The sequence below is a fragment of the Rhodococcus sp. ACPA4 genome (genome assembly GCF_002300185.1).
In the GTDB taxonomy this organism is placed as follows: domain Bacteria; phylum Actinomycetota; class Actinomycetes; order Mycobacteriales; family Mycobacteriaceae; genus Rhodococcus_F; species Rhodococcus_F globerula.
The window spans coordinates 4,657,328-4,772,670 of record NZ_NSDY01000001.1 but is presented as its reverse complement, the minus strand read 5'-3'; the positions used below and the strand labels follow the sequence as shown (position 1 = coordinate 4,772,670).

100 protein-coding genes and 1 pseudogene (2 of these 101 running past the window's edge) are annotated in these 115,343 nt (G+C 62.2%); 40 read left to right on the top strand and 61 right to left on the bottom strand.

Features of this window, described 5'->3' with window-relative positions; all coding sequences use genetic code 11:
* On the top strand, positions 1–588 hold the end of the coding sequence (locus tag CJ178_RS21825) for an arabinosyltransferase domain-containing protein (protein ID WP_373557463.1). It extends 2,646 nt beyond the left edge of the window; 588 of the gene's 3,234 nt are visible here — the last part of the coding sequence; its start codon lies off the left edge, out of view; the stop codon is at positions 586–588.
* On the opposite strand, the gene CJ178_RS21820 is transcribed toward CJ178_RS21825, so the two are convergent.
* Positions 585–1,514, bottom strand: a complete 930-nt coding sequence (locus CJ178_RS21820; protein WP_373557462.1) for a DMT family transporter — start codon at positions 1,512–1,514, stop codon at positions 585–587. The genes CJ178_RS21825 and CJ178_RS21820 overlap by 4 nt on opposite strands.
* A gap of 74 nt (positions 1,515–1,588) precedes the next feature.
* On the opposite strand from CJ178_RS21820, the gene CJ178_RS21815 reads away from it, so the two are divergent.
* Complete coding sequence (locus CJ178_RS21815; protein WP_095887646.1) at positions 1,589–2,521, top strand: LysR family transcriptional regulator; 933 nt, start codon at positions 1,589–1,591, stop codon at positions 2,519–2,521.
* Between the two features lie 62 nt (positions 2,522–2,583).
* Here CJ178_RS21815 and CJ178_RS21810 read toward each other — a convergent pair whose 3' ends face one another.
* The 13 genes from CJ178_RS21810 to glf form a co-directional block, all read right to left on the bottom strand.
* Entirely contained in the window at positions 2,584–4,125 is a 1,542-nt protein-coding gene (locus CJ178_RS21810; protein WP_045066350.1) for an acyl-CoA carboxylase subunit beta, read from the bottom strand.
* Complete coding sequence (gene pks13 / locus CJ178_RS21805) at positions 4,122–9,137, bottom strand: polyketide synthase Pks13 (protein WP_095887645.1); 5,016 nt, start codon at positions 9,135–9,137, stop codon at positions 4,122–4,124. The genes CJ178_RS21810 and pks13 overlap by 4 nt, the downstream gene beginning before the upstream one ends.
* Positions 9,138–9,174: 37 nt before the next feature.
* Positions 9,175–11,064, bottom strand: coding sequence for a long-chain-fatty-acid--AMP ligase FadD32 (fadD32, locus tag CJ178_RS21800; RefSeq protein WP_033235157.1), 1,890 nt, complete (start codon positions 11,062–11,064; stop codon positions 9,175–9,177).
* 164 nt (positions 11,065–11,228) lie between these two features.
* Entirely contained in the window at positions 11,229–11,504 is a 276-nt protein-coding gene (locus CJ178_RS21795; RefSeq protein ID WP_033235158.1) for a hypothetical protein, read from the bottom strand.
* Between the two features lie 155 nt (positions 11,505–11,659).
* Positions 11,660–12,613, bottom strand: coding sequence for a cutinase family protein (locus CJ178_RS21790; RefSeq protein WP_095888091.1), 954 nt, complete (start codon positions 12,611–12,613; stop codon positions 11,660–11,662).
* Positions 12,614–12,616: 3 nt separating this feature from the next.
* Positions 12,617–13,168, bottom strand: a complete 552-nt coding sequence (locus tag CJ178_RS21785; protein WP_045066344.1) for a DUF732 domain-containing protein — start codon at positions 13,166–13,168, stop codon at positions 12,617–12,619.
* Positions 13,169–13,286: 118 nt separating this feature from the next.
* The gene (locus CJ178_RS21780) at positions 13,287–15,173 is read right to left on the bottom strand and encodes an alpha/beta hydrolase-fold protein (protein WP_045066342.1); all 1,887 of its coding nucleotides are present in this window, start codon (positions 15,171–15,173) and stop codon (positions 13,287–13,289) included.
* Between the two features lie 366 nt (positions 15,174–15,539).
* Positions 15,540–16,550, bottom strand: coding sequence for an alpha/beta hydrolase (locus tag CJ178_RS21775; protein WP_045066340.1), 1,011 nt, complete (start codon positions 16,548–16,550; stop codon positions 15,540–15,542).
* Positions 16,551–16,868: 318 nt separating this feature from the next.
* Positions 16,869–18,785 (bottom strand): flagellar motor control protein ZomB, encoded by a 1,917-nt coding sequence (gene zomB / locus CJ178_RS21770; protein ID WP_033235161.1) that lies wholly within the window; start codon positions 18,783–18,785, stop codon positions 16,869–16,871.
* The gene (locus CJ178_RS21765; RefSeq protein ID WP_092805591.1) at positions 18,763–19,668 is read right to left on the bottom strand and encodes a decaprenyl-phosphate phosphoribosyltransferase; all 906 of its coding nucleotides are present in this window, start codon (positions 19,666–19,668) and stop codon (positions 18,763–18,765) included. The genes zomB and CJ178_RS21765 overlap by 23 nt, the downstream gene beginning before the upstream one ends.
* Positions 19,665–20,156 carry a phosphatase PAP2 family protein gene (locus tag CJ178_RS21760; protein WP_033235239.1) on the bottom strand — a complete coding sequence of 164 codons (492 nt, stop codon included), beginning with the start codon at positions 20,154–20,156 and terminating at the stop codon, positions 19,665–19,667. The genes CJ178_RS21765 and CJ178_RS21760 overlap by 4 nt, the downstream gene beginning before the upstream one ends.
* A gap of 37 nt (positions 20,157–20,193) precedes the next feature.
* Positions 20,194–22,107 (bottom strand): glycosyltransferase, encoded by a 1,914-nt coding sequence (locus tag CJ178_RS21755; protein ID WP_045066335.1) that lies wholly within the window; start codon positions 22,105–22,107, stop codon positions 20,194–20,196.
* Positions 22,104–23,318 (bottom strand): UDP-galactopyranose mutase, encoded by a 1,215-nt coding sequence (gene glf / locus CJ178_RS21750; protein WP_045066334.1) that lies wholly within the window; start codon positions 23,316–23,318, stop codon positions 22,104–22,106. Before glf ends, CJ178_RS21755 begins: the two co-directional genes overlap by 4 nt.
* A gap of 138 nt (positions 23,319–23,456) precedes the next feature.
* Here glf and CJ178_RS21745 point away from each other — a divergent pair, with 138 nt between their 5' ends.
* Positions 23,457–24,023, top strand: a complete 567-nt coding sequence (locus CJ178_RS21745) for a DUF3558 family protein (RefSeq protein ID WP_143547533.1) — start codon at positions 23,457–23,459, stop codon at positions 24,021–24,023.
* Positions 24,024–24,053: 30 nt separating this feature from the next.
* Here CJ178_RS21745 and CJ178_RS21740 read toward each other — a convergent pair whose 3' ends face one another.
* The 3 genes from CJ178_RS21740 to CJ178_RS21730 all read right to left on the bottom strand — a co-directional run bounded on the left by CJ178_RS21740 (position 24,054) and on the right by CJ178_RS21730 (position 27,927).
* A complete protein-coding gene (locus tag CJ178_RS21740) occupies positions 24,054–25,205 on the bottom strand; it encodes an acyl-CoA dehydrogenase family protein (protein WP_095887643.1) in 1,152 nt (383 codons plus the stop codon).
* 2 nt (positions 25,206–25,207) lie between these two features.
* Positions 25,208–26,389: a thiolase family protein gene (locus CJ178_RS21735; RefSeq protein ID WP_033235240.1), complete on the bottom strand. Its 1,182-nt coding sequence runs from the start codon at positions 26,387–26,389 to the stop codon at positions 25,208–25,210.
* A gap of 95 nt (positions 26,390–26,484) precedes the next feature.
* Positions 26,485–27,927, bottom strand: coding sequence for an amino acid permease (locus CJ178_RS21730; protein ID WP_045066331.1), 1,443 nt, complete (start codon positions 27,925–27,927; stop codon positions 26,485–26,487).
* Between the two features lie 155 nt (positions 27,928–28,082).
* Here CJ178_RS21730 and CJ178_RS21725 point away from each other — a divergent pair, with 155 nt between their 5' ends.
* The gene (locus CJ178_RS21725) at positions 28,083–29,576 is read left to right on the top strand and encodes a PucR family transcriptional regulator (RefSeq protein WP_045066329.1); all 1,494 of its coding nucleotides are present in this window, start codon (positions 28,083–28,085) and stop codon (positions 29,574–29,576) included.
* A gap of 96 nt (positions 29,577–29,672) precedes the next feature.
* On the opposite strand, the gene CJ178_RS21720 is transcribed toward CJ178_RS21725, so the two are convergent.
* Complete coding sequence (locus CJ178_RS21720; RefSeq protein WP_045066327.1) at positions 29,673–31,226, bottom strand: SpoIID/LytB domain-containing protein; 1,554 nt, start codon at positions 31,224–31,226, stop codon at positions 29,673–29,675.
* Between the two features lie 331 nt (positions 31,227–31,557).
* On the opposite strand from CJ178_RS21720, the gene CJ178_RS21715 reads away from it, so the two are divergent.
* Positions 31,558–33,456, top strand: coding sequence for an N-acetylmuramoyl-L-alanine amidase (locus CJ178_RS21715; RefSeq protein ID WP_095887642.1), 1,899 nt, complete (start codon positions 31,558–31,560; stop codon positions 33,454–33,456).
* A gap of 33 nt (positions 33,457–33,489) precedes the next feature.
* On the opposite strand, the gene CJ178_RS21710 is transcribed toward CJ178_RS21715, so the two are convergent.
* Positions 33,490–34,329: an HAD family hydrolase gene (locus tag CJ178_RS21710; RefSeq protein ID WP_095887641.1), complete on the bottom strand. Its 840-nt coding sequence runs from the start codon at positions 34,327–34,329 to the stop codon at positions 33,490–33,492.
* 75 nt (positions 34,330–34,404) lie between these two features.
* Here CJ178_RS21710 and CJ178_RS21705 point away from each other — a divergent pair, with 75 nt between their 5' ends.
* Positions 34,405–34,599 carry a hypothetical protein gene (locus CJ178_RS21705; RefSeq protein ID WP_095887640.1) on the top strand — a complete coding sequence of 65 codons (195 nt, stop codon included), beginning with the start codon at positions 34,405–34,407 and terminating at the stop codon, positions 34,597–34,599.
* Positions 34,600–34,773: 174 nt separating this feature from the next.
* Here the strand turns inward: CJ178_RS21705 and CJ178_RS32515 are convergent.
* Positions 34,774–34,848 (bottom strand): annotated as a pseudogene (locus tag CJ178_RS32515) (hypothetical protein); the annotation flags it as partial.
* A gap of 1,266 nt (positions 34,849–36,114) precedes the next feature.
* On the opposite strand from CJ178_RS32515, the gene CJ178_RS21690 reads away from it, so the two are divergent.
* Positions 36,115–36,465 carry a hypothetical protein gene (locus CJ178_RS21690; RefSeq protein ID WP_143547532.1) on the top strand — a complete coding sequence of 117 codons (351 nt, stop codon included), beginning with the start codon at positions 36,115–36,117 and terminating at the stop codon, positions 36,463–36,465.
* A 365-nt stretch (positions 36,466–36,830) separates the two neighbouring features.
* Here the strand turns inward: CJ178_RS21690 and CJ178_RS21685 are convergent, their stop codons facing one another.
* The 3 genes from CJ178_RS21685 to CJ178_RS21675 form a co-directional block, all read right to left on the bottom strand.
* Positions 36,831–38,468, bottom strand: coding sequence for a DUF726 domain-containing protein (locus CJ178_RS21685; RefSeq protein ID WP_095887636.1), 1,638 nt, complete (start codon positions 38,466–38,468; stop codon positions 36,831–36,833).
* 691 nt (positions 38,469–39,159) lie between these two features.
* Positions 39,160–39,894 (bottom strand): lysophospholipid acyltransferase family protein, encoded by a 735-nt coding sequence (locus tag CJ178_RS21680; protein ID WP_095887635.1) that lies wholly within the window; start codon positions 39,892–39,894, stop codon positions 39,160–39,162.
* Positions 39,895–39,898: 4 nt separating this feature from the next.
* Positions 39,899–40,654, bottom strand: a complete 756-nt coding sequence (locus CJ178_RS21675; protein ID WP_095888090.1) for a lysophospholipid acyltransferase family protein — start codon at positions 40,652–40,654, stop codon at positions 39,899–39,901.
* Positions 40,655–40,821: 167 nt separating this feature from the next.
* Between CJ178_RS21675 and CJ178_RS21670 the strand changes: the two genes are divergently transcribed.
* Complete coding sequence (locus CJ178_RS21670) at positions 40,822–42,369, top strand: MBL fold metallo-hydrolase (protein ID WP_095887634.1); 1,548 nt, start codon at positions 40,822–40,824, stop codon at positions 42,367–42,369.
* 85 nt (positions 42,370–42,454) lie between these two features.
* Here CJ178_RS21670 and CJ178_RS21665 read toward each other — a convergent pair whose 3' ends face one another.
* The 3 genes from CJ178_RS21665 to CJ178_RS21655 form a co-directional block, all read right to left on the bottom strand.
* Positions 42,455–45,880 (bottom strand): beta strand repeat-containing protein, encoded by a 3,426-nt coding sequence (locus CJ178_RS21665; protein ID WP_095887633.1) that lies wholly within the window; start codon positions 45,878–45,880, stop codon positions 42,455–42,457.
* A gap of 424 nt (positions 45,881–46,304) precedes the next feature.
* Entirely contained in the window at positions 46,305–47,558 is a 1,254-nt protein-coding gene (gene serS / locus CJ178_RS21660; RefSeq protein WP_033235171.1) for a serine--tRNA ligase, read from the bottom strand.
* Between the two features lie 67 nt (positions 47,559–47,625).
* Positions 47,626–48,021 carry an ankyrin repeat domain-containing protein gene (locus CJ178_RS21655; protein WP_092805552.1) on the bottom strand — a complete coding sequence of 132 codons (396 nt, stop codon included), beginning with the start codon at positions 48,019–48,021 and terminating at the stop codon, positions 47,626–47,628.
* A gap of 82 nt (positions 48,022–48,103) precedes the next feature.
* Here CJ178_RS21655 and CJ178_RS21650 point away from each other — a divergent pair, with 82 nt between their 5' ends.
* The 6 genes from CJ178_RS21650 (at position 48,104) to CJ178_RS21625 (ending at position 54,227) form a co-directional block, all read left to right on the top strand.
* Positions 48,104–49,201, top strand: a complete 1,098-nt coding sequence (locus tag CJ178_RS21650; RefSeq protein WP_245005888.1) for a septum formation family protein — start codon at positions 48,104–48,106, stop codon at positions 49,199–49,201.
* Positions 49,202–49,204: 3 nt separating this feature from the next.
* Complete coding sequence (locus tag CJ178_RS21645) at positions 49,205–49,555, top strand: metallopeptidase family protein (protein WP_033235174.1); 351 nt, start codon at positions 49,205–49,207, stop codon at positions 49,553–49,555.
* A 142-nt stretch (positions 49,556–49,697) separates the two neighbouring features.
* A complete protein-coding gene (locus tag CJ178_RS21640) occupies positions 49,698–49,997 on the top strand; it encodes a PE domain-containing protein (RefSeq protein ID WP_095887631.1) in 300 nt (99 codons plus the stop codon).
* Positions 49,998–50,054: 57 nt separating this feature from the next.
* Complete coding sequence (locus tag CJ178_RS21635) at positions 50,055–51,299, top strand: PPE family protein (RefSeq protein WP_095887630.1); 1,245 nt, start codon at positions 50,055–50,057, stop codon at positions 51,297–51,299.
* Positions 51,296–52,123, top strand: coding sequence for an ESX secretion-associated protein EspG (locus tag CJ178_RS21630; protein ID WP_095887629.1), 828 nt, complete (start codon positions 51,296–51,298; stop codon positions 52,121–52,123). Before CJ178_RS21635 ends, CJ178_RS21630 begins: the two co-directional genes overlap by 4 nt.
* A 40-nt stretch (positions 52,124–52,163) precedes the next feature.
* The gene (locus CJ178_RS21625; RefSeq protein WP_095887628.1) at positions 52,164–54,227 is read left to right on the top strand and encodes an acyltransferase family protein; all 2,064 of its coding nucleotides are present in this window, start codon (positions 52,164–52,166) and stop codon (positions 54,225–54,227) included.
* Between the two features lie 9 nt (positions 54,228–54,236).
* Here CJ178_RS21625 and CJ178_RS21620 read toward each other — a convergent pair whose 3' ends face one another.
* From CJ178_RS21620 to CJ178_RS21610, 3 genes are read right to left on the bottom strand one after another with little or no spacing between them, the layout of a single operon-like run.
* Positions 54,237–54,905, bottom strand: coding sequence for a histidine phosphatase family protein (locus CJ178_RS21620; protein WP_045066285.1), 669 nt, complete (start codon positions 54,903–54,905; stop codon positions 54,237–54,239).
* A complete protein-coding gene (gene pheA, locus CJ178_RS21615; RefSeq protein ID WP_033235179.1) occupies positions 54,902–55,816 on the bottom strand; it encodes a prephenate dehydratase in 915 nt (304 codons plus the stop codon). The genes CJ178_RS21620 and pheA overlap by 4 nt, the downstream gene beginning before the upstream one ends.
* Positions 55,817–55,837: 21 nt before the next feature.
* Entirely contained in the window at positions 55,838–56,491 is a 654-nt protein-coding gene (locus CJ178_RS21610; protein WP_095887627.1) for a hypothetical protein, read from the bottom strand.
* Positions 56,492–56,630: 139 nt separating this feature from the next.
* On the opposite strand from CJ178_RS21610, the gene CJ178_RS21605 reads away from it, so the two are divergent.
* The 5 genes from CJ178_RS21605 to CJ178_RS21585 all read left to right on the top strand — a co-directional run bounded on the left by CJ178_RS21605 (position 56,631) and on the right by CJ178_RS21585 (position 60,836).
* Positions 56,631–57,428: a DUF2470 domain-containing protein gene (locus tag CJ178_RS21605; RefSeq protein WP_045066279.1), complete on the top strand. Its 798-nt coding sequence runs from the start codon at positions 56,631–56,633 to the stop codon at positions 57,426–57,428.
* Positions 57,400–58,254, top strand: a complete 855-nt coding sequence (locus CJ178_RS21600; RefSeq protein ID WP_373557461.1) for a CPBP family intramembrane glutamic endopeptidase — start codon at positions 57,400–57,402, stop codon at positions 58,252–58,254. Before CJ178_RS21605 ends, CJ178_RS21600 begins: the two co-directional genes overlap by 29 nt.
* Before the next feature lie 16 nt (positions 58,255–58,270).
* Complete coding sequence (locus CJ178_RS21595; RefSeq protein ID WP_373557460.1) at positions 58,271–59,608, top strand: LCP family glycopolymer transferase; 1,338 nt, start codon at positions 58,271–58,273, stop codon at positions 59,606–59,608.
* Between the two features lie 46 nt (positions 59,609–59,654).
* Positions 59,655–60,200, top strand: a complete 546-nt coding sequence (locus CJ178_RS21590) for a ferritin (protein WP_045066274.1) — start codon at positions 59,655–59,657, stop codon at positions 60,198–60,200.
* Positions 60,201–60,290: 90 nt separating this feature from the next.
* Positions 60,291–60,836 (top strand): ferritin, encoded by a 546-nt coding sequence (locus CJ178_RS21585; RefSeq protein WP_033235246.1) that lies wholly within the window; start codon positions 60,291–60,293, stop codon positions 60,834–60,836.
* Here the strand turns inward: CJ178_RS21585 and CJ178_RS21580 are convergent.
* The 4 genes from CJ178_RS21580 to CJ178_RS21565 are packed head-to-tail and all read right to left on the bottom strand — an operon-like array spanning position 60,833 to position 64,232.
* Positions 60,833–61,621 (bottom strand): alpha/beta fold hydrolase, encoded by a 789-nt coding sequence (locus CJ178_RS21580; RefSeq protein ID WP_095887624.1) that lies wholly within the window; start codon positions 61,619–61,621, stop codon positions 60,833–60,835. The two genes, CJ178_RS21585 and CJ178_RS21580, sit on opposite strands and share 4 nt — an antisense overlap.
* Positions 61,622–61,668: 47 nt before the next feature.
* Positions 61,669–62,583: a DUF5926 family protein gene (locus tag CJ178_RS21575; protein WP_095887623.1), complete on the bottom strand. Its 915-nt coding sequence runs from the start codon at positions 62,581–62,583 to the stop codon at positions 61,669–61,671.
* A 30-nt stretch (positions 62,584–62,613) separates the two neighbouring features.
* A complete protein-coding gene (locus CJ178_RS21570) occupies positions 62,614–63,378 on the bottom strand; it encodes a glycerophosphodiester phosphodiesterase (protein ID WP_045066271.1) in 765 nt (254 codons plus the stop codon).
* Positions 63,375–64,232, bottom strand: coding sequence for a DUF4328 domain-containing protein (locus CJ178_RS21565; protein ID WP_257013300.1), 858 nt, complete (start codon positions 64,230–64,232; stop codon positions 63,375–63,377). Before CJ178_RS21565 ends, CJ178_RS21570 begins: the two co-directional genes overlap by 4 nt.
* A gap of 494 nt (positions 64,233–64,726) precedes the next feature.
* Between CJ178_RS21565 and CJ178_RS21560 the strand changes: the two genes are divergently transcribed.
* Positions 64,727–66,502, top strand: coding sequence for a hypothetical protein (locus CJ178_RS21560; RefSeq protein WP_095888089.1), 1,776 nt, complete (start codon positions 64,727–64,729; stop codon positions 66,500–66,502).
* A 27-nt stretch (positions 66,503–66,529) separates the two neighbouring features.
* Positions 66,530–67,459 (top strand): LLM class F420-dependent oxidoreductase, encoded by a 930-nt coding sequence (locus CJ178_RS21555; protein ID WP_095887621.1) that lies wholly within the window; start codon positions 66,530–66,532, stop codon positions 67,457–67,459.
* 64 nt (positions 67,460–67,523) lie between these two features.
* On the opposite strand, the gene CJ178_RS21550 is transcribed toward CJ178_RS21555, so the two are convergent.
* The 3 genes from CJ178_RS21550 to CJ178_RS21540 all read right to left on the bottom strand — a co-directional run bounded on the left by CJ178_RS21550 (position 67,524) and on the right by CJ178_RS21540 (position 70,055).
* Positions 67,524–68,117 (bottom strand): Rv1733c family protein, encoded by a 594-nt coding sequence (locus CJ178_RS21550; RefSeq protein ID WP_257013299.1) that lies wholly within the window; start codon positions 68,115–68,117, stop codon positions 67,524–67,526.
* Positions 68,118–68,224: 107 nt separating this feature from the next.
* Positions 68,225–68,938 (bottom strand): peptide-methionine (S)-S-oxide reductase MsrA, encoded by a 714-nt coding sequence (gene msrA, locus CJ178_RS21545; protein WP_045066262.1) that lies wholly within the window; start codon positions 68,936–68,938, stop codon positions 68,225–68,227.
* Positions 68,856–70,055 carry an acyltransferase family protein gene (locus CJ178_RS21540; RefSeq protein ID WP_172936913.1) on the bottom strand — a complete coding sequence of 400 codons (1,200 nt, stop codon included), beginning with the start codon at positions 70,053–70,055 and terminating at the stop codon, positions 68,856–68,858. Before CJ178_RS21540 ends, msrA begins: the two co-directional genes overlap by 83 nt.
* 233 nt (positions 70,056–70,288) lie before the next feature.
* Here CJ178_RS21540 and CJ178_RS21535 point away from each other — a divergent pair, with 233 nt between their 5' ends.
* Positions 70,289–70,912, top strand: coding sequence for a superoxide dismutase (locus tag CJ178_RS21535; RefSeq protein WP_033235191.1), 624 nt, complete (start codon positions 70,289–70,291; stop codon positions 70,910–70,912).
* Here CJ178_RS21535 and CJ178_RS21530 read toward each other — a convergent pair.
* The 7 genes from CJ178_RS21530 to CJ178_RS21500 all read right to left on the bottom strand — a co-directional run bounded on the left by CJ178_RS21530 (position 70,909) and on the right by CJ178_RS21500 (position 78,676).
* Complete coding sequence (locus CJ178_RS21530) at positions 70,909–72,264, bottom strand: hypothetical protein (protein WP_095887620.1); 1,356 nt, start codon at positions 72,262–72,264, stop codon at positions 70,909–70,911. The two genes, CJ178_RS21535 and CJ178_RS21530, sit on opposite strands and share 4 nt — an antisense overlap.
* A 46-nt stretch (positions 72,265–72,310) precedes the next feature.
* On the bottom strand, positions 72,311–73,960 hold the full coding sequence (locus tag CJ178_RS21525) for a CotH kinase family protein (RefSeq protein WP_095887619.1): 1,650 nt from the start codon (positions 73,958–73,960) through the stop codon (positions 72,311–72,313).
* On the bottom strand, positions 73,960–74,637 hold the full coding sequence (locus CJ178_RS21520; RefSeq protein ID WP_033235194.1) for a DUF4956 domain-containing protein: 678 nt from the start codon (positions 74,635–74,637) through the stop codon (positions 73,960–73,962). Before CJ178_RS21520 ends, CJ178_RS21525 begins: the two co-directional genes overlap by 1 nt.
* Complete coding sequence (locus CJ178_RS21515; RefSeq protein WP_051730595.1) at positions 74,638–75,501, bottom strand: polyphosphate polymerase domain-containing protein; 864 nt, start codon at positions 75,499–75,501, stop codon at positions 74,638–74,640. It lies immediately after the preceding gene.
* A 72-nt stretch (positions 75,502–75,573) separates the two neighbouring features.
* Positions 75,574–76,764, bottom strand: coding sequence for an AI-2E family transporter (locus CJ178_RS21510; RefSeq protein ID WP_095887618.1), 1,191 nt, complete (start codon positions 76,762–76,764; stop codon positions 75,574–75,576).
* Complete coding sequence (locus CJ178_RS21505) at positions 76,754–77,326, bottom strand: HdeD family acid-resistance protein (protein WP_033235197.1); 573 nt, start codon at positions 77,324–77,326, stop codon at positions 76,754–76,756. Before CJ178_RS21505 ends, CJ178_RS21510 begins: the two co-directional genes overlap by 11 nt.
* Positions 77,327–77,344: 18 nt before the next feature.
* Positions 77,345–78,676 carry a DUF1254 domain-containing protein gene (locus tag CJ178_RS21500; protein ID WP_033235198.1) on the bottom strand — a complete coding sequence of 444 codons (1,332 nt, stop codon included), beginning with the start codon at positions 78,674–78,676 and terminating at the stop codon, positions 77,345–77,347.
* A gap of 167 nt (positions 78,677–78,843) precedes the next feature.
* Here CJ178_RS21500 and CJ178_RS21495 point away from each other — a divergent pair, with 167 nt between their 5' ends.
* Together CJ178_RS21495 and CJ178_RS21490 are read left to right on the top strand one after the other, a co-directional pair.
* Positions 78,844–79,371 (top strand): peptidase, encoded by a 528-nt coding sequence (locus tag CJ178_RS21495; protein WP_095887617.1) that lies wholly within the window; start codon positions 78,844–78,846, stop codon positions 79,369–79,371.
* 292 nt (positions 79,372–79,663) lie between these two features.
* The gene (locus tag CJ178_RS21490) at positions 79,664–80,407 is read left to right on the top strand and encodes a TMEM165/GDT1 family protein (protein WP_095887616.1); all 744 of its coding nucleotides are present in this window, start codon (positions 79,664–79,666) and stop codon (positions 80,405–80,407) included.
* On the opposite strand, the gene CJ178_RS21485 is transcribed toward CJ178_RS21490, so the two are convergent.
* Positions 80,336–81,349 (bottom strand): ABC transporter substrate-binding protein, encoded by a 1,014-nt coding sequence (locus CJ178_RS21485; protein WP_095887615.1) that lies wholly within the window; start codon positions 81,347–81,349, stop codon positions 80,336–80,338. The two genes, CJ178_RS21490 and CJ178_RS21485, sit on opposite strands and share 72 nt — an antisense overlap.
* Before the next feature lie 158 nt (positions 81,350–81,507).
* Here CJ178_RS21485 and CJ178_RS21480 point away from each other — a divergent pair, with 158 nt between their 5' ends.
* The 4 genes from CJ178_RS21480 (at position 81,508) to CJ178_RS21470 (ending at position 84,698) form a co-directional block, all read left to right on the top strand.
* Positions 81,508–82,230 carry a FadR/GntR family transcriptional regulator gene (locus tag CJ178_RS21480; RefSeq protein ID WP_095888087.1) on the top strand — a complete coding sequence of 241 codons (723 nt, stop codon included), beginning with the start codon at positions 81,508–81,510 and terminating at the stop codon, positions 82,228–82,230.
* Entirely contained in the window at positions 82,227–82,877 is a 651-nt protein-coding gene (locus CJ178_RS21475) for a sterol desaturase family protein (protein ID WP_095887614.1), read from the top strand. The genes CJ178_RS21480 and CJ178_RS21475 overlap by 4 nt, the downstream gene beginning before the upstream one ends.
* 144 nt (positions 82,878–83,021) lie before the next feature.
* Entirely contained in the window at positions 83,022–83,195 is a 174-nt protein-coding gene (locus CJ178_RS32860; protein ID WP_179300798.1) for a hypothetical protein, read from the top strand.
* 90 nt (positions 83,196–83,285) lie between these two features.
* On the top strand, positions 83,286–84,698 hold the full coding sequence (locus tag CJ178_RS21470; RefSeq protein WP_095887613.1) for an amidase: 1,413 nt from the start codon (positions 83,286–83,288) through the stop codon (positions 84,696–84,698).
* A 19-nt stretch (positions 84,699–84,717) separates the two neighbouring features.
* On the opposite strand, the gene CJ178_RS21465 is transcribed toward CJ178_RS21470, so the two are convergent.
* The 5 genes from CJ178_RS21465 to CJ178_RS21445 are packed head-to-tail and all read right to left on the bottom strand — an operon-like array spanning position 84,718 to position 90,376.
* Complete coding sequence (locus CJ178_RS21465) at positions 84,718–86,916, bottom strand: acyl-CoA dehydrogenase (RefSeq protein WP_095887612.1); 2,199 nt, start codon at positions 86,914–86,916, stop codon at positions 84,718–84,720.
* Between the two features lie 4 nt (positions 86,917–86,920).
* Positions 86,921–87,787, bottom strand: a complete 867-nt coding sequence (locus tag CJ178_RS21460) for an SDR family oxidoreductase (protein ID WP_095887611.1) — start codon at positions 87,785–87,787, stop codon at positions 86,921–86,923.
* 41 nt (positions 87,788–87,828) lie between these two features.
* A complete protein-coding gene (locus CJ178_RS21455) occupies positions 87,829–88,704 on the bottom strand; it encodes a MaoC/PaaZ C-terminal domain-containing protein (protein WP_095887610.1) in 876 nt (291 codons plus the stop codon).
* 7 nt (positions 88,705–88,711) lie between these two features.
* Positions 88,712–89,143, bottom strand: coding sequence for a type II toxin-antitoxin system Rv0910 family toxin (locus CJ178_RS21450; protein ID WP_019746343.1), 432 nt, complete (start codon positions 89,141–89,143; stop codon positions 88,712–88,714).
* Positions 89,144–89,185: 42 nt separating this feature from the next.
* Positions 89,186–90,376, bottom strand: a complete 1,191-nt coding sequence (locus tag CJ178_RS21445; RefSeq protein ID WP_007735955.1) for a lipid-transfer protein — start codon at positions 90,374–90,376, stop codon at positions 89,186–89,188.
* Positions 90,377–90,478: 102 nt separating this feature from the next.
* Between CJ178_RS21445 and CJ178_RS21440 the strand changes: the two genes are divergently transcribed.
* Complete coding sequence (locus tag CJ178_RS21440; RefSeq protein WP_033235207.1) at positions 90,479–91,162, top strand: TetR/AcrR family transcriptional regulator; 684 nt, start codon at positions 90,479–90,481, stop codon at positions 91,160–91,162.
* 51 nt (positions 91,163–91,213) lie between these two features.
* Here the strand turns inward: CJ178_RS21440 and CJ178_RS21435 are convergent, their stop codons facing one another.
* From CJ178_RS21435 to CJ178_RS21425, 3 genes are all read right to left on the bottom strand, one after another.
* The gene (locus CJ178_RS21435) at positions 91,214–92,452 is read right to left on the bottom strand and encodes an HNH endonuclease signature motif containing protein (RefSeq protein WP_095887609.1); all 1,239 of its coding nucleotides are present in this window, start codon (positions 92,450–92,452) and stop codon (positions 91,214–91,216) included.
* A gap of 166 nt (positions 92,453–92,618) precedes the next feature.
* Complete coding sequence (locus CJ178_RS21430; protein ID WP_033235408.1) at positions 92,619–93,272, bottom strand: DUF6308 family protein; 654 nt, start codon at positions 93,270–93,272, stop codon at positions 92,619–92,621.
* The gene (locus CJ178_RS21425; RefSeq protein WP_033235407.1) at positions 93,265–93,855 is read right to left on the bottom strand and encodes a hypothetical protein; all 591 of its coding nucleotides are present in this window, start codon (positions 93,853–93,855) and stop codon (positions 93,265–93,267) included. The genes CJ178_RS21430 and CJ178_RS21425 overlap by 8 nt, the downstream gene beginning before the upstream one ends.
* A 166-nt stretch (positions 93,856–94,021) precedes the next feature.
* Between CJ178_RS21425 and CJ178_RS21420 the strand changes: the two genes are divergently transcribed.
* Positions 94,022–94,789, top strand: coding sequence for an SDR family NAD(P)-dependent oxidoreductase (locus tag CJ178_RS21420; RefSeq protein WP_033235406.1), 768 nt, complete (start codon positions 94,022–94,024; stop codon positions 94,787–94,789).
* Positions 94,790–94,814: 25 nt separating this feature from the next.
* Here CJ178_RS21420 and CJ178_RS33660 read toward each other — a convergent pair whose 3' ends face one another.
* The 5 genes from CJ178_RS33660 to CJ178_RS21400 all read right to left on the bottom strand — a co-directional run bounded on the left by CJ178_RS33660 (position 94,815) and on the right by CJ178_RS21400 (position 100,172).
* Positions 94,815–95,042 (bottom strand): EAL domain-containing protein, encoded by a 228-nt coding sequence (locus CJ178_RS33660; protein ID WP_280639066.1) that lies wholly within the window; start codon positions 95,040–95,042, stop codon positions 94,815–94,817.
* A 36-nt stretch (positions 95,043–95,078) separates the two neighbouring features.
* Positions 95,079–95,840: a hypothetical protein gene (locus CJ178_RS32855; protein ID WP_179300796.1), complete on the bottom strand. Its 762-nt coding sequence runs from the start codon at positions 95,838–95,840 to the stop codon at positions 95,079–95,081.
* A gap of 13 nt (positions 95,841–95,853) precedes the next feature.
* The gene (locus CJ178_RS21410) at positions 95,854–98,064 is read right to left on the bottom strand and encodes a TPR repeat region-containing protein (RefSeq protein ID WP_230590245.1); all 2,211 of its coding nucleotides are present in this window, start codon (positions 98,062–98,064) and stop codon (positions 95,854–95,856) included.
* A 71-nt stretch (positions 98,065–98,135) separates the two neighbouring features.
* A complete protein-coding gene (locus CJ178_RS21405; RefSeq protein WP_051730605.1) occupies positions 98,136–98,540 on the bottom strand; it encodes a hypothetical protein in 405 nt (134 codons plus the stop codon).
* Between the two features lie 75 nt (positions 98,541–98,615).
* Entirely contained in the window at positions 98,616–100,172 is a 1,557-nt protein-coding gene (locus CJ178_RS21400) for a TM0106 family RecB-like putative nuclease (RefSeq protein ID WP_033235445.1), read from the bottom strand.
* A 124-nt stretch (positions 100,173–100,296) separates the two neighbouring features.
* On the opposite strand from CJ178_RS21400, the gene CJ178_RS21395 reads away from it, so the two are divergent.
* From CJ178_RS21395 to CJ178_RS21375, 5 genes are read left to right on the top strand one after another with little or no spacing between them, the layout of a single operon-like run.
* Complete coding sequence (locus CJ178_RS21395) at positions 100,297–100,950, top strand: DUF6474 family protein (protein WP_095887608.1); 654 nt, start codon at positions 100,297–100,299, stop codon at positions 100,948–100,950.
* A gap of 10 nt (positions 100,951–100,960) precedes the next feature.
* The gene (locus tag CJ178_RS21390; protein WP_095887607.1) at positions 100,961–101,476 is read left to right on the top strand and encodes a hypothetical protein; all 516 of its coding nucleotides are present in this window, start codon (positions 100,961–100,963) and stop codon (positions 101,474–101,476) included.
* A 47-nt stretch (positions 101,477–101,523) separates the two neighbouring features.
* Positions 101,524–102,192 carry a YcnI family copper-binding membrane protein gene (locus CJ178_RS21385; protein WP_045066227.1) on the top strand — a complete coding sequence of 223 codons (669 nt, stop codon included), beginning with the start codon at positions 101,524–101,526 and terminating at the stop codon, positions 102,190–102,192.
* Positions 102,189–102,725 (top strand): copper resistance CopC family protein, encoded by a 537-nt coding sequence (locus tag CJ178_RS21380; protein WP_033235399.1) that lies wholly within the window; start codon positions 102,189–102,191, stop codon positions 102,723–102,725. Before CJ178_RS21385 ends, CJ178_RS21380 begins: the two co-directional genes overlap by 4 nt.
* Before the next feature lie 3 nt (positions 102,726–102,728).
* Positions 102,729–103,670, top strand: coding sequence for a CopD family protein (locus CJ178_RS21375; RefSeq protein WP_045066226.1), 942 nt, complete (start codon positions 102,729–102,731; stop codon positions 103,668–103,670).
* Here the strand turns inward: CJ178_RS21375 and CJ178_RS21370 are convergent.
* The 3 genes from CJ178_RS21370 to CJ178_RS21360 all read right to left on the bottom strand — a co-directional run bounded on the left by CJ178_RS21370 (position 103,660) and on the right by CJ178_RS21360 (position 109,193).
* Positions 103,660–106,860 carry an acetyl-CoA carboxylase family protein gene (locus CJ178_RS21370; protein ID WP_095887606.1) on the bottom strand — a complete coding sequence of 1,067 codons (3,201 nt, stop codon included), beginning with the start codon at positions 106,858–106,860 and terminating at the stop codon, positions 103,660–103,662. The genes CJ178_RS21375 and CJ178_RS21370 overlap by 11 nt on opposite strands.
* 81 nt (positions 106,861–106,941) lie before the next feature.
* Positions 106,942–107,622 (bottom strand): class F sortase, encoded by a 681-nt coding sequence (locus CJ178_RS21365; RefSeq protein ID WP_257013297.1) that lies wholly within the window; start codon positions 107,620–107,622, stop codon positions 106,942–106,944.
* 98 nt (positions 107,623–107,720) lie between these two features.
* Complete coding sequence (locus CJ178_RS21360; protein WP_143547531.1) at positions 107,721–109,193, bottom strand: hypothetical protein; 1,473 nt, start codon at positions 109,191–109,193, stop codon at positions 107,721–107,723.
* A 619-nt stretch (positions 109,194–109,812) separates the two neighbouring features.
* Here CJ178_RS21360 and CJ178_RS21355 point away from each other — a divergent pair.
* Together CJ178_RS21355 and CJ178_RS21350 are read left to right on the top strand one after the other, a co-directional pair.
* On the top strand, positions 109,813–111,189 hold the full coding sequence (locus CJ178_RS21355; RefSeq protein WP_095887603.1) for a M20/M25/M40 family metallo-hydrolase: 1,377 nt from the start codon (positions 109,813–109,815) through the stop codon (positions 111,187–111,189).
* Complete coding sequence (locus tag CJ178_RS21350; RefSeq protein ID WP_095887602.1) at positions 111,186–112,745, top strand: YfcC family protein; 1,560 nt, start codon at positions 111,186–111,188, stop codon at positions 112,743–112,745. The genes CJ178_RS21355 and CJ178_RS21350 overlap by 4 nt, the downstream gene beginning before the upstream one ends.
* A 7-nt stretch (positions 112,746–112,752) precedes the next feature.
* Here the strand turns inward: CJ178_RS21350 and CJ178_RS21345 are convergent, their stop codons facing one another.
* Positions 112,753–113,340 carry a DinB family protein gene (locus CJ178_RS21345; protein ID WP_095887601.1) on the bottom strand — a complete coding sequence of 196 codons (588 nt, stop codon included), beginning with the start codon at positions 113,338–113,340 and terminating at the stop codon, positions 112,753–112,755.
* 92 nt (positions 113,341–113,432) lie between these two features.
* On the opposite strand from CJ178_RS21345, the gene CJ178_RS21340 reads away from it, so the two are divergent.
* From CJ178_RS21340 to CJ178_RS21330, 3 genes are all read left to right on the top strand, one after another.
* Positions 113,433–114,647: a hypothetical protein gene (locus CJ178_RS21340; RefSeq protein WP_257013296.1), complete on the top strand. Its 1,215-nt coding sequence runs from the start codon at positions 113,433–113,435 to the stop codon at positions 114,645–114,647.
* Positions 114,648–114,729: 82 nt separating this feature from the next.
* Entirely contained in the window at positions 114,730–115,167 is a 438-nt protein-coding gene (locus tag CJ178_RS21335; protein ID WP_033235441.1) for a DUF6325 family protein, read from the top strand.
* On the top strand, positions 115,164–115,343 hold the 5' portion of the coding sequence (locus CJ178_RS21330; RefSeq protein ID WP_033235393.1) for an SHOCT domain-containing protein. 105 nt of this gene lie beyond the right edge of the window; only the first 180 of its 285 coding nucleotides appear in the window; its start codon is at positions 115,164–115,166; its stop codon lies beyond the right edge, outside the window. The genes CJ178_RS21335 and CJ178_RS21330 overlap by 4 nt, the downstream gene beginning before the upstream one ends.

The following is a 115,343-nucleotide window of genomic DNA, read 5'->3' as shown; positions in this document are numbered from 1 at the left end:
GGCAAGACGCAGCCGGACGGGACAGTGGCACTGCAGGGTTCGTACATGCCCCGCGACATCGGGCCGGCGCCGTCGTGGCGCAACGTTCGTATCCCGATCGACGAACTCGCCACCGACGCCGACGCCGTCCGCGTGGTTGCCTTCGATCCCAACCTCACCGGCGATCAGTGGATGGCGTTCACGCCGCCGCGCGTGCCGAAGCTCGAGTCGCTCAACTCGTACCTCGGCAGCGAGCAGCCGATTCTCCTGGACTGGGCTGTCGGCCTTCAGTTCCCGTGCCAGCGTCCGTTCTCGCATGTGAACGGCGTCGCGGAGATGCCGAACTTCCGCATCCTCCCGGACCGGCCACTGGCTGTCAGTTCCACCGACACGTGGCAGTCCGCGGACAACGGCGGGCCGCTCGGGTTCACCGAGGTCCTGGCCGAGGCCACGGCAGTCCCGACGTACCTGAAGAACGACTGGGCCCGCGACTGGGGATCTCTCGAACGTTACGACCGGTACTTCCCGAATGCCGTTCCCGCAGAAGTGGAGACAGGCACCGCAACCCGCTCGGGCATGTGGATGCCCGGCGAGATGCGGGTGCACTAGCCTGCACTACCTACTCGGGTGCGACGTACGGAGACGGCCGAGACCGCTCCGACAACTACGACGCACCCGAGTAGCTGCGCAGCACTTGGCCGTTCACCCAGGAGAACGACCGCCAGCAGCACGGCGAGCACCGGCTGCATGAGCAGTAGCGTCGCACCCACCTCCGCAGGCAGCCGAGGTAGCGAATAGCCCATCAGCATCCAGCCGAACACCTGGCCGACCAGAGCAAGAGCGGCCAGCCAGATGAACGCTTCCCAGCCGGGGGTGAAATCGATCTGCCCCCACAGTGATCCGATCAGGGAACCGGCAATACCTGCCGAGGCTGTCGACACCAGTACCTGACTCGCCGCACGGTCGGCCGCGCCGATCCGGCCGACAACGAAGATGTAGCCGCCGTAGGCGATTCCGGAGATCAGGGACAGCACTGTTCCCCACAGCAGATCCGTCCCGGCCGCTGCGCCGCCGAACACACCGCCCGCCAAGGCAATTCCGGTGAACATGAAGGGCAACGCAAACAGAAAGCGCAGCGGAACGCGATTGCCGAACACCAGCCAGGACAGTGCGGGCACCACGATCACCTGCACATTCACGACGACGCTTGCTATCCCGGCGCCGATCATGAGAATCGACTGCGACCACAGAGCAAAGTCCAGCCCGAGCAGGATGCCGCCCAATGCTTGCAGCACCAGCGCCCTTCGGGTTGGCATTCCCACCCGTCGATACTCGCGCCACGCCAGCAGGGCCAGCGGCGGCAAGGCCAGGAAACACCGGAAGAAGACCGCCGTCGACGGCGACACATCTGCCAGTTTGATCAGAATCGAACTGACGGAGATAGCAGCGGCGCCGCCGATGACCAGTAATCGAGGATCGAAGCGAGCCCGAATAATTCGGGTGGGCGTGCGCGTGGGCGAGGTCAAGGTGGTCACTCCCACAATGTTCCTGCCGCTAACTATTCAGCACAAGCAAATATTCGGATCGCATATTGCGTAGCATTACTACCGTGTTGAACCTCGAAAGGCTGCGTGCCCTGCACGCCGTCGCAGAAAACGGATCAGTTGCCGCTGCCGCGCGCACTCTGCACGTCACGCCGTCGGGCATCTCACAACAGCTGAACAAACTCGAGCGCGAAGTTGGTGTGGCGCTCCTCGTTCCCCAAGGCCGCGGGGTACGGCTCACCGAAGCGGGCCGCGTCCTGGCCCGGCGAACCGCCGAGGTTCTCTCGGTCCTCGCGCAGGCCGAAGCCGAAATCGCGTCGCTGCACAGCGAAGTGACGGGACGACTACGCCTGGGCGCACTCGTCTCTCCCAGCCGGACGGTGCTGCCGAAAGCTGTCGCCGAGATCAAACGGGCGCATCCCCAGCTCGAAATCACCTTCACCGAAGGGGAATCCGAGGAACTTCTCCCCGCCCTCATCCGCCGCGACCTGGATGTTGTTGTGGTCGACAGCTGGAGCACTCTGCCCATCGAACTCCCTGACGGACTCTCGTTCACCCCGGTGTACGACGACGTCGCGGTGGTCGCCATCCCCGCGTCACATCCGCTGGCGGAGAACAAGGTTGTTGCGCTGCGCGAGTTGTCCGACCACGCGTGGGCGAGTTGGACGCGCGGCACGGATTTCCACACCTTCACCGTCAGAGTCTTGCGCGCACAAGGATTCGACCCACGAATCGATTACGAGGTAGCCGAGTTCCCCGCGCAAGTGGAATTTGTGGCGCAAGGGCTTGCCGTAGCGCTGATTCCGCGTCTCGCGAGAGTGATACCACCGGTAGGTGTTCGGATGCGCGACACTCTTCCGCCGCTGCGACGCGACATCTACGTGGCCTGGCGAACCGACAGCGAGCGGCCCGCTGTGCGGGCAGCGATCGAGGCGCTGCGTGAACAGTTCGATGCCCTGGATACAGCGCAGGACACGGCGCAGGACACGGTTGACTAGGACAATTCAACGACAACGGCCCGGCACTTCGAAAGAAGTACCGGGCCGCGACAACTGAACGGTTACAGCGGCATCAAGTTGTGCTTGCGCGGGTTCTTGAAAATCGTCTTGTCCTTGAGCAACTTCAGAGCCTTACGGATTTCGAGGCGCGTCTGTGAGGGCTCGATCACCGCGTCGATGTATCCGCGCTCAGCCGCGATGTACGGCGTCGCGACAAACTCGTTGTAGTAGTTGATCAGCTGCGCACGCACGGCAGGTGCGTTGTCGCCCGCTTCGGCAAGCTGACGGCGGCCCATGATGTTGACGGCACCCTCGGCGCCCATTACTGCGATACGTGCCGTCGGCCACGCGAGGTTGATGTCGGCGCCGAGCTGCTTGCAGCCCATGACGGCGTACCCGCCGCCGTACGCCTTACGAACCACCACGGTCACCTTCGGCACCGTGGCTTCGATGTACGAGAACAGGAAACGCCCGCCGCGCTTGATGACGCCGACTTTTTCCTGATCGACACCGGGAAGGAAACCCGGTGTATCGACGACAAAGACGAGCGGGATGTTGAACGCGTCGCACAGGCGGACGAAGTGCGCAGCCTTGTCGGAACTCGCCGCATCGAGCGCGCCACTGAGGTACGTGGGCTGATTCGCGACAACCCCCACAGGCAAGCCGTCGACGCGGGAGAACCCGGTGATCACGTTGTGCGCGACCTGGGCTCCGATTTCGTGGAAGGTGCCGTCGTCGAAGATCCGCAGAATGATGTCGTGCATGTCGTAGCCGGCGTTGTCCGCGTCCGGCATGAAGGCATCGAGTTCGAGGTCCGTCTCGGTGATCTCGGGTTCGAGGCCCGGATTGATGAGCGGCGCCTTCTCCTGCCATGAGGAGGGCATGAAGCTCAGGTACTCACGCACCCACTCGAACGCAGCCTTCTCGTCCGGGGCGACGTGATGGATGTTTCCGTTCTCTGCCTGCTTGCGCGCTCCACCGAGGTCGTCGAGGCTGACCTCTTCGCCGGTCACCGACTTGATGACGTCGGGGCCGGTGACAAACATGTAGGACTCTTCGGTGGCAACCACGACGTCGGTGTTGATCGGCGCGTATACCGCTCCACCGGCACACTTTCCGAGAATCACCGAAATCTGCGGGCACACGCCGGACAAAGGTTCCTGACGCGAACCCATGTTGGCGTACCACGCCAGTGAGGAGACCGCGTCCTGGATTCGGGCTCCACCGGAATCGTTGATGCCGACGACCGGGCAGCCCACTTTGAGGGCAAAGTCGTTGACAGCGGCGACCTTCCGGCCGAACATCTCGCCGGCTGCGCCGCCGAACACCGTCTGATCGTGCGCAAATACAGCGACGGGGCGCCCGTCGACGGTTCCGTGTCCGGTCATGACGCCGTCGCTGTACGGATTGCCTTCGCCCGCCATTTTGACCAATGCGCCGATCTCGATGAAACTGCCTGGATCGAGAAGCATGTCGATGCGCTGGCGGGGCGTGCTGTGCCCTGCCTCGTCGCGCTTGGCAATGGCCCGGGCGGAGCCGGGTTCCTTTGCCTTCTCCAACTTTTCGCGGAGTTCAGCAAGCTTCTCCGCGGTGGTTGTCGTCACTTCTGAACTCCGGTTTCCGCTGCTTTGGTCTGGGCTGTCTCGATCTGGGTCAGCTTGGTGGTGAGGTCTGCCGCGACCTTCGAGATATACGGCTCGTCCACGATCTGCAGGTGATCCCCGCCGATGTAGACGACCTCGAGGTTCTTCACGTAGCTGCCCCAACCACCGTCTGCCTTACGGGTTTTGAATGCAGGCTCGAGCGTCATCAGTTCGTCGTGGTACTTGTCTGCCATGTAGATCACGACGTCGCCGTCGTAACTCTGGAACTTCGCAGTCTGGATGGCACGATTGTCCAGGAACGACGTCCGCTGGTGCTCGATGATGCCACCGGGGATCTTGACGCCGCTCATCTTGATCATGTCCATCAGGAACTGCATCTGATCTTCATCGGATTCGATTTCGGCCAGAACATCCACGGGCAGTGGGACATCCAGGTTGTAGGTGCGCTTCGCGAAGGCTCCGTACCGCTCCCACCGCTTCCGTCGCTCCTCCGCGGTGTCCGGAACGTCCTCGCCGGCCATGACGGTGTCGAGCATGCCGACAACCCGCACATCCGCCCCCTGCTTGCGCAGGATGGCTGCGACGGCATAAGCCAGCACGCCGCCGAGCGACCAACCGCACAACACGTACGGTCCGTCACCCTGAATTTCACGGAGCAACGGCACGTATTCTTCGGCGCGCTTCTCGATCGGGCCTTCTGTGCGCTCGAACCCGTACATCGGCGTGCCGGCAGGCAGACGCTTGAGCAGCGGTTCGTACGCAACTGTGGATCCACCGGCCGGGTGGAACACGAATACCGGTACGGCAGTGGAACCTTCGGGGCGCCCGCGCAGAATACGCACCACACCGTCGATCTTGCCCTCGTCTTCGAGGTACTGACGCACGACGTCGGCAAGGTCTTCGATCGTGCCGGAACCACGTACGTCGTCGACGGTGACTTCGCCGCCGGCCCGCTCGGACAGCCGGGCAGCCAGCTTCTGTGCCAGATCGTCGTCGACGGTCGGCAGAGCATTGAAAATGCCCTTGGCCGACTTGCCGGTGACCACTGCCCACGTCGCAAACGTCAAGCGTTCAGCGGCATCTCGCGGCGGGACGTCGGAACCTGCGTCGTCTGCGGTGCCTGCGCGAGAAGGATCGACGGCAGCAGGCATCTCCACCGGGAGCTCTACCGAAGCCGAAGCCGAAACTGAAACCACCTCGTCGTCACCGGCATCCGCCGCCAACTTTTCGGCAGCCTGCTGATCGGCCATCGCCTGAACCTCTTCGCGGTTCTCGATGGCGTAGCGCAGGTACTTGTTGACCTCGAGCAGGCTTGCATCCTTGACTGCCTGGAGCTGCAACTGCGGAATGTCGAACTCGTACTCGACGCGGTTCTTGATGCGCATCGCCATGAGCGAATCGAGACCGAGTTCGATGAGCGGAACCTCGGCCGGCAGATCTTCCGGCGAGTAACCCATGGATTCCGCGACAACGATCCTCAGACGGTCGTCGAGGCTCTGCGAACCGTGGGGATCCCACTTGTCGCCGGCATCTTCGACTACCTCGGCAAGAGCTTCCATAGTGCCCGTCGGACGGGCCGGTGCGGCGACGACAAGCTCGGGCAAAGCCTCACCCGACGTGACAACCGCGTCGAACAGCAACCGGAAGGAGCCGTTCTCGCGGGCATGCACCTGCACCGACGCTCCGCCCGGGTGCGGGTTGAGCGTAGTGGTGACCGTCGTGGCGCCTGAAAGCTCGCCGTGCGGGACGGCCGCAGTGAGCGTCACATCCGAAAGAACCTGAGCTGCAGCGGCTGTCACCAGAGCGGCCAGGTCGGAGACGACGGATGCGTCGGCTTCCCACACGTGGCGGCCGTCGGGCAGGGCAACGTGCGAACCGGGAGCGCGTCCCGAGCCACCCGCATTGACCCGAATGTCGAGCCAGTACGGCTTGCGCACAAAAGCAGTGCGTGGCAGAACTGCGAATTCACCTGCAGGAAGCAGAGATTCGAGATTAACAGCGTGACCGTGAACGTACAGCTGAGCCAAAGCCGACAGCACGCCGACAGACTCGTCTTCCTTACGCTTGAGCGTCTGAATGAGCTGCATGTCGTGCAGGCCGGCATCGAATGCCGTTGCGGCGACGGACATCAAGGTCACCGGATTGGGAGCAAGTTCCACAAACGTGGTGTGGCCGTTGGCAACTGCCAGACGCACAGCGTTGGTGAAGTACACACTGTGGCGCAGTCCCTTGACCCAGTACGCTTCCTGGTGGATCGGCTCGTGGCCGGCCTTGTAGAACGTGTCCTGATCGACGGACGAGTAGACGCCCACCTTCAACGTCGACGCTTCGATACCGGCCAACTCGGCAGCCAGTTCGCCGAGCAGCGGATCTACCTGCGACGTATGGCTTGCACCCTTGGTCTGCAGAACGCGAGCCATCTTGCCGTCGGCCTCAGCGGCGGCGACGATTGCCTCGATATCGGGCTGCGGTCCACCGATCACCGTGTGCGTCGGCGCCGCGTACACGCAGACCTCGAGCTTGGGATACGTGGGCAGTAGCGCTTCGATCTCGGTCGCGCTGTATTCGAGCAGAGCCATCAGGCGGATGTCGTCACCGACCAGAGCGCCCTCGGCTTCGCCCATCAGACGCGAACGCGAACAGATAACGCGGACAGCATCTTCCAGGCTCAGGCCACCGGACACGTAGGCCGCCGCAGCCTCACCCATCGAGTGCGGAACAACAGCGTCGGCGTCGGCGCCGTGATGACGCAGCAGCGCGGCCAGGCCGACCTGAATGGTGAAGATCGCGACCTGAGCGGTTTCGACGTTGTACTCGAACGAGTCGTCGAGGAACATCTCCGCCACCGAGTACCCGGCCTCGTCCTGGATCAGCACGTCGACCTCGTCGACGGCTGCCTTGAACGCCGAGTTCTCCAGATACAGCTGCTTGGCCATCTTGCGGTGCTGCGAACCGAAGCCCGAGAACACCCACACCGCCCCCTTGGGCGACGGTGCGTCGGCGGAGAACACACCGGCAGCGGGCTTTCCGGCAGCAACGGCGCGCAGGGCGCTGATGGCTTCGGAACGAGTCTTGACCACAACGGCGGCGCGTGAGCGGCCGTGATTACGACGCGAGAGTGTGCGCGCGACATCCACCAGCGGCGTCGTGCTGCCCTCTTCGGTTTCGAGCCAGTCCGCCAGATCAGCGGCCGCGCGGCGACGACGCGACGGCAATGCGCCGGAAACCGCGAGCACAACCGTCTGGTCTTCGACGAGCCCCATCGACTGCGCTGCGTCGGCAAGAACACCGGCAGCTTCGGTCTCGACATCCAGAGTCTCGACATCCAGATCAGCATCGGAGTCCGAAACAACAGCGGCTGCCGGCACGTACTCCGTCACCACGACGTGCGCGTTGGTTCCACCGAAACCGAAGCCGGACACACCGGCGATGGCCTTGCCGGTGTAGCGGGGCCACTCGGTGGCCTCGGGCGTCACCTGCAGGTGCGCCTTCTCGAAATCGATGTGCGGGTTCGGGCCCAGGTAGTTGAGCGTCGCGGGAATCTTGTTTTCCTGCATCGCCAGGACAACCTTGATCAGTCCGGCAGCACCGGCTGCGGCCTCGAGGTGCCCGAAGTTGGTCTTTGCGCTGCCGAGCAGTGCCGGCTTGTTGTCGTCACGTCCACGCCCGACAACGCGGCTGAGCGCGTCGGCCTCGATGGGATCACCGAGATCGGTGCCGGTGCCGTGAGCTTCGATGTAGTCGACGGTGCTCGGCAGAATGCCGGCGTCGCGGTACGCAAAACGCAACACGTCGGCCTGAGCGTCCGGGTTGGGTGCAAGCAGTCCGTTGGAGCGGCCGTCCTGGTTGACGGCGGAACCGGCGATGACCGCAAGGATGGAATCGCCGTCACGCTCGGCATCTTCGAGACGCTTGAGCACAACAAGTCCGCCGCCCTCGCTGCGAACGATTCCCTGTGCCTGAGCCGAGAAGGCGCGCAGTTTTCCGTCGGGAGCGAGCATGCCGATCTGATCGAACCCAAGAGTTCCGGGAGGGGCCAGCAGCATGTTGATGCCGCCGGCAAGCGCGATGTTGGAGTCGCCGCTGCGCAGCGAGCGCACAGCTTCGTGCACTGCGACCAGCGAAGACGAGCACGCAGTGTCCAGCGCGATGGACGGCCCGCGGAAGTCGAAGAAGTACGAGACACGGTTCGCGACGACGGCCGTCGACGTTCCCGTCAGTGCGTACGGGTGTGCGTTCGTGGGGTCGCTGACCGCGAGCAGCTGGTAGTCGTTGGCGGAACTGCCGATGAAGACACCGACCTGCTTGCCTTTGAGATCGCTCGCGGGAATGTGCGCATGCTCGAGCGCTTCCCAGGTCAGTTCGAGAGCGAGGCGCTGCTGCGGATCGACGTTGACGACCTCGAGCGGGGACATCGCGAAGAACTCCGCGTCGAATCCCTTGACGTCGTCGAGGTAGCCGCCCTTGGTGTTGGCGTTCTCGATCGCGGCCTTGAGAGCGGGATCGGACTTGAACTCGATCCAACGATCCTCGGGCAGGTCGCTGATGCCGTCGCGGCCCGCGGACAGCATCTCCCACATCTCCGACGGCGTATGTCCGGCGCCGGGGAAACGAGTCGACAAGCCGACGATGGCAATGTCGTGGGCATCCGTGCTGGCGCCTGGCGCGTAGTACGACGCGTCGACGCTCTCTTCCGGCACCTCGGGCTCGCCCTCGATGATCCGAGTGGCCAGCGACGCGATGGTCGGGTGCTGATACGCAACGGTGGCAGTCAGTGTGATTCCGAGCAGATCCTCGATGTCGCCGCTCAGGGCAACCGCATCACGTGATGCGAGCCCGAACTCCTCCATCGGACGATCGTCCGTGATCGTCGTGGCCGGCTGACCGGTCGCGTCGGCGATCCAGTTGCGTAACCACTCACGGAGCTGCGCGACACTCATGTCGACACCGCTCGCGTCAGCAGTAGCGCTCACGTCTACGGAACTGTCCTGCGCACCATCTTGTTCAACCATCAACTCACCAAGCTACCGATCATGAAGGGGATGTTCCTCAAACGCTATCGGGGAATGCCGTCTGCTGATAGCCACCACGCAGCGTCCCCTCGATGTAGCTTGCCTTGCACGCGCGGCGAGCGATCTTGCCGCTGGACGTACGCGGAATGGAACCGGCCGGAACAAGCAGGATGTCGCGTGCGGTCACACCGTGACGAGTCGAGATCGCGGCGCGGACCGTATCCGCGATCGGCTGCGGGTCGGCTTTACCGGCACCGGGTGCACGCTCGGCAACGATGACCAACTGCTCGGAGGAATCGTCGTCGTCGAACGTCAGACCCGAGTGGGAATTCGAGAAGACGACGGCAGGCAACTGGTTTGCCGGAACGGCAAACGCCGCGATGAAGCCCGGACGCAATGCGGGGCTCGCGTCCTGAGCGGAAGACTCGAGATCCTGCGGGTAGTGATTACGGCCGTCGACGATCACCAGGTCCTTGACGCGACCGGTGATGTACAGCTCGCCGTCGACGTAGACGCCGTAGTCGCCGGTACGCATCCAGTGCGCGTCCAGCGGCAGATCGTCGGTGTGGCTGTCTTCCGGCAGGCGGTTGGTCAACGTGTTGTGGAACGTCTCGGCGGTCTCTTCGGGGCGGCCCCAGTAACCGACGCCGATGTTCTCGCCGTGCAGCCAGATCTCGCCGACGTGGTTGTCAGGGACCTCGGTCTGCGTTTCGGGGTCGACGATGGCGGCCCACTGGCTGCGTGAGACGTATCCACAGGACACCTGCGCGATGGCGTTGTCGGCGTGCTGATCGACGATGACCATGCGGCCGTTGTTGAGCTCGTTGCGGTCGACGTAGATGACCTTGGCCTCGTCGGAATGCTTGGTCGACGACACGAAAAGCGTCGCCTCCGCCATGCCGTACGACGGCTTGATCGCCGTCTTGGGGAGACCGTAAGGCGCAAACGCCTCGTTGAATTTGCGCATCGACGCCGTCGTGACCGGCTCACTGCCGTTGATCAGGCCGATGACGTTGCTCAGGTCGAGGTGCTCGCCGTCCTTGGGCAGGCCACGGGCAGCAGCATGCTCGAAAGCGAAGTTGGGGGCGGCCGCGAAGGTGCCTGCGCCGTCCGAGGCCGCTGCGAGTTCCTTGATCCAGCGGTTGGGCCGCTGAACGAAGGCGCGCGGACTCATGATGGTGATGTACTTTCCACCGAACGCAGGCAGGATGACCGTCAGCAGACCCATGTCGTGGAACAGGGGCAGCCAGGTGACGCCGCGCGAATCTTCGGTGAGCTCGATGGAGTCGACCATCTGCAGTGCATTGGTGCCGACAGCACGGTGGGTGATCTCCACACCGGCCGGAACTCGCGTCGAACCCGACGTGTACTGCAGGTAGGCGATGTCGTCGAAGCCGATATCGGGGCGAACCCAGGTTTCGCCGACGGTATCGGGAATGGCGTCGACGGCGATGATGCGCGGGCGTTCGGCGGCGGGCAGCGAACGGAACAACGCACGCACACCTGCGGCCGATGATCCGGCAGTCAGGATTGCCGACGGCTTACAGTCCCCGAGAACGGCGTGCAGGCGATCGGAGTGGCCGGGCTCGTCCGGATCGAAAAGCGGAACGGCGATGGAACCGGCCTGGATGGCCGCGAAGAACGAAATGACATAGTCGAGACCCTGAGGTGCCAGGATCGCCACGCGGTCGCCAGGCTTGGTGACCTGCTGGAGGCGGGCGGCAACAGCACGCAGACGTACACCGAACTGGTGCCACGTCAGCTCCTGTGCTTCACCGTCACGCTCACGCGAGTAATCGATGTAGCGGTACGCGAGCTCGTCCGCGTTCACACGCGAGTGTTGCTCGACGTAGTCGACCAGAGTGAAGCCCTCTTTCAGGCGAATCCGGCCCTTCTCGTCGAGAAAACCATCGAACAGCGCGTTCATTCCATCTCCTCCGAAGCGATCACACAAGCATTTTTGGTCATGCTTGCGCCCCAGACTTCCTTCGCTCTCTCGGGTATATCGTCAATCAATCGAAACGCACTACGTGCGCAACTCACCTGAATCACTTCATCGATCCCAAACCATCGATATGTTACAGATCGGCATCATCCGCATCGCCGCGCGTGCTCGGCCTCAGGGATCGTGGCGAGCGAAGAACCGATCGTGGCGATCGTGTCCAGCGGCGTCGACACAGCCGATTCGCACTCCTCGAAAGTGCCGACTGCCAGGCACGCAGAGCCTGGCGGCTCCGGGGCGCCGCGCGTGCGCTCCACCGCTGCACCCCGCGGGATGCCGTGACCTGGAGTTGTGATCATCCCCACCCTGCAGCGAACTGCGAGCCGGGGCGCGCGACGCGCACCAAGGCTGTGGGTGGAACCCATGGATCACTCCTTCGTAGTCAAGGCTGGAACATCCGAACTTACTCGCCAGTCACGTTCGTGACAGCACTTTAGAGGACCAGGCGAGCAGTGGTCGCACTTTGCCACGACCAATCCAGCAGACTACTCGCCGACGCACCCCAGCCAGACAAAAAGGATCAACTGTGCGGCGGCGTCGGCGCACCGTTGATCATGTCCGCTGCCCACTGTGCCACCCATTGGGTCGCCGTCGTGCCCTCCGAATCAACTTGGAAGGAGTTGTACATGGCATGCACAGGATTGTTGTAGTACTCCGCCAAACGCGGCAGCGACGTCATGAGGTTGCCCGGATTCATCGCTCCTGCCGGGGCGTCACAGATTCCGTCACTCGGCGCACAGATCTGATAGGTGCGGTCGTTCAGCTTGCCGAACCCACCCTCACGGGGACCCGTCATCGTCAGACCCGGCAACTTCAAACCGTTCAGCGACAGCTCGGCACCCACACCGGCAACGCTTGGGCCAACGGTAATTCCGTACGCGGGATCACGACGCCCGTCCGCGATCAAGCCGACACCGAGCACCAGATCTGCCGGCACTGCGCCCGTCCCGTTGCCGATACTTGCGGCTACGTCACCGGCGATGACCGCGCCCTGCGAGAAGCCGGTGAGTACGTAACTCGTCAGTGGGCACTCGGCATGGCGCTGCACCAGAAAGTCGTTGGTGGCAGCAGTTCCCGCACCCCGACTGTTGTTGTACGACTGCTGCCCGTCCGGCGGAAACGCCACCGGATTCGAGAACTGCGCAACGTAAGGAACCGTGTAGACATCCGCACGTGAAGCGTCGAACTGATTCTGCAAAGGACCCGTGACGTTGAGCATCAACGAAGCCGGATTTGCCGCCGGAGCATACGGATCGTCGGCAGCGCTGGACTCCCAGGTTCCAGGGATGGCAACTACCTGGACATCGGGACAACTAGCCGGCTGCGACGCCGGTTTCTCCGGTCCGGGTGGCAACGGCTCGGGTGTCGGCACCCGCCCGGCAAGGATGTACCAACCGCCGATCACCACGGCAGCGACCACCAGAATGATCAGCAGCGGGACCAGGCAACCCCGACGCTTTCCGCCTCGCGCCATCATCTATTTGCAGAATGTGGCGTTGGCGACATCGATGTAGATCTGAGCGTTGGCGGTGGCCTGCTCTGACGTGATCGCAGTGCCATCCGTCGCCGCGGAACCCACGACGGCCGTCACCAACGCAAGAATCTCCTCGTCCGAGGTGCCCTGAACATTCGCGGCGCAGATGTAGTTGGCCGTGTTGATCGCGATGCTGCCGTCACCCTCGGGAGTAACTCCCTTGGCTTTCAAACCGTCGAGGAATGCCTGTGCTTGCGGGTTGACCTCTACTTCTGTCGGACCGGGGAAACCCTCGATGCTCTGGGGCTGCTCCGGCGGAGCCGTAGCGGCCGCTCCGGGACTGGTGGGCGCTGCGGACGCCGTTGTGGTCGCGCTCGCGGAAGCCGAACTGCTCGCAGCCGACGACGATGCCGCGACGGACGTCGTGGTCGGGGTGGAGGTGACCGTCGAGTCGTCACTTCCACAAGCGACGAGCATCCCACCGGCGATCAGTGTCAGAGAGCCCACTGCGATCGCGCGCGCAAAAGTATTTCGGTTACCCGAGAAAAGCGACATCAATGTCCGTCCTTGCCTTCAGTCGAAAGTCCATCATCAGGTTACGCAACGCACAGCGGGCAGGCACCGATCCGTGATCGGGCCCGCCCGCCGTGCGTTGTGTGTCGTACGTTGCGTCCTACGGGTGAATCTCGGTCTTGCCGTCGATCACCGTGATCCAGCCGAACTGGAAGTTCTGCTGAGTTCCACCGGGGATGTCGAACTTGTCACTGAGCGGGTATCCGAGCTTGCCGCCTTCGTAGCCGACACTCTTCCATCCGTCGAAGATCGGGCCGTTGGCGACGGACCAGGCGCCCGTTGCAGGGCTCCAGTAGATGTTGCCGCCGTCGAACTCCGTGAAGCGACCGTTGTCCTTGATCGCCACTTCGTTGGACTTCGGGAACCCGAGCCATCCGTTTTCCCAACCGAGTTCGCCGTACTTGCCCATGATCATGCCGAGCACGGCGTACGTGCCGTTTGCACTGTTGTACATGGCGCCGATTTCGAAGCCCTGCACGGCGCCGGCCTTGCCGGGGGTCGCGATCTCCGCTGCGGTGGGGTACTTGAGCGGGCCACCCTCGTAGCCCTGTGCTGCCCATTCGCTGAGGATCGCTCCGCGGACGGCGTGTGCGCCGGTCCACCAGGTCCAGTAGATGGAGCCGTTCTGGAAGTGGTTGAACCGTCCCTGACCGTCGGGGGTTCCGAGTTCAGGCGTGGTCGGGAAGCCGAGCGGGCCGGCAGCTGCGCCGGTGTTCATGTACTCACCGGCGATACGGCCCGCGATGGGGTTAGCGCCGGTGGCGGAGGTCCAGTAGATGCGGCCGTTGCGGAAGTCCTGAGCCAGGCCACCCGCGACGCTGTACTCGGCTGTGACGCAGTCACCGATCCAGCTGTTTGCCGCTGCGGTTGCCGCGATGGCACCCGAAGCGCCACATGCCGGCTTCTCCACGTCGGTGCCGAGCGCGTTGGCGAGCTGCGGCCACAGCTGATGAAGCTCGAACTGCCAGTACGGCCACGAGTGCGTGCCGGACGGGCGGTAATTGATCTGCGCGGGAATGCCGAGCGAGTTGAGCTTGGTCGCAAATGTCTGCGAGGTCAGGCGCGCAAGAATCTCGAGGCCCATACCGGCGTAGTTGGTGCTGACACCGGGGATTCCCGACGGCTGATCGTACGGTCCGGTGGTGCCGCTACCGCTCGAGACGTACAGGCTGACGCCCTTGAGCTTGTCGGCCTGGGTGTACGGATCGTGGGCTGCCCACTGCGGGTTCGACGGCGGGCCCCACATCGCTGCGGAGTTGAACTTGCCCGCGTCGTTCATCGCGAACTGGATTGCCTGCGGCATTCCGAGCGACGTCGTGGTGAGGATGCCCGAGAGCGACGCGGCGAACTTGAAGAATCCGGGGTTGCGCGCGGCAAGAGACATCGCGGCCGTGCCACCCATGGAGAGACCGACCACGCCGCGGGTCTGCGTTGTGCGCCAATCGTTCTCGAGGATGGACGGAAGTTCCTTGGTGAGGAACGTCTCCCACTGGTAGAACACACCGTTGTCGGCCTCGAGCCAGTCGGAGTAGAAGCTGGACTGTCCACCGACGGGGAGAATCACGTTGACGTTCTTGTCCGCGTAGAACGACTCGGCGTCGGTCTCGGCGGTCCAGCCGTTCTCGATGTCCGTGGCGCGAAGGCCGTCGAGCATCCAGACGGACGGGAAGGTTGCCGACGGGTTCACGTTCCAGTCGCGGGCCAGAAGGATCTGAACCTGAATGGGGATTCCCATCGACGGGGAGTTGATCCACAGTGCGACACGGCGCTCGCTGAGCCATTCGACCTTGCCGACGGTGGCGCCGCCCTGGTTCTGGGTTGCGGCGGGCGCGGTGAGGGCCGGACTCGGCGCAGCGGCAGCGGTTCCTGCCGTGGTCAGACCTGCTGCGATCGGCAGAACCAGCAGTGCTGCCAGCGCTCCGACGACCTTGGTTCTATAGGTCCCGAAGGACCGACTGCGGTCCCGCTTGGCAAGGCCTACTCGCATGAGTTCACTCTCTTTCCCTTACTTCCGGTCCGCGTGTCTTACTACCCGGTGTTTCACGTACTCGGTGTCTCACGTATTCGGTATCTCACGTGTTCAGTGCCTACGCGGCGAGGCATCTCTGCCTCGCACACCACCTCGGCGACCAGAGCCCTGTCGAAACTCTTTCTACACGGAAACGACTCCGACTAGGGGTTGCCGCGCTGTTACTGGTGGTGCAATTGTTACCGAAGTTCCTGTTTACGGCATCTCCAAAACAGAAGTGCCGTTCCGGTCTTCCTCACGGAAGTCCGGAACGGCACTTGTCTGTCTAGGTCTTGCGGTGATGCAGCGCCACGCAGTGATGCACGGTAAAGCGGTGAAGCATGGTCACCAGGCGTTCATGGTGTCGAGGATCTGGCCGCGGGCCTTGAACAGTTCCTCGGACCAGTACGCCCACGAGTGGGTGCCGTTGGACGGGAAGCTGTAGGTGGCCGGAATGCCGAGCGTGTTCATCCGGATCTGGAATGCACGGGTGTTGGCCAGCGCAAGTGCTTCGAGGCCCATGGCGTTTGCCGTGTTGTAGTAGCCGACCAAGCCCTTGGGGTTGTCGTACTTACCGGTCAGACCGCTCGCTGCGGAGATGTACATCGACAGGCCCTTGAGGCGAGGCGCGAAGACGAACGGGTCGTTGCGCAGCCATGCCGGGCTCCACGGGGGTCCCCACATGGAGTCGACGTTGAAGCGGCCGGCATCGAGCATCGCGACGCGGATTGCTTCACGCATACCGGGAGCCGAGATGTTCAGGTAACCCGACAGCGAGCCGGCGAACTTGAACTGGTCGCGGTGGTACGCGGCGAGAGTCAGTGCGGCACTGCCACCCATCGACAGGCCGAGGACAGCGTTGTTGTTAGGCGAGACGCCGTAGTTCGCGAGGAAGTTGGGCAGCTCTTCCGTGAGGAAGGTTTCCCACTTGTAGGTCATCTGCTGACCGTTGAAGTTCGAGGGTGCGTACCAGTCGGTGTAGAAGCTGGACTGTCCGCCGACCGGCATCACGAGGGTGATGTTGTCGTTGCGGTACTGCTCGAGAGCGTTGGTCTCGAAGCTCCACGCATTGGCGTCGTCACGAGCGCGGAGGCCGTCGAGCAAGTAAAGGGCAGCGTTTCCGCCGCGAGCGGCCCACTGGACCTGAACCTTGATGTTGCCCATCGTGGAGGGCACCCACAGCTCTTCGAATCCGCCCCACGGCGCGGTCTGGACCGGTGCAGCGTGCGCGGGAGCAGCGGTAGCAACTGCGCTACCGGCGACGCCTGCGGCAAGGGGAAGCACGAGTGCTGCCGCACCGATGGCAAGTGCTCGGTGCTTGAGGCGCTGTGTCAGCCTCGTCGGGGCAAATCGCATGGATACTGCTCTCTCTCTTCGTCTGCGGTAGCTACCCCCGACTAGGGGAAGTACCGACGGATTCCGTCGGGGAACAGGTATGTGCGCCAGCCTGGACAAACCAGACTGGCAGCGGACCTCGTTCCAAGTCACACTGCGCTCGGTGGACCCTATGTCACAGGTTTGGTTGTGACAAATGGATCTCAACCACCGGGCGCTTCTCCCCTGGTGCTCACGGGAGCATTTCGGGTAGGTGAATCGTCTTCGGATACATCGGCGCCGATCACGGGAGCGTTACGGGATCGCAACATGTTTTCTCCTACGGCATAGTGATCTGCATCACTTTTGGGTTTCAAGTGGCACAAGACCACATCGCTGTAGTTCGTACGCGGGCACTCGATCGAATCGATATTTTGCCAAGTCGAATGCCTGACGGAAGTTCTGCTTGAATCGCGCCCACGTCAATTCACTGCGGTAGGAGGTCAGCAACTCCTGCGTTTCCGGACAGGTCAGCGCCAGCTTCGCGTCAGCTACCCATTCCTCGTCGAGGAAGAAGGGCAGCCACGGGTGGACGTCGACCATCCCGGTGTCCGCAACCACCCAATCCGGATACAGGTTCTTGTCGTGACCGATCCGGCCGTCTTCCAGCCTCTCCGTGTGCGCGGCGAGCGGGTACGCCAATCCCATCTGATCGAGCACACGAACGTCGAGCCCGACGTTCATGCTCGTCATACCGAGGTTCAGGAAGAAAACGACATGCTCGCCCGATTCGTCTATCGGCCCTGGCGGCGGAACGACGAACCACGCGTTGTAACTGGGAGACGGAATGAGTAGTCCACCGTCCGGGGTGTCCGCGATGGTCTCGACCATTGCTCGCATCCAGGGGTAGTCGAGGTAGTCCTCGGCTCGGATCGGATGCTCGTGACCGGTGTTGAGAGCGTAGAACGCACGCTCGTCGACGATGCCCGAGCGTCCGACGATCGAGCCTTCCGGCATGCCGGTGGTATTTGCGGCGACGGCTGCCCACACGATGGTCCCCACCCACAGCACTGCGGAGACACCGAAGATCGCGGTGTCCCGGTTGCGGCCGAATGCCGTGCGCGCTGGGACGCGAAGCGGAATGACCGCCACCGGGATCAGAAGGCAGAACAACACCGGAAGCAGGACGCGGCCGTGCATGAAGTCGCCACCGACTCGAACCGAGTACACACCCAGAATCAGGCCGCTACCGAGAATGAACGTGACAACGGCGCGTGGGGTGCGCAACCACGCCTGCAACCGCACCCAGCGCGACCCTGAAACGGTCTGGGGCGCGGACGTGCGCTCGTTCCTGCCGATCGCAAGAAGTAGCAGCGCACCGACCAGGAGAAACAGCAAAGGCAACCACAGCAAGTACGGTCCGACGAGATTCCACAGATAGGCAAATCCTTGCGACCACTTTGCACCGCCTGCATCCTTCGAGACCGCGGTATTGGGGTACGGAAGCCCGTAATAACCCATGCGCCAGATCTGGTACGCCACCGGAACGAGTCCGGCGACAACCACGATCATCGCGCGGACCTTCCACGTCAAGCCTGCGGACACGACGATCATCATCAGCGCGAGAGCACCAGGGATCGCCATCTCCGGGCGCACGAGGGGCCCGAGCCCGGCAACAAAAGAGAGAATCAGAATCGACGCCGTCGACGGTACTGACGCCTGTGCCCACCGAACCATCAGCAACCACAGCAGCGCGATCCAGAAGATCACCAGGCACGTCTCGAGGCCGGACGTCGCAAAATCTCGGGCGGGCGGAACAGCAATGTAGACGAGAACGCCGGCCGGAACGAGGAAAACCGTCCCGCCGACGCCTGGTCGCAGATCGCGGTACAGGCGGGCCGTTCCGAGCATCGCCAAGACCACAGCTGCGGTCGAGAGCACCAAAGCGATTGCCAGGACGACATATTCGAGCCGGATCTGCGTCAGCCAGCCGAAGGCGTAGACGATGTACGTCCACGCGGTACTCGTATTCGCCTCGACGCGTTCACCGGCATTGAAGACGGGGCCGTTGCCGGCCAGCAGATTTCGCACCGTGCGCAGGACGATCAGTCCGTCGTCGGCGATCCATCGACGCTCCCACGCTCCCCAGAACGTGAGGACGGCAGCAAGCACCACCCCGCCGAGGAAAACTGCTCGGTTAGGGGTGGTGCTCGGTGCCGCGGTGTCGGCGACCTGGTCGGCTTCAGTGGCCGGCTCAGACGATGTAGACAGCGACACCCACTACTCCGATCCACGCCACTGCGAGGAATTGCAGAACCCGGTCACCGAGCGCGATTTCCTCGGGCTCACCGGCTTCGCCGCCGTCGACGTCCACGGCGTACCGCAGCACTGCGACAGTGAAGGGGACCATCGAAATGGCGTACCAGTTGGTGCCCTTGATGTCGTCCTGCTGGAAGGCCCACAGTCCGTAGCAGAGCACGAGTGCCGTCGCGGCCATCGTCCACACGAACCGCAGGTAGGTCATCGTGTAGCTCTCGAGCGACTTGCGGATCTTGGCGCCGGTACGTTCGGCCAGCTTCAGTTCGGCGTACCGCTTTCCGGCAGCCATGAAGAGCGAACCGAATGCCATCATCAGCAGGAACCACTGCGACAGTTCGATCTCGGCTGCGACGCCACCGGCTATGGCGCGCAACAGGAATCCGGACGACACGATGCAGATGTCGATGACGGCCTGGTGCTTCAAACCGAAGCAGTACGCAAGCTGGATGACGATGTACACGGCCATCACCACGGCAAGTTGCCAGTTGGCGATGAACGAGAGAGCGATCGAACCGGACAGCAGCACCACGGCCATGCCGTACGCGATGTTGACGGGCAGAACTCCGGCCGCGATGGGGCGGAAGCGCTTGGTGGGATGCGCTCGGTCTGCCTCGACGTCCATCGCGTCGTTGACGAGGTAGATACCGGACGCCGCCATGCAGAACACGACAAATGCCAGCGCGACGGGCAAGAGCACGTCGGCTTCGGTGGCTGTGCCGGCCGCGATAGGCGCGGCGAGCACGAGAACGTTCTTGACCCACTGGCGTGGGCGGAGCGCCTTGACGATGCCGGCGGGCAGGGACTTAGGGGGTCCGCTGACCGTGGCCGCTTCCTCGCTCATTTCTCTCCATATTTCTGTTCGGCCTTATGCACCAGCGCCGCGGATGCGGCGCCCAGTGCCGCACCGGCAAGCACGTCGGTCGGGTAATGAACTCCCAGAACCAGGCGCGAAAGCATCATCGGGGGCACCAGCAACGCCGGTAAGGGTAGCCCGGTGAGTCGACCGATCAGGAATGCCGCCGCCGTCGTCGACGTGGCGTGCGAGGACGGGAAGCTCAGCTTGCTCGGCGTCGAGACGTTGACCTGCAACGACGGGTCGGACGGGCGTTTGCGCCGCACGACACGCTTGATCACGACCGACGCGGCGTGTGCCCCGAAGGCACCGACTGCAGCGCCAGCCCATTCGCGGCGACGCGGCTTGTCGACGGCAGCGCCGACGGCAGCGATCGCGATCCAGCCGAGTGAGTGCTCACCGAAGTGCGACATTCCGCGAGCAACGGCGACGGCTCCAGGCACCTGCCCGACGGTCGACTGGATTCCGGCGAGGATCCTGACCTCGGGAGATACAGCCTCGGGAGATACAGCCTCAGGAGATACCGAAGACACGTTCCCACCTTTCCGTGCTGGTCAGTGAAGGAACGGCATCCTGGTACTGCTTCTTCAGTTCGGGGAACCTGGCAGCAAGTTCGCGGCGCAACCGGGTGGCTTCCTTGAGCAGTTCGAGTGCCTGCTTGGGGTTGCGCTTGCGGTAGACGACTCCGCGGCCGTCGGCGGTGGTGACGGTGACGCCGTCCACCTGCGAGAGCAGGAACCAGCGGGCGTCGATGGTCGGCACGTTGAGCTGGGGTCGCTCGAGGTGTTCGGCCTTGGCCGGCTTCACGTTGTGAACGGCGGCCCGAAGGACTCGGGTCACCTTCGCGACGGTGGTGAGCGGCAAGCTCACGTCTCCGACGTCGGCACCTGACGGCAGTGGCAGTTCCGTCGACGACGGCAGTACGACGGCGTCGGAGAATTCCTTGCGCTGGGCGTGTACCTCGCCGAGTGCGGTCGGCAGCATGTTCGCGACGTGCTCGGGGCCGGCGAGGAAGTCGGCGATGGCCTTGTTCTGGATTGCGACGGTGGAGTACTCGAGGCACAGCAGGTGCTTGAGCGTTGCCTTCACCGTGTTGACCACGAGGCCGCGTCCGTTGCCCGGCATGTGCAGTGCGGCAACCACGAGACGGTTGCGGAGGTGGAAGTACGCCTGCCAGTCGATGGCGTCGTCCTTGTCGCTCCACGCCATGTGCCAGATCGCGGCACCCGGAAGTGTGACGGTCGGGTAGCCGGCTTTCTTTGCGCGCAAACCGTATTCGCAGTCGTCCCACTTGATGAAGAGCGGGAGTGGCTGCTTGATTTCTTCGGCGACCTGGCGCGGGATCATGCACATCCACCAGCCGTTGAAGTCGACGTCGATGCGGCGGTGCAGGAGCTTCGATTCGCGCAGCGGCTTCTTCGAGAAGTCGTGGTCGTATTCGACGTTCGGCGCTGCGGTCCACATGAAGATGCCGCGGTTGACCACTTCACCCATCACATGGAGGTGGCTGCGTTCCTGCAGGTTGAGCATCTGGCCGCCCACCAGCATCGGCGATTTCGCGAACCTAGAGAAGGACAGGGCGCGCAGGATCGAGTCGGGTTCGATCTCGATGTCGTCGTCCATGAACAGGATGTGCTGGCACGACGTGTTCTTGAGTGCCTCGTACATGATTCGGCTGTATCCGCCGGAGCCGCCGAGGTTGCCCTGATCGTGAATGGTGAGCCGATCACCAAGCGCTGCAGCAGCTTCGGCGAATCCTGGCTCGTCGCGCACCTTGCGGGTGCCCTGATCCGGCATGATGACTGCCTTGATCACGTCGGACACCAGCGGATCGGATGCCAGCGCGGCAAGTGCCTTCACGGCATCCGTCGGGCGGTTGAACGTCGGAATACCCACGGCGACAGTCGCTTCGCCGGGAGCCTCGACGGGGGCGTACCAGCCGCCGCTCTCGACAACCACGGCCGAATCGGTGGTGATGTCGAACCAGATCCAGCCACCGTCTTCGAACGGAGCAAGCTCGACGTCGAATTCCAGAGCTGCATCACCGTCGGCAAATTCTTTGCCTTCCACGTGAATTCGCGAGGAATCCGCCTTGGAACGGTAGATGTCGACGCGGCCGTGGCCGGACAGTTCCAGACGCAGGACCACCGATTTCAGGATGGACCAGCGTCGCCAGTAGCTGGCAGGGAAAGCGTTGAAGTAGGTGGCAAACGAGACCTCGGTCTCGGCGCCGAGCGCTACAGACGTGCGCGACGTCGAGTGCGCCCGCCGACTGTTGGACCAGGACTCTTCCAAGTAGAGCGTACGAACGTCGAGTGGTTCACCGGCGCGCGGCAGGATGATCCGCTGGAGAAGCGACTTACCGAGGTAACTCACCTCGTCCCCCACGTCGGCGTTTTCACCCTCGAGTAGATGACGTGCGTTCATTCGCTCTCCCCTGCCAATTCCGCACCCGATTCCAGATGCGGACGCAGGGTGTTCTCGAACATCGTCAGCGCACTGGCGATGGCCATGTGCATGTCGAGGTACTGGTAGGTGCCCAGGCGGCCACCGAACAGCACCTTGTTGTCAGCGGTTTCCGCCTTGGCGCGTGAGCGGTACGCGGCGAGCTTGGCGCGATCCTCCGGCGTGTTGATCGGGTAGTACGGCTCGTCGGTCGACTCGGCGAAGCGTGAGAACTCGCGCATGATGACGGTCTTGTCGGCCGGGTACTCGCGTTCCGGGTGGAAGTGGCGGAACTCGTGGATGCGGGTGAACGGGACGTCCGCGTCGTTGTAGTTCATGACCGGGGTGCCCTGGAAGTCGCCGACTGGCAGAACTTCGGTCTCGAAGTCGAGGGTCCGCCAGCCCAGCTCACCTTCGGAGTAGTCGAAGTAGCGGTCGAGCGGGCCGGTGTAGATGACGGGTGCGTCGGGGTTGGCGCTGCGCAGCTCGTCCCGGACGTCGAAGTAGTCGGTGTCGAGGCGGACCTCGATCTTGGGGTCCGTGACCATGTTCTCGAGCCACGCGGTGTAACCGCCGACGGGCAGGCCCTCGTACGTGTCGTTGAAGTAGCGGTTGTCGAAGTTGTAGCGGACCGGCAGGCGGCTGATGTTGGCCGCGGGCAGCTCCGTGGGATCGGTCTGCCACTGCTTGGCGGTGTAGTCACGCACAAAGGCTTCGTACAGAGGGCGGCCGATCAGCGAGATCGCCTTCTCCTCGAGGTTGGAGGCGTCCTTCGCATCGATCTCGCTGGACTGCTCCGCGATGAGCGCGCGTGCCTCTTCCGGCGTGAAGTACCGGCCGAAGAACTGCGAGACGAGGCCGAGCCCCATGGGGAACTGGTACGCCTGGCCCTTGTGCAGCGCAAAGACGCGATGCTGGTAGTTCGTGAATTCCGTGAACTGGGTGACGTAGTCCCAGACCTTCTTGTTGGAAGTGTGGAACAGATGCGCTCCGTACTTGTGGATCTCGATGCCTGTCTCCGGCTCGGGCTCGGAGTAGGCATTGCCACCCAGGTGGTGACGGCGATCCAGAACCAGCACTCGCTTACCCAACTGGGTGGCGGCGCGCTCGGCGATGGTCAGCCCGAAGAATCCCGAACCGACGACGATGAGGTCGTACTGAGCAAGGGCGGTCTCTGAATTTGCAGCGGTCACGATGAACCAGGGTATCGGACCTGATCTACCGGGGGCGTATTAGCAGTCGTGATCACACCCGCTGTGGAACCGATACCCCGGTCCGATGCGTCCAAGCACGTGGGCTGCCCGGGTGGGCAGCGGGAGGTGGGGCCCGACATGACACGCATAGCCGGAGCGCTGATGCTGGCGACCGTTCTGATCTCGGTGGTGACCGGATGCGGTCGCAGCGTCGAAGGGACTGCGCGGGCTCAGGCGGCAACGGCCACGCTCGAACAGTCCCCTACCAGCACCACACCGTCCCCCGAACCAGCAGCCGACGACGGTTTGTGCGACATTCCCGACGACGTCGCGACGGAGTTGAACGTCGACAAGTCCACCGCTGAGCGGTCGATGGAATCGGCTACCACGCTGCTGGACGACTGCGCGTGGCGTGGCCCGGATTTCGAGTTGCGAATCGCGAGCTACGACGTTGTTGCCGCCCCATTTGCAGCGCGTCTTGCGCAGGAAGTCTCAGCCGACAGCAAAGAAATCACCATCGGCACACATCAGGCATTTGTTCTCACCCAATCCGAGGAGGAGTTCGAACCCGGCTGCGTGATCGTCCTGGACATGACGGACAACAGCATGGTGGTCATCAGGGAAGACGACACCTACATCAGTCGCGCCAGCATGTGTTCTCGCGTCCGTTCTGCCGCGACCACCATCGAAGACGCCCTGGAGTGAGACGGCCAGGGCGTCCTCGAGAGCTGGCGTCTACAGGCTCTTCGCGATGATTCCCTTCATCACTTCGTTGGCGCCGGCGTAGATCTTCTGCACGCGGGAGTCTTCGTACATGCGCGCGATCGGGTATTCGCGCATGTAGCCGTAGCCGCCGTAGAGCTGAACACAACGGTCGACGACGGCACACTGCTGCTCGGTGAGCCAGTACTTGACCATCGCGGCGTCCGCACCGTCGAGTTCACCGTTGAGGTGATCCTCGATGCAGTTGTCGAGGAACACCCGGCAGGTGCGGGCGATGGTCTGGCACTCGGCCAGTTCGAATGCTGTGTTCTGGAACTCGAAGAGACTGTGCCCGAACGCTTGACGCGCCTTGGTGTACGCGACGGTCTCCTCGACGGCCCGCTCGATGGTTCCGATGGCCTGGGCGCCGATGATGAGACGCTCTTGCACCAGCTGCGCCATCAGCTGACCGAAGCCGAGGCCTTCGGACTCGCCCAGGAGATTCGAGACGGGAACGCGGACGTCCGTGAACGAGAGCTCGGACGTGTCGGCTCCGTGCTGGCCGACCTTGTCGAGCACGCGGCCAACGGCAAAGCCTTCGCAGTCGCGCAGATCGACGATCAAGAGCGAAACACCCTTGGCGCCGGCCTTGGGGTCCGTCTTGACGGCGAGCACGATCATGTCGGCGCTGCCACCGTTGGTGATGAATGTCTTCGACCCGTTCACCACGTAGTGGTCGCCGTCGCGGATCGCCGACGTCGTGATGGCCTTGAGGTCGGAACCTGTTCCCGGCTCGGTCATTCCGATGGCGCCGAGGATTTCACCCGTCGCCATTCCCGGCAGCCACGCCTTCTTCTGCTCTTCGTTGCCGTACTCGAGCACGTAGTGCGCGACGATGCCACTGTGCACGGAGTTACCAAGCGCGTAGTCGCCGCAGTACCCCTGTGCCTCGAAGACAGCGAGGTCATGCGCGAAGGTTCCGCCGCCCCCGCCGTATTCCTCGGGAATGGAGCAGCACAGCAGGCCCAGCTTGCCGGCTTCGAGCCACACGGAACGGTCGACGCGATGCTGAGCGTCCCACTGCTCACGCTTCGCGATCAGCTCACGATCGAAAAATCCGCGGGCCAGCTCGGCGACTGCAGTGATCTCGTCGTCGTACCACGACGGCTTGCGCTTGGTTCCCATGATCAGACTCGCTTGAGCAGGGCGGCGAGGGCCTGCCCGCCACCGATGCACATGGTGACGATGCCGAATTCGAGGTCGCGACGGACCATGTCGCGGGCTGCGCGCAGGGTAAGGATCGCGCCGGTTGCGCCGACGGGGTGTCCGAGCGCGATGGCGCCGCCGTACGGGTTGGTCTTCTCCGGGTCGAGGCCGGCGTCACGGATGACGGCGATGGCCTGCGAGGCAAACGCCTCGTTGACCTCGGCGGTGCCGATATCGGACGGCTTCAAACCTGTTTGCGCAAAGAGCTTTTCCAGGGCGAGCACGGGAGCGTAGCCCATCAGGCCGGGCTCCATGGCTGCCGTCGTGACGGCTTCGAGCGTGACCAGACCGGTCAGGCCGCGCTTGGCTGCCTCGGTGCCCGTCGCGAGAACGAGGGCTGCGGCGCCGTCGTTGATGCCCGACGCGTTACCGGCGGTGACGGAGCCACCCTCTTCGAATGCGGGGCGCAGCTTCGCGAGGGTTTCCATCGTGGTGCCCGGCTTGGGGTGCTCGTCCTCGGTGATGGTGACGGAGCGACGGCCACCGGTTTCGACCGCGGTGATCTCCTCGGCGAAAGCGGCCTTTGCGGCGTCGGTGGCGGCGCGTCGCTGCGATTCGACGGCAAACTCGTCCTGCTGCTCGCGGCTGACGCCGTACTTACGGGCGACGGCTTCGGCGGTGCGGCCCATGTGGGCGTTGCTGAAGGGATCGGTGAGCATCGCGACGGTGCCGTCGACGAGGCCGTGATCGCCCAACTTGAAGCCGGCGCGGGCGGAGAAATCGTAGAACGGCATGCGGGACATGCTCTCGTCGCCGCCGGCGAGCGTGATGGCGGCAGCGCCCCAGCGCATCTGCATTGCTGCCGACCAGATTGCCTGCAGACCGCTGCCACAGAGGCGGTTGACGGTATACGCGGGAACGTTCTCGGGCAGTCCGGCTGCGATGCCGACGCGGCGCGCGTTGTAGGCGTCTGGACCGACCTGGCCGATGCAGCCCATGACAACCTCATCGATGTCCTCAGGTGCGACGCCGGCGCGGGTCAGCGCGGCCTTGGCAGCCGTGGCGCCGAGCTCGTGTGCGGGGACGTCCTTGAAGACGCCACCGAAGCTACCGACCGGGGTGCGAGCCCCGTCGACGATGACGATCGGTTCGGGTGTGGTCATGATTGTCCCCATCTGCTGTGCGCACGGCGCTCGAAATTCTCGGTCCGTGGCCGATACTAGGACATCTAAGTATCGCGCAGATGGGGACGTAGGCGTCAGGCCTTTGTAGTGACTGCCACTGTTGTCGTTTCCACCGTTGGGGTTACCTCTGCCGGGGCGGCCCCGGTCTTGTTGTCGTCCGTCTTGTCGTCGTTGCGGTAGCGGTAGAGCCCGATGCCCACGAGGATCGCCGCAAGACCCAGGGACACGAACATCTGGCTACGGGTCGAGTCGAGGACGACCATGCCGATGCAGAGCGCGATGATCGCGGCAATGGTGGCGTAGGTGAGATACGGGAAGAGCCACATCTTCAGTTCCAGTTCCTGGCCCGACGCTTCGAGCTTGCGACGAGTTCGCAACTGGGACACGGAGATAACGAGCCACACGAAGAGCGCGATCGCACCGGAGGAGTTCACGAGGAACAAGAACACCTTGTCCGGGGACAGGTAGTTCATGCCAACCGTCAGGAATCCGACGATGGTCGAGACCAGCACGGCGCGCATCGGGACACCGGTCTTCTCGATGCGGGAGAGCGACTTCGGGGCGTCGCCGCGTCCGGCGAGGGAGAAGATCATGCGGCTTGCGGTGTACAGGCCGGAGTTCAGGCAGGACAGGACTGAGGTGAGAACAACGACGTCCATGATGTTGCCCGCGGCCGGGATGCCGTACGAGTCCATGACGGCGACGTACGGGCTGAGCGCGACAGATGCGCTGTCCCACGGCAGCAGGGTGACGACAACGGCGATCGAGCCGATGTAGAAGATGAGGATTCGCCACACGACGGATTTGACGGCTGCGCGAACAGCTTCCAGCGGATTAGCCGATTCACCAGCGGCAATGGTGGCGATTTCAGCTCCGAAGAACGAGAACACCACCACAAGGACTGCGGCGAGCATGGCTCCCGTGCCGTTGGGCAGGAATCCGCCGTGGCCGGTCAGGTTGGTCATGCCTGGTGCTTCGACGCCTGGCATCCATCCACAGATCGCGACGACACCCATGCCGAGGAACGCGATGATGGCAACAACTTTGATGGACGCGAACCAGAACTCGAACTCACCGAACGACTTGACCGAGATGATGTTGGTCAAGGTCAGCACGATCATCAGAATCAGTGCCCAGGTCCATTGCGGAACACCCGGTACCCATCGGTTCATGATGAGAGCGCCTGCGGTGGCCTCGATTCCGAGGACGATGATCCAGAACCACGCGTACAGCCAGCCGATGGAGAAGCCGGCCCAGCGGCCGATGGCCTTGTCTGCGTACGAGGAGAACGACCCGGTTTCCGGGGACGCTGCCGACATCTCACCGAGCATGCGCATCACGAGGATGACGACGACGCCGGCAAGTGCGTAGGAAATCAGGACGCCTGGGCCCGTTTCCTGGATCGCCACGCCGGAGCCGACAAACAGTCCGGCCCCGATGACGCCTGCGATCGCGATCATCGACAGGTGCCGCTTCTTCAGCGTGTGCTGAAGCGCGGGTTGGTCCGTACTGGACATCGAAACTCCTTGTGGGATTCTCCGGTGGGATTTTGGTGGCGCTTTTTGGCTAGCGCCAGTGTCGGACCTCGAACCCCCTCGCGACAGGCTCCACTTTGTACAAACGTGACCGCAGGCACTACATAGTGGCGCGAACAAGGTGTCAGACTGAACCCATGCCCATCACCCTGCGCCAGCTCTGCGCGACCGAACAGTTCGGCCTGCGAGTACTGGCCGGGCAAGATCAGCTCGACCGCACCCTGACCTGGGCACATGTCTCCGAACTCCCCGACCCGACGCCCTTCCTCGACGGCGGCGAATTACTCCTCATCACCGGGGTGTCGCTACCCATGACGGCCGCGGGAACAACCCGATTCGTGCGGACCCTGGTGGGCGTCGGAATTGCCGGAATCGGTTTCGGAACCGGCCTCGGATACGAGGAAGTACCGCAGGCTCTCGTAGATGCGGCCACACGTTTCAACGTGCCCCTTCTCGACGTCCCCCTGCGAACGCCGTTCATCGCACTGACAAAAGCGGTGTCCCGGGCGCAGTCCGAGGACGATATGAAAGCCCTGCGCAACAACTATCAGAGCGTGCGACGGCTCCTCCAAGCCGCTGTGACGGTCAACGGGACCCGAGCAGTTGTGCGCCGGGTCGCGGAGTTGATCGGCGGATGGGCGGCACTGCTGGACTCGGCAGGCCACACCGTCGAGATCTCGCACACCGCCGCGGCCGCGGGAATCGAGCGCACCGCTCCCGAGCGTGACGCCCGCCCGATGGAGGTCAGCTTTGTCACGAGCGAGAACGAGGACGTGATCTCCCATCCCCTGACAACGTCGCGGGGAAAGCTGATGGGATACCTCGTCGCCGGCTGCCCCGGCGCCGTCGGGTCACTGAATCAGGGCATCGTGATCACCGCCGCTTCCCTGTTGACGCTTATGACGGCCCGCACGCGAGATGCACAGCTGACGATGAATCACTTACGCACGGTGGCGATGCATCAGCTCTTCGAGGGCCAGAATACGCTCGCGCGCAACATCTCCGGAGAGCTGTGGGGCGGATTTCCGATTGAACCCTTTCAGGTTTTCCACGTCGCGGGCCCCGTCGGCCTACTCGAGAGCGTGTCCGTCTCATTGCTCGACGGCCTCAGCCGCGATTTGGCATTCGGCATCACCGACGGCGCGCTCATCGCCGTTGTGTCGGCTACGGACAGCGAACGAATTCTCGCTCGTATCAAAGGTATCGACGTAACCGTCGGAGTGTCGGACATGCTGTGGTGGGACGATCTCTCGCGGGCCAGAAGGCAGGCCGCGCAGGCAGCAGCCGAGGCCAGTGCCCGTAACCTGCCGTCGATGCGTTTTGCGGAACTCTCCGAAAGTGGATTGTCGGCGTTTCTCGATCCCGATCGGTCGACGGCTTTTGCGGCGGCCCATCTTCGACCGCTACTCGAAGCAAAGGGTGGCAGCGACCTCTACCGGACCTTGGCCATGTGGCTGGCCCACAACGGAGTGGGAGACGCTGCGGCCACTGCACTGAATATTCACCGACATACGTTGCGCAGCAGGCTCGCTCGCATCGAGAGCCTGCTCCAACTCGATCTCAGCTCCCCTACCGAACGGGCCGAGCTGTGGCTCGAATATCGACTGCTCGGCGACGCCCCCACCATCTGATCTCCGGGCCGTAAACGACCTGTCGGGCCTACACCGGATTGCGGCGAGGCCCGACAGAATCGTTTTTGTGCGAGGTAAATATCGACCGATCTTCCCCTAGCTCATATCCGTCGGTATCCACTCGCGGAGCACGTTGGCATCAACTACCTGCGCACCCAAAATCTCGGTCCAGATGATGGTTCCATTTTCGAAGACGCGGAAGGTGCCGGCCTCGGAGGGCAATTGCATCTCCGGGCCGACCGGAGCGCCGAGAGTGCCGGTGGCGCCACCGAACTCTCGATACTTTGCCTCGATCTGCGTCTCGACAACCGTACCGGACGAATCAGTAATTTGCGAATTTAGTTCTGGCGCTACAGTTTCCGATACCGGACTCTCTACCACACCAGCGCCGTCACCGATAGTGAACCAGTCGGATTTCAGCCCCAATTTCATCCTCGCCTGCATTCCGGTGACACCGACGGTTGCCTTTGTTCCGACAACTTCGAGAGCCGTGACGCGGCCGCCGTCGACGCCGAGGCCGTTTCGGGAGAGAACTTTCAGCGACGTCAATTCGCCGACCCCGAAGGCCTCCGCGATCTCGCCGGCGGAAAACATCTGCGTCCAGTCGTGATTGGGCGAGATGGTGTCACCTTCGTCTGCCACAGCCGGGAATGCTCCACCTGAGCTGTAACCGCCTGTGGACGAGGAGAATTCGGTTGCCACGATGTCGCCGTCGCGTGAGAGAACTGCGCCGGTTGTACTGCGCACGGCCTCGGTGGTTCGTGGATCTTCCTTGCCTGCGCCGCCGTAGACCTGGCAGTCCTGCGTGTCGCAGGTGTCGGCGTAAGAGCTGCGATGCTCGACTGCGGCATACGACCGCGCGGCGACGGCCTGGGCCCGCAGTGCTTCTGCCCCACCGGAATCGGCCCAATCGGCCTTCGCCTCCACCGGCACCACTCCGAGTAGGTAGTCCTCCATGTCGAGCAGGTTGACCGTGCGCGCCGCGCCGTTGTCGAGCACAACACCAAGCGCGCCGCGATACGGGGCGTTGTCGTCGCACATCGTCAAGAACTGGTCGGCGGGCCGGTCCGGGGACAGATCTACCGGATCCACCCACGGATGGTTTGTGACCGCTTCCCAGACGACACCGCCGCCGCAGCCGCTGGTGACGACAACGCTGGCGCCACCTCCGGGAAGTGCGGTCAGGTGGGCGGCTTCACCGGGCGCGGTGCGCTGTCCGTTCACGACCATTCCGGCGGCGGAGTACACGTCGAGAGTTTCGTCGTCGCGGGCTGTCAGCCGAACGCTCATCTGAGCGGGCGGCATGGAGTCGAGAACAGTACCCCCGTAGTAGTGGCTGAGAATTCGCTCGCCGGACCAACCCTGGTTTTTGGCGTAGCCGTAAGCGCCCCATTGCCCCATTCCGCGGCCGTGGCCGTTGCCATGGCCGGAGAGAGTGAATTGGGTGTCGGCGGACACGACGGGCATAACCGACGGCTCGTCCTGGTACAGAGTTCCGATACCTCCGACCGCAATTCCGAGCGCCAGAGCGGGAATCAATCCCAGCACGGAGATACGCATCACGGAACGGCGTCGACCGGGTCCACTCACCAGGAAACGGCGTCTAACAGGCTTTTTACCTGCGGTTCCGCTTCGCTCGTTCTTCGCCATCAACGCTCTCCTCATCGCCACCGGACTCACGGGGCTGCGAAGTCGGTTCTCCGCACGTGGTCCAGTCCACAACGATTTGGCTAAAGTCTCACCCTAAGGTTGAGCGTTATGGACTCTTGTGACTAGTGTGGCAAGAGTGCCTGGACTTAGCAACACCAGTCACACGAGTCACATCCGCATCACGAGTTGCAGACATATGCGACCGAAAGATGGAGTTGATCCGCGCAACATGGCCTCCGACCTGCTCGGATCCGGTTCCGGCCGATTCTGTTCGAGGCCGTTACCGGCCCTGAAATTCGCTCGTAAGTAACTACAACCGAGGAGTCATCCCTTGCCACACCGTCGACCGAAGCCCTCATTCGTACTTGGGGCCGTAGCCGCACTGGCTGTCGCAAGTCCTTTTGCGGTATACGGCCTCACTAACGACACGCCTGACGTCCGCTCGGCAAACGAGACGTCGTCCGTGGCGGTGCCCACCCAGATCTCGCAGGTTCTGCTCGCGTCGGTTCCCGACATCGTCATTCCGCTCAAGGAACTGACGGGGCTCGATCTGCCCGACATCAACCTCGGCGATCTCAAGGCACTGATCCCCACCGACATCGCGCTGCCTCCCGGGATCACGATTCCGACGGAGCTTCTGCCGGCACCGGCCGATCCGGCCGCGCCGACGGAAACGCCTGTTCAGGATGAGGAATTCCCCGGCGCTGTGGTTAAGCAACTCACTCGCGACGCCCCGTTCAGCATGGTCGCGTTGACCTCGGACACCGTCGATTCGGCGCAGTCCAAGATCCGCGCGCTGTCCGAGGACGGCATCTGGGGCCCGTGGTTCTCCCCCGACGCCATCGACGCCGAACAGGCGACGAATACTCTCTCCGCCACCGAGCCCCTCTACGTCGGGCTCACCAAGGCCATCCAGATTCTGACGCCGCGCGACGCACCGGCAACCGATGCAGCACCCGCGCCCGCCTCATCGGCGCCGGTAGAGGTAGCGCCCACCACCGAGGCCGCCCCGGCTCCCGAAGGCGAACTCGGTTACACCCCGGCATCGGTGTCGAAGCCGCTTCGCCAGGTCGAGACCACCGCTGACGAGGTCACGGCCGTGCTCATCGATCCGGGCACCAGCCCGTCGGACGACAATCTGCAGGCAGTTGCGGCGCCGTTCTCGACCGGTGGTCCCGCAGTGATCACTCGCTCGCAGTGGGGTGCTGACGAAGGCCTGCGTTGCGACGGCCCGACGTACGACGACGGCCTCGGCGGTGCCACCGTGCACCACACCGCGGGAGTGAACAACTACACGAAGGCCGAGTCGGCTGGGATCGTTCGTTCGATCTACGCCTACCACGCACAGACGCTCGGCTGGTGCGACGTCGGATACAACGTGCTCGTCGACAAGTACGGTCAGATCTTCGAAGGCCGCGCAGGCGGTCTGGACAAGCCCGTCCAGGGTGCGCATGCCGGTGGTTTCAACGAGAACACCGTCGGTATCGCGATGATGGGTGATTACTCCACCGTTCAGCCGTCGTCGGCGATGCTGAATTCGGTAGGTCAGTTCCTCGGGTGGCGGCTCAAGTTGGCCGGTCTCAATCCGATGGGCCGCACCACGATGTACTCCGAAGGCACGCCGTACACGCCGTACCCGCAGGGTGCTGCAGTCGATTTGCCGATCATCTTCGCTCACCGTGACGTCGGAAGCACCGCCTGCCCGGGCGATGCCGCGTACGCCCGCATGGGTGAAATCCGCCAGATCGCAGCCAATGCGGCTAACGGAGTAACGGCCCCGGCCAACCCCGTCACGCCTCCCGTGCAGAAGCCCAACACTCCGGCTGACACCGTTGCCGGTGGCACCGGGTCTTCCGTGACGGACCTCGTCAACCAGGTTCTGAAGTTGACCGACAACTCCCCGCTCGCACAGAAGTGGATCGCCGAAGGCGGCGACCTCGGCCGACTCGGTGAGGCGATCACCGGAGAACTGCAGGCAAAGTTCGGCAATCTGGGAGCGTTGTTCCAGAACGGCGCTATCTACACCTCCCCCAACGGGGGCGTATACACCGTGGTCGGCGAGATCTTCAAGGCATGGCAGAGCTACGGATCGGATCTGGGTTCCCTCGGACTCCCCATCTCGGACGAGTACTCGATTCCGGACGGATTCCGTAGCGACTTCGAGAACGGCGCCCTGATCTTCAACCAGATCACCGGTGTAGTCACACAGATTCTCAATGCCGTGGGATAACTCCCGTGGGAAGTCCTCGAGCGCTGGTGGGTTTTACGACCACCAGCGCTCGAGGACTTTTGCGACCCCGTGCTGTGAATTGGTCTCGGTAACCTCGTCTGCTGCGGCTTTTGCCTCAGGGTGAGCGTTACCCATCGCGACGCCGAGATTCGCCATCGCGAGCATCGGAATGTCGTTGGGCATGTCGCCGAACGCCACCAGTCCGGACAGGTCGAACCCGAACTGATTCGCCGCAGCCACAAGACCCGACGCCTTTGTGATGCCGGGAGCCGAAAGTTCGATCAGCCCGTTCTCCGTGGAGTACGTCATGTCTGCCAGCGACCCGACGTGCGGGGCAAGAGCGTCGTACATTGCGGTGCTTGTCATTCCTGGACGACGGATCAGCAGTTTTACAGCCGGTACCGCCAGTACATCGTCCTCGGACATTTCCGTGTTGTCGGGATTGAGCCACGCATGTTCGTAGTCCGGGGAGCTGACAAATTGTGGGGTGGCCGCGTCGTGGGCGCTCTCCCCCACTCGTTCGGCTGCCAGGCCGGCAGCGGGAAGCACGCTGAGCGCCAGTCCGGAGAGTTCGATCAGCGCCTCCACCGACAAGGTCGCGGCGCTGAGCACGCGGTCGGCATAACTGTCGTAGACAACAGCGCCGTTGGCGCAGACGGCCAAAGGTGCGTAACCCAGGCTCTCGACGACTGGTGAAATCCAGCGCGGCGGACGGCCCGTTGCCAGCAGGAACGGTGTTCCTGATTCCACGACGGCATGAATCACCTCGCGGGTGCGAGCGCTGACCAACTCGTCCTCGTTGATCAAGGTGCCGTCGACATCTGTCGCGACAAGTGTTGGACGGGCTGGGTTGGTCGGACGCTCTGGGCTCACCCCGCCATTGTGCCTGTCAGGTACGACGGTCTCCCTCGGTGTCCGACATTATTGATACATCGAGAGGTGGGGCATATGAGCGACAGGAACTCTTCGCGCAAACGATCGGTGGTGGAAGCTGCTGCCTATCAGGCGACCAAACATGCGCGGGTGATCACGGATGCGGACCTCATAGCCGTTGTTGAGGGGTTGTCCGTCGAATCGGAACCCTCGACGAGAGTCGATTTTGCGTTCCCCGACCCTGATCTCACGAAGGGTCTGTTCGACTGATCGACCCCGGATACGGCTCCGATTCTCGATTGGAGTCACATTCGCCGCGGCCGTGCGGTTGCCTGCCGGTATCGGTCGATCGGTGCGGCGCTTACGACGTCGGTGCGGGCGACGAAAGCGACTGTTGGGGGATTCGCCGTCGCGTTCGGTCAATGCGACCATGACGACCGAATCGGTGGGCACGAATCCGAGCAATGTCGGGATCGCTGCCAGTACGTCGGTCGCGGTGGTCAAACGGATGTGCTGCATGGGGTTCCCCTTGCTGTGAAAGTGGCTGGGCCTCGTGCCCCGCCAATTTTTTTTCGCCTTCTGGCAAAGGAGAATCGCGTCGGCATGAGGGGGCCGGAGTGCAACTTCTGGGCCGGGAAAAGTTCTCTGGGAGCGCAGCGAGTGTCTTTGAGAAAATTTGTCGGAGCCATCGGCCGGCGCAGCCGCCAGGGGTTGCGCGCAGGTCACCGCCGACGAGAATCGGAAGGCCAGAAGTGAAACAAATCAAGGCTTTTCAGAGCGGAGCGCAGCGGAGCTCATTTCGGGGACACCGGAGGTGGCCGGCCGCCGGGCAGGCGTCAACCGTCCGCGTGGGAAGAGTGCAGGTGCGCACTCCCGCTGATCGCCACGCCGGTGCCGCCGCGGCGTTCCTCGCGAAAGTGGCTCGGGTCAACAGTGCCGGTCCCGCACGACCAGTGCACGCTTGATCGTGAAGTCGTGCGGTCGTCCAGGTTCGGGTCGGATCATGTCACCGAGTATTCGGCGGCATTCTGCGCAGATTTCCACGTCCTCGGCGCCGAGATTTCCGCTTCTGTGAAGGCGGATCTAGTGAGCATTTGCAGAGTCACGTTCAGACGCCTTTCGGCTAGACATTTTTGACGCGACACCGGGCGGACTCCTACCGCCCGGTGTCGCGTTTTGTTTCGTGCGGCGTGGGTTCAATCGGTTGCGCATTTCTGCGCGATGGTGGGACTGTTTTCGGTCGTCTCTCACTGGGCCTCGTTGCAGCACACCCATGCCTCGGCGGCAGCCACGAGTTCACTTCAGGGCACATCGAAGTCGGGCGAGTTTCCGGTGTTGGTTGTGCGGCGCTTCCGGTCTATTTTCGACTGCGGTCGAGCCTGTTTCACGATGGTCGTTCGACGGTTTTCTGGTGTCAAAGATTGCGACTTTCGAATGCATATTCAGGCGATCATTTAACGGTGTTTTCGGCGGACGATTCAGCGGCCTTTTAGCTGGCTATTCAGACTTATTTGTCGCCACACTTTCACGCGAGATAAATGGCGGTCATTCTTTTCAATTAACAGTTGAAAGCATGGATATTTTTTGGACCAAGCGAAGGACGCCCTGCCACAAGGATGGGACATCCCTGCTGGTAGATAGGCATGGAAGCCGACCATCAAGTCGGGATTCATATCGGTGGACAATCGTCTCAGGGCGGGGTACAAATGGAATCGATCCGAATTCCCTCTCTCGCCGAGCGGGGGTGCTCTATCACAAATCTGGATTGGGGAGATCATGCGAGGAATGTATTTTGCAGGAGAGAAAATTATACAATCTGCCGATAGCGGTAGCGCGGGCGCGTGGTTCTTTTTCGCATTGATGAGCGCTTTTCTGGTCGCGACATCGGTGGTGCTCGTGAAATTTTCTTTTCAGGCGCTGATGACGGGGTCAGCGTCTGGGCAGGCCCAGGTCGTCGGTGTGGTGGCGGCGCTCGGCGCCGCTGTCGGGGCCTGGATCGCGGGGGGTCGTGCGCTCGATGCGGCGGACGTGGCGATTCCGCTGGTATCGGGTGTAGCAGAGCTGATTTTTTGGGGTCTGATCATCGCCGCTGTAGCGGTCGGTGCCGCCGGATCTCGGATCCTCGGTCGCGTGTAGGGGGTCGAGGAGCAAATCCGCCCAATCCGGCGCTAATGAGCTACCGCACATAGTGGCCCGTTATCTGCGATAACGCCGGAGACGACCAGTCACGAAGGACCTTCCAATCGAGTCGACTCGGGAGACTATCTGCGGTAGCGCAGGGTGCGGCGCTCGGCGAAGACCCGTTGGGACGCTTCCGAGTCCGCTGAGCGGTACGCGGGCGATCGACGCTGCCGGGCTGGATCGCCCGGTCGCTCAAGGCCACGCACTCGCTGCCTCTTAGCGCCGGATTCGGCGGATCTGCTCCTCGACCCCCGCGATTCAGGGAATGGTGTTTCGAATTCTTCTCCGTTCGATAGGACATCTCCGACAGAGAAGCTCTATCAGCTGAGCTGCACGTTTTCGAGATACTTTGAATGACCAGCGACAATAGCGGAGACGTCGTGGTCGTGGATTCGGTGGTAGTCGGTGCGGAAACCAACGAATCCGACCGCCGTTTGTCCGGCTTGGGCGGTCTTATAGGCGTACTTGAGCACACCATCGTTCGATGAGTGGTAGTTGTGCACGGCACCGGTGACTGCTTTGTTGAGAAGTCGCCAGTCACCACCCGACCCGACTGCAGCGCCTAGCAAATGGACCGTGTCGATCTTCGGTCCGCTCCTCGACGTCGCAAGGGTCTCGGCTGCTGTGGCTGCAACGCGGGCACCAAGGCTATGCCCGACAAGCACGTAGCGTTTTGCATCGGTTCTCGCCAATAGTCCTGCCAGAGCCACACCCGTCCGGTCTGCCTTGACTTTTGCAGTATGCCAAGGATTTTTGGCAGCGGCTGCTATCACCAGCGCGGGTGCCAACGGTCCCAGCTTCTTCGCGCCCGCCTTTCCCGCCTTTGCAGCCAGCCCCTTGACTCCGAGCGCGGCTGCAGGTTGTCCACCCAGCGCCTTGGCCATTGCCGCTAAGTCTCCGAGATCATTGCTCCCCCAGTGAACTCGATAGATCGGCGAATCCGGGTAGCGTCGTGCGACAAGATCCTTCCAGTCCTTGCGTGTGTCCGCTCCCTCGCTGAACAGTCCATTCGCGACGATCACGGCTGTGCCGGACCCCGGCTTGATCAGTTCGATATAGAACGACTTGTCAGCACCGATGTAAGCAGTTGTCACGGAACTGCCCAATGCGCCGCCGAGGGCTCCACCGACAGCTGCGACGACTGCTGTCCCGCCAGCCATGCCCAGCCCACCCGCAGCGATCGAGCCACCACCAAGCAAAGCCAACCCGTAACTGCTCGCCGCGGCCCCCGTGTAGCCACCCCCTGCGATGCTCAGACTGCCGATTGCACCGCCAATCGCCGGAGCAGCAAAAAATGCGCCGGTCGCAAGGGCACCTGCGGAGAGAACGGAAATCGCTGCTACACGTGAGCCTAGTGCGAGGTTGCGACGTTCGAAATCGAGGAATTCGTGGTAATCCTCCAGCGCCCCGAAGCTTGCCGACGCCTTTTCGAACCCTGGGATCTCATGCCTGTGCTCGGCGCAGTACCGCGGCACCAGCACTGCTGCGAAACCTCGCGTGGCCATGTTCGCGCACCCGGGACCTGCGCAACCCAGTGTCGGCGATCCGCACGATTCGCATAGGTACGCCGGCACCGTGCCGAATCCTTGCGTCAAGCGGCGGTGGTCGCTTCGGGTGAAACATGCTGAGCACCAGGAATTCTTCGACGCGGTACCTAACTTGTCGACCAGTTCGGCGATGCCAGCCGCAGTCTTACGGTGCGCACTCGCCTGCTCACGATGACTTTTCCGCTCGGCGCCCTCCTGTAGCGTGCGGTCTAAATGATCGTGCTTGGCGAATGCCCATGCGTTGTGGACTAAGGCAGGGTTGGTGCCCAGCGCGTCGTCACCGAGAACTCGAGGCTCTAGATCGCCGAGCGCACCGTTGCAGCGCATCGTCAGCCCTTCCGGGCTGCGAACCTCGCATTCGAACTCTGTGTTGCCGAGTGAACGAAATACGACTTCAGCGGAACTTGCCACTACTTGCCTTCCTAATTTTCTTCGACCAGCTTGAAAGCGGCTTTCATCGAATGTGTTCAACGCGATCCGGCAGCGTTGCTCGCCGAGCATGCTGCCACGGTGGACACCGTCCGACTACTACCGCACATAGTTTCCCGAGTCGCCCCACCTGAAAGGCGCATCGAGCCAGGACGGTTCAGATGTTGCCGCACATAGCATGACACTATGTGCGGTAACTCCTTAGCGCCGGATTGGGCGGATTTGCTCCTCGACCCCCTCTTAGCGGCGCGCAACGTGCCAAATAGTTCTGTGAAAAACATGCCAAATAATTCCGAGAGTCAATTCGTTCGCCTGTGATATGCCGATGCTAATTGATGGGCCGAAAACGGCTACTTTCGGGGTTTCGGGCCATTTAGTTTCGGTCATGAGTTTCGGTCGACGATTCCCTGGGTTCCGGCGTTGGTCGCAAAATCAGTCGATTCGTCGACCAGATACGAACGTTTGCGACCGACCCACTCGATTTGTGGGCCGTATACGAACGTTTGCGGTCGCACGTAGAGCGCCACGCCGCGCTAACAAGAAATTCAAACAGTCGTGTAAGTTCCGCAACAACGACGCATACTTTCCTTGTGAAGACCCGTCTCCTTCAATCACCGCGCAGCCTTCCGAAGTTTTCCCTTCAAATAACGAAAGATGGGGGCTAGCCCCAGCCTCAGCTCCCTCGCTTCGCCCGTTCTGCCACATCCATTGCCGCAGCTTCCTCCGGAGTGGGCGCTCCTCCACCGAGCCGGCGCGGTACCCAGTACCCACCCGGTTCATGAGCAAACCCATCCTGAACGTGACGCAAGATGGCGTCCATCTCGATCCGCAGGATTTCAGTAAGTGCGTCCGCCGGTTCTACCGGATCAATTGGCGCACCAACCTCTACGGAGATGGGAAAGTGATTGCGGCCCAGGTTCTTCGGGCCACCTTTTGTTACCAACCGCTGCGCGCCCCAGACGATCACGGGAATGATCGGCACATTCGCTTCGATTGCCATCCGCGCTGCACCGGACTTGAATTCCTTGATCTCGAAGCTCCGGCTGATTGTCGCCTCCGGATACACGCCCACCAATTCGCCACGACGCAACGCGTCGACGCCGACCTGGAAGGCTTCGGCGCCCGCCGAGCGATCCACTTCGATGACGCCACAGCCGCGCATGAGGAACGCGAGAACCTTGTTGTTCGCTAATTCGGTTTTGGCCATCACCCGAAGCTTCCGCTTCGACTCGCGCACGGCAAGGGCCGCATGGATGAAGTCCAGGTAGCTCGTGTGGTTGATCGCAATAACGGCTCCGCCGGTACGCGGAACATTCTCGGTGCCGGTTCGGGTGACCGCCAGACCCTGCAGACGGCAGAGAACACGCGCGGTGGTCTCGACTGCCGTGTACACGGGTTCGGCGGTCACGGGCTCAGCCTTCCGACTTGCGGGCCTCGCGTGCTTTTGCCTTGGCCTCAGCTTCTTCGGCATCCATCTTGTCTGCCTGTTCGAGGGTGGGCGCACTTCCACCCAATCGTGCGGGTACCCAGTACTCACCTGCGGGGTGCTGGTAACCCTTCTGAGCTTCGAGCAGCAGTTCCTGCATCGTCGTGCGCAGTTTGGCAGTCAGCTCACTGGCCGGTTCGAAAGGCTGGATGGGCTCGCCGACGGCAATGGAGATCGGAGTATTGGTGCGGCCCAACCGCTTCGGGTAGCCCTTGGTCCACACTCGCTGTGCACCCCAGATCGCGACGGGGACGATGGGAACACCGGCCTCGATGGCCATGCGGGCAGCACCGGACTTGAATTCCTTGATCTCGAAGCTCCGACTGATCGTGGCTTCCGGATATACGCCGACCAGTTCACCGCGCTTGAGGAAATCGACGGCCGCCTTGTAGGAATCAGCGCCGGCACCACGATCGACGGGGATGTGCTTGAGGGCTCGCATGATGGGCCCGGAAATCTTGTTGTCGAAAACTTCCTTCTTGGCCATGAACCGGATGTACCGCTTCGGGGTGCGCGCCGGCAGACCCGCGTAGGTGAAGTCCATGTATCCGGTGTGGTTGATCGCGATCACCGCACCACCGGTAGCGGGGATATTCCGATCGCCCTGAACCGAGAACTTCAGGCCTTCGAACGCGAAGACGGTACGGGCGATGCCGATGACTGTTCTGTATACGGGGTCCACAGGTTCCCAGCCTAGCGGTGAACCCGTGATCTGACCCACCGCGTGGGCGCGTGTTTCCCATGGTGACGTCGGGTTATCCGCGATGCCCAGGGGTTGCCTGATCGAACCCGCCGCGCGGAGGGCCTACCCTGGTACCGTCGCTCAGCACATTTTCAGGAGGCATACCAGTGCAGGTCACCAGCGTCGGTCACGCCGGATTCCACATTCAGACGACCGCAGGCTCGATCCTGTGCGATCCGTGGGTCAACCCCGCGTATTTTGCGTCGTGGTTCCCGTTCCCGGATAACTCGGAGTTGGATTGGGACGCCATCGGTAATTGCGATTACCTGTACGTCTCGCACCTTCACAAGGATCATTTCGATCCCGAGAACCTGAGCAAGCACGTCAACAAGGACGCCACGGTCCTGCTGCCGGACTACCCGGTCCCGGACCTCAAGCGTGAGCTCGAGAAGCTCGGTTTCCACAAGTTCTTCGAAACCGAGGACTCCGTCAAGCACACCGTCTCAGGCCCCAAGGGTGACCTGGAGATCATGATCATTGCCTTGCGCGCTCCGGCTGACGGCCCGATCGGCGACTCCGGCATCGTGATTTCCGACGGCGAAACCACCTGCTTCAACATGAACGACGCGCGTCCCGTCGACATGGACGTCCTGGGCGAGCAGTTCGGCAAGATTGACATCCACCTTCTGCAGTACTCGGGCGCCATCTGGTACCCGATGGTGTACGACATCCCCAAGGGCACCAAGCGCAACTTCGGCAAGCAGAAGCGTCAGCGCGGCATGGATCGCTGCCGTAGCTACATCGAGCAGGTCGACGCCACCTGGGTCGTCCCGTCGGCCGGCCCGCCGGTTTTCCTCGACGACGCTCTGCGTGACCTCAACGACGACCACGACGACGAGGGCAACATCTTCCCCGATCAGATCGTGTTCCTCGAGCAGATGCGCATCCACGGAAATAATGGTGGCCTGCTGATGATTCCCGGCTCCGTCGTGGATATTCACGGCAGTGAAGCTGTTCTGTCCCATCCAATTCCGGATGCCGAGGTCGACAAGATCTTCTCGAACAAAGCCGAGTACATCGAGAACATGGCCCAGAAGATGGCTCCCGTCCTCGCTGCCGAAAAGGCATCGTGGGCACCGGCCGAGGGTGAACCGCTCCTCGAAGCAATCAAGGCGAAGTTCGAGCCCATCATGGCCCAGTCGAACGTCATCTGCGACGGCATCGGCTACCCCGTCGGACTTGTCATGGGCGACGAGACCGTAGTCCTCGACTTCCCGAAGCGACTCGTCCGCGAGCCCATCGACGGTGAAGGCAAGTACCGCTACGGATTCCGCATCGCACCCGAGTTGGTTCGCACCGTCCTGCGCGACGACGAACCCGACTGGGTCAACACCATCTTCCTCTCCACCCGCTTCCAGGCGTGGCGAGTGGGCGGGTACAACGAGTTCCTCTACACATTCTTCAAGTGCCTCACCGACGAGCGTATCGCCTACGCCGACGGCTGGTTCTCCGAAGCCCACGACGACACCGCGTCAATCGAGCTGGGCGGTTACGAGATTCAGCGTCGTTGCCCGCACCTGAAGGCCGACCTCACCAAATTCGGCGTGGTGGAAGGCAACAAGCTCACATGCAACCTGCACGGCTGGCAGTGGGACCTCGAAACCGGCGCCTGCAAGACGTCCAAGGGACACGAGTTGCGCACCCGCAAGCTCTAACCGCTACATAGCCGAAAGTGGGGCTGCAGGTCGTCAGACCTGCAGCCCCACTTCATGTCATGGGTGAAGAACGATCACTTCCGCTCTACGAGCCGAAGATGTTACCCAGCGAACCCGATCCACCGGTTTCCGTCTCCGCTTCGGTGACGTTGATCGTCGATCCGGCAGATTCCGACGCCTTCATCCCGGGACCACCGCTGAACACCGCAGTGATCGAATGATTACCCGTAGTGGCGAAGGTGTGATCAAGAACAGCAACACCGTTGACCACGTCCACCGCTGCGCCCAGCGGCACATTGCCCTCGAAGAACTGCACTGTACCGACGCTGCCCAGCGGAGACACATTGGCCTTCAACTGAACACTCTTACCCACAACACCTGATGCCGGAACATTCAGCGTTGTCGTCGTGTCCACATCAGTCGGCGCTTCAACGGTCACATTGACCGTCTCCGCGTTCGACGTCGAGCCGGCCAACGTACCGGAACCGCTGTACACCGCAGTCACCGTAACCGTGCCGACGGCGTTGAACGTGTGTGCCAGCGTCGCAGAACCGTTGACTACAGGAACCGAACCAACACCGACACCGTCAACCTTGAATGTGACCGTGCCGCCTGACGGAGCCGGATCACCTGAAGGCTGACCGGCAACTGCAGCGGAAAGATCCAGTTCTACACCGACCTTCGCTTCACCGGCAACACTGAGCACGGTTGTCGAAGTCGTGTCGACAACCACTGCATCAGACACCGTCACCGTCGACGGACCCGCACTCGACGCCACAAAACCAGCGCCTGAGAAGTCCGCGGTCACCGACTGCACACCAGCCGCAACAAACGTGTACGACACAGTCGCAACACCATTCGACACCACAGCAGAACCCACCTCGACACCACCAACCTTGAACGACACCGAACCCACAGCGCTTGCCGGGGCAACTGTCGCAGTCAAATCAACAGCATCACCCGTCGTCGCTGAAGCCGGAACACCCAGCACCAGAGACGTTTCCACGTCAACCGGAACCGGAACAGAGACCGTCACCGACGACGGACCCGCACTCGACGCCACAAAACCCACGCCCGAGAAATCAGCCGTCACCGACTGAACACCCGCAGCAGCAAACGTGTGCGACAGCGTCGCAACACCATTCGACACAACAGCAGAACCAACCTCGACACCGCCAACCTTGAACGACACCGAACCCACCGCAGAAGCCGGAGCAACCGTCGCCGTCAAATCAACAGCAACACCCGTCGTCGCAACAGACGGAACCGACAAACCCAGCGTCGTATCCACATCAACCGGAACCGGATCAGAGACCGTCACCGACGACGGACCCGCACTCGACGCCACAAAACCAGCACCCGAGAAATCAGCCGTCACCGACTGAACACCCGCAGCAGCAAACGTGTGCGACAGCGTCGCAACACCATTCGACACAACAGCAGAACCAACCTCGACACCGCCAACCTTGAACGACACCGAACCCACCGCAGAAACCGGAGCAACCGTCGCCGTCAAATCAACAGCAACACCCGTCGTCGCAACAGACGGAACCGACAAACCCAGCGTCGTATCCACATCAACCGGAACCGGATCAGACACCGTCACCGACGACGGACCCGCACTCGACGCCACAAAACCAGCACCCGAGAAATCAGCCGTCACCGACTGCACACCCGCAGCAGCAAACGTGTGCGACAGCGTCGCAACACCATTCGACACAACAGCAGAACCAACCTCGACACCGCCAACCTTGAACGACACCGAACCCACCGCAGAAACCGGAGCAACCGTCGCCGTCAAATCAACAGCAACACCCGTCGTCGCAACAGACGGAACCGACAAACCCAGCGTCGTATCCACATCAACCGGAACCGGATCAGACACCGTCACCGACGACGGACCCGCACTCGACGCCACAAAACCAGCACCCGAGAAATCAGCCGTCACCGACTGCACACCCGCAGCAGCAAACGTGTGCGACAGCGTCGCAACACCATTCGACACCACAGCAGAACCAACCTCGACACCGCCAACCTTGAACGACACCGAACCCACAGCAGAAACCGGAGCAACGGTAGCGGTCAGATCAACCGCGTCACCCGTCGTCGCCGCAGCCGGAACACCCAGCACCAGAGACGTTTCCACATCCACCGGAACCGGATCAGAGACCGTCACCGTCGACGGACCCGCACTCGACGCCACAAAACCAGCACCCGAGAAATCAGCCGTCACCGACTGCACACCCGCAGCAGCAAACGTGTGCGACAGCGTCGCAACACCATTCGACACCACAGCAGTACCAACCTCGACACCGCCAACCTTGAACGACACCGAACCCACAGCGGAAGCCGGAGCAACCGTCGCCGTCAAATCAACAGCAACACCCGCCGTCGCAACAGACGGAACCGACAAACCCAGCGTCGTATCAACATCAGGCGGAGCCAAGACGGTCACAGTGACCGGAGCTGAGATCGGACCGACACCAACAGCATTCGCCGCAACGGCAGTCACGGTCAGGGTGCCGACCTCGCTGGTGACGATGTCACAGCTGAAAGCACCGGCAGCACCAGCAGTGACCTTGCACGTCTTCTCACCAGCTATGACAGTGACCTCCGAATTGGCCTCAGCAGTCCCGGAAACCGTCACAGTGCCGCCGACAACAACAGATGTCGGGTTCACGGTGACTGCGGTCGGCGCCGCAGGGGCGGTCGGCGCAGCTGCCACAGTCCCGGTCTGCGCGGCCGAGGTCGATACTGCGTTGGTGGCGTCGCTGAGGTACTTCGCGGTGATCGAGTACGGCTGGCCCGCGTCCGCGCCGGACGGGGTCCACGCGTAGGTAGCGGTGCCGTTGGCGATCGTGCCGGTACCGAGGAGGTTGCCGTTGTTCAAGAAGTCGACGTTGCCGGTGGCACCTGTTGTGACGGTGGCCGTCAGAGTCGACGCCTGATCAGCCTGCGGCGTAGGCGCTACCGCGAGGGTGGTCTGCGTCGCAGCCTTTGCAACGGTGATCGACGGACCCGTATTGGCGGTTTCAGAGCCCGTACCCTGGTTCGCGCTGATGCCGGCGCCCGTTATCAGGGCTACGTCGCGGGCACAGTTCTGGCCGACGGTGTACTTGACCGTGTAATCGATGTTCCGATCGACGGCGCTTCGGATCCACGATCCCGTCATGCTCACAGATGTGGCGGTCGTATTCGTGCCGACGCCCTTACCGGCGACTTTTGACGAATCCACGACGTAGGTGAGGCAGTCCGGGTGAATGTCCTTGAAGGCACTGATGGTCGGAGCGATACCACCGTTCCACCGGATGTTGTTCGTGACGGTGATTGTTTCGCCGGGGACGGGCGTACCGTTGCTGATCGTTCGGTTGAATGTCCAACTGCCTGACGCCGTCGATGTGCTCACGGGCGCAGCGGACGCCGTCATGACGCCGAACGTCGTGGCGAAGCCCACCGCCATCGCTGCGGTGCTGACGCCGGCTAACAACCGACGTAACTTCTTGTCTTTCATGTGCTTCGAGCCCTCTCTCTGCGATGCACTGACTGGACGAAACAACCGCCGCAGCCAGTGCCACAGCAGCAGTTGAGCTAAATCCAAATCTGCTTTGCGCAGCAGAAGGGAAGCCCACCCAGCGAGCCGACATTTTGGTTAAGAACTGTTGATCAAAAGTTGAATCACAGAGTAGCCAGAAAACTGCTACCTGTATCAGTTTTGGTAAGACGGACGTCCAATAAGGAACAAAATGTTGCTGACCAACGTCTTGGATGAGCTAAGAAGGCCGAAATAGACAAGAGCGGAGCTGCAGATCATCAGACCTTCAGCCCCGCTCTGCGAGAAACGACTACCCCCAAGCCGAACACACCTGGTCGGGCAGAAAAAGCAGCCGAGGCCGCGACAAAATCGTCACGGCCTCGGCTTTTCAGCTAGGAAGAAGTCAGCGCAACACATCCGTGCCGACAAACGGAACCAGTGCTGCCGGGACGCGAACGGTGCCGTCGGCCTGCTGGTGGTTTTCGAGGATCGACACGATCCAGCGCGTCGTAGCCAGGGTGCCGTTGAGGGTGGCAGCTGTCTGCGGCTTGCCGTTCTCGTCGCGGTACCGAACACTCAACCGTCGCGCCTGGAAGGTCGTGCAGTTGGAGGTCGAGGTCAGTTCGCGGTACGCCTGCTGCGTCGGAACCCATGCCTCGCAGTCGAACTTACGGGCAGCGGAAGAACCGAGGTCTCCGCCGGCAACGTCGATGACGCGGTAAGGAATCTCCATGGCGTCCAACATGTCCCGCTCCCAACGCAGGAGACGCTGATGCTCGGCGTCGGCGTCCTCCGGTCGGCAGTACGTGAACATTTCGACCTTGTCGAACTGGTGGACGCGGATGATGCCGCGGGTGTCCTTGCCGTAGCTGCCCGCTTCACGGCGGAAGCACGAGGACCAACCGGCGTAGCGCTTCGGGCCTTCGTTCAGCTCGAGAATTTCACCCGAGTGGTAACCGGCCATCGGAACCTCGGAGGTGCCGACGAGGTAGAGGTCGTCTTCCTCGAGGTGGTAGATCTCGTCGGAGTGAGCGCCGAGGAAGCCGGTACCGGCCATGATCTCGGGGCGCACGAGCACCGGCGGAATCATCATCGTGAAGCCGTTGGAGATAGCCTTCTGCGCCGCGAGCTGCAGCAGTCCGAGCTGGAGCATCGCGCCGTACCCGGTCATGAAGTAGAAACGCGAACCCGAGACCTTCGCGCCGCGCTCCATGTCGATGAGGTTGAGCGATTCACCGAGCTCGAGGTGATCCTTCGGCTCGAAGTCGAACGAAGGAATGTCGCCGACAGTCTCGAGGACGATGTAGTCGTCTTCGCCGCCGGCGGGAGCGCCCTCCTGCACGACGTTGGAGATCGCGCGATGGGCAGCGTCGAGCGCGGCCTGAGCCTCGTGCTGCGCGGCTTCGGCTTCCTTGACCTTGGCCGCAAGTTCCTTGGACCCCGCGAGCAGTGCGGGACGCTCCTCCGGAGATGCCTGTCCGACCTTCTTGCCGAACGCCTTCTGCTCGGCGCGGAGGTTGTCTCCGGTCAGCACAGCGGCGCGTCGGGACGCGTCGGCTTCGAGCAGAGCGTCGACCAGTCCGGGATCTTCTCCACGGGTGCGCTGCGACTCGCGGACGATTTCGGGATTCTCGCGGAGGAACTTGAGGTCAATCACGACTAGGAACTTTACCCACTCACCCCAGGTCGCCAACGGTCACGTCCGCGGCCGCTCTGTGCGACGCTCAGGATTCGAGCAGGGAAAGATAGTCCTCGCGTCCGAACATCCGGGCGGCGTCGATAGCGCTCGGATGCCCGCCGCGCGGGTCGGCTCCCCCGCTCACCAGTGCTTTTACGACGGCGTCCTCACCCTTGAAGACGGCACCGGCAAGGGGTGTCTGGTTCTTGTCGTTGGCCCGATTGACATCTGCGCCGCGCTCGATCAGAGCAACGACGGCATCAACGTGGCCGTGATATGCGGCCAACATCACCAGCGTGTCGCCGCTGCTGTTGGTCAGATCCACCGGAATCCCGGCGTCGATGTACGACGCCAGAGACGCCGCGTCGCCGGTCCGCGCCATGTCGAAGAGGCGCCCGGCAAGTTCGACGGCTTCGGGTTCGAGCCCGGATTCTTCGGTCATAGTCCATAAAATACCTGCTTCGGACGTAAACGTTTTGCCGTGAAGGTTCGGTACGGCATGGAAAACAGGCATGATGGGATCGATGCCTGAAGACAAGATCGAGAAGCCGTCCGATCCGGCGGGCCCGACGGGCGCGTCGGAGAAGAAAACCGTCTCAGCGCACCGCACCAGACGCGTTCTGGCTGCTGTTGCGGTGGGCGCGGTTGTTGCCGCCATTGCGACAATCGCGATTTCCGGCGGCCTGAACAGTGGAGACAAGCCAGCTGCCACTGTCGGCGGAATCGGCTCTCAGGCCACCAACAAGTCCGCCGAGGAAAACGCCTTCACGTCTGCCGGCGCGGGCGATTGCCTGAACTGGACGCCTGCGACGGCATCCGGTGGTGATCGCACCGACATGTCCATCGTCTCGTGCGACACCGAGCACCGCTTCGAAGTTGCCGGCCCGCTCGACTTGTCGGTGTTCCCGGGCGCGGAGTTCGGCCCCGGATCGCGATACCCGGGCGCGCTGCGGTTCGCAGAACTGCGCGACGAGCACTGCACTCCGATCGTGAACTCGTACCTCGGCTCGCGGTTCGACCCGAAGGGCAAGTTCAGCGTCGGACTGATGTTCCCGAGTGAATCGTCCTGGACGTCTGGCGACCGTTCGCTGCGCTGTGGTCTGCAGTTCTCGACCACAACCGGTGAACTTCTGCCATTCATCGGCAGGGTTGCCGATCAGGATCAGTCGAATGTCTGGGACGTCGGAACCTGCATCGGCATCAACCAGAATCTCCCGACCGACCCCGTGGATTGCGCGAACCCCCACGCGTACGAGGTCATCTCGGTGATCGACCTGGGCACCCAGTTTCCCGCAGGCATGCCGTCGGTCGAGGATCAGGACGCCTATCTCGAAGGGGTCTGCACGCAGGCTGCCAACGAATACCTCGGTTCTGCCGACGCCTTGCGCGACAAGACACTGACCCTGTTCTGGGACAACATCGCCCTCGAGAGCTGGCTGGCCGGCAGCCGACGCGTCAACTGCTCCGTCGGCACGGAAGTCGCCACCGGCGGGTTCGCGGCCATCACCGGCAGCGCCAAAGGTGAAATCCTGATCAACGGCGCGGCTCCGGTCCCGCCGCCCTCAGCACCGGAAGGTCGGTCAGTGCCGACACCGTTGCCCGGCGCGTCCCCGCCGTCGTAAGCCATGACGGTAACCATGAACGACGACCGGTTCGAAGACCTGGTCGGCGAGGCACTCGATCTCATTCCGCCGGAATTGGCAAAGGCCATCGACAACGTTGTTGTCCTGGTCGAACCTCGTGACCCCGAGGAACCGGGACTTCTCGGGCTGTACCAGGGCATTGCCCTCACCGAGCGCGATTCTCAGTACGGCGGATACCTGCCGGACACGGTGACCATCTACCGCGACGCGATCCTCGACATCTGCGAGTCCGAAGAAGAGGTCGTGCACGAGGTTGCGGTCACGGTCATCCACGAGATCGCCCACTACTTCGGAATCGAAGAGGACCGCTTGCACGAACTCGGGTGGGGTTGAGAAAACCAGTCCGATTTCGAGGGAACCGACAGCTCCCGGCGCGCATCAAAGTAGGTGCGGGGAGTTTGACGTTCGGCGTCTGTAGGGCGACGGATGATGATCCTCGCCCATCATTCGCACTGGTCACCTAGGAGTTCGGCACATGCACGTCGATCCTCACGCACTGATTACCGCTGCCCTCGAACTCGAAGCCGGGGCCGCACGGCTGCGCGGAGTCGTCGCGTCCACAAGACCCGCCCGGCAAGTCCTGCCGTCCGGCTCCGACGAAGTGTCCACCAGCGCCGCGAACAGTTTCAATGCGACGTCCGAAAGCTTGGCATCGTCAGCCGACCGCGCTGTTGCCGAACTCGAAGACGCAGCCGCCGCACTGCGCCGCTACGCCGCCGCCTATGAATTCGAGGACAACCGGACGCAGGTAGATCTGGCTTCGGCTCCACTCTGATTCTCGTCCGCAGACACGTCACTACTTCGCACATATCCACTTCTGGGGGGAAGAACAATGGTCGGCATCACCGGCGTCATCTGGTATCCACGCGGCGCAGCGCCCAATTCGGCTGCGTTGATCGCCGGCGCGGGCCCGGTGCCACTCAGCGTCGCGGGCGGAGCCTGGACGGCAGTATCCGCCGGACTCGGAGACACTGCGTCGACGGTCAGCCGAGTGATGGCAAATCTACGAATCGGCTGGACGGGCGACGCTGCCGATGCCGCTCTCGCCAAGTTCAAACCGTTCGAGGAGTGGGCGGCGCGGTCTTCCATGCTCGCCCAGAAGACCGGCGGCAAAGCGCAGGTTCAGTCGGCGACGTACACCGTCGCGGCTATCGCCATGCCGTCGTTACCGGAAATCGCTGCCGTCGAAACAGCCAAGCTGGCCGCGTACACGCTCGGCGGTGCCCTCACCGGATCAGCTGCGGTGGCCGAACTGGCTGCAGAGCAGCTCAAGCTCCGGGCAGCGGCGGCCATGGAAACCTACGATTCCGCTACGGCTCCCCTCGCCGTGCGGGACGAGTTCGAGACGCCGCCGTCCATCACCATGTCCGATGTTGCCGGCCAAGGCCCCCAGCAGAATGTCAGCGTCGCCGAGCAGACCGTCAACGCATTTGTCGAGCCGGTCCGCACTGCTGCGGCGGCAATCACGTCGGTGCTCTCCAACCCTGCCGTCACTGCGGCCGCTTCCCAGCTCGGCGCCGTATTGGGCGGAGCCAACGCCGCCACCACTGCAGCAACAGCAGCCGCGACAACGGCTACCGCGGCGGCTGGTGCCGTGTCGGCGGCGGTCGGCCTGGGCGGCGGGTTGGGCGGCGGGTTAGCCGGCGGACTGGGAGCGGGCGCAACATCACTCCTGAGTTCACCGTTGACCGCCCTGACCGGCGGCAACAGCACTGGGCGGCATGCGGCAGCCACCACCGCAGCGTCTGCCACAACACCCGTCGGCGCACATTCGACCAGCGCAGGGCTTTCGGTCAGTTCTGCCGACCAGATCACGCCCCGCGCGGCATCCGGGACAGTAGTCAATGCTGTCGGCACCGAAAGTGTGCGCTCCGACGCGGTTCGCACCGACGCCGTCCGCGCTACGCCGAGTTCCGGAACGGGCCCCGTCGCCAGTGGTCGACATGCCGCGGCGGATGACGACGACACCGAATTCCATGAAACCCCCGACTACCTCAAGCACTTCGAGCATTTTGCCGATGGGCGTACCGTCATCACCTCGGTGATCGGTGCCCCCGATGTGGAATCGCGCCTGTGAGCACCCTTGATCTCGGAATAGCTACCGACACCGACGTTTTCCCCTCCGTCGATCTTACGTCGGCGGAGATCGAGTATGCCCGCGAGCGCCTCGGCCTCGACGTGCTCCCGGTGGTACTCGGCGGCACAGCACTCTGGGATTCGGTAACCGAATACGATGCAACAATGCGCAGTGCAGCAACATCTTTGGCTGCGCGAGATCTTCTCCTGGGCGGCGAGATCCATCACGGCGTTGCTGCGACACTGCGCACCCTGACGCGCCCCGCATGGGAACTTGCGCTGCGCAGCCACAACCAGGGAACACTGACCCGAGTGTGCGTTGCCGCCGATGAATCACTGTGCGTGGAAGCATCTTTCAACGAAGAAACCAAAATCTACACACTTCACAAAGTCGTAAATCCGGCAGATGCGGTGGTGCGCGCACTCGGCCCGTCGGAACCCATGCCGATTGCCGTGATCAACGCACCCACCGACATGCTGAGCGCCGCACTGAACGCCGGACCCGACGCAGACACCGTCGCCGACGCTCTGACCCAAGCCGGGGTACCACCCGTCGAGGCCGGCCAGCTCGGCAGTGCGATTGTCACCTGCACGTCCTTCACGGAAATTGTTGCCGTCCCGCGGGGCGTCGGCATCGAGAAGCTCCCCGCCGGAGTGGTGTCGGTCTTCAACACCGCGCATGGCCGCATTGTCGCGTCGTCAAGCACGTCGGCCGACGGTACACAGTGGAGCTCGATCAGTTCCGGAACACCCCAACGGCTCCGACAGGCGGTGAATTCGCTGGTAGAACTGCTGTCCGAATCGCCTGGTGCCGTCTCCCGGTAACCTAGGGCGATCCCCTAGACGCCCGGAGCCTTCACCCAGCATGCCTTTGACCACCCCCGCCACCACCGTCGAGTCACCGCACAAACCGAGAACACGGCAGTACCGCGAAGACCTCAACGGGCTTCGGGGACTCGCTATCGCCTTGGTGGTGGTCTTCCATGTGTGGTTCGGCAAGGTGTCCGGCGGGGTCGACGTCTTCTTGGTTCTGTCCGGCTACTTCTTTGTCGGTTCGCTGGTTCGCCGCGCCGAGGCCGGTGGCTCGCTCAATCCCCTGCCGGCGTTCAAACGGGTATTCGTCAGACTGTTCCCGCCGATTGCGGCGGTGACGCTCCTGACCGCGGCGGCGGCCTTGGTGCTGTTGCCTCGCACCCGATGGGCCGGCCTCGCCGACGAGCTGACTGCTGTTCTCGGTTTCTTCCAGAATTGGCAGCTTGCACTTACGTCGAGCGATTATCTGGCGGCCGACGGTTCGGTGTCTCCACTCCAACATCTGTGGTCGATGGCTGTGCAGGGTCAGTTCTATCTCGTGGCCATCGCCGTCGTGCTGGTGGTCGCGTCGTGCGTATCACGCACTCGCCCAGAGCTTCTGCGGCCAACACTGACGCTGGTGTTCGGCGCGTTTGCTGTTGCGTCGTTTACCTACGCCGCAGTGATGTCGGGCCACGATCAAGCCTGGAACTACTACGATTCCGCAGCCCGGTTGTGGGAGCCGTCTGTGGGCGCACTCGCGGCGTTGATGCTGACACGCTGGAATATCACGCGGGTCGGGGCCTGGCCGCTTGCGCTCAGAACAGCTCTCGGCATCGCTGGACTGGCGTCGATTCTGCTGTGTGGGTTCTTCCTCGACGGCGCCGAGCAATTCCCGGGACCGTGGACCCTGGTCCCCACTCTCGCGGCCATCGCACTGATAGTCAGCGGCGCGGGAAACAAGACTTGGACCGCACAGGTTCTCGCGCACCCCGTTCTCTCGCAGCTTGGCTCCTTCGCCTTTGCGCTGTACCTGGTCCACTGGCCGATCCTGGTGTTCGCTCTCGTTGTCACCGGGCGCCCGGAAGCCGGATTTGTGGGCGGGACGTTGATCATCGCCGTATCGCTCGCGGTGGCCTACGGCTTGCGGATGGCGGTCGAGGTACCGATCGAGCGCGATGCTCCGGCACGGAGGCCGATCCTGCTGGCCTCCGTCGTCGGTGCGGCGGTCATCGTCACCGGAATGTTCGGTTGGCAGGCCTACGTGGGAAGTCAGAGCACGGGTCAGCGCGCAGCCGATACTCTCGACATCCCAACGCACCCGGGCGCCTTGACGTTGACCGACGGCGTCTCGGTCCCGGAAGCGTCGATGGTTCCGTCCATTTTCGACGCACCACTGGATCTTCCGATAACCACGCTCGACGGCTGTATCTCGGATTTCCAGCAGATCGACATCGTGACCTGCACGTACGGCGACGTGAACGCAGACCGCACGATCGCCCTGGCCGGGGGATCCCATTCCGAGCACTGGATCACCGCACTCGACGAACTGGGCCGCAGCAATGGATTTCGGGTCGACACGTATCTGAAGATGGGTTGTCCGCTGGTCGCGGGAGAGAGCCCCGCCGTCAGCGACGTACCGGATTGCGCGCCGTGGTCGAGCGCGGTCATCGACCGACTTGCCGCCACCACACCCGATTTCGTGTTCACGACCGCCAGCCGGCCCAGCCCGGACGGTCCCGGCGACGTGACGCCCGAATCCTACGTCGAGGTGTGGCACGAGCTGGAGCAGAGCGGCGTTCAGGTTCTCGCGATCCGCGATACTCCATGGCTGCACCACGACGGCGTTCCGTATCGCGCCATCGACTGCCTGGCAACCGCTACCTCAGCGGATCATTGCGCCTTGCCGCGGGCAGACATGCTCAGCGACATCAACCCGGCGTGGGAGGCAATTGCGGAACTCTCCAACGTAGCGCTACTGGATCTGAGCGATGGTGTCTGCGGCCCCGACCTGTGCCGCGTGACGGAGGGAAATGTGTTGGTGTACCACGATTCCCACCACCTCACGGCAAGCTACGTCCGAACCTTGACGCCGGAACTCGGCCGTCAGTTGGGATCAGCGACAACTTGGTGGTGAGCTGGAGCGTCAGCCCATCACGTCGTCGGCGCCCGGAATGAGCCGGTGCTCGAACGGTGGGTTCACCGTTCCCCAGCGCAAGCACTCCCAACCGCCGTCGGCTCGCGGCAGGAGTTCGACGCTTTCGGTGTTCGCGAGGTGATTGTTCGCCGCGAACAGTCCCGGGATGCCCGCGAGCTGAGCTGCGACCAGCCTGATGGCGGCGCCGTGGCTCACGACAACGATATCGCCGGCGCGCGACGACCCTTCGAGGAACTCGTCACGCAGTGAGTTGACCACGGGGATATACCGTTCCAAGACGTCGTAACCGGTTTCGCCACCGGGTATACGCATACCGAGGTTGCCGGTGTGCCAGTGATGGAAGGTTTCGACAAACAGACGGTGCGCGTCTTCGTCGGTGCGATCTTCCAGGTCACCTGCCTGCACTTCATGCAAACCGTCTCGCACGTCCAGTGAGACCCCGGCGGCCTGTTCGACGAATCCCGCTGTCTGCCTTGCTCGCAACGCCAAGGACGACACCAAGGCGAGTGGCGGCGCGGCGGCCAGACCCTTGCCCAGAACTTCGGCCTGCGCCAGCCCTTCCGGGGTGAGTTTGGCTCCGGGCAACGCTGTGTCGAGCCGCTTGGCTACGTTGGCTTCGGTCTGGCCGTGCCGAACGAGAATGAGCCTGCCGGTCATCGTTCTCCCTCTCCGCGCTTGAGGTCTTCGATCCACGCGATCGCTGTTTCATCCGAAGGAGGCTGTGGCCCTGTTGAATTCGCGGTCGCCCACGATCCCAGGAAGCGAACTCCGGATTTTCGGTACAACGCGCGCATCGCTTCGGCCACCAGGGAGTCCTCGACATGTCCGACACAGTCGACGAAGAATCGGTAAGTTCCGAGCTCCGTGCGCATCGGACGCGATTCGATTCGCGTCAAATCAATTCCACGAGCGGCGAATTCGGAGAGAGCCTGGACCAGCGATCCGGGAGCGTTGTCGAGGTGGAGCACCAAGGCAGTGCGGTCTGCGCCGGTTCTGGCCGGTACCGGCGCAGGTTTGGTGACCAGCACGAAGCGCGTCACAGCGCCGCCGACGTCGGCGACATTGTCTGCAAGGCTTGACAATCCGAGCATCTGGCCGGCCAAGGCCGTGGACACACCGGCGTCGACGGTTCCCGCCTGCACGTCCAGCGCGGCACCGGCATTGGACGAGGAGATCACAACTTCCGCGTTCGGGAGATTGGCCGCGATCCATCCCCGTACCTGGGCGCTCGCGTGCGGGTAGGCACCGATGGTGCGCACCTGATCCGCACTGATGCCGTCGCGAACGAGGATGGAAAAGCTCACCTCGATCTCGGTCTCGGCCACGATCTGCAGCGGCGAACCCAAGGCGAGCGAGTCCAGCGTCGGCGCGACACCGCCTTCCACCGAGTTCTCGAACGGCACCACGGCGCCGTCGACAACGCCGTCACGAACCAGGTCGAGCGTCGAGGGTGGGCTACCGGCAGGCACCCGTTCGACCAGCTCGTCGAATGCGCCCTCTGCCTCGAACTGGGCGAGCGCTATCTCCGTGAAGGTTCCCGACGGACCGAAATACGCGATTTTTGGCACGCCTCAAAGGTTACGCAACGATCAGCTCAAACCTGCCGAACGTAGTGCCGTTTCCACCGAAGTCGGGTCGGATACTTCGATCGTGAGGAGAACCTCGCGCAACGCGGACTGGGCTTCGGGGATGAGCGCAGCCAGTTTTGCCGGCTGCGGGTCGAGAATGGCAGCGCGGGCGTCGTCGCCGCGCAGGGCCGCCATGGTTCCGCACAGCAATCCGATCACCTCGTCCGCGTCGGCCGCTCGGGCGACAAAACCCACCGATTCGTGGGCCAGCACGGCCAGAAAATCGGCGATTTCGGCAGGTGAGTGCCCTGAATCGAGGCCGGGAATGCGTCCTCCTTCACAGAGCAACGCAGCCGATTCGGCCGGAGACAGAACCTCGTCGCCGCCGTCGACGTACACCGCGAGTGGGGCGGGCACGCGAAGTGCGATGGCGTCGTCGATCTGTTCGGTTGTGCACTCCAGATCAAAGCGCACCGCTTCGTACGACGCACCGGCATCCGCTCGCAACCGCGCGGGGTCGATATCGAGGAGAACTACGACGCGTCCAGCAGATTCGGCTCCGAGCAGCGCCGATGCGGGAACAACGCGGGGTTCGCCAGGGGTGCCGAGGAGGAGCCCGTCGAGCAGTCCACGGGAACTTTTCGGGGGCAACCCGAGGGAAAGAGGTATGGCCACCGCTCCACCGTAGTGGCGGGTGTGGTCGGGGATTTCAGGCGAGTTGCGCAAAAGTCTTGCGATTCACACCACAGCAGCTTAGGTTAGGGTTACCTCATCAGCCGGTGGGGCAACCGGAAACACCCACCGAGGGGGCAGCATGGCTACGAAAACGAGCACCGGTCCATCCACCGCCGAACGAGTACGTAGCGCCTGCGCCCGAGCCCAGGATGCGGTTCTCGCGATCGAAGGCAGCGAACCGACCGTCACATCGGTGCACCACCTGCGATCCAACGGCGACATCGTTGTGGCCGTCCCCTCCGGCTCGGCTGCAACAGCACTTGCCTGGAGCGCCGGAAACGGCGGCCTACCTGCAGTGCTGGAGCTCACCGATCACGCGCCGCTGGCCCTGCGCGAACCTGTCCGCTCACTCGTCTGGCTGCGCGGCACACTGCACGCGGTGCCGGACTACGAATCACGGGTACTGGCCGACGACGTCGCCGCCGAACACCCGCACCCCGCACTCCTCGACCTCGGTCACACCTCGGTACTACTCCGGTTGAGCCTCGCGTCGGCCGTTGTCGCAGACTCGTCCGGAGCCGAACCCGTCGCCGTGGAAGACCTGCTCGCCGCTCACCCCGATCCGTTCTGCGAAATGGAAACGGCGTGGTTGCAGCACCTCGACGAAGATCACAGCGACCTTGTGGACATGCTCACACGCAAACTGCCCTCATACCTGCGCACCGGACGGGTACGCCCCCTCGGAATCGACCGGTACGGACTGCGTCTGCGCATCGAGGACCACGCAGGCGACCGGGACGTCTGGATGCCGTTTGCCAACCCCGTCGACGACGCCATCTCGCTGTCCCGCGCGATCCGCATCCTTGTCGGCTGCCCGTTCCTCAACGGCCTGCGCCCCGGCGGTTCACATGTCACAGGCGGCGCTGCCAACGGATAGCGTTGCGCGGGTGAATGCCCGCCAAACCGTCCGCTCGTGGTTGAACCCACCCGCTCCCGCCGGACCTGCTCTCGATGCGTCCGAACGTCGCGGTGTGCGGATCGAGATCACGATCGTCCTGCTGGTCACCTTCGGCCTCAGTGGCCTTTCCGGCATCTTGTCGCTCCTCGAATCCCTCGCGACGCCCGTCGCATTGTCCGATCAGACGGTGGCGCTCAATCCGTCGCAGGCAGCGATCGACTGGATCGACCTCGCTAGTCAATTGCTGAGTGTGACAAGACTGTTCGCGTGGGCTGCACTCGGCCTGTACCTGCTCTGGCGGGCGGGTATCGGCCCGACCGCGGCCGGCCTTCCTCCCAAACCGAAGCTACGACGCGACATCGCGCCCGGCTTTGGCCTTGCCGCCTTGATCGGCCTTCCCGGACTACTGTTCTATCTCACGGCGCAGGCGTTGAACATCAATCTCACCGTCCAGGCGAGTGCCCTCGACGATCACTGGTGGCGCGTCCCGATTCTGATTCTCTCGGCGATCGCGAACTCGAGTGCCGAAGAAGTTCTTGTTGTCGCGTATCTGATCAGCAGGCTGCGCCTGCTCGGGTGGGGCGAGAACTCGTCATTGCTCGCGTCGTCGCTGCTGCGGGGCAGCTATCACCTGTACCAAGGTTTCGGTGGTGGTGTCGGCAACGTCGTCATGGGTCTGATCTTCGGTCGGTACTGGCAGCGAACCGGCCGCTTGTGGCCGTTGATCATCGCCCACGCGCTCATCGACATGGTGGCGTTCATCGGTTACGCCCTGCTTCGCGATCATGTGGGTTGGTTGCCGTGACCGGTACCGTGAACTGGTGACCGGCGACTCCCCCTATCCTCAGCGCCCGCCGCGACCGGGTCCTCCACCTCAGGGTCCGCCGCCGCGGCGTCAGCCGCCGCGCCCGCCCGAGGGTCAGCGCCCGCCCGAGGGAACTCAGGTCATTCGCCGTGACGGCCGGCCACCCCAGAACCAGCCACCCCAGAACCGGGCGTGGTCGCAGACCCCACCGCCCCAAAACCGCAACAACTGGGCCCCGCCGCAGCAACCACAGCCGTACCGGGACCCCCAGCAGAACCGGCAGCCACCGCAGGATCGGCAAGCGCAGCAATACCGTCAAGCTCCCCCGCCACCTCCGCGGAGGACGCCGCCGAATCAGCCACCCCGCCAGCCACCGCCGCGTCAGCAGCCGCCGTCGGCGCCTCGTCGACGCAAGAATTGGGGCAAGCGCATCGGCATCACGTTGCTGGTCCTGCTTCTCGCGTTTGTCGGCGCGATTTTCTACGTCGACAATTCACTGAATCGGATCGACGCGCTTCCCGACTACGCCGGCCGCGTCGCGGATACACCTGGCACGAACTGGTTGATCGTGGGTTCGGACAGCCGCGACGGTCTGACTCCGGAGCAGGAGCAGGCGCTCGCGACCGGTGGCGATACCGGACCCAAGCGCACGGACACGATCATGCTGGTCCATGTGCCCAAGAGTGGGAAGACCACGATGGTCAGCATTCCGCGTGACTCGTATGTTCCGATTCCGGGTGAGGGTTCCGACAAGATCAATGCCGCATTCGCGTGGGGCGGAGCGCCGTTGCTGGTGCAGACCGTCGAGGAAGCAACGGGTTTGCGGATCGACCACTACGCGGAAATCGGATTCAGCGGTTTTGCGGGAATCGTGGATGCTGTCGGCGGGGTCAACGTGTGCCTGGATTCTCCGATCGACGATCCGCTTGCCGGTATCAACTTGCCTGCCGGGTGTCAGGACCTGACGGGCTCGGAGGCGCTCGGATTTGTGCGTACCCGCGCAACGGCGATGGCCGATCTCGATCGCATGAACAATCAGCGCAAGTTCATGTCGGCTCTGCTGTCGAAGGCCACCAGTCCTACGACGTTCCTCAATCCGTTCCGGTTGTGGTCCCTCGCCACCGACACGGCAAAGTCGCTTCAGGTCGACAACGGTGATCACATCTGGAATCTGGCGTCACTCGCGTGGGCTTTGCGCGGCGGCATGACAACTACAACGGTTCCCGTCGGCGGATTCGATTACGTCGACGGCTCGGGTGACGTTCTGCTGTGGGACAAGACCAAGGCATCACAATTCTTCGACGCGCTCGCCAATGATCAGCAGATTCCTGCGGAATTGGTCACACCCGGCTGAGCAACGTAGATCCCGGACGGCGGCCTGCACGCAGTAACCTGGAGACATGACACAGGCGAAGAACTCGAGCGAATTCACCCTTCTTCTGCGTGAGCAGATCCGGAACGAGTTCACGGCGTCTCAGCAGTACGTCGCGGTGGCCGTGTACTTCGATTCGCATGATCTTCCGCAAATGGCGACGCGTTTCTACAACCAGGCGGGCGAAGAACGCTCCCACGCCATGATGATGATCCAGTACTTGCTGGACAACGATCTCGACGTCGAGATTCCCGGAGTCGGCGAGGTTGTCACGAAGTTCGAAAATGTGCGCGGACCTGTGGAATTGGCGCTCGAGCAGGAGCACACCGTCACGGCTCAGATCACGCGTCTGGCTCGCACTGCTCGTGACACCGGAGACTATCTGGGTGAGCAGTTCATGCAGTGGTTCCTCAAGGAACAGGTTGAGGAAGTCGCGAGTATGACCACGTTGTTGTCGATCGTGGATCGGGCAGGAAACAATCTTTTCCACTTGGAAAACTTTGTGGCGCGCGAGATGAACAATCCGCCCGCAGCCGATGCCACTGCTCCGAAAATTGCGGGTGCCGGGGCTTGAATAATTAGGTTTCCATTAGTTTGGAAACGCTTACCACAATAAGGCTGCACTGGGATGACAGTGCCCCTGACCTGCACTATCTTGGGGTTCATGACTTCTGGTGACACACACATGACTAAATTCCATGCGCTCCTCCGAGACCAGATTCGCAACGAATTCAACGCCTCGCACCAGTACACGGCAACTGCTGTTTATTTCGACTACGCCGATCTTCCGCAGCTTGCCAAGCACTTCTACAAGCAGGCCGTTGAAGAGCGCAATCACGCGATGATGATCGTCCAGTACTTCCTTGATCGCAGCATCAACGTCGAACTCACGGGTGTCGACGGCGCCAAGTCCGACTTCAAGGATGTCCGGGAAGCCATTGCGCTTGCACTCACCCAGGAGAAGTCCGTCACCGAGCAGATCGTTCAGCTCGCGAGCACCGCTCGTGAGGAAGGCGACTACTTGGGTGAGCAGTTCATGCAGTGGTTCCTCAAGGAGCAGGTCGAGGAAGTTGCGAGCATGACAACACTTCTCACCATTGCGGATCGTGCGGGCGCCAACCTGTTCGACATCGAGGATTTTGTGTCTCGTGAAATGAGCGTCGTTGGCGATTCTTCGGGAGCACCCGCAGTTGCCGGTGGAGCCGTCTAACGCCGCAACTCACTGCCGGCCAGCAGAATCGAGCTGATCAGCTCGGGTGAGTCGGTCATCGGAACATGCCCTACCCCAGGCAAAACTATGAGTTTCGCTTGCGGGAAGGGCTTTTTCACGCGCTGGGCCTGATAGACCGGCAGGATCAGGTCGCGTCGGCCCCACGCAACTGTCACGGGCACAGCCGGATTCACGATCGGCGGCAGCACAAAATCGAGTTCCATCCCTAGATCGACAAGCTCATTCGAGATAAGTGAACGGCAGTCGGCCAGGGCAGCGGAGTAGTCGACGTGACTCGGATGCGCGAAGAACGCGGCAAGCGCCGGATAGCGAATCAGCTTGTACTGCAACGCGCGGGGCAATCCGTCGCCGAAGAGTTTGGCCGTGCTTCGGAGTGCCTGAAACGTGCCTATCGCGCGCACCTGATCCAGATGATTGACAAAAAATCCGGCCGGCGAGAGCGCCGTTGCCGAAGCAACATCGCCGCGTGCCGCGAGGCACAGTGAGATCCATCCGCCGAGAGAATTACCGGCGACGTGGGCGCGCTCGCCCGGCGGCGTCACCTCTGTGATGAATTCACTGACGTCGTCGATCAACTGGCCCATGACATCAGTGCCGAGTTCGGGCAGCTCAGAATCCCCGTGGCCGGGGAGATCAACCGTGACGACGCGCCGATACGGCGTCAACTGATCCAAAAGCGAATCCCACGCCTGGCGCCGATGAACAATGCCATGGACGAGCACAAGCGTGGGACCGCTACCGGAGATGTCGTGCGCCAAGGTCATCCGTAGAACTTTATACGTGACCCTGCGTAACGTCTATAGAAGCGCTATCAGCGCAGCGTGACCTGACGTCCACGCAGTCCGTCGCGCGAACGCAGTTCGGCCGACGTCAAAGGTGCGTCGACGGCCAGGGCCTGCGCCAGGCGATCTCCGAACTCGACGGTTGCCGCAACCCACTCGTTTGCGTGCTTCTCGGGGTCCAGGTCGAAGACCGGAACCAGCAGTCCGTGGGTGCGGAAGGATCCCGCGTAACGCGAACCCTCACCCAGGTTCAGTCCGCCGGCAGCGTGAACGCGAGCCAGTGCAAGCATCAGATCGTCTTCGCTTTCGGGGCGAACCCAACGCAGATGCGCCTTCTCTCCGGCGTCTACCCACCAGGCTGCGACGAGGCCGTCACCTTCGAGGCGAGCCGACGGCATGATTGCCGCGTTGGCCTGCTCAACGGTGGCCTTGACCTGGGCATCCGTTTCGGTATCTTCGGGGATCCACCAGTTGAAGTCCTGGTAGACGGTGATGTCGAGCAGTGCGGCGGGATCGACGACGGCGGTGACAGCCGGGGTGTCCTCGGCGGGATCGGCAGCGGGGAGCGCGTCGCCGGGGGCTGCGTCGGCAACCCACGTCACGGATGCGGCGAGGTCTGCGCCCAGATCTGCGGAGTGAGCCTGAACCTGAACACCGACAAATCCGGTTGCCGTCTCACCCTCGTTGCGGACGAGAGCGGCAACAGCGCCGGGAAGAACCGTCGCGACGGTGACGGGACGATCCGAGCCGATGACGGGCAGCGGAGCCGTGGCCGAAGGAACGAATTCGCGCATGGCAACCAGGTCGCACTCTGCCGCGAGGCCTTCGAACGGGCGGTTGACCGCGCCTGATGCGGCGTCACGCTCTGCTTGGCGGGCTGCGAGCTTCGCTGCACGCCCACTGTCTACCTTCGGTCCACTGTTTCTCTTGCTCTTCTTAGCCACGAGGGCAAAACTACACGGGATCACCCGCGATCAAGCACTGCCCAGCCATTGCTTCGTGCGTCCGGGATGGTTTGTGGCCACCCAACTGACCCCGAGCTCACGGCACAGGTCCACATCCGCCTTGTCGTCGACGGTCCAGCAGTAGGTAGCGCGTCCGGCCGCAGCGGCGCGGTCCACAAGATCGGGATGCTCTCGCAACGCCTTGACGGACGGGCCGATCGCGGTCGCACCAACAGCCGTCGACGCGCCGCCGCCGAGATACCGCGACGCATCCCCGAGAAGGACCGTCGGCAGAAGGGGAGCTGCTCGGCGCACACGCCACACCGCGCTGGCCGAGAAGGACATCACGACGGCCCGGGAATGATCCGCGGACGGCGGCGACGCTATGCCGAAGCGGTGCAGTTCGGCGAGGAGTTTCGCTTCGACCAGTCCGCCGTACCGCACGGGGTGTTTGGTTTCGATGAACAGTTTCACCGGACGCGAGAAATCCAGCGCCAAAGTGATGAGTTCGGTCAGGGTCAGCAGATCTGCGGGCTCGCCGGTTGATCCGAAGTCGAGTGCGGTCAGGGAATCGAGGGTCATCTCGCTGACGATGCCGGTGCCGCTGGACGTGCGGTCGACTTTGCGGTCGTGGACACAGACCAGGTGGCCGTCGCGGGTGAGCCGGACATCGCACTCGAGCCCGTCTGCCCCTTCTTCGAGGGCAAGCTCGTAAGCGGCAAGCGTGTGTTCCGGCCGCGCGGCCGACGCGCCTCGATGCGCTACGACAAGCGGGCCTCGACGATCCGGGCTCACTGAGCGGCTGCTTTTTCCGGCACGGCATTTTCCAGCACCGATCGTGGAACCGGCACCCATCTGGTCGCGGTGTCCGGTTCGCCTCGCCAGTCCTTGTGCTCGATACGCCGGATCACCACCAGCAGGAGCGCAGCGGTGGCAGCGGCGATCAACGCAATGAAGGCCGAGAGGAGCACTCCGTCGGCCATTGCCTGGAGGCCGGGTCGCGAGCGCCAATACGCGTTCACGACAAGGAGGAAGCCACTGAACGCCCAGAACCCCCACCAGATCTTGACGAGCCGGCTCCCGCGCGGGTCGCGGCGCACGAGTTCGAGTAGATACACGGGCGGCATCACGAGATTGAGGACCGGCACGGCGCAGCCGACCAGGATTTCACCGCGTGAGCGTGGATCAGTGCGCTTTTCCCGCGCGTACAGGTCGCGGCGCGCACGTAGCAGCCAACACACCGCGGCCACGGCGGCGAGAACAGCCGTAAGCAGCCCACCGAGTTGCGTGAAGTAGACGGCGGCGTCCGACAGCCGCAACAACAGTTGTGGGACCAGACGGGTCTGGTTGTACACCAGGATCGTGTAGCGGCCGAGTTCCGCGAAGACGGCCAGTCCGTACAGAACTGCCGCAATGGTGAGCAACGAGCCGACGCGATCGGCCATCCGGTCGGCGCGAGACTCCTCGGCTGGGCTGGTGTCGACGACGTCGGTGAGTCCCCACGTCGGGACGGCGTCGTATCGGGGCGTCGACGGGTCGGCGCGCGGCGGGTTGGGATCTCCGACGCCACGTGGTTCCCCGGGGTTGCGGGCGATCCACCGGAAGCCGCGACGGGAGGGGGGCAGATACACGTCGGTGCGGACCGGCATGAGGAGGACACCGCCGCAGCGGGGACACCATCTACCCGCGGGACCGACGACGGGCCATCGTGCGGCGCACCGTGCGCAGACCTGTAGCTGGTTCACACGCTCGATTCTGTCACGCCGTATCGGTAACGGCAGCAAATGGTTTCGGAGCTGTTCCGTAACCTGAACTTCATCTCCAGGTACAACTTTGTGCCGATAATGTGACCTGCGACACCGAAAAACTCGAGTTATCCACACTATCCACAGGTTCATCCCCAGCTTGGGATGAATCCACAGACCTTTATCCACAGGTCAGGGCTCATGGGTTGTGGGTTTACTGACAGGTGTTAGCGAACGATGCACAGGCTCGAGGATGAATTTGACAAGCGGGCGAATTCCCTGTGAATTCGCAGCCGGAGTCCACCGGACAATCCGTTCACGCGGCACCTGGCAGCACTGTGGGACGGCACCTGGCAGCATTGCCAGGCGATGACTCCTCCGATGCCGAAGCTCTCCCGATGACCAAGCCCACTGCCAGGTACGTTTTGCCGATCGCACTCGCGTCGATTGCGATCGCACTCGGTATTCGAACGTGGGTGGCGTCGCAGAACTACTTCTACTGGGACGATCTCATCCTGATCGGACGCGGAGCTCGCTTCCCCCTCTTCTCGAGCGAACTGCTGCTCTACGACCACGACGGTCACTTCATGCCGGCAGCCTTCTTCCTGACGGGCCTCGTGACGCGAATTGCCCCGTACCAGTGGGCTCTTCCGGTGATGCTGCTCGTACTCGGTCAGGCGTTGGCATCACTCGCGCTGCTCCGCACGCTCAGACTGGTGCTCGGATGGCGTCCGGCGCTGCTGATTCCGTTGCTCGGCTATCTGTTCATCCCGCTCACTCTGCCCGCATTTGCCTGGTGGTCGGCGGCGCTCAATGCGCTTCCCCTGCAGATTGCTCTCGCCTGGGTGTGCGGCGACGCGATACAACTCGTGCGGACCGGCCGACGGCACTATGCCGTCTCGGGGACCGCTGTTTTTGTGGTCTCGTTGCTGTTCTTCGAGAAGTCGGTACTCGTGCCGTTTGTGGCGCTCGTGTTCGTCGTCTTGTATCTGCGCACGCAGTCCGACGCGTCGCCGATTCTCACCGCTGCGAAAAAAGCCAAGGCGCTGTGGATTCCGTGCGCCGTTGTGCTCGCGATCTGGATTCCGGTGTACCTGTTCACCGTCGAGTCGCCGGTGACGGGCAACGGTCGCAGCATGTCCACGGCCCTGCTGCACCACGGAACTTCCTTGGGAATGCTCCCGACTTTGTTGGGTGGGCCGTGGCAGTGGGAGCGATGGATTCCGGGTCCCGCATGGGCGAATCCCCCGATGTTCCTGGTCATTGCCGCCTGGATCATGCTTCTCACGGCACTCGTGGTCACCGTGCGCTCCCGACAAGGCGCTGCCTGGATCTGGATCTGCGCCGCTGTGTATTTTCTGGCGTCGGTTGCTGCGATGACCGTCACCCGCACCGCCGAGGGCACGACGTACGAATTGGCACAGACTCTGCGGTATTTCACGGATTCGGCCACGGTGTTCGCTCTCGCAATTGCGCTCTACTTCGCGGCGCCACCCCGGGTCGAACCCCGCGTCGACTCCCACACCACGGTGCCGATCCGCGCTATTGCCGTGGGTCTTTCGGTTCTGTTTGTCGTCAGTTCCCTGGTCTCGACATTCTCGTTCGTGAATGTCTGGCGGGAAAGCCCAACCCGTGACTATCTTCAGAATGCCCGGGTGTCGTTGGCGCAGAACACGGATGCGCCGCTGCTCGATCAGCCGGTTTCGATCTGGGTTCTCCTTCCTTTCACCAACCCGAACAACATGGCTTCCCAGGTACTCGGCCCACTGCCCGATCGACCCGAATTTGCTTCCAGTACACCGATTCTGCGACTGATCAACGACAACGGCACTGTCGTCGACGGCGAAGTCACGTTCACGCGACGGATTCTCGAGGGCACGGATCCGCAGTGCGGAACACGTGTCGACGGGCCGACAGAACTGACGTTGGACGGACCGTTGGCCGTCTGGGATTGGACAGTTCAGCTCAACTATCTCGCGAGCGCAGACGGAACGATCGACGTGTCCTTGACCACCGGTGACGCGGTCTCCGTTCCCGTGAAGCAGGGCTTGCACTCGGCATTCGTGCAGGTTGTCGGCGACGGCACAACCGTCAAGGTAGCGCCGCGGACCCCAGGACTGTCACTGTGCCTTGCCGCCGGACAGGTGGGTGTTGTTGTTCCCGCGCTGCCCTGACGCACCCGCAGTGGCAGAGTTGAGCGCATGGATCTACGTATCTTCACCGAACCCCAACAGGGCGCTACTTACGAACAACTACTCGCGGTGGCCCAGACCGCCGAAAAGCTCGGGTACGGAGCGTTCTTCCGCTCCGATCACTATCTGGCCATGAATTCCGACGGCCTTCCCGGACCGACCGACGCGTGGATCACGCTGGCCGGCATTGCCCGCGAGACATCGACGATCCGCCTCGGCACGCTCGTGACGTCGGCAACGTTCCGTTATGCCGGCCCGCTTGCCATCTCCGTCGCGCAGGTGGACCAGATGAGTGGCGGCCGCGTCGACTTCGGTATCGGCGCCGGCTGGTACGAAAAGGAGCATGAGGCGTACGGGATTCCGTTCCCGGCGCTGAAGGACCGCTTCGAACTGCTCGAGGAAACCCTCGACGTGGTGACGGGCTTGTGGCGCACTCCCGTCGGCGAGCAGTTCGACTACGACGGTAAGCACGTGCAGATCAAGAATTCTCCGGCATTGCCGAAGCCGCACCAGGCCGGCGGACCGCCCATTCTGATGGGCGGCGTCGGTAAGAAGAAGACACCGGCCTTGGCGGCGCGGTATGCCAGTGAGTTCAATATCCCGTTCCAGTCCGCGGGCGACACCAAGGAGATCTTCGGGCGCGTTCGTCAGGCCTGTGTCGATATCAACCGGGACCCGAACGAGCTGACGTATTCCAACGCACTGGTCTTGTGCTGCGGACGTGACGAGGCGGAAATAGCCAAGCGAGCTGCTGCCATCGGCCGCGAAGTAGCCGAACTGCGTGAAAACGGCTTGGCTGGAACGCCGTCGGAGCTGGTGGACAAACTCGGAGCATTTGCCGAGGCCGGTTCAGAGCGTATGTACCTGCAGACGCTTGATCTGAGTGATCTGGATCATCTCGAACTGGTGGCGAGCGAGGTCATGCCGCAGTTGGCGTAGGCCTTCGGCCTGTGCGTCTTTTTGGTAGCGCCCACTACCAAAAAGGCGCACAGGGGCGAAGCCCCTAACTGTTCGCGTCGAGGAACGCGCGCAGGTCCCGGTCCCACTGTGCGTCGCGGCTACGGTCCAGCCATACCCGAATCAGCATGAAACCGATGGTCAGCAGCGACATGATGCTGAACCACGTGAAGATTCCGGTCACGACCGCAGCCACGTCTGCTGCGCTCTGCGTGATCGGGGCAATGGTTTTGTCACCGTTGTTGTCGACGTAGATGTCGACGGAAGTGCCGGCAGGCGTGGTCTCGTCGACGGTGATGTCTTCGCGATGAACCTGCCCGTTCCAGTTCCACTGAGCCGGTGCTGTTTCGGTGTTCGTAGGAATGTAATCGGCGGTCGCGACACTGGACGTGACCGAGTCGCCCGTCGTGACGGCGGCGATGGAATGGGTGCTCCTGGCCTGGTCGGCGATCAGGGCATTCTGGCTTGCCGCCGTAGCGCCGCCTGCCCAGATGGCAAACGGCACCAGCAGGATCGCAAGAACGATCAAGCCGAAGGACATGAATCCTTCGATGCGATCACTACGCCTGACCATCGGGTCGTGGCCGACGTGAATGGTGCGTCGGAGCAACGACGCTGTTGCTCGCGTACTAGCGGACATGATGCGCTCAGTTCTCTCGACAAGACACTCTTACTATCGAGATTCCCTTTATTTCGATCTAGTTGCAAGTATTAACGATCGGAATCACATGTGTCCTCCAACACCAGCTATTCGTGAGGCGGAAGAATATCGGTCTGTGCCGGCACCTGATCTTGGCGCAATAGTCCTACCGGGCAGCTGACTCCCGTGGCATGCACTGGGCAATATCCGCCGGGGTTTTTTGCAAGATATTGCTGGTGATAGTCCTCGGCATAGAAGAAATCACGCAGCGGACCTATTTCCGTCGTAATTGCGCCATAACCGGCGTCAGTCAATCGTTTGCCGAATGCAAGTGCAGATGCGTGCGCGATCTGTTCCTGATCTTCGGAAGTCGTGAAAATCGCGGATCGATACTGCGAACCCTGGTCGTTTCCTTGACGCATCCCCTGCGTCGGATCGTGATTTTCCCAGAAATGAGCCAGGATCTGCTCGTACGAAATGACGGCCGGATCAAAGACGACGAGCACTACCTCGGTGTGCCCGGTGCGTCCCGAGCAGGTTTCCTCGTACGTGGGATTGGGGGTGTATCCGCCCGCATATCCGGCAGCGGTGCTGTAGACGCCCGGAAGCTGCCAGAACTCCTTCTCCGCACCCCAGAAACAACCCATACCGACCACGACGGTCTGCATCCCCTCGGGGAACGGCGGCGTCAGCGGATGCCCGTTCACGTAATGCGCGGCAGGCACTGGCATCGCGGTCTCACGTCCTGGCAGTGCGTCCTGCGGACTGATCAGGGTGGATTGTGCGGACGCTCGCCCCAGAATGTCGTCGTACCAGCTCATTCTTTGATTCTACGCGTGAGCGCTTGTTCCGCCATGCCGTGACAGCTCGGGCACCGGGCAGTTCGACCCAGCGATAGCCGAATTCCGCGACGACCGCCGTGACAACAAGAAAGAGGCCGAAGGCGAGCGTCGGACCGACGTGGGGGGTCGTGTTCTCGACGACGCGATACAGGATCAGCGTGTGGACGAGGTAGATGATGTAGCTCCGCGTCGACAACCACTTCACGAACGCCCAGCGCGTCGGGCCGCCGTCGTAGCGGCCGATGAGGACCACCGCGGCGGCTACGACGGTGATGGTCCACAAGTAGTTCTCACCGGCCCAGTAGACGCGGAACTCGGTGGCCACGAGGATCACGTGGATCTGTGCCAGAACGGCGACGATCAGCCATCGTCCCGGGGCCAGCCGCGCCCACGCGAGGTACATGATCTGTCCGAGGAAAACCGCCGGGAGTGTCGCCGCGATCTTCGAGAGCATCGGAACGGTGTACGGCATCGGTGCGTAAATGTTGTAGAGCAACACCAGCGAACACAGCGCTGCCCCGCCGAGCGGCATGATTACCGGCCGCATGCGCAGAATCGGCCGCATCGCCACGCAGGCAAGGTAGAACAGGAATTGGACCGTCAACGTCCAGGTCACACCGAGAACAGCCACTTCAGGCGTGAGAAAGAACCCGCCGAGGAAAAAACTCATCAGCGCCTGGGTATTCGAAATACCGTCCTGGCCACTGAACATGCCGTTTATACCGAGACGAACCAACAAGATGGCTATCGCAATTGCCACCCAGAAGGCCGGTACCAGTCGACTCAATCTGTTGGTCAGGAATTTGCCGGGCCGATCACGTATCGCGGACCGAGTCACCAGGGCGCCGGTCAACATCATGAACGTCGCGACTCCGACAAAAGACAGGTGCTGATTTAGCTGGGCCGGTTCGATCAAGGCGCCGTACACGACGTCGATCAGCCACCAACCGGAGCCGAGATCGTCGATGACGTAGAACGAGATGTGGGAGTAGATCACCGCCGCAACAGCGAGTGCGCGCAGCAGGTCAGCGCCCGGAAGGTACACCCGAGGCGGTGCCGCCTCTGATGACTCCGGGAGAAAAACTGGTGCGGGCATCGAGCAAGTTTAAGGTTCCGTTCACCTTTACGACGAATTTCCGGATGCCCCAATGTCCGAGATCACGCAGTTTTCGGTTACCCGAACTTTATTGTCAGGGAATGACTACCTGAGCTGAACTGTTGCAGACCGTGTACGAATGTTATTGGGTGGATACCCAAGATTGATCCGCAATCCAAGCACCATACTCTCGAAGAAGCAGGGCTCACGGAGCCCGCAAAGAAGGGACCCTCGTGTCTGTTTACACGCTGCCGGAACTCCCCTACGACTACGCAGCCCTCGAGCCGCACATCTCGGGCAAGATCATGGAGCTGCACCACGACAAGCACCACGCGGCATACGTCGCCGGCGCCAACGCTGCACTCGAGAAGCTGGCCGAGGCTCGCGAGAACGACACCATCGCCGCGCAGGCCAACCTGCTCGAGAAGAACCTGGCTTTCCACCTCGGTGGCCACACCAACCACACCGTTTTCTGGAACAACCTCAGCGCTGACGGTGGCGACAAGCCCGAAGGCGAACTCGCCGCAGCGATCGACGACAACTTCGGTTCGTTCGATCTCTTCCGCGCACACTTCTCCGCGAACGCCAACGCCATCCAGGGCTCCGGCTGGTCCATCCTCGCGTGGGATTCCATCGGCGCACGCCTCGTCATCGTCCAGCTCTACGATCAGCAGGGCAACATCTCCATCGGCCTCACGCCGCTGCTGATGCTGGACATGTGGGAGCACGCTTTCTACCTCGATTACCAGAACGTCAAGGGCGACTACGTCAAGGCATTCTGGAACATCGTGAACTGGAACGACGTCACGGCACGCTTCGAGCGCGCTCGTACGCAGACCGCAGGCCTGATCGTCTAGTCACGTTCTCCTTGCTCTATGCGGCGGCGCTCCTTCACCAGGGGCGCCGCCGTTTGCATCAGCAAAGCGCCCGCAAGAAGGGCCGTCGCCACGCCGAACACCAAAGCGATTGTGCGCGAATCCGATCCACTTCCCGGCGCAGGCGTTTGATTCACCGCCACAGGATCGGACAGCACCGACATCAGTTGAACCTGCTGCGGAGTGGTCAACGCCGGCAGCCCGGATTTTGCGGTGTCCAACCCGGTCACCAACGACGTCGCAACCGACTTGAGAGTCCCGAACCCCTGGGTGATCTGAGTGGTCACATCTTCGAGCATCTGCGGAGCCTGGTCTGCGATCGGAATCAAACCGTCACTCAATTGACCGGCAGCGCTGTTCAATTGAGCACTGGCACCCTGCAATTGGCCGACGGCAGTACGCACCAAATCGCCGAGCGCCGTATCGGGGCCCACCGACCCACCCAACATCGACGGCACCGCGTTCAATTGCGCAGTCACGGCACCCAAGTCGGTACTCACGCTCGCCAATTGCGCCGTAATATCCTGCGGCACCGGCAATCCGCTCAACGCACCGGTCAGCGAATCGATGCGCGACTTGAGATCTGCGGTGGACGACGACGCCTCACCCAACGTCAAGCCGAGCGAGTCTGCGCGCGTGGCCAATTCCTCCGCCGACCCGGCAGCCTGATCCACGACGCCGGAAACCTGCTCCGCGACACTCGTCAACTGCAACGAACCCGCGCGCGCTGTTTCCAGGTACGGCAGGATCGTGTCTGCCCCGGCCTTCACCTGGTCGATCGACTTCTCGGCGCCGGCTGTTCCCGCTACCAGCATCTGCGCGGTCACCAGATTCTGATCGAATGCCCGACGAGCAGCGGACGTCTGTGACATCAAACCCTTGATACCGTCGGCACTGACCTGCGCCGACACCGCGCTGGTCAGCGCCACCGCCTGCGCTCCGTCAGCGCCCTGAACCTCGAGGTCGATGCTTGCCTGCTGCGGATCCGGGCCCAGCATCGAGGCAACCGACTCACTGAAATTCTCCGGCACGGTGAGGGTCGCAAAATAGTTACCGCCGGGGCTGTCCACGACGTGGAATTCGAAGTCTTCACTCGCGCTCAGTGTCTCGACCAGCGTGTCACCGGCGCGTAGTTCCTCGCCGTCCAGCATGGTTCCGGCATCGGTGTTGACTATCGCAACTGCCCGCGAGTTGTTCTCGCTGCCCGAGAACCACACCCAGCCCGTACCGGCCACCGCACCCACCACAACAGCTGCCAAACCACCCACCGCCAGCCGTCGACCAAGTAGCGACGGCTGGCGGTGGGTGTTCTCGGTGTTGTTCGCGGTGCTCATGGCCGAGACGATAGATGGCGATCTTGTAGAAATACTGAGAGTTACCTCAGCCGGCGATCACCGGATCGTCCGCCAGCGCATCCGTCCTGGCCTGCAACCGCGTCCTCATCGTCTCTACCTCGGCGGCAAGAGCCTCCTCCGTCAAACCGTCACTGAGCGGAATCGACGACGCGACATCGTCCAGAATTCCCAGCGCGCGGCCACTCGAGAAGAGCTGCTCGTACAGTTCGCGGTACGCCGTGTCATAGGTCTCGGTGAAGGCCGTCGACGCGAGGAACCGTTCCTTCAGTTGGTTGCCTCCCATTCCGCCGCCCATGCCCCCGCCCATGGCCCCGCCGGGCGCCTGCTCGGCGCCTTCCTGTCCAGCAGCCGACTCTCCCGTGCCCATCTGTCCCGCGTCCATCTGTCCTGCACCGCGCGCTGCACGACCGGGGGGCATTGTTCCTGCTGTCATTGTGCCCTGTGGTGCGGCGCCGTCCGTCGCGGCTCCCTGCTGAGCGCCGCCGCGCATACCGCCACCTCCCATACTGATCGAATCATGCGGTCCCGCTTCGGAATTACCGCTCAGCGCCATGTTGAGATCCCACGCAACGACAGAGATTTTCTTCGACTCGAGGTCGTACCACAGATAGTAGTTCTTGCCCGGCCCCGCCATGTCATCACCGTTCACCAGAAGATTCTGCGTCGCAACGTATCTGGCGAAGGAATCGACGTCGACCCAGTTTGCGAGTTCTGAGTCAAACTGCTCGTCGGTCGCCGAATCCAGCCACTTCAGGAAGCTGATGATCGGCTGAAGGTCCTGCGAACCTTCAGCATTGATCTGCTTGAACTGGTCGACGTAGGTCGTCTGGTCGTCACCTTGATAGGTGAAGCTCGAGTTGGCATCGGCCTTGTAGAGCACTCCGTCACTGTCGAACAGTGAGTTCGCATAGCCCTCGTCTGGATGCTCGAGTATCAACCGCGTCTGGGTTTCGGAGCCGTTCACCGAGTACACCGCATAGCTGTATCGCTGTGTTGGCTGGCCGGATTCAGCGGTGAGCGACAGCGCCATCGCCTCGTTCAGCACTGGGCTTCCCGGCCGGATCGACAGCTGTGTCATACCTTGGTAGGCCCGCCCGGACACATTCTTGTCAAAGCTGATCAGGAAAGGCAGAGACGCCGGATCATCGGCTGACAGGCTGACCATGCCGCCGCCCCCGCCACCCCACTCGGGTGCGGCCGCCGGTACTGTCGCATCAGCTACCACCGCGCCGTCCGGGATTTGCATCCCGCGTCCGCCGGATTCAGTACTACTCAGGCCACGAAGCGTGGAGTTGCCTTTCAGTCGCAAGCCGACATCGGTGACCAGGGTGCCGTCGATCGTGATGTCGGCCTCGATCCACTCCTTCTCACCGTCGGTTGCGTAAGCATCGATCATCTTGTCGTAGTCGGATTCGCTGAACTCCACGCTGAAGGTGTGTTCAACCGATGTGTCGAAGAAATCAACTGAGCCCGTGATGTTCTCGGCAACCTGCGATGCGATGACCGTCGCGTCCCCGGTGATGTACGGACGCACCCGAGTCTGACCGAATACGCCGGCAAGCACAGCCACAAACGCGACGAACGCAGCAGCCAACTTCCAATGCTGACGCAGAGGCGTTGGCACCCTGTGGATCAGCCGCCTACGGGGTGCAACCGGCGCTGCATTCTCGCCCATCAGATATCAGTCTGGTCGTAACCGGTCAGGACTGTGACTCGCTGGCCGGAGTTCACGCCACTGAGTGCCGAGATCAGTTCTGCCGGTTTCTTACCCGGCTTCAGTTGGGCGGTGTAATACAGCTCGGTGAGAGCGCCCGAACGTACCGATTCGGTGGAAACCAGTTCGAATTCCTTGGTGTAATCGATCAGAATGTCTTCGACCAGTGCGGTGTATCCGGGCTCCGGGGGAACCTGGACCTTCACTACCTGACGTTGCACGTCGAGCTTGAACATGTTGAATTTGCTCATCAGGACCAAGACCAGGCAGATGGCGATGGTTGCGGCAATTGCCAGGAGGTAAAACCTTGTACCCGTGGTCATTCCGATTGCCATGACGAGGAAGATGAAGCCCACGTCGCGAGTTTCCTTGATCGCGTTGCGAAATCGCACCACGGAGAGCGCGCCAACGAGCGCAAACGCCCGTGCGACGTTCGATCCGACAACCAGCATGATGAGGCTGATGACCATGCCCACCATCACCAATGTCTGCACGTACGACTGACTGTACGAAACGTTCTTGTGCGTCAATCGGTACACGTAGCCGATGGTCGCGGACAGCACGAAGGAAAGTGCAAGCGAGACAATGATGTCGAAGGTCGAAAAGGTGCCGCTGAGATCTTGTAGATCGAAATTCATTTACAGTCCTGATGTGACGAGGGAGCTCTCGAATGGAATCGAGGGCGTGAGCAGTTCTTCACGGGCATGCAGGCGCGAGCGCGGCGCCATCCCGAAGGCTTCGACGCTCTGGCAGTATTTGGAGATTCGCACGACGGACATGTCCATCCGTGCTGCCATATCCGTAACCCAATAAGGCACACGCTCATTGGCTTTGATCTCCACGATGCACAGGTGCGGTGGAATGATGAAGCGATTCTGCGCTTCGGCCGCGAAGTGGAAGTCGCGATCTCGGCCGTGAATTTTGTGATCGATGGTCACCCGCAAGCCGAGGTCGGCGTCGATACCGACAAACGCTTCACGCAGATATCCGGTCGTGACCGACGGCCGGAGGTCGAGATTGCCGATCAGCGTGGACACTTCGTTGACAAAGGGCTGCGCCGTTCTGTCCACGTCGATGTCGCGTCGGCCGTCACACAATTGCCGCGCAACATCGTAGGAAACCTGAACGCGCCGCTTCTGAGTCACACGATTGACCCGTTGCTTGATCTCGACGTACACAGGCGTCTCGTCAACTGCGTCGGACGGGCGACCGTACAGGCGAATTCGGAGTTTCCGGCGAAACTTGAGTCCTTCGATCTTTTCCCAGTAGAAGCGAAGGCTCTGTGTGTCGTAGTACAGGCTGGTCACCGGGTATCCACCGATCGGCGAATTCACATCGGAGTCCATGTGTGCATTCAGTTCCTCGCGCAATGCGGGAACGTCTCGTTCGTGGGCTAGATACTTGATCTCATACCGGTTGAACGCATGGAGCGAACTAGCCGTGCGCAGAGATCGTTCGGGCGTTCCCAATGACGTGGCCTTTCTTCGTCGACTGGGAAACAGTCCACTCCATCAGGCTTTGGTAATCCTGGAGTAAAGCTGCCAAGTTGCTGTCAATCTCGAAGAAAGGTTGCGTCAACCTGAAGTTGGCTCGGTGTTCACCCGGGACTGCTCTTCAGGCGGCTCCTCGTCCACTTCCGGTTCCTCGACAGCATCTGGTGGCTTTGCAACCTCTTTCGGACCACTGATCAAGATGTCGGCCCACCGGGTAGACGGATCGATGTCGAGCAGGACGGCTTTCACCAGAAGTGAGAGCGGAATAGCCAGCAGCGCACCGAGCGCGCCCAACACCCACGACCAGAAGATGAGCGAGAGGAAGGTCATCGTCACCGACAGACCAACGGCGTCACCGACAAACTTGGGTTGGATAATGGACTGGATGACGAAGTTGATCACGGAGTACACGACGATCACCCACACCATCAACCATGGTCCGCCCTCGAGGAGTCCGAGCAGTGCCGGCGGGATCACACCGATCACAAATCCGATGTTCGGGATGTAGTTGGTGATGAACGACAACAACGCCCACAGAATCGGCAAGGGGATCCCCATCAACCACAGCGCGCCGCCGTCCAGCACCGCGACGATCAGACCGAAGACGGTGGACACCACCAGGTACTTGCGGGTTCCCTTGGCAAAAGTGGAAAGAGCGTAAGAGATTTCAGGGCGCTCTTCGGCCAGGATATGCAGTCTCGACCGGATACTCATGCCGTCGAAGGCCATGAACAGCAGTAGCGCCAAAATGAACACGAGGTCCGAGAACACTCCGAGGAGGCCCTCGAGAGCTGTCTCGACCACTCCCAAAACCTTGGTGAGATCGATACTGCTGACCGTGTTTTGGATCTGCTCGGTATCAACTCCGAAGCTAGCCAGACTACTTCGAGCCTCGTCCAGGAGCGCACCCATCTTGTCTGAGTACTCCGGCAGGATCGTGGCCAATTGAGCAGTCGAGACAACCAACGACGCGGCCAAGCCGATCAGGATCAAATACACCGTGACCAGGGCGCCGAGCATGCCGAGCCACTTCGGCCAGCCGTGCTTCTGCGCCCAATCCTGAATCGGCTGAACGGCAACGGTCAGCATCAAGGCCAGAAATACAGGACCGAGAATTCCACTGAAGCCCTTCATCCCGGCAACCGCGACCACTGTTGCGGCAGCGCCGAGCAGCACGATCAGCCCGCGCGGAATCGACCAATGTTCGCTGCCTGTGACAGTCGGTGCCGGGGCGGGGACGGGAACAGGAGCGGGAGCCCGCTTAGAGAACACCAGCTTCCTTTGCCCGACTCCTGATCTGGAACGCACCGACGATCATCAGAATGCCGAAGAATATTGCGTACCAACCAAGCAACCAGGTCAACCCGATGATGCCTTCACCAGGGAAGATGAGCAGGATTATTCCGAAGATCACGGCCAGCACCGACGCGGCGAGTAGCCATCCCCACCCGGAGCCCGACAAGCCCTTGAGCTTGAAAGATCCGACCACGCCGAGGATTCCGAACAGGATGGCGTAGAACGCGATGATGTACAGCAGTACCACCGCAGTGATTCCGGGCCATACCAATGCGACAACACCGGCTGCCACCGAGACCACGCCCGTGAAGACGAACCATCCCCATGAACTGAGATGCGCTCGGTCGCGGATTGCCCGCACCAAGGTGACCACGCCGTCCACGATGGAGTAGATACCGAAAACGAAGACCAAGGCCACCACGGTTATTCCCGGCCACACGAGGGCGATGATTCCGAAAATCACGCCGAAGATTCCGCGGACCAGGATCATCCACCAGATCTCTTTGCCGTACAACACAAACGGGTTCGTTGCGACCATCAGTAGCCTCCGAGCATTTCAGTTCGTCGGACGAATACCCGGTGCCGTCCACGATCCCGAGAGCACCGAAGCCTTGGGCCAATACAGTCGCAAGAATACGTTGAATCCGTCTGCCGGGCTGGGTAACCAGTTCTTTTCCTTCGAGCCGCCTGGAGACTCGTGCTGAATGTAGATATTCAGGGAGCCGTCGTCCTCGAACCCCAGGTCACTTCGGTCACCGATGGCGTATCGATCAATCGGATTGTCCACGAAGAACTGTCGCTCGTTCATCATTGTGAGCGACCAGAAACCTTCGACCGGCGGAAGCTCGTCCTCGTCGAAGTGCAGGACGTAGTTCTTCTCCCCGGTCAGGGCGTTGCCGTCGATGTCGGTGGTGGCATGCGGGTACACGGCGTCCGCGTCGAGGTTCGCGCCGAATCCCAGCCATACGATCAAAGCCCGCTGCGCATAGTGCGTTCCGTAGTGCCCCAACCCGCGGTGCATGGTCCAGCCGTTCTTCGGGGAACTTTCGGCGTCGGCCGCGATCGTGTGCAGCAGGTCCATGCCGCTGCGTGCGGCGCGGTCCAATGCGTCGCGCACTTCGGGTGGCCGCGACGCCCACGCGAGTCCCGACCCGATTCCTATATCGCCGAGCTGCTTCATGATCTCGGAATCCTCGGGACGCGGTGGATTGTCGTCGAGTAGCGCGTCGAGTGCGGTGAAGAACGCCTGTCCGTCCATCGCGGCAACCTGGTCGACCGGGGGTGTGAACGTATCGACTGTCGGGTCGAGCGAGCCTTCGGGCGCCGTGTATCCCGCCTTGTTGTCCGTCCACTGCGACAGTGGTGTCAGCCGGGTTCCGTCCTGCAACGTGTGTACTGCGGCGAGGTCGGTGCCGCCCGATGTGGCGTAGCGCGCCACTATCCAATTCATCGCCGTCGGCGAGCGGAGAAGCGTCGTACCCCGCGGCACTTCGCCTTTCCATGTCGGACCCGCCACGACGTACGGTCCACCGGTGCGGCCTACTGTGCGGGAACCGGGCACGGTGAAGACATCGCTCCACGCGTCGAGAATCGGGACCAGCCAGTACCTCGTCCCGAAGTCCGGCAACGTCAAGACCTGCGGTTCGGTCCGCAAGTCCAACCACGCCGACGAGTAGAGAGTGTCCGCGTTGGGTGAGACCACATCCGTGAACGACGCATCCGGGGTTTCCCGCGCGTACGCAAACTGGTTGAGCGGCGCTTTCATGCCCTGTGGCGTCGCCGTTGCCGTCATCACGTCCCGTGAGACCGCCGCGATCAACAGTGGATATCCGAATATCCAGGCCTGCGTTGCCAAATCATCCAACGACGAGCGCTTCGAGGCAGTCATGCCCGGTGAATACCACCGCCCTCACCTGCGCAAACCACCGCCGGCACCTGCGCACATCACCGCTGGCACTCTCCTACTCTTGTGTGCCAGCAGTGTTTAGGCGCATATTTTACCTACCCAACGACGTGTGCCGGATTTACCTGTCATCACCTCGGGGAGGAACAGAGATGAATAGAAATGAAGCGATAGGCATCTCACCGTTCCAGCAAGCCGGAGCGTTGCAGGGTTTTGTCATTTCGGGGCGTTGGCCCGACACCACCAAAGAATGGGCGCAACTGCTCGCATTGGCTGTGCGGGTCGCGTCACTCCCCGGTCTGTTGCCCACCTCGACGGTTTTCGGCGTGCGCGAGGACGTCCCGGATGATCCACAACCGGGCACTGTGGGATTGGTGATGGCCGAAGGTCCGGTTCTCGGAGATTTTGCTCTGCCACCTGGGCGTTTTTCCGAGCATCAACCGCCGGCACTGATCATGCTGCACCCACCCTCCGAAACGACTCCCAGCCTGCCGGAATGTGAGGGCAGCGCCTCTGGGTGTGTCCTGCTTCCCGGACTGCCGTACCTCGGCTTGGACCATCGCGCGGCCTGGGTGGAAGCTGAGGCCGACGGGACGGTCGTCTCGATGATCAGCCGGGTCGGCATCGATCCGATCAGCGATCCCGACACCGCAGTTTTGGCAATGCTCCTCGCCTGCTGACGGTAACGGTAAGCGATAAGTTCGGTCTCCCAAACTTGCTGTGTGCTTTGCCAATTCGCGAAACGCAGGCTAACCTCGGTAACAACGAAGGGGAGTAGCCCCCAATCGCCTGTGTCGACATACTGGTTCGACGCGTTCCGCCTGGTGCGGATCGCGAAGCGCCCGGCCTGGCGAACCGAAGGTTTCTGACCTCGGTGGGCGAGACCTTCGGCCGGACAAACGCACCCGTTGCGTCTGTCCAGGCCGGAGGCCCCATATTTCCTCCGACCGATACGGACCGGAGGAGTTAATCTTGCTAGCCGCAATACTTTTGAGCTTCGGCGTCATCTTCGTCGCCGAACTCGGCGACAAATCCCAGCTGATGGCAATGACATTTGCCCTGCGCTATCGCTGGTGGGTTGTTCTCGGCGGAATCACCGTCGCCACCACCCTTGTTCACCTGGTGTCAGTGGCTGTCGGCCACTACCTGGGCGTCGCACTGCCCACGGCGGCAATTTCCATCGTCGGCGGCATCGCCTTCCTGGTCTTCGGCCTCTGGACCCTGCGCGGTGACGATCTCACCGAGGACGAGCAGAACAAGGCCGGTCGCGTCACCCGCTCAGCCTTCATCGCCGTCGCGTCGGCCTTCTTCCTGGCAGAACTCGGCGACAAGACCATGCTCGCCACCATCACCCTCGCTACCGACAACAACTGGATCGGCATCTGGATCGGATCGACCGTCGGCATGGTGGCGGCCGACGCTCTCGCCATCATCGTCGGCTCGGTACTGGGCAAGCACCTCCCGGAGGGATTCATCAAGATCGGTGCCGCGGTGCTGTTCTTCGTCTTCGGTGTCTGGCTGCTGCTCGAAGGCATCTTCCCGGACTCGTCCGCCGGCATCATCGGCGGCGGAGTTGTCCTGGCAATGTCCGTGGTGGGCGCGCTAGCCCGAATGATCTGGAAGCGCACCCACCCGAAGCCTCCTTCAGAGCTTGGCTCTGATCTCCTGCGCGATCGGCTGGAACTGCTCGAGGAAGGTAAGCGCCCAACCGAATGAGGCGACGCCCTCGTAGTCGAACGAGTACACCTGATCGTTCTTGACGGCGCGCAGACGCTGGAAGATGGTGTCGTTCGCCAACTTCTCGTTGATCGGACCCTTACCACTGTTGGTGATGATGACGTCGGCCTCGTCGAGTAACTCCAACTGCTCCTTCGGAAACCACTCGTTGCTGCCGGCGGGAATTGCGAGTGAGCGGTCGTTGAACTGGAACCCGGCCTCGCTGATGACCGTGGTCTGATACTTGGTCGGTGAATATAGCGAGAAGCCGCTCTCCTCGAAGTACGTGGTGTAGACGACCTTCACCTTGCTCAGCACGTCCGCGTTGTCGCTGCGGAACTTGGCAATCCGCGCCTCGTACCGGTCTGCCAACTCCTGAACTTTCGCACTCTGGTTGAGTGCGTCCGCGACCCCGAGGGCACGCTCCTTCCACGCGTACTGGCCGTCTTCGGCAAAAACCGCGGTCGGTGCGATCGACCGGATCTGCTCGTAAAGATCCGGGTTGTTCTCCGAAAGGAGGTTGGTCATCACGATCAAGTCGGGAGACAAAGCCGCTATCGCCTCGGCGTTGGGCTCGTACCAGCGTCCCACCTTCGGGAGAGACCGCAGCGCGGACGCATAGGGTTCCGGGACGCCGTCCGCGTTCTCGTAGTCCACCGGCAGTCCGACGGGTGTGAATCCGGCGTCGAACATCGCGGGGCCCGTGTAGTAATCGGCGCTGACCACCCGCTGCGGATTAACGGGCACCTCCACCTGGCCGTTGACGGTGGTGATCGTGCGCATCTCGCCCTCGGCCGTTTCGCCCGAACTGGTTCCGCAGGCGGTAAGCAATCCGATCCCGGCTAAGGCACCGGCCCCGAGGAAACCTCGCCGGGTGAGTGCGGCGGTGATGCGAGCGAATTCGGCATCGGTATCGAGTGTCGGCAGCAGAAGTGATGTCATTAAGTGTCCTGACAGTAACTGAAATTAGGGTGACCTAAAAAATATCCTCACCTGCGGGGTTACGGTGAAGAGTATCGGTCAAGGGTTGTCTCTTTCACGCCACAGACAACTGGTCTGACCACTTGACCTCTTGCCAGAAGGTGGCCTATCGTCAGTACATGTTCCAACCCGTTGCACGTACCTCGGCTTCCGGCGCAGTGTTCGACCAGATTTCGGTGAAAGTGCTGGCCGGAGAGCTTGCGGCGGGCGAAAATCTCCCCAGCGAGCGCAAGCTCGCCGAGGCGTTCGGCGTCTCGAGGCCCGCGGTCCGAGAGGCAATTCAGAAGCTCGCCCAAGCGGGACTAGTCGAGGTCCGCCAGGGCGAATCGACGTCAGTGCGTGATTTTCGACGCCAGGCCGGACCCGAGCTTCTCCCCCAATTGCTGATACGCGACGGTGTCCCCGACCTGGCCGTGGTGCGCAGTGTCCTGGAAACTCGTGAGTTGATGGGACCGCAGATCGCGGTGCTTGCCTCCCGTCGCATCTCCGCGGAATCTGCCCAGGAACTCGACATGGCCGTGGATCAACTAGGCGCCACCGAAGATCCGGTAGAGCTGCAAGCGCGGGCTCTGGCGTTCTGGGACGTCGTCGTCGACAGCGCAGATTCCATTGCCTTCCGCTTGATCTTCAACAGCCTGCGCGCCGCCTACGAACCGGCCATGACTGCACTTGCCTCCGTCATGGTCGCCGAAGTCGGCCAGACCGACCTGTATCGAAAACTGGCCTCCGCCATCACTTCACACGACGAGTCCACTGCCGAGGCGTCAGCCGCACAGCTCCTTCACACCGGCACGACGGCAATCGGCGACGCTCTCACCTTCCTGGAAGGACTGAAACCATGAGCAAGCCCGTCACTCTCGCCGATGCCGCACGAACGTTCCACAAGTCACCGACGCCGTGGATGATCGGCACTATGTTGGTGGCTGCAGCGGCGACGCGCATCGCGCTGGGCAACTGGCAGATCACCGACGCACTTGTTCCACTCGTGATGCTTGCCGCATTCCCCTTCGTGGAGTGGATCATTCACGTCTTCGTTCTCCATTGGAAGCCGCGGACCATTGCCGGCGTCACACTCGACTCACGCCTGGCGCGCAGCCATCGGGAGCACCATTTCGCCCCGCGAACCGTCTCACTCATCTTTATTCCGTGGCAGACACTCCTGATCGTGATTCCCGTCCTGACCGCTGTCGCACTCCTGGCGTTTCCCCGCGTCGAACTCGGCCTGACCTTCCTGACCTGTATTTCCGTACTCGGTCTCGGTTACGAGTGGACTCATTTCCTCATCCACAGTGACTACAAGCCGAAAACTGCTCTCTACCGGTCGGTTTGGCGCAACCATCGCAACCATCACTTCAAGAACGAGCACTACTGGTTCACCGTCACCACCGCGGGAACGGCCGATCGCGTACTGGGCACGTACCCCGATCCCAAATCCGTCGAGACATCCCCGACAGCCAAGAACCTGCACGGCACCGCGTCGAAGCTGTGAAGAAACGCCGATTCCTGGCCCCCAGCTGGCAATGAACTTGAACTTGACTGTGTATCAGCGATTTTCGTTGAAACCCACTCGAACCGTGCTTAGTGTCGATGGAGTCAGAAGTTCGAAAAACGCTGTAACCGAAGGACACAACACATGTTCAACGATGTATTCAACAACGTCATCCACCCGATGGTCACGAACTTCCAGCAGTTGGGTCCCCAGCAGTTCATTCCTCAGCAGTTCATCCCTCAGCAGTTCATCCCTCAGGGCCTGTTCCAGCAAGCGCCGCAGGCAGCAGAGCAGGCTGTGACGATCTTCGGTAGCTGATACCGCAATCCACAGATAGCGCCACTCAGGGGTCGTCCGTCCAATATGCTGGACGGACGACCTGAGTGCCTCCGCCTGACAAGGATCCCCATGAGCCCCAACACCCCCGTCCACGCATTCACCGATGACGCCCTGGGCGATCTCGACGCTACCGGCGTCGCCGCCCGGATCGAATCAGGCGAGGTGACCGCACGGGAAGTTATGGAGGCGTCGATCGCGCGCGCCGAGGCAGTGCAGGGGCAATTGAACGGTCTGGCCTGCACAGACTTCGATCGCGCACTCGCCAGAAGCAGCCGGCCGACCACGGGCATCTTCGCCGGCGTCCCCACCGCGATCAAGGACAACACCGACAGCGCCGGCCTTCCCACCCAGCAGGGCAGCACCGCCTTCACCGCAGTCCCCGCCAAGGCTGACAGCGATTTCGCGAAGCAGTTCCTCTCCACCGGGGCCATTTCGATCGGCAAGACCCGACTGCCCGAGTTCGGATTCAGTGCGTCCACCGAGTACATGACGGAAGAACCCGTGCACAACCCGTGGAACCCGGCCTACTCGTCGGGCGCTTCCTCGGGTGGCGCTGCCGCACTGGTTGCTGCCGGAGTCCTCCCGATCGCGCACGCCAACGACGGTGGTGGATCGATTCGCATTCCCGCCGCTGCCTGCGGACTCGTCGGACTCAAACCCACTCGCGGCCGTACCATCGCCGATCCGGCCGACAAGTCGATGCCGATCCGGCTGATCTCTCAGGGCGCCGTCACCCGCACGGTTCGCGACACCGCACGATGGATGTCAGCGGCCGAAAGTTACTACCGCAACCCACGACTCGCACCGGTTCGCCTGATCGAAGGACCCAGCTCAACCCGCCTGCGCGTCGGCGTGATCACCGATTCCGTGACGGTCACCAAGACCGACGACGAGACACGCAAGTCCGTCGAAGCTACGGCTGAACTCCTTGCAAGCCTTGGCCATCACGTCGAGGACGCGGCATTGCCCGTCGGACCGGAATTCATCGACGACTTCAGCATCTACTGGGGATTTTTGTCGTTTGCCATCTCCACCGGTGGCAAACAGATGCTCGGGCCCGACTTCGACAAGTCCGGCACCGACAATCTCACCAAGGGCCTCTACACGCTGTACCGGAAGAACCTGGTGAAGACGCCGCGCGTGCTCTACCGCCTGCGACGCCTCCAGCAGCAGTACAGCGCCATGTTCTTGAAGTACGACGTCGTGCTCTCGCCGGCTCTTGGGCACACCACCCCCGAGCTCGGACACCTCTCTCCCGCTCAGCCTTTCGAGGAGCTTTTCGACAAGTTGATCGCGTACACGTCGTTCACACCGCTCAACAACATCTCCGGTGGTCCCGCGATTTCGCTACCGATGCACCAGACCAGCAACGGTTTGCCGTTGGCTTCGCATTTCTCCGCCGATCTCGGCGACGAGCGCACACTCCTCGAATTGGCCTTCGAACTGGAAGAGGCTCAGCCCTGGAGAAGAATCCAGGACTGAGCCTCACCGGTAAATACCCTCAGTCTCGCGGCAATCCGAGCATGCGCTCACCGATCACGTTGAGTTGCACCTCGGTTGTGCCGCCGTAGATGGTGGTGGCACGGCCCGAAATGAGCTGCTCCATCGCCTTGTCGCTTGGCTGACCTGGGATGCTGACCGCTCCGGCAGCACCCAGTTCGGCGACGACGAACTCGGCGATCGACTGGCTGATCTTCATCGCCAACAGCTTGCCGACGCTCGACGTAGTACTCACGTCGATTCCCGAAAGTTGCTTGAGCACAACGCGGGAGCCGATGAGGTCGATCGCCTGGCTCTCGGCAACCAGCTCGCCGACGCGGTAGCGTCCGATCGGGCTCAGGTCTGCTGACTTCGCGAACTTCAGCAGATCGGAGTCCGAGGCGTACGCCTCCATCTTCTGGCTCAGTGCGACGCGCTCGCCTGCCAGCGTCGTACGCGCGACGTTCCAGCCGTCGTTGACCTCGCCGACCACGTTCTCGTCGGGGATGAAAACGTCGTCGAGGAACACCTCGTTGAACAACGCCGAACCCGTCATCTCACGCAGCGGGCGGACGGTGATGCCCGGTGTCGACATGTCCAGGACGAAGTACGTGATGCCCTGATGCTTCGGCTTGGTGGCGTCCGTACGGGCGATCAGCATTGCCCAGTCGGAGAACTGCGCAACCGTGGTCCAGATCTTCTGACCGGTGATCTTCCAACCGCCGTCAACCTTTTCGGCCTTCGTCGACAATGATGCGAGGTCGGAACCAGCACCGGGCTCACTGAAAAGCTGGCACCACACCAGCTCACCCTGCAGGGTCGGTACTGCCAGTTCCTGCTTCTGCTTGTCCGAACCATGCGCTACGACGGCTTGCACGGCCCAGGTGCCCATCAGGAGCTGCGGCATCGAGATACCCGCAGCCTTGATCTCCTGGGAGATGACGATCTGCTCGAGCGGAGCGGCGCTGCGCCCGTACGGCTTCGGCAGGTGCGGCTGAACCCAGCCGCCGTCGCCGAGCGCGATCAGCTGGTCGTCCTCGTCGAGCTCGACCAACTTGGCAAGCTCGGCCGCGATGCCGCCGCGGATCTCCTCTGCCTCGGGCGGCAGTTCGAGAACCGAAGCCCGGCTGACACCGTCAAGTGCCTGCTGCGCAACACGGTTGGCACGATCCTCGCGGGTACCGAGAATGCCGCGGATCGAGAGCGCGCGCCGGTAGTACAGGTGGGCGTCGTGCTCCCACGTAAAGCCGATGCCGCCGTGAACCTGCACGCAGTCCTGAGCTACCTGTACTGCGGCGTCCGGCACGATGACTGCGGCGATATCGGCGGCAAAATCTGCCGTGTCGTCGCCCTTGTCCAATGCGCTTGCCGCATCCCACACAACGGCGCGTGCCTGCTCGAGTGCAATGCCCATCTGCGCACACTTGTGCTTGACGCCCTGGAACTGGCCGATGGGTCGCCCGAACTGCACGCGTGTCTTGGCGTACTCCGACGCAGTGGAAACACACCAGGACATGACGCCGACGTCTTCGGCGCCGAGAACGACTGCGGCAATGGACCGTACCCGCGCCTCGGTGAGACCGTCGAGTATCCGTTCGGCGCTGATCTGAACATTGTCAGCTTCGATCCGCGCACTGCCGCGCAGCACGTCGACGCTGTCCTGCACGGTGATCGCGACTGCGCTGCTCTCGAGCACCGCGTAGCGAACACCCTCGGGCAACTGGATCGGGACCAGCAGCACGTCGGCATGTTCACCGCCGAGCACACCGTCGAGTGCGCCCGTGATCTTGTATCCACCGTCCGACGGCTCGGCCGCCAAGGGAACGCCCAAGGCAACTGCTGCCGTACGACTTCCGTCGATCAGACCGGGAAGGAACTCGGGTCCCGCCTTGGAATCGGCGGCGCTGAGGACTGCGCTTGCCAATACCGTCGGAACAAACGGGCCGGGAGAGACAGTGCGGCCCAATGCTTCCAGTGCCACCGCCAAGGTCAGCAGACCGGCGCCGTGACCACCCTGTTCTTCCGGAACCGCGAGCCCGAGAAGGTCCTGCCCGACCAGGGTCGTCCAGAACTCGGGGAACTTGTCCTCGGTCCGTGACTCCACCGCCGCGCGCACCTGCTCGGTGGTGATGGTGCGCTCTGCGAAGGACCGCACCGAATCTGCGAGTGCGATGTGCTCCTCACTCAGCCCGAGGCCGAGTTCGTATGCGTTGCGTGCCATGCGCTTACAGACGTTCTGCGAGGTCGGCGGTGGTCCAGGGACCCTCGCTCTCGATGGTGTTCACACCGTGCCAGCCGGCGAGTTCCGTGATGGCCCCACCCTGAACGGCATACACCTTGCCGGTCAGCTTGCAATCCGCTGCTGCAAGATAGGCCACCAACGGGGAGATGTTGGACGGCGCAAACGCGTCGAACTCACCCTCGGGGACCTCGGCGGCGAACAACGCGCCCATACCGGGTGTCGCCAGCGTCAGCCGAGTACGCGCGATCGGCGCAATAGCGTTGACACGCACGCCGTATCGATCGAGCTCGTCAGCGGCCACCAAGGTCAGGGCTGCGATGCCCGCCTTGGCGGCGCCGTAGTTGCCCTGGCCCGCGTTGGGCATGAAGGTACCCGAAGCCGAAGCGGTGTTGATGACCGAAGCGTTGACGGTCTCGCCTGCCTTGCTCTGGTCCTTCCAGTACGCGGCAGCATGGTGCAGCGTCGCCGCGTGCCCCTTGAGGTGCACGGCAATGACTGCATCCCACTGGCTCTCGTCCATACCGGCAATGAAGGCGTCACGAAGAATGCCGGCGTTGTTGACCAGTACGTCGAGTCGGCCGAACTCACTGACGGCCTGCTTGACGAGGCCCTCGGCGCCGTCCCAGGTGGCGATGTTGTCGGTATTGGTGACGGCTTTGCCGCCTGCAGCGACGATCTCGTCGACTACCTGCTGCGCCGGGCCGGCATCTGCGCCCGATCCGTCGTTTGCGCCGCCGAGATCGTTGACCACGACGCTCGCACCCTCACGAGCGAAGAGCAGCGCATGCTCACGGCCGATACCGCGTCCTGCTCCGGTGATGATCGCTACGCGACCGTCGAGACTTCCCATCAGTTCAGATTCCCATCAGTTCAGTTGTCGGACATGAAGACTCATTTGTCGGCGATGACCGCGAGGCCGTCCTTGATGACGAGGTCACCGACCGCGCTGGTTTCGTACGAGTACGACGTGGCGCCGTCTGCCGAACCCGACTTGTAGAACACCGTCTCGATGTCCTGGGTCGGGAGCACGGGCTTCGCGAATCGCACTGCGAGACGGCGCAACCGCTCGGTCTCTCCGCCCGCCAGTTCGGTCAGGGCTCCCCACGACGTGAACGCCATCGTGCACAGTCCGTGGTTGATGATTCCGGGGAGCCCGGACATCCGAGCGATCTCCTCGTCGAGGTGGATCGGCATCGGATCGCCGGAAGCCGGTGAGTACCGGAACGTCTGGTCCTCGTCGATATGCTGGTTCATCACCGCTGCGGGACTACCCGCGCGAAGAGCGTCGTCGAATCGGTGTTCGGGAGCCTTCTCACCCAGGCCGGGGCCTGCGTCGACCTTGCGGAAGAAGGCCGTCATCCACTGCTCGTTGACCAATTCACCCTTGTCGGTTTTGGTTTCGACGTAGATGACGACGGTGGATCCGTTGTCCCGGCCCTCGAATCCGATGGGCTTGGCGCGAGCGACCAGATGGTCACCGGGGTAGATCGGACGGTGGAACAGGAAGTCCTGCTCACCGTGAACGAGCTTCATCAGCAGTTCGACCGGCGCCACCGACAGCGCAGCGGGTGCCATCGACATGAAGACGGGTACCACCGCGAAGACCGGCGGAGCGATCTCGCCTTTCAGGTGTCGCTCGATGGGATCGTTGGTCGCAGCCGCATATTCGGCAATGCGCTCGGCTGTCACCTCGAAGTGCTCCGGATCGGTCCATACGTCCAGCCCGGACGTATCGAATACGACCGCGTTGGTCTTCGGTGTTGTCATCGAGCCGTTACCCGACCAGCTCGGCGAACTTCGCCAGCGAGGCTTCGAGGTCTGCCTTGGCGTTCTTGGCAACTGCCTTGCCGATCGGCCCGACGATCATGGTGCCCTTGAAGCTGGCGTCGACGGTTGCCTTCGAACCCGCACCGTCGGCCTCGACCGAGAGAACGAATTCGACGGTGACGCCGGCCATTCCGGTACCGGCAATCTTGACCATCTTCGGAACCTCGACCTCTTCGACGGTCCACTCGATCTTGTTTGCCATACCCATCACGGAGACGACCTCGGTGAACTTGGCGCCCAACGCAACCTGGGTGGGGAGTTCACTCTTCCAGCCCTGGTGAATGGTGAGCCACTCTTCCCAGCGAGACAGGTCGGAGAGCGCATCCCAGGTCTTCTCGGGGGATGCGGGCAGTACAGCGGAGACGGAAACGGAAGCCATGATGAAACTCCTAGTGGGTAGCTAGCGGGTTGTGGGTGTGATTCAGCGTGCGTAGGGCTTGTATGCGGTCACGACAACTGCGCCGCCGAGTCCGATGTTGTGCTGGAGAGCGACCTTCGCGCCGTCGACCTGACGCTTGTCGGCGGTTCCGCGGAGCTGCCAGGTGAGTTCGGCGCACTGGGCGAGGCCGGTTGCACCGAGGGGGTGACCCTTGGAGATGAGGCCCCCGGACGGGTTGACCACCCAGCGTCCGCCGTAGGTGGTGTCGTCGGCGTCGACGAGCTTGCCGCCGTCACCTTCTGCGCACAGTCCGAGCGCCTCGTAGGTCAGCAACTCGTTGGTGGAGAAGCAGTCGTGGAGTTCGATGACGTCGACGTCGTCGGCGGTGATCCCGGCCTGCGCGTACACCTTCTCAGCGGCCTTACGGGTCATGTCCGCGCCGACGAGACTGATCGCGCTCTTGTCCTCGAAGGTGCTGTTCATGTCGGTGACCATGGCCTGCCCGACGATCTCGATCGCCTGAGCAGCGAGCCCGTGCTTCTCGACGAATGCTTCGCTGGCGATGATTGCCGCGCCGGATCCGTCGGACGTGGGCGAGCACTGGAGCTTGGTGAGCGGCCCGTGGATCTGACGTGCTTCGAGGATCTGTTCGAGGGTGTACTCGTCCTGAAACTGGGCGTACGGGTTGTTCAATGAGTGCTTGTGGTTCTTGACGGCGATCTTCGCGAACTGCTCGGCAGTGGTTCCGAAGCGTTCCATGTGCTCGACGCCGGCAGCACCGAACATGTACGGAGCGGGCGGCATCGCGAACTCCTGCAGCTCGGCGAGAGCGAGGAGATGCCGCATGAGTGGCTGTTCACGGTCGTCGTAGGTGGATCCGAGGGACCCGGACTGCATCTTCTCGAAGCCCAGCGCCAGTGCGCAGTCGGCCTGACCGCTCTTGACTGCCTGCGTGGCGAGATAGAGCGCGGTCGATCCCGTCGAACAGTTGTTGTTGACGTTGACGATGGGGATGCCTGTCAGACCGAGCTCGTAGACAGCGCGCTGACCTGCGGTGGACTCGCCGTAGACGTAGCCGACGTATGCCTGCTCGACCTCGGTGTAGTCGATACCCGCGTCTTCGAGCGCCTTGGTACCCGACTCGCGTGCCATGTCGGGGTAGTCCCACTCGCGGGCTCCCGGCTTCTCGAACTTCGTCATGCCGACGCCGACGACAAAAACCCTGTTACTCATTGCCACTCCTGAAGAGAACGGTATCTGTGTGTGACACGCTGTCCCACCAAAGTATGTGAGACATCTTGTCCAGTCAATGGCCGGGTGAGTATCGTTCGATTTATGACAAAAACAGCCGAGTCGGCGCAGCCCGACGGGCGCAGCACTCGCTGGAACGATCACAAGGAGCAGCGCAAAGCGCGGATCCTCGACGCAGCACTCGATGCAGTCAACGAAGGTGGCGCCGACGTCGGCGTCCAGCAGATCGCCGAGCGCGCCGACGTCCCCCGTTCCGTTGTCTACCGGATCTTCAAGGATCGAGCCGACCTCGACGAGCAGCTACGAGTTCGCATCCTCGAGATGATGATGACCGACCTGACACCCACCCTCACGCCGCAGGGTACGGTCGGCGAGGCTATCTCGCGGGCAGTCGAGACTTACCTCCAATGGATTGTGAAATACCCACGGCTACACCACTTTCTAGGCAAGGGCTCGCCGAGCACCCGAGCTACCGGTTCGAAAGTGGTGACCGGAACCAAGACAGCCATCGCCGTCCAGTTGGGAAACCTGTTGGGTGCGATCCTCGCCAGCCGCGGCAAACCGTCGAAGATGGCAGAGCCCTTGGCTTTCGGCGTCATCGGCTTGGTCGACGTCAGCGTCAATCGTTGGCTCAGCCAACCCGGTTCCGACGTGTCCGGCACTGAATTGGCCGAGTTCCTCGAGCTTTCCATCTGGCAGGTTCTCGACGGAAATCTGCGACGGATGGGTGTGGACATCACTTTGGAGACGCCGATATCGGAGTTGTAGGCAGCAAAGTGCACCGGGGCATGTCTGATCCCCGGTGCACATGGTGGTTTTTCAGGCTGCTGTTGGCGGTGTGTTCCCGGGAACGGGAACTTGATACGGATCCACGGACATCGGTGGATAGAACCGGGTTTTTCGGTCGTCTCCGATGTCGACACGCCACTCGGTGTGATGCATCATCCGATGATGGTGACCGCACAGCAAGATCAGGTTGTCGAGGTCCGTTGGGCCGTCATCGAGCCAGTGGATCAGATGGTGGGCATCGCACCAGCCCGGTGGGGTGCCGCAACCGGGGAAGGCGCATCCACCATCTCGCACCGTCAAGGCCCGCCGCTGCGGGACGCTGGCAAGTCGCGCTTTCATACCGTGATTGAGCGGAACACCGTTGCTATCGAGGAGGATTCGGGTGACCTCGCAGTCGCAGGACAGCATGCGGGCGGTGTCGAGGCTGATGGGGCCGGCCCAGTTGGTGATCGCGTACCCGAGTTCTTCAGTGGAGGGCAACATATCCTTCAGCGCCTGAAGATCGGTCATGTCTTTTGCGGTGGCGGTGATCGTCAGGTGCGGTTTCACGCCACCTTCGACGGGACCGAGACCCGCGGCTTCGTAGCGGCGCAGCATTTCGCAGAACCCGTCGGCGCGTTGAAGTGCCGGGGTGCGTTCGTCTTTCACACCGTCCTTCTCCGGCGTGGGCGCCGAGAGGGCGGACAGTAGTGCAATGAGACGGGCACCGTTGACGGCGTCGAGGTCACCTTTCACGCTGACTCGCCCGTACAAACCGCGGGAGGCGTAGAACTCGTTGAGCTCGGAATCTTCACCGGCTGGCACTCCGTCGGCGCGGTTGCCGTACTGCTTCTGGATCCGTCTAATGGCCGCGCGGACGGAATCGCAGTCGGTGACCTTCTTCGAGGCGAGGGTCAGGAGGATCTCGCGGGCTTTCTCGACGTCGGCGAGGCTCATGTTCTTGGGCGGGTGCTGGCAGAAGTGGGCAACCTGACGCACTTTCAACGCGTCGATGTCACCGTCGTGAAAAGATTGTCCGACAACAGGTTCGAGCATGAACAACCGCGCCAGGCCCACCAACTGGCTGCATTCACCGATCTCGAGATTGGTGGACAGGTGCAGCCACTGTGCGATAGCGCGGAATCCTTTGCCGCCGAGGGTGTCTCGGGTGAACATTTCCGTGATCATCACAACCATGCGGGACTGCATCTCGTGCCGGGCGCGAGCGAGGTCGAGTACCTCGGTCTTGAGGCCCTCGCCGTCGTATTGCCACGCTTCCCGACTGTCCATGAACTAATTTTAGTCGAACATAATTTCGATTCCTAGGGACATATCGGACACGTTTAAGCGAATCTGTGCTCGAGACTTGTTGACATACAAGAATATTCAATGAATCGTGACCCACAGTTGCGCACTGCCATCGTGCCCAATCATGCAACGATTCGAAAGAACCCGTCTACTCCGAAGCGGGCTTGTAACCCTTGCCCTGCATCCACGCCAGAACGTCGAGGATCCGCACTGCGGGCACTACTTCGTCCAGACCTGCCAGATCGCGTAGGCCCTGCAATCGCGATTGGAGTTCCCCGTCGCGCAAGGCGCCCCGCACCGGCTCCAGATGGGCGGCCTTCGTTCCGAGTTCTCGACCGACGACGTCGTCGTAGATCGGGAAGAGCCGTGGGCGTTTGCGAGCAATCAGCTTGGACGCCATCGTCCGGCCGACGCCGTGGATCTCGCGCAGCGCTGTCTCCAGCCGCCACACCGGAGATTCCGGCGTCAAAGGATCAACTTCGTCCACCAGATCGCGATCTGGACCTACATCAGCCAGGAGCGCATTCAGTGAAGCGTTGATCTCTCCCAGCAGGAACAATGCGCCCTGGGCTGGAACCTGAACTGCGAGAAGTGTCACTGCGACAAGATCTTCCGCAGTGAAGACGTCCGCGTCGCGATCACGATTACCACTGGGATCCCAGGAATCCCACAACGCACCGGTACGGAGATACCCTGTCTTTCGGAGCGGCCTCGTGAAGTACTCCTGCAACACGTCGACGGCGCCGGCATCGTCACCGTCTCGCAGCACACGCGGCAAGCGGATGGACATTTGCTCAACCATGATCGACTGACCTTTCGAGTACGTACTTGGCAAATCCGGGATTGTGGTACTGCCGGAAAGGCCCTTTGCCCTTGGCTACGAGATGCTCCGCCAGCGGCCGAACGGTCGACGCGTCGACGGGCAGTTCGGCGAACTGCTCCAACGCATCCGAGTCCTCGAGGCTGCAGTCGATCATGGTCCCGTCACCGTCGGCTGAAGCTAACGCAGTACGCCGGATGCCGAGCAAATCGTGTTTTGCAGCAAGTTCCTCGATACTGCAACCCGTTCGGGATTCCAACGCCGAACTCGACACGAAGACCGACATGACGTGTTCGATCGGTTGCCCGCCGACAAGATGACACTCGACGCTCAGCACTTCCATCGGACCGATGTTGAGGGTGAACAATCGATGGCGATCCGCGGATCGGTTTGTCGACGGCAGGCAGCTGATCGTCCACTGCTCGATCTCGACTGCCGCCGGAGCGTCGAATGCGTAGGAAAGTACCTCTGCAATCAGCTCGGCGAGATCCTCGAACAGTGGGTCGCCCTGCAATCGCTCGAAGTTCTCGACCGAGGCGGCGGGGCGCACAGGTGCTTTGCTCACCGCGGCCCCCTCTCGTCCGATGAGGTCGAAACCTTACGTCTCACCTCGCATCAAAGGTACCCAGCGCTATGGAGCCCTCGCGCGTTCGCCCTCACATAGAGCGCCGCGTTATGGTTCTCAACACGTACCACTGCCTTACCGATCGCTAACTCGAGGAGCATACGAAGTGGAAATCAAGGGAACCGCAGCACTGGTCACCGGAGCAGCTTCCGGACTGGGAGCAGCTACGGCCAAGCGCCTCGCCGACGCCGGCGCTACCGTCTTCGGCCTGGACCTGCCCGCATCGATCGAACGCGCCGGCGACAATGTCCCCGCCGGTGTCACCCTCATCCCCACCGATGTGACCAGCGGCGAAGAGGTCGAAGCTGCCATCAACCAGATCGTCGAATCCGGCTCTCCGCTGCGAATCGTCGTCAACTGCGCCGGCGTCGGCTGGGCCGGACGCATCCTGTCCAAGAACGGCCCGCATGACCTCGAGCTTTTCCGCACGGTCATCACCGTGAACCTGCTCGGCACGTTCAACGTCATGCGCCTGGCGGCCGACGCCATTGCCAAGACCGATACCGTCGACGACTCGGGCCAGCGCGGGGTTGTCATCAACACCGCATCTGTTGCCGCATTCGAAGGCCAGATCGGACAGATCGCCTACTCCGCATCCAAGGGCGGCGTGCACGGCATGACGGTTCCGGCTGCCCGCGACCTGGCTCAGTTCGGCATCCGCGTCAACACGATCGCTCCCGGCATCATCGACACCCCGATGCTCGCGGGCGTCACCGACGAGTACCGCAAGGGCCTCGAAGCCGGCGTTCCGTTCCCGTCGCGTCTGGGCCAGCCGTCCGAGTACGCGCAGCTCGCTCAGATGATCGTCGAGCACGACTACCTCAACGGCGAGACCATCCGCATGGACGGCGCTCTCCGTATGACACCGCGGTAGGTTTCTGTTGCCTTGTGCGCCTTTGTCAACCGCCCGCGGTTAACAAAGGCGCACAAGGGCTATGACCGTTTGAGGTATTCGGCGACGTCCGCCGCCGGTATCGGCTCGCTGATGTAATAGCCCTGAACCAACTCACAGCCGGCGAATCACCTTCACTGAGCTCAGTGATGAATGATCTGTCGATTTTGAGAATGCCCACGGGCAGTTTCTTCAAACTCTCGAAAGACGAGTAGCCGGTTCCGAAGTCGTCCAACGCAATTGCGATCCCCGTCGCACGAAGACGGTCCAATTAGGCGACGCCGAGCGACGGACCGATCCACTCCGGATACTGCACAGCCATCGGCATAGTCGGCATGACATACCCGGGAGGCGAAATCAACGCTCTACTCCCTTGGGTGTCTACGGTGAACGTCGGGAACTCTTGTTTCCACCAATCGACGCACCCTTGCGAGATCGCATTGCCCGGAATCGATTTTTCCTCCACGATTTTCCAGTTCCCGAAAACATTCCACGAGGGTGGGCGTTGGGCACGTCGATCATGACCTCCCACATCGGTGTCTACGATTCCCGAACTGCCCGCAAGTTCAGCAGTATTCTCCAAAACTATACGCACTGAACCATCGAGAACAACCGAGCTGTCAAATTTCGACGGCTTCTCGTGAACCAAATAGTCACACACAATTGCCGACACCGAATCTGAACTCTCCGAAAAATCGACAATATTCCGGAACCAAGTAAACCTATTATCGTAGTCGGGAGTCTGATTCACGATCCACGAACTAATTGAAGAACGATCCCTGGAAATGTCACGAATCGCATCGATGTAGCCCGGATAAGTAAACTCTGGTCCGCCGGTATGGGTGTACGCAGTGGCTTCGGCAGTCGCTCGAATCAATTCAGCACCGCGACCGAATAAGTCGACACCAGGATCAGCCGACCACACCGTTGTGTGCGGAAACTCCGACGCCGGTGCGACATCGGCAGAATTCGTCGGCGATCTGTCGCTGCCACACGCTGAAATAGAGGCCACACATATCAGCGCTACCGCCACCGAAAGTGCTCTGTTAGGGAGCATTCCACGCCACCGCATTATATTTTTCCAGCATCCGCGTCGCATGGAAATCAGTTGAGGAACCAAACGTCGAAAACATTGTGTCAATATCACCCAGCCTATAAGGTTTTTCGTTGGTCGCCTCCTTAATTTGATCCCAAGATCTCAATTCTCCATCATCGAATGCCCACCGGTAAACTTCCTTGAATTCAGGTGGTAATTCCGGTGCCGCATTCAGAATATTGTAAGCCTGTCTAGCTGAATCGAAACCTGCGAGTTTAGCGGTTTCAGGCCCTGAAGGCTGGGCACCGATTACCGACTCCTTCAACGGATCACCCCCGGCACCGATCATGGCGTTGATGTAATCCCCGCCAGGGAGGTTTCCGATTCCCAAGGTTCCGAGACTCATCAAGGCACCATATGCATTGTTCTTGCGTGCATATATTTCGGCTGCCTGCGCCGCCTTGTCGTCGTAACCATCCTGAGTGCCACGCATCAATCCGTAGTCTGTCAGCCCCGCCAGCCTTCCCGCAGTATCCAAATTGTTGGCTGCACTTTCCCCCATAGGGTTCAGCGCATATGCACCCTGCCTCGCGAGCATCTCCTGGTATGCCGCTCGGGTAAAGTTCGTGCCAGCCGTTTCGTCGGTATTCATCAGAGCGAACACGTTTGCCGAGCCAGTGTAGTGACGAAACCCGTCGGGATCAGTCCACCCTCCGATGCTGAAACCTGGATGATTCTCAGGATCTTCACCAGCCAGATCAGAAACGTAGGGACTCATACTATTCGAAACTGTCTGCAACAGATCGGGATTGAGCTGGCCAGTCGACTGGCCGTCGGCTTCAGGGATATTGGACAGCAACTTCCACGCGTCGTCAGTACTAACCGCTTCCCCAACAGCTGACATGATGCTGCCGGTACGAGTTGCCGTGGCCACATCGGTGGGATCATTCGGATTCTCCACAGTGGCATCACCATCCGGGAAGTCGAAGAGCGTCGACGCGGCTTTACCGTCGTCAGTCCAGTTGTGGGACAGCACATCCTTCACGAAGTCGCTGCCGATCTCTGGATTGTTGACAACGGCATCGACGGCAATTTTGTCATGTCCCACAGCGGCGAAGATCTGCTCGGTGACAGCCATGTCCTGGGTACCACGCCCATCGACCATGAAGTACTCGAACTTGTGTTCCGGGTTCTGTTCATGAGCGACCTGCGCATCCAGGTATTTCTGCCCCACGTCGAGAAGCGCACTGTCCAGGGTGCTTCCGCTCTTGTACTGATCGTCGCCCATCGAAACGATGTCGGCGATCGCCTGATTGTCGGCAACCCCGTTGAGTGCGATGCTGGGAAGGCCGGATCCGCCAACTACTTCAAAGCTGTTTACCACCAAGTCATCCCGAGTCAGAGACTCTCGCATCATGTCGGGTAGAAGGTTCAGACCGCCCTTGGTCGGAACGTCCGGATCACCCTCGACCGTCGCGCTGACGTTCTCGTTGGACAGTATCTGCAGCGAGTTTGCGACCGCAGCCTGCGCATCGGGCGGCAACTTCGAGAGCAGGTCTTCGATCTCCTGGGGCGATTTCCCATCCAGTGATCTTCCCAGCTGATTGAGGTATTCCATCTGCGACGCCGGGATTATCGCAGTGTCACCACGTTCCAATGCCGTGACCTGTTCCGGTGTCAGGTGGCCGGTTTCCGTGATCCGCTGCAATTGTTCCGGCGTCATCGACGCCGGATGTGTTGCTAGAGCGTCAGAATCACTCTTACCCTGCTCCCCACCCGAGGTAGCTGCGGATACAAATGTCACACGTAGCCCGTCACGAGCGCCTGCCAGGGAGCTTCGCACAGTGTTGTCCGCATTCTCGGTGGCATTTGCGGCGTCGGTCAGTTCACGTTGCCGTTCGACCATCAGGGCAACACGGGCTGTGTCCGGTTCGGCCGCGGTGTCGGTGAGAAGAAGCGCGTCCGAGACCACAAATCTATCCGCTTCTGCTGCAAGAACAGCCATTCGGGCCCGCTGCAAGGGAGCGTCGATCTCGTGAAAGCCTTGCTGTGCGGTTTTTGCCAGAGCTTCGAGAGCATCGACAACCTCGCCGGCAGTCTTCCTGTCTGCGGCGGCCCTGTCCTGAGCCGCTTCCGCGGTCTTTCCTTCCCAGTAAGCACCGTGGACGGTGGTAACACTGCTGAGGTACCGGGAGAACAGATCTTCCGCCTTGCTGCCCAAGGTAATCCACGCGTCGGCAACGGCAGTGAGCGACGCTGGATCCCACGATTCGATCTGTGCACGCGTCGGCGTCATGCGGTGGGTTCCTGGGCGACCCAGGCGCCTGTGGCGTCGGTGTACGCGGTGGCAAGTTCGGCCGCAGACTGCTCGTCGCGACTGCGGAACTTTTCGGCGACGTTGATCATGATGTCGCCGGTCTCGCCCAACCGTTCCTGCAATGAGGGAACCAGCACACCCTCGACAAGCTCGTGCGAGATCGCTGATGCTTCAAGAAAAGAGGTCAGCACCGTATTCGCAGGCGCAAAAGGGAGATTCCCGAGCAAGGGCCCAGGCGCCATGGGGACAAACGTGCCACCAGTGGCGGGAGGAGCACCGGCCGACGGTCCCACGCTCAGCCGACCAGCTTCATCCGCGAGCCCGTGTAGCACCCCGCCCAAGCTTTTCAATTCAGCAATATCGGCCGCAAACGTACCCACGATCCCCCCTCGGACGTACGAGTCAGACCCCCCGACTCATGCAACGCGGGCCAAGTATACGTCGAGTAAGCCGGATTACAGGTCCGAGGCGAGGGGAATTTCCTTCTCCGCGCGGTCCGTCATCCACTCACGTAAGACCTTGGTGGCGATGACATCATCCTCGTTGTACTGCAGGATCCGCGTCCGTTGCGTCTCGTCCGGCTCACCGTCGTAGCCGACCGCCTCGCGGTACCACGCCATCGACGCTTCACCACCGGCTTCGGCGTCGCGCCAATGGAATCCGGCAACGGGCGCAATCTTTTTGAGCCCCTTGCCATCCGGGCAGATGAACTGATCGCTGACGGCTTGGTAGATGTCAACCCACTGCGGACTGTCGATAAACTCCCGGATCTCTTCCTTGGTCGGAATGCCCGGTTCACCGGCAAATCGACGCGCAGAATCCAGAAGCCATTTGTCCTCCGCCGAACGTGAATAGCAGTAGGCGGCAAAGGTTTTACCGGACACCGCTGCGCCCGCACGCTCTGCCATCAGCCAACCCCAGAACTCCGCAAACGATCGCGCCTCGTCCCGTGTCGGCAACGGATCCCACGTCGCAAATCCCCGATACATCGAGAAGCCACCGACATTGAGCAAAGTTCCCCACAAATAGGCACCGTGCTCCTGGTAACTCTCCATGTCGACATCGATCTCGATATCGGCGCGCGTCACCGAGATCTTGTCGAACCGTCGTACCAACGGAGCGCCCGCCAGCCACGCCTTCGCGATGACGACGGCGTCGTCGAAGTTTCCGTGTGGCCAATCCTCGAGCGGCTCGCCCTCCCAGGCCGCGAGCTGATCGATGGTGTTGCATCCGGCGTCACGCAGAAGCTCGGCCCGGGAACCGACCGCAACCAGACTGACATCACGGTTGCGGACCAACTCTTCCTTGCACTCCGTCCACCACGGGCACGATTTGCACTCGCTGACCTGAGAGGGAGACGTCAGCACCTCACCGCGCGCCACGGCAATCCTGTCGTCGTAGCGCTCGTCGTAGTCCTCGAGAATCGCACTCAGGTCGTGAACGAGGATGCAGTCGCCGTTGTAACCGATCGCACCCGCCTGCAACGACGGACTCGCCAGTCCCCGGCGCTCGAGCATCCGGTAGACCTGCGCGACGCGCATCTGATCACGAACCTGGCCTCGCACCTTGCGCTTCGGATCGACTGCAGGCTCCCACTCGAACAGGCCAGATGTGATCGCACCCTGCCCCGGGTCGGTGACCTTGTGGTTGACAACGATCACCGGGATATAGCCGCCGCCGTCGGTATCGCGGATCAACATTTCGCATCGACCCTTGCGGCCGGTGTCACGTTCGACAGGCAACACGGCGCCCCAGATGCGGTCGGCGCCGGCTTCACATGCGGCCAGCGTGTCGCGAGCTTGCGCCGCCGTCGACTGATCGGCGTTGATCCGCACCCAACGATCCGGAGCGGCGCCGATCACCAGCTCCGCGATCTCCGCACGCTTGGCCGTTGCCGATTCCTGACGCTGCTTGATGCCCGTATCGAGAGGCTCCGACGCCCACTTGCCCGGAAACAATCCGTCGAGGCGCACCCGATGACGGCAACGCGTGAGCGCCCCTGAATCGATCAGAGGGAGCGAGGGCGCGGGGCTTTTATCGGAACACACGATGACGAAGATTATGTGCTCCCCTAGGCTGAAGCCGAAGCGCAGGTACCTGGCAGCGCACAAACACCTGGAAACGGGGTCCTTTTCGATGGGGTTGTTCAAGAAGCGAAAGTCTCGTGCCACCCGCAAGGCGGAGGCGAAGGCTCTCAAGCACAAGGCCGAGGTCGAGGCGAAACTCAACGCCAAGAGCCAACGCAAGCGCGACAAGGTTGAGACCAAGTCGATCAAGAAGCTGGAAAAGGCTGAGATCGATTCGACGCACAAGATCGAAAAGGCGCAGATCGCCACGCTGAAGGCCCAGGAAAAGGCCGCTGCAAATCAGGGCCTGACCGTTGCCAAGGTGCGCAAGTACCTGGGTGTCGCTCGTCTACTGGCTCCGGTTCTGCTGCCGATCATCTATCGAGCGGCAACCGCGGTTCGTGGTCAGTTGGATACCGCGCGCGCTCAGAAGATGGGCATCGCCGTCGACCAACTGGGCGACTACACCGGCCACGGAGCCAAGCTGAGCGCCCGCATTGCGGGAGCGGAAAGCTCGGTCACCGAAATCCTCAGCCACAAGCCGAACGACGCCGAGACGCAGCGTTTTGCCGCAGCCATCCGTGAGCGTCTGAGCGACCTGAGCACCGCGGTGCGGGCGGCCGAGCAGATGCCGCAGGCTCGCCGCAAGGCCGCTCACCACGCTATTTCCTCCGAACTCGACGGCGTAGAGGCTGATCTGCTCGCACGCCTCGGCGTCCGCTAGACCTGCTCGAGTGTCCACCGACGCGCCCACGACAGCACTCCTTCGGGGTAGTGCTGTCGGGGCTGTGTCGACCGCTCTTGCCATCGCAGCGCACGGCCTGGCCGGCGGCGATGTACCGCCGGCGTCGGCGCTGACCCTGCTGATAGCCGTGTGTTCAGCCGTGGGCGCGATCACCGGAACGCTTCCCGTTCCGACCCGCGGACCGCTACCACTCATTGCAGCTCTCGGCGCCGGCCAACTGGCAGCGCACACCACCATGACACTCTCCGTGCATTCTCATTCCCCTTCTCCGGGGCTGGCGATGCTCGGAGCACACATAGTCGCCGTGCTCGTCTGCGCGACCCTCGTGTTGGCTGCCGAGCGACTGTTCGGAGTCGTCACCCGCGTCGTGCAGGTTGTGCTGTCCGCGCCGGCGACGCCCGTCGCAGCGCTGATCCGTCGATTCCCGACGACGCACCACCTCGGCCCCAATGGCGCACTCCTTCGCGCCGGCATTTCCCCGCGCGGACCTCCCGCTCTGGTCTGAAGAACTCGCACTGAAACCCTTCACCAGACCAAGAGGACACATTCCACATGAAGAACACCCTGATTTCGCGTGCGCTCATCACGGCAGCAGCAACCGGCGGGGCAATCCTGCTCGCCGGCGGAATCGCGTCGGCGCACGTCAGCGTCGTAGCTCCGGGAGCGACACAGGGCGGGTACAGCGTTTTGACCTTCCGCGTACCCACTGAATCCGACACCGCGTCCACCACCAAGGTGACGGTGGCACTGCCCGACCTCAAGTCCGCGCGCACCGAACCGATGCCAGGTTGGACTGCCGTCGTCGAGAAGGACCCGACGTCGTTGGTCGCCAAGTCCGTCACCTGGACGGCAGATCCCGGTGTCGGCGTCGGCCCCGGCCAGTTCCAACAGTTCGTTCTCTCCGCCGGCCCGCTACCCACGCAGGACGAGGTCTCGTTCAATGCGGTGCAGACGTACAGCGACGGCAACGTCGTCAACTGGGATCAGGCCGCCCTCGCCGACGGCAGTGAGCCCGACAAGCCGGCGCCGTCCTTGACCTTGGCAGCTTCGACGGGCGACGCGCACGGAAGCAGCGCCGATACTCACGCCACGAACGAGACAACTGCGACAGAATCATCGAACGACAACACCGCCCGCTGGCTCGGAGGAGCCGGACTGGTTCTCGGCGCGCTCGGCGCTGCACTGGGCCTGGGTGCACTTGTGAGGAGCAAGCGTTCATGAGCACACGACTGAAGGTCGTCACTATCGGCCTACTTGCCATGCTCGCGTCCATGCTCGGGGTGAGCACAGCCAGCGCGCACTCCGCGGTGGTCGGGTCGAACCCCGAGAACGGCGCGTCCATCCAGGTTCCTCCGGACAACGTTTCCGTCACTTTCAACGAAGCACTGCAAGCGCAGTTCGCGGCGTTGACCGTCACGGGCCCCGGTGACAGCCGCGATCAATGGTCCAAGGGCGAGCCCTCAGTCGAGGGGGCAACTGTGAGTGTGGACCTGGGAGATCTGGGACCCGCCGGTGTGTACACGATCGCGTATCGCGTCACGTCCGCTGACGGCCACCCGGTTCAGGGAACGTTGAACTTCACACTCACCGAGGCCGGTCCCGGCACCCCGGTCACGCCGGCCGCGTCGGCTGGTGACAGTTCGTCGTCCGAGTCGTCGTCGAGCAGCATCCCGGTGTGGGGATTCATCCTCGCCGGTGTTGTCGTCTTCGGCGGCGCACTGTTCTTCGTGCTCCGCAAGCCGAAGTCGAGCTGATCCGTGAGCGGTACGGCAAACAGGTGGTGGTTGCTGTTTGCCGTACCCACAGCACTGCTGGGAGTGCTGATCGCGTGGGGATTGGCGAGTCCCGCCGGCCCTGAAGCGTCCAGCACGGTACGCGTCCTCGCCATCGGATGTGGTTCCGTGACACTGGGAATCGCCACACTCGCCTGGATGGGCCGGGGCGAGCGTCGGCCGGCTTCACCCAACAGCGCGATGTGGACACAACTCACTGCCATCGCCGCCGTGTGGCTGGTTGCCGAAATCGCCTTGCTCGCACTGAGTGCCGCTGCCGCCGACGGACAGCCGATCACCGCGTTGACCGTCGGCCACTTCGCAACTTTTGTCGGCGAAGTCAATGTCGGCCGGGTCGGAGCAGCCATCATCGTGTGCGCTTTTGCCGTCGTCTGCTACGGCGTCTACGGATTCAAGAACCCTGAAACAGCGCCCGTCGCACCGGCATTGGTTGTCACCGCACTCGCTCTCGCCACCCGACCCATCACCGGTCACATGGCGCAGCAGAGCTTCGGATCCATCCTCGACGCCATCCACGTACTCGCTGCCGGCTTATGGTTCGGCGTCCTCGCCGCACTCGCGCTCGCCATGCCCGCTCGCGGCGCCTGGGCACTCTGGCTGCCCAAATACTCTGCTCTCGCGTGGCGATGCGTTCTTGCGCTGGTCATCACGGGAGTTGTCAACGCGGCGGTACGACTCGGATCTGTGACCGCGTTTGTCGACACTGCCTACGGCCGCGTCGTCCTCGCCAAGCTCGTTGCCGTTGCCCTGCTCCTCGGGTTGGGATGGTGGTGGCGTCGTACCTGGGTCGTCGCGAGTGCCGCCCACCGCATGAGCGCCGACGGATCGCTTCGCCGCGCAATCGGCGAAGTTGTGCTCATGGCAGTTGCTTTCGGGCTCGCAGCGGCCCTTGCCACTACCGCTTAGGGCCTTCGGCCCCGCGAAGCTGCCTGATCCACTTCCTCGTATCCGCCGGATCGATGACGTCGTCCAACTCGAATGTTGTTGCCGCCATCAGCGCCTTGCCTTGCGCGTAGGCCAATTCCACGAACTGACCGAACAGGGTTTCCCGCGCAGCCGGATCTTCGACTGATTCGAGTTCCTTCCGGAAGCCCAGTCGGACAGCGCCTTCAAGCCCCATCGGCCCGATCTCGCCGGTCGGCCAGGCCACAGTGAACTCGGGCGCGTGGAATGACCCGCCGGTCATCGCCATGGCACCGAGACCGTAACCCTTACGCAGGATCACCGCCCCGAAAGGCACCGTGAGCCTCGCACCGGCCACGAAAAAGCGACCGAATCGCCGTACCGTCGCCTGTTCCTCGGAATCCGGCCCCACCATGAATCCCGGAGTGTCGCAGAGCGTAACCAGCGGAATCCGATGTGCCTCGCACAGTTCCAGGAAGTCCGACGCCTTGTCCGCTGCTTCCGCATCGATTGCCCCGCCCAGATGCTCACTACTGTTCGCGAGCACGGCAACCGGTACGCCTTCCACCCGGATCAACGCCGTCACGACGCCGCGACCGTAATCGCGCCGCAACTCCAGCACCGAATCGACGTCGGCAATCGCCTCGACGGCGCGTCGCACATCGTACGAACGCAGCCTGTTTTCCGGCACTACATGCCGAGCCAGCCGAGGATCAGGCGCGGTCCACTGCTGCGCCGCACCCTGGAAGTAGCCGAGATACTTCTTTGCCAATTCGACTGCCTGAGCATCGTTCTCGGCAACCACGTGCACAACGCCGTTTCGCCGTTGAATGTCGATCGGCCCGATGTCCTCCGGGCGGTAGGTACCCAGTCCACCGCCCTCGACCATCGCCGGTCCACCCATTCCGATATTGGCGTCCGGCGTGGCGATCAGGACATCGCACGCACCCGCCAACGCGGCATTGCCGGCAAAGCAACGACCCGATACGACGGCCACCAACGGCACTCGGCCGCGCAATGCCGCCATCGCCCGGAAGGTACCCAGTTCAAGCCCCGACCCTGCTCCGGCATCCGTATCACCGGGGCGACCACCACCGCCCTCCGCGAACAGCACCACGGGAACACGTTTACGGGCGGCGAGCTCGAGCAGTCGGTCCGTCTTGGCATGATTGCGCATGCCCTGCGTACCGGCAAGAACCGAGTAATCGTACGAAATGACGACGCTCTCACCGCCGTTGATTGCTGCCACGCCACCGATCAATCCGTCGGCGGGAGTATTTGCGATCAGGTCTTCTTCACTGCGACGGCTACGCTGAGCCGCCAAAGTCAAGGCGCCGTATTCGACAAAGCTGCCGTCGTCGATCAGGTCTTCGACATTTTCGCGTGCCGTCCGACGACCCAGCTTGTGCCGTTTGGCTACCGCTTCGGGCCTCGCCGCATCCAAGGTCACCTCATGTCGGGCAAGGATTTCCGCGAGGTCAGGACGCACCAGATCCAGGTCGAGGTCCTCGGAACGCTCCACTCGCTCGGCCGCTGTGGCATCGCGCACCACCATGAGTGGCTCACCCGCAACCACTGCCTTGCCGACCCTGCCGAGTACGCGAATCACCTCGACATCGGAATCGGCAGCCAGGACATGCTGCATTTTCATCGCTTCGAGCACGGCGGCCTGACTGCCCTGGTGAACGGCATCGCCGACAGCGGCAATCTCGACGACGATTCCGGTCATCTGCGCGCGCAGGACGGTCTCACCCAGCACTGCAACGGGAGGCTCCGAAACCTTGGCTTCCGGGACGAGATCGGCAATACGTCCCTCGAGCCAGTCGATATCGACGACACCGTCACGGAAATCCTTCTCCGACAGGATCGCCCGCAGGAAAAGAAGGTTGGTCGCAACCCCTTCGATCGCAAACTCGTCGAGTGCGGCAATCGACTTGCGCACCGCCGCAGCAAAATCTGCCCGACGGGTGTGTGTGATCACCTTCGCCAGCAAGGAGTCGTAGCGGGCACTCGGCGACAAACCCGCCGCACCGAAGGTGTCGACTCGAACTCCCGGTCCGCTCGGCGGCGCAAACACGTCAAGCGTTCCGGTTTCCGCGCGCGCACCGCCGTCGCGCGTCATGGTTTCCATGTTGACCCGCATCTGGATTGCGATACCCGACGCCGCCGCAACGGTTCCCTGATGCCCAGGAACTCCTGCTGCACAGGTAATCCCCTCAGGAAGATCCAATGATTCGAAACTCACGCCGTCGGCGATCATCAACTGCACGGCAACCAGGTCGACACCGCTCACCTCTTCCGTGACGGTGTGTTCCACTTGGATACGCGGATTGACCTCGAGGAAAACGAATCCTCGCTCCTCCACGAGAAACTCCACTGTTGCGATCCCACGGTAACCGACCTCCGCACACAACCTCGCCGCGGCGGCATGCAAACGCTCGCGCAGTGGTTCGGAAAGACCTTGCGCGGGAGCAATTTCGACAAGTTTTTGATGCCTGCGCTGAACGCTGCAATCGCGATCTCCCAGTGCCGTCGCACAGATACCCGCCGCGCCGGGCGCCGACACAACCTGGACCTCGATATGGCGAGCACGTTCACTGAGCACCTCGGCAAACAGTTCGGCACTGCCGAAGCCGGCCCGAGCCTCCGCCGCACACACGCGGTAAGCGTCGTCGAGCGAGGGCAGATCGCGCACGACACGCATGCCCCGACCGCCGCCACCCGAAAGTGCCTTGATCATGATTCCCCGCGAATGCCGCGCAAAGAACTCCCGCACCTCGTCGAGGCTTGCATCGCCCGCCGTGGCCGGCAACACCGGAACGCCGGATTCCACAGCGGCGCCACGCGCGCGTGACTTGTCCCCGAGGATACGGAGCACCTCAGCGCTCGGACCCACGAATACAAGGCCCGCACTGGCACACGCCCGTGCGAAATCCGGATTCTCACTGAGGAATCCGTATCCGGGATGGATATGCGTGACCGATGAATCGAGGGCGATCGACAACAGCGAGTCTTGATCCAGATACGCAGACGCGCCGCTGCCTGGCAGTGGAAACGACTCTGTCGCAGCTTCGACGTGTGGGCTTGTTGCGTCATCTTCGGCGTAGACCGACACGGTGTCGATCCCGAGTTCACGGGCTGTTCGAATGATGCGCAGAGCAATCTCGCCTCGATTGGCGATCAGCAGTCTCATTCCGAGGTTTCGCAGTCAGTCACCGCCACAGTGTGTTTTGACGTTGACGTCAATGTCAAGCATGGGGGATCGCCCGCGCCACTAGATCACGTCGGCGTAGAGATACACGTTGTCCTGGTAGTTGCCGACCCCGTCCGAGAACTCCAGCTCCCCACCACACGTCACCACGGCAAGCTTGCGCGGACCGTCCGGCCCGGCCAGAACACTCTCCTCGATTCCGTCCGCCTTGGCTCGCGACACCACCGCCGTCACCCGCCACCGTGTGCTGTTCCCAGCGGCATCCGACGTACGGATCTCCTGCCCAGGCTCGACGGTCCCGAGATCGAACAACGCACCGTTACCCTGACCGGCAAGATTCACATGCCCGGCGATCAATGTTGTGCCCGTCTGCGAATCCAATGGCGCACCGTCCAACCAGATCCCGACCTCGCTGACGTCGTCGGGAGGGGTCAAGGCTCCATCGATGACACTCGCGTCGACGATCGGTGCCTGCACCCCGAGCGGATCGAGGGACAAAGTGGCAGGCGACATCTGCGCATCAGCAGAAGCGAGTACCGCCGGCGCCGATTGGCCGGCCGTCGGCGCCGGCGGTATCGCCGCGCTCTCACCCGACCGAGTGCCGAGGTATGTCATGAGTAAGCCCACAGTTACCGCGATAATTATTGCCGCAGTTGCAAATACGCGAGACTTGCGCCTGCGCACAGGTTCCGCGGAACTGGTGCCCGGCTCATCCGGTACAGGATTCGGATTCATCGACGTCATCAAAGATGTTCCTTTGTCGTGAACGAGCATCGTCCGGTGCTGACGGGGAGAGTCGGCACCGGACGCTGCTCGATCGAAACTGGTTCAGATTTCCGCTGCTACGAGCGGCGGCGGCGGACGGCGATTGCTCCGCAGGCAGCCAGCCCGATCAGACCGAGTCCCGCAATCGCAATTCCGACGTGCGGACCTGCAGTCTCGTCAGCTGCGCCACCGTCGATGGAGGTCGGGCGCTCACCCGTCGGAGCCTTCGGGGTCGTTTGCGTGACCACACGCGGGGTGGGTACCGCAGCCGTGGTCGGAGCGGGAGCAACCGGCACTCCGGGGATCACCGGAATGATCGGGATAATCGGAATGATCGGAACGATCACGTTGGGCTTGGTGGTTGTCGTCGGAACAGTCGTCGACGGCGTCGTGGTCGGAGCTCCTGGCGTCGTGGTCGGAACAGTCGTGGACGGCGTTGTGGTCGGAGCCGCATCGAAGGTCACCGTCGCATCACCCTGGAGCTTGGCCGGGGTGACGGTGTTGAACGTTGCAAAAACCTGGCACTCGGCGCCGGCGTTGTTCCAGTGGATGCTCTCGAACGAGCTGGGTGCGCCGGAGACGGATACCTTGACCGCGCCTGCACCCGGGGACGTGACGCACAGCGCCACATCAGTCGGATCATTGCCCTCACCGGTGACAACCAGGGTGTTTCCGGTCAGCTTCACATTTGCGTTCGGCTCACACAGTTCCAGAGTTGCGCCTGCGGGAGCGCTCACGGTGAGTGGCTTGCCGTACATGTTGGTGGACACCGTGAATGTTGCCTTGCCGCCACTGGCAAGAGTGCCGCTTGCCGGGTCCGTGAGGGAAATACTCAGGGCGGGTGTCACATTCATGACCCCGAGAATCCGAGCCTGCTCAGCCGGACCGAGATCCGCGTCGCAATCGACTACGGCGTCGGTTCCTTCGAGGTACTCCTTGTCCGATACACACCAGATAAGAAGCTGACGATTTACCCTGTTCGCAGCCGTCGAATCATCAGCGACGCCACCCGGCGTGAACGGGTGGGGATTCTGAATCAGGTAGCTGATGAGCAGTTCCTGTTCCTGAGTCAGACGATCGTTGCCGCCGACCGGAAGCGTCGGTCCTACTACGTTGAACTGCCCGCCATCGCTGTAGCCAGGCTCGCCATCAGGCGAGATCTCATCGCACGTCTCTTCCTTCATGTCGGTGCAGTACATCCACTCCGACTGTGGACCACTGGCCTCGGGGACGTCGCGCACACCACAGATTGGCGCAGGTGACCGCTGGTCGTTGTTGTAGTACAGCGGCACCACATTTCCGGCGTTGTAGTAATCCAGGCGCACACCATCGATAACCATGTCGTCCGCGTAGGGATAGTCAGCGGACGTCTGCGTGCCTTCGCACATCGGCGCAGTGAAGGCGGCCGCCGACGCCGGCGCCGCTGTTGCCGGCCCTGCCAAACCGGCGACAATTCCACCGACCAATGCAAGCGTCGACACAGCGGACACGGATGCCAGCCCGATCTTTTTCCGCCGCACCACGGCTGATGACGATGACGATGTGTTCATGGACGATCTCCTCGCGAAGTAACAGTTGGGGCACCCAGCAGGCCAACATGGCATTAGCCATGTGATTGCCAACACAGTTCGACGATTGAAACTTGCTGCACGCTTGCTGTCAAACGTCACTATTCGGAGGAAAGCGCCCATAGCGTCGTAAAACAGCCAAAAGGTTTGTTATGTGACACTTTGTCACAGATACACGGAGAAACCGGCGATAACCTGCGTATTTATCCACAAGGGCGAACAGTTCCCGAAACGATTTCCCAACCCGGAAGAAAATCGTCACAAATTCAACAATCGACACAGTTACAAGACGATAGCTGTGCTTCCCGATAGCTGAATGGTGACAAATCGACCAAACGACTATCTGTTGATCGACTCACGGCGCGTCGCGATCCCATAGCGCACGCGACTCGAGAATGAATGGAATCACGCAATTCGACCCGCACCATTCGCGTGCTGCCGCCCGGTACCAACGTGCGCAATGTCTACGCCGACCGCACGAAATCAACCAGACAACCGTAATCTTTCCGACTAAGGACTGACCGGTCTGAAGGGTGCTCGGCTCGACTTGTCGCAGAGCTAGGTACCCACTGTCCACTTTGCTCCAGAAGGAGATCAAGCGATGCCCGAAAACGCTGGGCCGATGACGCCTCTTCAGATCAAGAACGCTGCGGCAGATTTGATGCCTGCGCTTCGATCGGAATTGATCGAACTGGTACGGATACCGTCGATCGCGACCGATGGCTATCCCGCAGCACCACTCTTCGAGGCCCACGATTTCATCGTGTCGCTCTTGGAGAAATCCGGGGTCACCCAGATCGATCGTCTCGAAATTCCGGGTAAGACGGCACCTGTCATCATTGCGACCATCCCAGGACCGGTTGGGGCGCCCACGGTTCTCATGTACTCGCATTACGACGTCGTTCCCGCCGAAGACCTCGAGCTGTGGGACACACCACCCTTCGAGCCCACCGAACGCGACGGCGCGCTCTACGGCCGCGGGACGGCGGATTCCAAGGCAAACGTGATCGGCATGATCGGGGCGCTTCGCGTCTTCGACGGAAAACCGCCTGTGACAGTCAAACTCGTCATCGAAGGCCAGGAAGAATTCGGCAGCCCCTTCGACAATTATCCGCCCGAAGCCCCGGAACTCTTCCAGTCCGACGCCATGGTGATCGCCGATGTGGGAAGTGTTCGCCCCGGATCACCCACCCTGACCGTCGCATTGCGCGGATCCGCCCAGGTGATCGTGGAACTGACCACTCTCGGAGCCGACAAACACAACGGCCTCTACGGCGGTGCCGCTCCCGACGCGCGCCTCGCGCTCATCCGCGCACTGGCATCGCTGCACGACGACAACGGTGATGTCGCCGTCGACGGTCTGCTGCGCGAGGAATGGACGGGAAGCAGCTACACCGACGAAGAATTCCGCACCCTCGCCGAAGTACGTGACGGACTCCCCCTCCTCGGCACCGGCGGAATCGGTGAACGGATCTGGTCCGGTCCGGCGATCACCGTCACCGGAATCGACGCACCGCCCGTCGACGGCGCAGTCAACGCCGTCGCGAGCACCGCACGCGCAGTGATCAACCTGCGCGTGCATCCGCGTCAGCCTGCTTCCGAAGCGCAGGCAGCACTGGTCCGGCACTTACAGGCACTACGCCCGTTCGGCCTCGAACTCGACGTCAAAGCCGGAGAAACCGGGGACGGCTTTGCTGCAGAACAGGGCGGCCCCGCATTCGACGCGGCCATGTTCGCGCTCTCGGAGTCCTGGGACGGCGAAGCCGGACAGATGGCCGGCGGCGGTTCCATCCCGATCGTGATGGCTCTCGACACTGCCGTGCCCACCGCCGAGAAACTGCTCTTCGGCGCAACCGACGGGTACGCAAATATTCACGGCCCCAACGAGCGTGTGCTTCTCGACGAATTCGAAAAGGCCGTTGTCGCGAAAGCTCTGTTCTTCCAGGAGTACGCCCGCACATTCGAAGGAAAGAAATGAGCACCAAGACCGAAGAAGGCGCCGCGCACACCCCGGCGAAGAAGAAGTTCGAGTTTCCCGGCGCCGTCACGATGCTGGCCATCGTCACGGTACTGGTATGGATTGCCGCCCTGTTCATTCCGGCCGGACGCTTCGGTGTCGACGTCGACGGATCACCCGTCCCCGGTAGCTTCGAAACCGTCACGTCCCCGCTGACTTTCTTCGAACGCATCCAGCAGCTGATTCTCTCCCCCGTCAACGGCCTCTACGGTGTCCAGGATCCACTCACCGGATTTGTCGACACCGACAACATCGGTCGGCTTTTCGGATCTGTCGGCGTCGTTCTGTTCATCATGGCCCTCGGTGCATTCATCTCCGTCAGTTTCGCCACTCGCAGCCTCGAAACCGCTGTCTCGCAACTAGCTACCAAGCTCAGCGACAAGGGTTGGCTGCTCATCACCGTCATCATGGTGCTGTTCTCGCTGCTCGGATCGACCATGGGGTTCTCCGTCGAAACGTTCGGCTTCTACGCGCTCCTCATCCCCCTGATGACGGCTCTCGGCTACGACCGCATGGTCGCGGCAACGATGATCATCCTCGGCGCACTCGTCGGCAACATGGCGTCGACCGTCAACCCGTTCTCGATCGGCGTCGCGTCCGGTGAAGCCGGCGTCTCCATCGGCGACGGCATCGTCCTGCGTGTCATCCTGTGGATCGTATTGACCGCAGTGGCAGTGGTATTCGTACTTCGCTACGCAGCCAAGGTGAAGAAGGATCCGGCCACCTCGCTCGTCGGATTCGACATCGACGACGAGGAAGAAGAGGCGGCACCACCTGTCGACATCGACAGCAAGCTGACCGGAATTCAGAAACTGGTCCTCGTCATCACCGGACTCACCTTCGGTTTGATGATCTTCTCCGTCATCCCGTGGTCTAGCATCTTCGGCGGTACCACCGGGCCGGCCGAGTACGACGCGTACCACGTCACCGCCACCGAGCCATACTGGTTCGAATTGAACTGGTGGTTCCCGCAACTGGCGATGCTGTTCATCCTCGCAGCCGTCCTCGTCGGCATCGTCGCCAAGATGGGCGAGAAGAAGACCGTCTCACTGATCACCCGTGGCGCCGGCGACATGGTGGGGCCCGCCATCGTCATCCTGCTCGCGCGCGGCGTCTCCGTAATCATGACCAACACCGAAACCCTCGACACCATCCTCAATGCGATGGAACAGTTGGTGTCCGGCGCGTCCGCGGGTGTTTTCGCGATCCTCGTGATGCTCGTGAACATTCCACTGGCCTTCCTGATTCCGTCCAGCTCGGGACACGCCACCCTCGCAATGCCACTGCTGGCACCGCTGGGTGATTTTGCCGGAGTCAGTAGGTCTTTGGTGATCACGGCCTTCCAGATGGGCCACGGCCTGATGCTGATGGTTGCACCCACCAACGTCGTCGTTGTCGGTGGACTCGCAATGGCCAAGGTCGGTTACGACAAGTTCCTGCGCTTCGTCTGGCCGCTACTGTTGATCAACTTCGTGATCGTGGTCGTCGTGATCGGCGCCGCCGCGGTTCTCGAGTAGAAATGGGTCAGGCGTGGTCGGCGCTGCGAGCTGCCTGTTCGAGGCGGTCTCGATATTCGGCCCACCACGCCTGATCACCCGGCGCCACGTTGGCGTTGTCGGATCGCAGACCTGCAGCGCCGTCGATCATTTCGCGCACAATATCGGCGTGGCCGACATGACGATGAATTTCCGTGACAACGTGCACGAGTACCTGGTGCAGGGTGACGTCACGGAGTTCCAGCGGCCATGTCTTCACCTCGCCCGGTGCATCAAGATCCAGCTCATTGATCGTGGCATCCGAAAAGACCCACGTGCGACGGTACGTGTCGAGTATGAAATCCCTGGATTCGTCTGCGCGGGCCCACATATCGACATTGGGCTCGTCCGAGCGCAACCACTGCGGCAGGTCCGGCACCCGGCGTCCGAACACCGGGCCGAAGTACCCGAGTTCGACGCCGATCATGTGCTTGACCAATCCCAGCAGGTTGGTGCCTGTATGCGTCATCGGTCGCCGGATCTCGTACTCGGACAACCCTTCGAGCTTCCAGAGCAAGGCGTCCCGTGCCGACTGAAGGTATCGCTGCAGATCGTCCTTGTCTTGCACGCTTGTCATGCCTGTCAGTGTTGCACCGATGCCTGCCCTTGCGTGAGATAGTGCGCAGGAGAGCTGATTTCCCCATAACAACTACCGAGTGGAGTGAGCAGTTGACCGCGGTCGAAGATCTGGCCGAAGTGGCGTCGCGGGCCCTCGCGGCCGAAGCCGAAGTACGTTCGGTCCGATGGCAGAGCCGAACTGCAGTGGAAAAGGCTGCGATCGGTGCCCGGGATGTGTTGGACAAGGATCGAGCGGCACTGAACCAACCGACGTACAGCGGCCTCTCGCCGTCACCGCACATGGCCCGCCAACTCGAACTGATCACCCGCCTTCAGCCACCCCTGCCGGCCGACGCCAGCATCGGCGCTGCAGCTCAAGCAGAAGCTGACGCGGTAGCAGCGGTCACCACCGCCCGGATTGCGCTCGAAGCAGCACATCTCGCAGTTCTCGAAGCTCGTGTCGCCGCCCTCGATGCCGGCGATAGTGACGACGTTGCCGCTGCGATCCGCGGCTATGTCCCGCTCGCGGCCGGTAACCCCGCGGTTCGGCACATGCAGGACCTCGGCAGCCGTATTCGCGAGGAATTCCGACACGTATTCAACGGGAAACCTCGATCCATTGCGTTCCGTCTGGGCCTGAGCCTCGGGCTAGGGTTCGCGTATCTGGCGTTCATCCGACTTTTCCAGTGGGACAGCAAGGAAGACCGACTGCCCTATCTGGCTCTGTACGCATTGTCAGGGGTCATCGGCAGTGTGGTCTGCACCAATGCACTGAGCTTCGACGCCGGCCGGGTGCGCGCCGCGCTCTCCGGTGGTACCCGCCTGTGGCATGTGCTGGTCGCCAAGAACATCGTGATGCTGATCCTCGTCGGCGCCGCCGGCTTTGTTCTCAGCGTCGTTCTGTCATGGCGCGCCGGAAACAGCACCGAATTGTTGAAAGCCTGTGGGCAGGTCCTGACCATGACCCTGCTGTGGCTCGGAGTCGCCAACGTCATGTCGGTGAGCTTGCCGTTGCGCGCCGAACCGATTCTCGAACGTCGCTACGACGGCACGTGGAAACCCTTCATGCTCTCCTTCGCCATCTCGTACGGTGTCGGGTTGGTCGTCAATCTCATGCTGTACTGGCGTGTTTGGGCCAAGACGACGCTACTCGAGCAGATGGGTGGGCCGTGGATTCCGGTGCTCATGCTGGTTGCGAGCGCCGCCGCGACGTGGTTACTCCTGACGGTGCTGGCAGTGCTGCTGGCCGAGCAGCCGCGGTTCCGTCGTGCGTTGCAGCGCGAGATGATCGTCTATCGCGACGCTGCCGAAACCGTGAAAGCGTAGAAACCAGACAGTCGGACTAAAGTTGCAGATGATCATTTCACCAGGCCGGAACACCGACCTCGAAGAAGGAACAAGAGAACTGATGGCCAGTCAAGACCAGTTCGGTCCTATCGAATATGTTGCCGTCGAGTTTCCCGACGGCGCAGTAACTGCCGACGGTTTCGAGCAGTTGCTCGAGATCGTCGACAACGGAACCATCCGCATTCTCGATCTCGAGTTTGTTGTCAAAGCTGCGGACAACTCGCTGCGCGTGGTTCCGGCATCCACGTTCGACCTCGCAGACTTTGATCTGTCCCAGTTCGACGGTGCCGCGTCCGGATTGCTCGACGCCGGCGACATCGCCGCCGTGGGCGAGGACATCGCCGCCGGAAGTGTTGCAGCGGTTCTCGTCTACGAGGAGTTGACTGTGCTCCCCGTTCTGGATGCGTGGGTTCGCAGCGGTGCCCGAGTGATCACCGAAGGTCACATTTCAGTCGACGAACTGGCCGATGCCTTGAATGAAACGGAGAACAACGAATGAGCTTCCTCAGGCGGGCCAGCCGAGTAGCTGTCGCGAGCTCCATCCACGGAAATGTTCAGCGCCGCCAGCGAACTCGCTGGGCAGCAGAAGATCAGGCCAAGGCAGCAGCACAGGCTGTTCCACCGATCCCGGATCTGCCGCCGCTGCCGCCTCAGGTTGCGCCGGCAGCATCGATG

What these genes read in the sequence shown, in the direction of transcription:
- pks13 (WP_095887645.1), bottom strand. Translation starts at nt 9,137, where the DNA reads ATGGTTGAACAAGATGGTGCGCAGGACAGTTCCGTAGACGTGAGCGCT.
- fadD32 (WP_033235157.1), bottom strand. Translation starts at nt 11,064, where the DNA reads ATGAACGCGCTGTTCGATGGTTTTCTCGACGAGAAGGGCCGGATTCGC.
- CJ178_RS21795 (WP_033235158.1), bottom strand. Translation starts at nt 11,504, where the DNA reads ATGGGTTCCACCCACAGCCTTGGTGCGCGTCGCGCGCCCCGGCTCGCA.
- CJ178_RS21790 (WP_095888091.1), bottom strand. Translation starts at nt 12,613, where the DNA reads ATGGCGCGAGGCGGAAAGCGTCGGGGTTGCCTGGTCCCGCTGCTGATC.
- CJ178_RS21785 (WP_045066344.1), bottom strand. Translation starts at nt 13,168, where the DNA reads ATGTCGCTTTTCTCGGGTAACCGAAATACTTTTGCGCGCGCGATCGCA.
- CJ178_RS21780 (WP_045066342.1), bottom strand. Translation starts at nt 15,173, where the DNA reads ATGCGAGTAGGCCTTGCCAAGCGGGACCGCAGTCGGTCCTTCGGGACC.
- CJ178_RS21775 (WP_045066340.1), bottom strand. Translation starts at nt 16,550, where the DNA reads ATGCGATTTGCCCCGACGAGGCTGACACAGCGCCTCAAGCACCGAGCA.
- CJ178_RS21765 (WP_092805591.1), bottom strand. Translation starts at nt 19,668, where the DNA reads ATGAGCGAGGAAGCGGCCACGGTCAGCGGACCCCCTAAGTCCCTGCCC.
- CJ178_RS21755 (WP_045066335.1), bottom strand. Translation starts at nt 22,107, where the DNA reads ATGAACGCACGTCATCTACTCGAGGGTGAAAACGCCGACGTGGGGGAC.
- CJ178_RS21745 (WP_143547533.1), top strand. Translation starts at nt 23,457, where the DNA reads ATGACACGCATAGCCGGAGCGCTGATGCTGGCGACCGTTCTGATCTCG.
- CJ178_RS21740 (WP_095887643.1), bottom strand. Translation starts at nt 25,205, where the DNA reads ATGGGAACCAAGCGCAAGCCGTCGTGGTACGACGACGAGATCACTGCA.
- CJ178_RS21735 (WP_033235240.1), bottom strand. Translation starts at nt 26,389, where the DNA reads ATGACCACACCCGAACCGATCGTCATCGTCGACGGGGCTCGCACCCCG.
- CJ178_RS21730 (WP_045066331.1), bottom strand. Translation starts at nt 27,927, where the DNA reads ATGTCCAGTACGGACCAACCCGCGCTTCAGCACACGCTGAAGAAGCGG.
- CJ178_RS21725 (WP_045066329.1), top strand. Translation starts at nt 28,083, where the DNA reads ATGCCCATCACCCTGCGCCAGCTCTGCGCGACCGAACAGTTCGGCCTG.
- CJ178_RS21720 (WP_045066327.1), bottom strand. Translation starts at nt 31,226, where the DNA reads ATGGCGAAGAACGAGCGAAGCGGAACCGCAGGTAAAAAGCCTGTTAGA.
- CJ178_RS21705 (WP_095887640.1), top strand. Translation starts at nt 34,405, where the DNA reads ATGAGCGACAGGAACTCTTCGCGCAAACGATCGGTGGTGGAAGCTGCT.
- CJ178_RS21690 (WP_143547532.1), top strand. Translation starts at nt 36,115, where the DNA reads ATGTATTTTGCAGGAGAGAAAATTATACAATCTGCCGATAGCGGTAGC.
- CJ178_RS21665 (WP_095887633.1), bottom strand. Translation starts at nt 45,880, where the DNA reads ATGAAAGACAAGAAGTTACGTCGGTTGTTAGCCGGCGTCAGCACCGCA.
- CJ178_RS21655 (WP_092805552.1), bottom strand. Translation starts at nt 48,021, where the DNA reads ATGACCGAAGAATCCGGGCTCGAACCCGAAGCCGTCGAACTTGCCGGG.
- CJ178_RS21650 (WP_245005888.1), top strand. Translation starts at nt 48,104, where the DNA reads ATGCCTGAAGACAAGATCGAGAAGCCGTCCGATCCGGCGGGCCCGACG.
- CJ178_RS21645 (WP_033235174.1), top strand. Translation starts at nt 49,205, where the DNA reads ATGACGGTAACCATGAACGACGACCGGTTCGAAGACCTGGTCGGCGAG.
- CJ178_RS21640 (WP_095887631.1), top strand. Translation starts at nt 49,698, where the DNA reads ATGCACGTCGATCCTCACGCACTGATTACCGCTGCCCTCGAACTCGAA.
- CJ178_RS21635 (WP_095887630.1), top strand. Translation starts at nt 50,055, where the DNA reads ATGGTCGGCATCACCGGCGTCATCTGGTATCCACGCGGCGCAGCGCCC.
- CJ178_RS21625 (WP_095887628.1), top strand. Translation starts at nt 52,164, where the DNA reads ATGCCTTTGACCACCCCCGCCACCACCGTCGAGTCACCGCACAAACCG.
- CJ178_RS21620 (WP_045066285.1), bottom strand. Translation starts at nt 54,905, where the DNA reads ATGACCGGCAGGCTCATTCTCGTTCGGCACGGCCAGACCGAAGCCAAC.
- CJ178_RS21605 (WP_045066279.1), top strand. Translation starts at nt 56,631, where the DNA reads ATGGCTACGAAAACGAGCACCGGTCCATCCACCGCCGAACGAGTACGT.
- CJ178_RS21600 (WP_373557461.1), top strand. Translation starts at nt 57,400, where the DNA reads ATGTCACAGGCGGCGCTGCCAACGGATAGCGTTGCGCGGGTGAATGCC.
- CJ178_RS21590 (WP_045066274.1), top strand. Translation starts at nt 59,655, where the DNA reads ATGACACAGGCGAAGAACTCGAGCGAATTCACCCTTCTTCTGCGTGAG.
- CJ178_RS21585 (WP_033235246.1), top strand. Translation starts at nt 60,291, where the DNA reads ATGACTTCTGGTGACACACACATGACTAAATTCCATGCGCTCCTCCGA.
- CJ178_RS21580 (WP_095887624.1), bottom strand. Translation starts at nt 61,621, where the DNA reads ATGACCTTGGCGCACGACATCTCCGGTAGCGGTCCCACGCTTGTGCTC.
- CJ178_RS21565 (WP_257013300.1), bottom strand. Translation starts at nt 64,232, where the DNA reads ATGCCGGTCCGCACCGACGTGTATCTGCCCCCCTCCCGTCGCGGCTTC.
- CJ178_RS21560 (WP_095888089.1), top strand. Translation starts at nt 64,727, where the DNA reads ATGACCAAGCCCACTGCCAGGTACGTTTTGCCGATCGCACTCGCGTCG.
- CJ178_RS21555 (WP_095887621.1), top strand. Translation starts at nt 66,530, where the DNA reads ATGGATCTACGTATCTTCACCGAACCCCAACAGGGCGCTACTTACGAA.
- CJ178_RS21550 (WP_257013299.1), bottom strand. Translation starts at nt 68,117, where the DNA reads ATGTCCGCTAGTACGCGAGCAACAGCGTCGTTGCTCCGACGCACCATT.
- msrA (WP_045066262.1), bottom strand. Translation starts at nt 68,938, where the DNA reads ATGAGCTGGTACGACGACATTCTGGGGCGAGCGTCCGCACAATCCACC.
- CJ178_RS21540 (WP_172936913.1), bottom strand. Translation starts at nt 70,055, where the DNA reads ATGCCCGCACCAGTTTTTCTCCCGGAGTCATCAGAGGCGGCACCGCCT.
- CJ178_RS21530 (WP_095887620.1), bottom strand. Translation starts at nt 72,264, where the DNA reads ATGAGCACCGCGAACAACACCGAGAACACCCACCGCCAGCCGTCGCTA.
- CJ178_RS21525 (WP_095887619.1), bottom strand. Translation starts at nt 73,960, where the DNA reads ATGGGCGAGAATGCAGCGCCGGTTGCACCCCGTAGGCGGCTGATCCAC.
- CJ178_RS21520 (WP_033235194.1), bottom strand. Translation starts at nt 74,637, where the DNA reads ATGAATTTCGATCTACAAGATCTCAGCGGCACCTTTTCGACCTTCGAC.
- CJ178_RS21505 (WP_033235197.1), bottom strand. Translation starts at nt 77,326, where the DNA reads ATGGTCGCAACGAACCCGTTTGTGTTGTACGGCAAAGAGATCTGGTGG.
- CJ178_RS21500 (WP_033235198.1), bottom strand. Translation starts at nt 78,676, where the DNA reads ATGACTGCCTCGAAGCGCTCGTCGTTGGATGATTTGGCAACGCAGGCC.
- CJ178_RS21495 (WP_095887617.1), top strand. Translation starts at nt 78,844, where the DNA reads ATGAATAGAAATGAAGCGATAGGCATCTCACCGTTCCAGCAAGCCGGA.
- CJ178_RS21485 (WP_095887615.1), bottom strand. Translation starts at nt 81,349, where the DNA reads ATGACATCACTTCTGCTGCCGACACTCGATACCGATGCCGAATTCGCT.
- CJ178_RS21480 (WP_095888087.1), top strand. Translation starts at nt 81,508, where the DNA reads ATGTTCCAACCCGTTGCACGTACCTCGGCTTCCGGCGCAGTGTTCGAC.
- CJ178_RS21475 (WP_095887614.1), top strand. Translation starts at nt 82,227, where the DNA reads ATGAGCAAGCCCGTCACTCTCGCCGATGCCGCACGAACGTTCCACAAG.
- CJ178_RS32860 (WP_179300798.1), top strand. Translation starts at nt 83,022, where the DNA reads ATGTTCAACGATGTATTCAACAACGTCATCCACCCGATGGTCACGAAC.
- CJ178_RS21470 (WP_095887613.1), top strand. Translation starts at nt 83,286, where the DNA reads ATGAGCCCCAACACCCCCGTCCACGCATTCACCGATGACGCCCTGGGC.
- CJ178_RS21465 (WP_095887612.1), bottom strand. Translation starts at nt 86,916, where the DNA reads ATGGCACGCAACGCATACGAACTCGGCCTCGGGCTGAGTGAGGAGCAC.
- CJ178_RS21460 (WP_095887611.1), bottom strand. Translation starts at nt 87,787, where the DNA reads ATGGGAAGTCTCGACGGTCGCGTAGCGATCATCACCGGAGCAGGACGC.
- CJ178_RS21455 (WP_095887610.1), bottom strand. Translation starts at nt 88,704, where the DNA reads ATGACAACACCGAAGACCAACGCGGTCGTATTCGATACGTCCGGGCTG.
- CJ178_RS21450 (WP_019746343.1), bottom strand. Translation starts at nt 89,143, where the DNA reads ATGGCTTCCGTTTCCGTCTCCGCTGTACTGCCCGCATCCCCCGAGAAG.
- CJ178_RS21445 (WP_007735955.1), bottom strand. Translation starts at nt 90,376, where the DNA reads ATGAGTAACAGGGTTTTTGTCGTCGGCGTCGGCATGACGAAGTTCGAG.
- CJ178_RS21440 (WP_033235207.1), top strand. Translation starts at nt 90,479, where the DNA reads ATGACAAAAACAGCCGAGTCGGCGCAGCCCGACGGGCGCAGCACTCGC.
- CJ178_RS21435 (WP_095887609.1), bottom strand. Translation starts at nt 92,452, where the DNA reads ATGGACAGTCGGGAAGCGTGGCAATACGACGGCGAGGGCCTCAAGACC.
- CJ178_RS21430 (WP_033235408.1), bottom strand. Translation starts at nt 93,272, where the DNA reads ATGGTTGAGCAAATGTCCATCCGCTTGCCGCGTGTGCTGCGAGACGGT.
- CJ178_RS21395 (WP_095887608.1), top strand. Translation starts at nt 100,297, where the DNA reads ATGGGGTTGTTCAAGAAGCGAAAGTCTCGTGCCACCCGCAAGGCGGAG.
- CJ178_RS21385 (WP_045066227.1), top strand. Translation starts at nt 101,524, where the DNA reads ATGAAGAACACCCTGATTTCGCGTGCGCTCATCACGGCAGCAGCAACC.
- CJ178_RS21380 (WP_033235399.1), top strand. Translation starts at nt 102,189, where the DNA reads ATGAGCACACGACTGAAGGTCGTCACTATCGGCCTACTTGCCATGCTC.
- CJ178_RS21370 (WP_095887606.1), bottom strand. Translation starts at nt 106,860, where the DNA reads ATGAGACTGCTGATCGCCAATCGAGGCGAGATTGCTCTGCGCATCATT.
- CJ178_RS21365 (WP_257013297.1), bottom strand. Translation starts at nt 107,622, where the DNA reads ATGACGTCGATGAATCCGAATCCTGTACCGGATGAGCCGGGCACCAGT.
- CJ178_RS21360 (WP_143547531.1), bottom strand. Translation starts at nt 109,193, where the DNA reads ATGAACACATCGTCATCGTCATCAGCCGTGGTGCGGCGGAAAAAGATC.
- CJ178_RS21355 (WP_095887603.1), top strand. Translation starts at nt 109,813, where the DNA reads ATGCCCGAAAACGCTGGGCCGATGACGCCTCTTCAGATCAAGAACGCT.
- CJ178_RS21350 (WP_095887602.1), top strand. Translation starts at nt 111,186, where the DNA reads ATGAGCACCAAGACCGAAGAAGGCGCCGCGCACACCCCGGCGAAGAAG.
- CJ178_RS21345 (WP_095887601.1), bottom strand. Translation starts at nt 113,340, where the DNA reads ATGACAAGCGTGCAAGACAAGGACGATCTGCAGCGATACCTTCAGTCG.
- CJ178_RS21335 (WP_033235441.1), top strand. Translation starts at nt 114,730, where the DNA reads ATGGCCAGTCAAGACCAGTTCGGTCCTATCGAATATGTTGCCGTCGAG.